Source organism: Paenibacillus sp. FSL R7-0216 (assembly GCF_037969915.1).
Lineage (GTDB): Bacteria > Bacillota > Bacilli > Paenibacillales > Paenibacillaceae > Fontibacillus > Fontibacillus rhizolycopersici.
In genome coordinates this window covers 3144565-3259907 of sequence record NZ_CP150222.1, presented here as the reverse complement: position 1 = coordinate 3259907, position 115343 = coordinate 3144565, and the positions used below count along the sequence as shown (strand labels likewise).

Annotated in this window: 110 protein-coding genes and 2 pseudogenes (2 of these 112 only partly in view); 103 read left to right on the top strand and 9 right to left on the bottom strand. The window is 53.3% G+C overall.

Features of this window, described 5'->3' with window-relative positions:
- The 16 genes from MKZ15_RS14870 to spoVM all read left to right on the top strand — a co-directional run.
- Positions 1-1335, top strand: partial view of a bifunctional homocysteine S-methyltransferase/methylenetetrahydrofolate reductase gene (locus MKZ15_RS14870; protein ID WP_339816696.1) — the 3' portion only. Its footprint begins 567 nt before the window's first position; 1335 of the gene's 1902 nt are visible here — the last part of the coding sequence; the start codon falls outside the window, past its left edge; it ends in the stop codon at positions 1333-1335.
- Between the two features lie 32 nt (positions 1336-1367).
- The gene (locus MKZ15_RS14865) at positions 1368-2255 is read left to right on the top strand and encodes a YicC/YloC family endoribonuclease (RefSeq protein ID WP_339816695.1); all 888 of its coding nucleotides are present in this window, start codon (positions 1368-1370) and stop codon (positions 2253-2255) included.
- 53 nt (positions 2256-2308) lie between these two features.
- Positions 2309-2569 carry a DUF370 domain-containing protein gene (locus MKZ15_RS14860; RefSeq protein WP_018751582.1) on the top strand — a complete coding sequence of 87 codons (261 nt, stop codon included), beginning with the start codon at positions 2309-2311 and terminating at the stop codon, positions 2567-2569.
- Between the two features lie 13 nt (positions 2570-2582).
- Positions 2583-3152, top strand: a complete 570-nt coding sequence (gene gmk, locus MKZ15_RS14855; RefSeq protein WP_339816693.1) for a guanylate kinase — start codon at positions 2583-2585, stop codon at positions 3150-3152.
- A gap of 60 nt (positions 3153-3212) precedes the next feature.
- Complete coding sequence (gene rpoZ, locus MKZ15_RS14850) at positions 3213-3437, top strand: DNA-directed RNA polymerase subunit omega (RefSeq protein WP_155605534.1); 225 nt, start codon at positions 3213-3215, stop codon at positions 3435-3437.
- Between the two features lie 95 nt (positions 3438-3532).
- Positions 3533-4753 (top strand): bifunctional phosphopantothenoylcysteine decarboxylase/phosphopantothenate--cysteine ligase CoaBC, encoded by a 1221-nt coding sequence (gene coaBC, locus MKZ15_RS14845; RefSeq protein ID WP_193418621.1) that lies wholly within the window; start codon positions 3533-3535, stop codon positions 4751-4753.
- The gene (gene priA, locus MKZ15_RS14840) at positions 4750-7299 is read left to right on the top strand and encodes a primosomal protein N' (protein WP_339816691.1); all 2550 of its coding nucleotides are present in this window, start codon (positions 4750-4752) and stop codon (positions 7297-7299) included. The genes coaBC and priA overlap by 4 nt, the downstream gene beginning before the upstream one ends.
- A gap of 110 nt (positions 7300-7409) precedes the next feature.
- A complete protein-coding gene (def, locus tag MKZ15_RS14835; RefSeq protein WP_155605531.1) occupies positions 7410-7892 on the top strand; it encodes a peptide deformylase in 483 nt (160 codons plus the stop codon).
- Between the two features lie 10 nt (positions 7893-7902).
- On the top strand, positions 7903-8862 hold the full coding sequence (gene fmt, locus MKZ15_RS14830; protein ID WP_193418617.1) for a methionyl-tRNA formyltransferase: 960 nt from the start codon (positions 7903-7905) through the stop codon (positions 8860-8862).
- 149 nt (positions 8863-9011) lie between these two features.
- On the top strand, positions 9012-10400 hold the full coding sequence (rsmB, locus tag MKZ15_RS14825; protein WP_339822435.1) for a 16S rRNA (cytosine(967)-C(5))-methyltransferase RsmB: 1389 nt from the start codon (positions 9012-9014) through the stop codon (positions 10398-10400).
- A gap of 150 nt (positions 10401-10550) precedes the next feature.
- Complete coding sequence (rlmN, locus tag MKZ15_RS14820; RefSeq protein ID WP_155605528.1) at positions 10551-11597, top strand: 23S rRNA (adenine(2503)-C(2))-methyltransferase RlmN; 1047 nt, start codon at positions 10551-10553, stop codon at positions 11595-11597.
- A 6-nt stretch (positions 11598-11603) separates the two neighbouring features.
- A complete protein-coding gene (locus MKZ15_RS14815) occupies positions 11604-12377 on the top strand; it encodes a Stp1/IreP family PP2C-type Ser/Thr phosphatase (RefSeq protein ID WP_193418610.1) in 774 nt (257 codons plus the stop codon).
- On the top strand, positions 12374-14524 hold the full coding sequence (pknB, locus tag MKZ15_RS14810; protein ID WP_213622552.1) for a Stk1 family PASTA domain-containing Ser/Thr kinase: 2151 nt from the start codon (positions 12374-12376) through the stop codon (positions 14522-14524). Before MKZ15_RS14815 ends, pknB begins: the two co-directional genes overlap by 4 nt.
- Positions 14525-14556: 32 nt before the next feature.
- Positions 14557-15471, top strand: coding sequence for a ribosome small subunit-dependent GTPase A (gene rsgA / locus MKZ15_RS14805; protein WP_155605525.1), 915 nt, complete (start codon positions 14557-14559; stop codon positions 15469-15471).
- Between the two features lie 4 nt (positions 15472-15475).
- Entirely contained in the window at positions 15476-16150 is a 675-nt protein-coding gene (gene rpe / locus MKZ15_RS14800) for a ribulose-phosphate 3-epimerase (protein WP_339816688.1), read from the top strand.
- 139 nt (positions 16151-16289) lie between these two features.
- The gene (spoVM, locus tag MKZ15_RS14795) at positions 16290-16370 is read left to right on the top strand and encodes a stage V sporulation protein SpoVM (protein ID WP_036621610.1); all 81 of its coding nucleotides are present in this window, start codon (positions 16290-16292) and stop codon (positions 16368-16370) included.
- 192 nt (positions 16371-16562) lie between these two features.
- Here spoVM and rpmB read toward each other — a convergent pair whose 3' ends face one another.
- Positions 16563-16751 (bottom strand): 50S ribosomal protein L28, encoded by a 189-nt coding sequence (gene rpmB / locus MKZ15_RS14790; protein WP_009225259.1) that lies wholly within the window; start codon positions 16749-16751, stop codon positions 16563-16565.
- A gap of 210 nt (positions 16752-16961) precedes the next feature.
- Here rpmB and MKZ15_RS14785 point away from each other — a divergent pair, with 210 nt between their 5' ends.
- From MKZ15_RS14785 to MKZ15_RS14690, 20 genes and pseudogenes are all read left to right on the top strand, one after another.
- Positions 16962-17321 carry an Asp23/Gls24 family envelope stress response protein gene (locus MKZ15_RS14785; RefSeq protein WP_193418606.1) on the top strand — a complete coding sequence of 120 codons (360 nt, stop codon included), beginning with the start codon at positions 16962-16964 and terminating at the stop codon, positions 17319-17321.
- 15 nt (positions 17322-17336) lie between these two features.
- Positions 17337-19109, top strand: coding sequence for a DAK2 domain-containing protein (locus MKZ15_RS14780; protein ID WP_193418603.1), 1773 nt, complete (start codon positions 17337-17339; stop codon positions 19107-19109).
- 25 nt (positions 19110-19134) lie between these two features.
- Positions 19135-20007 (top strand): DegV family protein, encoded by an 873-nt coding sequence (locus MKZ15_RS14775; protein WP_155605522.1) that lies wholly within the window; start codon positions 19135-19137, stop codon positions 20005-20007.
- Positions 20008-20828: 821 nt separating this feature from the next.
- Positions 20829-22874 carry an ATP-dependent DNA helicase RecG gene (gene recG / locus MKZ15_RS14770; RefSeq protein ID WP_339816685.1) on the top strand — a complete coding sequence of 682 codons (2046 nt, stop codon included), beginning with the start codon at positions 20829-20831 and terminating at the stop codon, positions 22872-22874.
- Positions 22875-23060: 186 nt separating this feature from the next.
- Positions 23061-23969 (top strand): annotated as a pseudogene (gene murQ / locus MKZ15_RS14765) (N-acetylmuramic acid 6-phosphate etherase); the annotation flags it as partial.
- Between the two features lie 42 nt (positions 23970-24011).
- Positions 24012-25463 carry a PTS transporter subunit EIIC gene (locus MKZ15_RS14760; RefSeq protein ID WP_193418599.1) on the top strand — a complete coding sequence of 484 codons (1452 nt, stop codon included), beginning with the start codon at positions 24012-24014 and terminating at the stop codon, positions 25461-25463.
- Positions 25464-25550: 87 nt separating this feature from the next.
- Positions 25551-26405, top strand: coding sequence for a MurR/RpiR family transcriptional regulator (locus MKZ15_RS14755; protein WP_193418597.1), 855 nt, complete (start codon positions 25551-25553; stop codon positions 26403-26405).
- 75 nt (positions 26406-26480) lie between these two features.
- Positions 26481-26798, top strand: a complete 318-nt coding sequence (locus MKZ15_RS14750) for a stage VI sporulation protein F (protein WP_155605517.1) — start codon at positions 26481-26483, stop codon at positions 26796-26798.
- Between the two features lie 240 nt (positions 26799-27038).
- The gene (locus tag MKZ15_RS14745; RefSeq protein WP_213622548.1) at positions 27039-27731 is read left to right on the top strand and encodes a TetR/AcrR family transcriptional regulator; all 693 of its coding nucleotides are present in this window, start codon (positions 27039-27041) and stop codon (positions 27729-27731) included.
- A 6-nt stretch (positions 27732-27737) separates the two neighbouring features.
- The gene (gene map / locus MKZ15_RS14740; protein ID WP_155605515.1) at positions 27738-28484 is read left to right on the top strand and encodes a type I methionyl aminopeptidase; all 747 of its coding nucleotides are present in this window, start codon (positions 27738-27740) and stop codon (positions 28482-28484) included.
- A gap of 200 nt (positions 28485-28684) precedes the next feature.
- Positions 28685-29071, top strand: coding sequence for a hypothetical protein (locus MKZ15_RS14735; RefSeq protein ID WP_155605514.1), 387 nt, complete (start codon positions 28685-28687; stop codon positions 29069-29071).
- Positions 29068-30303, top strand: a complete 1236-nt coding sequence (locus tag MKZ15_RS14730) for a DNA polymerase IV (RefSeq protein ID WP_155605513.1) — start codon at positions 29068-29070, stop codon at positions 30301-30303. Before MKZ15_RS14735 ends, MKZ15_RS14730 begins: the two co-directional genes overlap by 4 nt.
- Positions 30300-30635 carry a YolD-like family protein gene (locus tag MKZ15_RS14725; protein WP_193418593.1) on the top strand — a complete coding sequence of 112 codons (336 nt, stop codon included), beginning with the start codon at positions 30300-30302 and terminating at the stop codon, positions 30633-30635. The genes MKZ15_RS14730 and MKZ15_RS14725 overlap by 4 nt, the downstream gene beginning before the upstream one ends.
- 704 nt (positions 30636-31339) lie before the next feature.
- Entirely contained in the window at positions 31340-33586 is a 2247-nt protein-coding gene (locus tag MKZ15_RS14720) for a hypothetical protein (RefSeq protein WP_339816684.1), read from the top strand.
- A gap of 25 nt (positions 33587-33611) precedes the next feature.
- Positions 33612-34367 (top strand): hypothetical protein, encoded by a 756-nt coding sequence (locus MKZ15_RS14715; protein ID WP_193418589.1) that lies wholly within the window; start codon positions 33612-33614, stop codon positions 34365-34367.
- A gap of 43 nt (positions 34368-34410) precedes the next feature.
- Entirely contained in the window at positions 34411-35808 is a 1398-nt protein-coding gene (locus tag MKZ15_RS14710) for a glycosyltransferase (RefSeq protein WP_155605591.1), read from the top strand.
- A 134-nt stretch (positions 35809-35942) separates the two neighbouring features.
- Positions 35943-36755, top strand: a complete 813-nt coding sequence (locus MKZ15_RS14705; protein WP_155605510.1) for a response regulator transcription factor — start codon at positions 35943-35945, stop codon at positions 36753-36755.
- Positions 36756-36799: 44 nt separating this feature from the next.
- Positions 36800-38164, top strand: a complete 1365-nt coding sequence (locus MKZ15_RS14700) for a nucleotide sugar dehydrogenase (protein WP_336244923.1) — start codon at positions 36800-36802, stop codon at positions 38162-38164.
- 15 nt (positions 38165-38179) lie between these two features.
- Complete coding sequence (locus MKZ15_RS14695; RefSeq protein WP_339816680.1) at positions 38180-39106, top strand: hypothetical protein; 927 nt, start codon at positions 38180-38182, stop codon at positions 39104-39106.
- 147 nt (positions 39107-39253) lie between these two features.
- A complete protein-coding gene (locus MKZ15_RS14690) occupies positions 39254-39766 on the top strand; it encodes a Crp/Fnr family transcriptional regulator (RefSeq protein ID WP_155605508.1) in 513 nt (170 codons plus the stop codon).
- A 74-nt stretch (positions 39767-39840) separates the two neighbouring features.
- Here the strand turns inward: MKZ15_RS14690 and hmpA are convergent, their stop codons facing one another.
- Positions 39841-41055 (bottom strand): NO-inducible flavohemoprotein, encoded by a 1215-nt coding sequence (gene hmpA, locus MKZ15_RS14685; protein ID WP_339816679.1) that lies wholly within the window; start codon positions 41053-41055, stop codon positions 39841-39843.
- 445 nt (positions 41056-41500) lie between these two features.
- On the opposite strand from hmpA, the gene MKZ15_RS14680 reads away from it, so the two are divergent.
- Positions 41501-42163 carry a YitT family protein gene (locus tag MKZ15_RS14680; RefSeq protein ID WP_155605506.1) on the top strand — a complete coding sequence of 221 codons (663 nt, stop codon included), beginning with the start codon at positions 41501-41503 and terminating at the stop codon, positions 42161-42163.
- A 27-nt stretch (positions 42164-42190) separates the two neighbouring features.
- Here the strand turns inward: MKZ15_RS14680 and MKZ15_RS14675 are convergent, their stop codons facing one another.
- Positions 42191-42673 carry a DinB family protein gene (locus tag MKZ15_RS14675; protein WP_193415886.1) on the bottom strand — a complete coding sequence of 161 codons (483 nt, stop codon included), beginning with the start codon at positions 42671-42673 and terminating at the stop codon, positions 42191-42193.
- A 133-nt stretch (positions 42674-42806) separates the two neighbouring features.
- Between MKZ15_RS14675 and MKZ15_RS14670 the strand changes: the two genes are divergently transcribed.
- Complete coding sequence (locus tag MKZ15_RS14670; protein ID WP_193415887.1) at positions 42807-43376, top strand: CGNR zinc finger domain-containing protein; 570 nt, start codon at positions 42807-42809, stop codon at positions 43374-43376.
- A gap of 58 nt (positions 43377-43434) precedes the next feature.
- Here MKZ15_RS14670 and msrB read toward each other — a convergent pair whose 3' ends face one another.
- Positions 43435-44415 (bottom strand): peptide-methionine (R)-S-oxide reductase MsrB, encoded by a 981-nt coding sequence (gene msrB, locus MKZ15_RS14665; protein ID WP_155605503.1) that lies wholly within the window; start codon positions 44413-44415, stop codon positions 43435-43437.
- Between the two features lie 454 nt (positions 44416-44869).
- Between msrB and MKZ15_RS14660 the strand changes: the two genes are divergently transcribed.
- Positions 44870-45565, top strand: a complete 696-nt coding sequence (locus MKZ15_RS14660; RefSeq protein WP_213622541.1) for a TerC family protein — start codon at positions 44870-44872, stop codon at positions 45563-45565.
- 80 nt (positions 45566-45645) lie between these two features.
- On the opposite strand, the gene MKZ15_RS14655 is transcribed toward MKZ15_RS14660, so the two are convergent.
- Complete coding sequence (locus MKZ15_RS14655; protein ID WP_193415890.1) at positions 45646-46467, bottom strand: AraC family transcriptional regulator; 822 nt, start codon at positions 46465-46467, stop codon at positions 45646-45648.
- A 184-nt stretch (positions 46468-46651) separates the two neighbouring features.
- On the opposite strand from MKZ15_RS14655, the gene MKZ15_RS14650 reads away from it, so the two are divergent.
- From MKZ15_RS14650 to MKZ15_RS14610, 9 genes are all read left to right on the top strand, one after another.
- The gene (locus MKZ15_RS14650) at positions 46652-47422 is read left to right on the top strand and encodes a sugar phosphate isomerase/epimerase (RefSeq protein ID WP_155605589.1); all 771 of its coding nucleotides are present in this window, start codon (positions 46652-46654) and stop codon (positions 47420-47422) included.
- Positions 47415-48497: a Gfo/Idh/MocA family oxidoreductase gene (locus MKZ15_RS14645; protein WP_339816676.1), complete on the top strand. Its 1083-nt coding sequence runs from the start codon at positions 47415-47417 to the stop codon at positions 48495-48497. The genes MKZ15_RS14650 and MKZ15_RS14645 overlap by 8 nt, the downstream gene beginning before the upstream one ends.
- 233 nt (positions 48498-48730) lie before the next feature.
- Positions 48731-49048, top strand: coding sequence for a helix-turn-helix domain-containing protein (locus MKZ15_RS14640; RefSeq protein WP_068785129.1), 318 nt, complete (start codon positions 48731-48733; stop codon positions 49046-49048).
- 58 nt (positions 49049-49106) lie between these two features.
- The gene (locus tag MKZ15_RS14635; protein WP_193415892.1) at positions 49107-49673 is read left to right on the top strand and encodes an FAD-dependent oxidoreductase; all 567 of its coding nucleotides are present in this window, start codon (positions 49107-49109) and stop codon (positions 49671-49673) included.
- A gap of 159 nt (positions 49674-49832) precedes the next feature.
- Positions 49833-50540, top strand: a complete 708-nt coding sequence (gene ric, locus MKZ15_RS14630) for an iron-sulfur cluster repair di-iron protein (RefSeq protein ID WP_339816674.1) — start codon at positions 49833-49835, stop codon at positions 50538-50540.
- Positions 50541-50671: 131 nt separating this feature from the next.
- Entirely contained in the window at positions 50672-51388 is a 717-nt protein-coding gene (locus MKZ15_RS14625) for a hypothetical protein (RefSeq protein ID WP_339816672.1), read from the top strand.
- A 240-nt stretch (positions 51389-51628) separates the two neighbouring features.
- On the top strand, positions 51629-54064 hold the full coding sequence (nirB, locus tag MKZ15_RS14620; RefSeq protein ID WP_339816670.1) for a nitrite reductase large subunit NirB: 2436 nt from the start codon (positions 51629-51631) through the stop codon (positions 54062-54064).
- 32 nt (positions 54065-54096) lie between these two features.
- Positions 54097-54444: a nitrite reductase small subunit NirD gene (nirD, locus tag MKZ15_RS14615; RefSeq protein WP_193415896.1), complete on the top strand. Its 348-nt coding sequence runs from the start codon at positions 54097-54099 to the stop codon at positions 54442-54444.
- Positions 54445-54528: 84 nt separating this feature from the next.
- Positions 54529-55311 carry a formate/nitrite transporter family protein gene (locus MKZ15_RS14610; RefSeq protein WP_339816669.1) on the top strand — a complete coding sequence of 261 codons (783 nt, stop codon included), beginning with the start codon at positions 54529-54531 and terminating at the stop codon, positions 55309-55311.
- Positions 55312-55479: 168 nt separating this feature from the next.
- Here MKZ15_RS14610 and MKZ15_RS14605 read toward each other — a convergent pair whose 3' ends face one another.
- On the bottom strand, positions 55480-56196 hold the full coding sequence (locus MKZ15_RS14605) for a Crp/Fnr family transcriptional regulator (RefSeq protein WP_155605494.1): 717 nt from the start codon (positions 56194-56196) through the stop codon (positions 55480-55482).
- Positions 56197-56635: 439 nt separating this feature from the next.
- Between MKZ15_RS14605 and adhE the strand changes: the two genes are divergently transcribed.
- The 20 genes and pseudogenes from adhE (at position 56636) to MKZ15_RS14505 (ending at position 84095) form a co-directional block, all read left to right on the top strand.
- Positions 56636-59251, top strand: coding sequence for a bifunctional acetaldehyde-CoA/alcohol dehydrogenase (gene adhE, locus MKZ15_RS14600; protein WP_339816666.1), 2616 nt, complete (start codon positions 56636-56638; stop codon positions 59249-59251).
- Positions 59252-59502: 251 nt separating this feature from the next.
- Positions 59503-61764 carry a formate C-acetyltransferase gene (gene pflB / locus MKZ15_RS14595; protein WP_339816664.1) on the top strand — a complete coding sequence of 754 codons (2262 nt, stop codon included), beginning with the start codon at positions 59503-59505 and terminating at the stop codon, positions 61762-61764.
- A 118-nt stretch (positions 61765-61882) separates the two neighbouring features.
- Positions 61883-62623: a pyruvate formate-lyase-activating protein gene (pflA, locus tag MKZ15_RS14590; RefSeq protein WP_339816663.1), complete on the top strand. Its 741-nt coding sequence runs from the start codon at positions 61883-61885 to the stop codon at positions 62621-62623.
- Between the two features lie 208 nt (positions 62624-62831).
- Positions 62832-64223: an extracellular solute-binding protein gene (locus MKZ15_RS14585; RefSeq protein ID WP_339816662.1), complete on the top strand. Its 1392-nt coding sequence runs from the start codon at positions 62832-62834 to the stop codon at positions 64221-64223.
- 87 nt (positions 64224-64310) lie between these two features.
- Positions 64311-65195: a sugar ABC transporter permease gene (locus tag MKZ15_RS14580; protein ID WP_155605489.1), complete on the top strand. Its 885-nt coding sequence runs from the start codon at positions 64311-64313 to the stop codon at positions 65193-65195.
- Positions 65195-66022 (top strand): carbohydrate ABC transporter permease, encoded by an 828-nt coding sequence (locus MKZ15_RS14575; protein WP_155605488.1) that lies wholly within the window; start codon positions 65195-65197, stop codon positions 66020-66022. Before MKZ15_RS14580 ends, MKZ15_RS14575 begins: the two co-directional genes overlap by 1 nt.
- A gap of 51 nt (positions 66023-66073) precedes the next feature.
- Positions 66074-67918: a histidine kinase gene (locus MKZ15_RS14570; RefSeq protein WP_339816661.1), complete on the top strand. Its 1845-nt coding sequence runs from the start codon at positions 66074-66076 to the stop codon at positions 67916-67918.
- Positions 67893-69500 carry a response regulator gene (locus tag MKZ15_RS14565; protein WP_339816659.1) on the top strand — a complete coding sequence of 536 codons (1608 nt, stop codon included), beginning with the start codon at positions 67893-67895 and terminating at the stop codon, positions 69498-69500. The genes MKZ15_RS14570 and MKZ15_RS14565 overlap by 26 nt, the downstream gene beginning before the upstream one ends.
- 26 nt (positions 69501-69526) lie before the next feature.
- Positions 69527-71122, top strand: a pseudogene (gene nagZ / locus MKZ15_RS14560) (beta-N-acetylhexosaminidase); the annotation flags it as partial.
- A 217-nt stretch (positions 71123-71339) separates the two neighbouring features.
- Positions 71340-73541: a stalk domain-containing protein gene (locus MKZ15_RS14555; RefSeq protein ID WP_339816657.1), complete on the top strand. Its 2202-nt coding sequence runs from the start codon at positions 71340-71342 to the stop codon at positions 73539-73541.
- A 170-nt stretch (positions 73542-73711) separates the two neighbouring features.
- The gene (locus MKZ15_RS14550) at positions 73712-74173 is read left to right on the top strand and encodes a Fur family transcriptional regulator (RefSeq protein WP_339816656.1); all 462 of its coding nucleotides are present in this window, start codon (positions 73712-73714) and stop codon (positions 74171-74173) included.
- A gap of 1 nt (position 74174) precedes the next feature.
- Complete coding sequence (yidD, locus tag MKZ15_RS14545; protein WP_155605483.1) at positions 74175-74456, top strand: membrane protein insertion efficiency factor YidD; 282 nt, start codon at positions 74175-74177, stop codon at positions 74454-74456.
- A 670-nt stretch (positions 74457-75126) separates the two neighbouring features.
- A complete protein-coding gene (gene metG, locus MKZ15_RS14540) occupies positions 75127-77151 on the top strand; it encodes a methionine--tRNA ligase (protein WP_339816655.1) in 2025 nt (674 codons plus the stop codon).
- 185 nt (positions 77152-77336) lie between these two features.
- Positions 77337-78323, top strand: a complete 987-nt coding sequence (locus MKZ15_RS14535) for a metal ABC transporter substrate-binding protein (protein ID WP_339816653.1) — start codon at positions 77337-77339, stop codon at positions 78321-78323.
- 36 nt (positions 78324-78359) lie between these two features.
- On the top strand, positions 78360-79121 hold the full coding sequence (locus MKZ15_RS14530) for an ABC transporter ATP-binding protein (protein WP_339816652.1): 762 nt from the start codon (positions 78360-78362) through the stop codon (positions 79119-79121).
- Positions 79122-79173: 52 nt separating this feature from the next.
- Positions 79174-79977, top strand: a complete 804-nt coding sequence (locus tag MKZ15_RS14525) for a metal ABC transporter permease (RefSeq protein ID WP_193415908.1) — start codon at positions 79174-79176, stop codon at positions 79975-79977.
- Positions 79978-80003: 26 nt separating this feature from the next.
- Positions 80004-80717, top strand: a complete 714-nt coding sequence (locus MKZ15_RS14520) for a cytochrome c biogenesis protein CcdA (RefSeq protein ID WP_339816649.1) — start codon at positions 80004-80006, stop codon at positions 80715-80717.
- A gap of 132 nt (positions 80718-80849) precedes the next feature.
- Complete coding sequence (gene mntR / locus MKZ15_RS14515; protein WP_193415910.1) at positions 80850-81275, top strand: transcriptional regulator MntR; 426 nt, start codon at positions 80850-80852, stop codon at positions 81273-81275.
- A gap of 136 nt (positions 81276-81411) precedes the next feature.
- Entirely contained in the window at positions 81412-83043 is a 1632-nt protein-coding gene (locus tag MKZ15_RS14510; RefSeq protein WP_339816647.1) for a family 10 glycosylhydrolase, read from the top strand.
- 77 nt (positions 83044-83120) lie between these two features.
- Complete coding sequence (locus MKZ15_RS14505; protein ID WP_339816646.1) at positions 83121-84095, top strand: patatin-like phospholipase family protein; 975 nt, start codon at positions 83121-83123, stop codon at positions 84093-84095.
- A gap of 47 nt (positions 84096-84142) precedes the next feature.
- Here MKZ15_RS14505 and MKZ15_RS14500 read toward each other — a convergent pair whose 3' ends face one another.
- Complete coding sequence (locus tag MKZ15_RS14500) at positions 84143-84466, bottom strand: hypothetical protein (protein ID WP_155605473.1); 324 nt, start codon at positions 84464-84466, stop codon at positions 84143-84145.
- Between the two features lie 6 nt (positions 84467-84472).
- A complete protein-coding gene (locus MKZ15_RS14495; protein ID WP_339816645.1) occupies positions 84473-85471 on the bottom strand; it encodes a DUF1385 domain-containing protein in 999 nt (332 codons plus the stop codon).
- 184 nt (positions 85472-85655) lie between these two features.
- Here MKZ15_RS14495 and MKZ15_RS14490 point away from each other — a divergent pair, with 184 nt between their 5' ends.
- The 34 genes from MKZ15_RS14490 to MKZ15_RS14325 all read left to right on the top strand — a co-directional run bounded on the left by MKZ15_RS14490 (position 85656) and on the right by MKZ15_RS14325 (position 114599).
- The gene (locus tag MKZ15_RS14490) at positions 85656-86198 is read left to right on the top strand and encodes a YqhR family membrane protein (protein ID WP_339816644.1); all 543 of its coding nucleotides are present in this window, start codon (positions 85656-85658) and stop codon (positions 86196-86198) included.
- Between the two features lie 88 nt (positions 86199-86286).
- Positions 86287-86727: a type II 3-dehydroquinate dehydratase gene (gene aroQ, locus MKZ15_RS14485; protein WP_193415914.1), complete on the top strand. Its 441-nt coding sequence runs from the start codon at positions 86287-86289 to the stop codon at positions 86725-86727.
- A 579-nt stretch (positions 86728-87306) separates the two neighbouring features.
- The gene (locus MKZ15_RS14480; protein ID WP_213622786.1) at positions 87307-88380 is read left to right on the top strand and encodes a Xaa-Pro peptidase family protein; all 1074 of its coding nucleotides are present in this window, start codon (positions 87307-87309) and stop codon (positions 88378-88380) included.
- A 158-nt stretch (positions 88381-88538) separates the two neighbouring features.
- Positions 88539-89096, top strand: a complete 558-nt coding sequence (gene efp / locus MKZ15_RS14475; RefSeq protein WP_193415917.1) for an elongation factor P — start codon at positions 88539-88541, stop codon at positions 89094-89096.
- A gap of 213 nt (positions 89097-89309) precedes the next feature.
- Entirely contained in the window at positions 89310-90563 is a 1254-nt protein-coding gene (locus MKZ15_RS14470; RefSeq protein WP_339816641.1) for an aspartate kinase, read from the top strand.
- A 126-nt stretch (positions 90564-90689) separates the two neighbouring features.
- A complete protein-coding gene (locus tag MKZ15_RS14465; RefSeq protein ID WP_193415919.1) occupies positions 90690-90956 on the top strand; it encodes a YqhV family protein in 267 nt (88 codons plus the stop codon).
- Between the two features lie 105 nt (positions 90957-91061).
- Positions 91062-92060, top strand: a complete 999-nt coding sequence (gene spoIIIAA, locus MKZ15_RS14460; RefSeq protein WP_339816640.1) for a stage III sporulation protein AA — start codon at positions 91062-91064, stop codon at positions 92058-92060.
- A complete protein-coding gene (gene spoIIIAB / locus MKZ15_RS14455) occupies positions 92053-92571 on the top strand; it encodes a stage III sporulation protein SpoIIIAB (RefSeq protein WP_213622789.1) in 519 nt (172 codons plus the stop codon). Before spoIIIAA ends, spoIIIAB begins: the two co-directional genes overlap by 8 nt.
- Positions 92572-92631: 60 nt before the next feature.
- Positions 92632-92835, top strand: coding sequence for a stage III sporulation protein AC (gene spoIIIAC, locus MKZ15_RS14450; protein ID WP_009225775.1), 204 nt, complete (start codon positions 92632-92634; stop codon positions 92833-92835).
- 11 nt (positions 92836-92846) lie between these two features.
- The gene (spoIIIAD, locus tag MKZ15_RS14445; RefSeq protein WP_068785165.1) at positions 92847-93236 is read left to right on the top strand and encodes a stage III sporulation protein AD; all 390 of its coding nucleotides are present in this window, start codon (positions 92847-92849) and stop codon (positions 93234-93236) included.
- Between the two features lie 30 nt (positions 93237-93266).
- The gene (gene spoIIIAE / locus MKZ15_RS14440) at positions 93267-94463 is read left to right on the top strand and encodes a stage III sporulation protein AE (protein WP_339816639.1); all 1197 of its coding nucleotides are present in this window, start codon (positions 93267-93269) and stop codon (positions 94461-94463) included.
- Positions 94464-94509: 46 nt separating this feature from the next.
- Positions 94510-95361: a stage III sporulation protein AF gene (gene spoIIIAF, locus MKZ15_RS14435; RefSeq protein ID WP_339816637.1), complete on the top strand. Its 852-nt coding sequence runs from the start codon at positions 94510-94512 to the stop codon at positions 95359-95361.
- 5 nt (positions 95362-95366) lie between these two features.
- Entirely contained in the window at positions 95367-96014 is a 648-nt protein-coding gene (gene spoIIIAG / locus MKZ15_RS14430) for a stage III sporulation protein AG (protein ID WP_213622792.1), read from the top strand.
- A 55-nt stretch (positions 96015-96069) separates the two neighbouring features.
- Positions 96070-96867, top strand: coding sequence for a SpoIIIAH-like family protein (locus MKZ15_RS14425; protein ID WP_193415925.1), 798 nt, complete (start codon positions 96070-96072; stop codon positions 96865-96867).
- Positions 96868-97043: 176 nt separating this feature from the next.
- Positions 97044-97541, top strand: a complete 498-nt coding sequence (gene accB / locus MKZ15_RS14420; protein ID WP_339816635.1) for an acetyl-CoA carboxylase biotin carboxyl carrier protein — start codon at positions 97044-97046, stop codon at positions 97539-97541.
- A 36-nt stretch (positions 97542-97577) separates the two neighbouring features.
- Positions 97578-98921 carry an acetyl-CoA carboxylase biotin carboxylase subunit gene (accC, locus tag MKZ15_RS14415; protein WP_193415927.1) on the top strand — a complete coding sequence of 448 codons (1344 nt, stop codon included), beginning with the start codon at positions 97578-97580 and terminating at the stop codon, positions 98919-98921.
- A gap of 112 nt (positions 98922-99033) precedes the next feature.
- Complete coding sequence (locus MKZ15_RS14410; protein WP_193415928.1) at positions 99034-99441, top strand: Asp23/Gls24 family envelope stress response protein; 408 nt, start codon at positions 99034-99036, stop codon at positions 99439-99441.
- Positions 99442-99542: 101 nt separating this feature from the next.
- Positions 99543-100082: an alkaline shock response membrane anchor protein AmaP gene (gene amaP, locus MKZ15_RS14405; protein ID WP_193415929.1), complete on the top strand. Its 540-nt coding sequence runs from the start codon at positions 99543-99545 to the stop codon at positions 100080-100082.
- A gap of 14 nt (positions 100083-100096) precedes the next feature.
- Positions 100097-100330 carry a DUF2273 domain-containing protein gene (locus tag MKZ15_RS14400; RefSeq protein WP_193415930.1) on the top strand — a complete coding sequence of 78 codons (234 nt, stop codon included), beginning with the start codon at positions 100097-100099 and terminating at the stop codon, positions 100328-100330.
- 222 nt (positions 100331-100552) lie between these two features.
- The gene (gene nusB, locus MKZ15_RS14395; RefSeq protein ID WP_339816633.1) at positions 100553-101002 is read left to right on the top strand and encodes a transcription antitermination factor NusB; all 450 of its coding nucleotides are present in this window, start codon (positions 100553-100555) and stop codon (positions 101000-101002) included.
- Positions 101003-101031: 29 nt separating this feature from the next.
- Complete coding sequence (folD, locus tag MKZ15_RS14390) at positions 101032-101889, top strand: bifunctional methylenetetrahydrofolate dehydrogenase/methenyltetrahydrofolate cyclohydrolase FolD (RefSeq protein ID WP_339816632.1); 858 nt, start codon at positions 101032-101034, stop codon at positions 101887-101889.
- Positions 101890-101950: 61 nt separating this feature from the next.
- A complete protein-coding gene (xseA, locus tag MKZ15_RS14385; RefSeq protein ID WP_339816631.1) occupies positions 101951-103336 on the top strand; it encodes an exodeoxyribonuclease VII large subunit in 1386 nt (461 codons plus the stop codon).
- Positions 103311-103598 (top strand): exodeoxyribonuclease VII small subunit, encoded by a 288-nt coding sequence (xseB, locus tag MKZ15_RS14380; RefSeq protein WP_155605461.1) that lies wholly within the window; start codon positions 103311-103313, stop codon positions 103596-103598. Before xseA ends, xseB begins: the two co-directional genes overlap by 26 nt.
- A 47-nt stretch (positions 103599-103645) precedes the next feature.
- Positions 103646-104521: a polyprenyl synthetase family protein gene (locus MKZ15_RS14375; RefSeq protein WP_339822433.1), complete on the top strand. Its 876-nt coding sequence runs from the start codon at positions 103646-103648 to the stop codon at positions 104519-104521.
- A 174-nt stretch (positions 104522-104695) separates the two neighbouring features.
- Entirely contained in the window at positions 104696-106600 is a 1905-nt protein-coding gene (dxs, locus tag MKZ15_RS14370; RefSeq protein WP_339822430.1) for a 1-deoxy-D-xylulose-5-phosphate synthase, read from the top strand.
- 12 nt (positions 106601-106612) lie between these two features.
- The gene (locus MKZ15_RS14365; RefSeq protein WP_155605459.1) at positions 106613-107470 is read left to right on the top strand and encodes a TlyA family RNA methyltransferase; all 858 of its coding nucleotides are present in this window, start codon (positions 106613-106615) and stop codon (positions 107468-107470) included.
- 159 nt (positions 107471-107629) lie between these two features.
- Positions 107630-108109: a hypothetical protein gene (locus tag MKZ15_RS14360; RefSeq protein ID WP_339816630.1), complete on the top strand. Its 480-nt coding sequence runs from the start codon at positions 107630-107632 to the stop codon at positions 108107-108109.
- 37 nt (positions 108110-108146) lie between these two features.
- On the top strand, positions 108147-108596 hold the full coding sequence (gene argR, locus MKZ15_RS14355; protein ID WP_155605458.1) for a transcriptional regulator ArgR: 450 nt from the start codon (positions 108147-108149) through the stop codon (positions 108594-108596).
- Between the two features lie 32 nt (positions 108597-108628).
- On the top strand, positions 108629-110368 hold the full coding sequence (recN, locus tag MKZ15_RS14350; protein WP_339816628.1) for a DNA repair protein RecN: 1740 nt from the start codon (positions 108629-108631) through the stop codon (positions 110366-110368).
- Between the two features lie 99 nt (positions 110369-110467).
- Entirely contained in the window at positions 110468-111799 is a 1332-nt protein-coding gene (spoIVB, locus tag MKZ15_RS14345; protein ID WP_193415936.1) for a SpoIVB peptidase, read from the top strand.
- 257 nt (positions 111800-112056) lie between these two features.
- Complete coding sequence (spo0A, locus tag MKZ15_RS14340; protein ID WP_193415937.1) at positions 112057-112860, top strand: sporulation transcription factor Spo0A; 804 nt, start codon at positions 112057-112059, stop codon at positions 112858-112860.
- 236 nt (positions 112861-113096) lie between these two features.
- Positions 113097-113405, top strand: coding sequence for a metalloregulator ArsR/SmtB family transcription factor (locus tag MKZ15_RS14335; RefSeq protein WP_155605434.1), 309 nt, complete (start codon positions 113097-113099; stop codon positions 113403-113405).
- A 13-nt stretch (positions 113406-113418) separates the two neighbouring features.
- On the top strand, positions 113419-114363 hold the full coding sequence (locus MKZ15_RS14330; protein ID WP_193415938.1) for a cation diffusion facilitator family transporter: 945 nt from the start codon (positions 113419-113421) through the stop codon (positions 114361-114363).
- A gap of 26 nt (positions 114364-114389) precedes the next feature.
- On the top strand, positions 114390-114599 hold the full coding sequence (locus tag MKZ15_RS14325) for a hypothetical protein (protein WP_155605432.1): 210 nt from the start codon (positions 114390-114392) through the stop codon (positions 114597-114599).
- 62 nt (positions 114600-114661) lie between these two features.
- Here MKZ15_RS14325 and MKZ15_RS14320 read toward each other — a convergent pair whose 3' ends face one another.
- Positions 114662-114979, bottom strand: coding sequence for a DUF2627 domain-containing protein (locus MKZ15_RS14320; RefSeq protein ID WP_155605431.1), 318 nt, complete (start codon positions 114977-114979; stop codon positions 114662-114664).
- Positions 114980-115140: 161 nt separating this feature from the next.
- On the opposite strand from MKZ15_RS14320, the gene lpdA reads away from it, so the two are divergent.
- Positions 115141-115343 carry the beginning of a dihydrolipoyl dehydrogenase gene (gene lpdA / locus MKZ15_RS14315; protein ID WP_339816626.1) on the top strand. It continues 1219 nt past the right edge of the window, so only the first 203 of its 1422 coding nucleotides appear in the window; its start codon is at positions 115141-115143; the stop codon falls past the right edge of the window.

The following is a 115343-nucleotide window of genomic DNA, read 5'->3' as shown; positions in this document are numbered from 1 at the left end:
TTCGGGGCGCTGGTGCAGGAAGGGGCCGACGTGCTTGGCTTTAATTGCCACTCCGGGCCAAAAGGCATTATGGCTGTAATGGCCGGGGTGGGCGGTCCTCTCGAAGTACCGATGTCCGTCTTCCCGAATGCAGGTTTGGCAGACTACATCGATGGAGAGTATGTATATGGAGCGACGCCGGAATATTTCGGGGAATGTGCCCGCTCCTTCGCGGATTTGGGCGCGAGATTGATCGGCGGCTGCTGCGGGACGACGCCGGAGCATATTGCCGCCATGGCGACCGCGCTTGAGGGATATGCCGTTGCGCCGCTGGCGAACGAGACGAAGCTGCCCGAGCCGCGTTCGTCCGTTGCCGTAACGCTGAAAGAGCGGCCGACTACTGCAACTGCCGGCATCGATGGCGAGGATCGTGATCTTTCGAGCTTGACCGAGCTCGTGAAGCAGCGTCATACCGTCATTGTGGAGCTGGACCCTCCGCGTGACCTGGACATCGGCAAATTCATGGAAGGTGCAGCGGCTTTGAAAGAAGCAGGCGTCGACGCGCTCACGCTAGCGGATAACTCGCTTGCCGTAACGCGGATGAGCAACATGGCGCTGGGGCATCTGGTCCAGTCTCAGCTTGGCTTGAGACCGCTGGTGCATATCGCTTGCCGCGACCGCAATCTCATCGGTACGCAGTCGCACATGATGGGCTTCGATGCGCTTGGGATCGACCACGTCCTGGCCGTGACAGGCGATCCTGCCCGTTTCGGCGATTTGCCGGGAGCCAGCTCGGTGTATGACTTGACGTCGTTCGAGATCATTCGGATGATCAAGCAGTTGAACGACGGGATCTCCTTCTCAGGGAAACCTTTGAAGCAAAAAGCCAAATTCGTCGTTGGCGCAGCGTTTAACCCTAATGTGAAGCATCTGCACAAAGCGGTGGAACGGCTGGAGAAGAAAATCGCCTCCGGTGCCGATTACATCATGACCCAGCCGGTCTACGATCGCGAGCTGATCGTGGCGATCAAGCAGGCGACGGCGCACCTGGACGTGCCGATATTCATCGGCATTATGCCGCTGGCTAGCGGAAAGAACGCCGAATATCTGCACAACGAAGTCCCGGGAATCCAGCTGTCGGATGACGTCCGTAAACGGATGGAAGGACTTCAAGGCGAAGAGGGGCGGGCGATGGGGGTCGAAATCGCCAAAGAATTGCTCGATACGGCGATGGAGCATTTTAACGGAATTTATCTCATGACCCCGTTTATGTTCTACGAAATGAATGTCGCCTTGATGAATTATGTTCGCGAGAAGTCCAAACCGAGCTCGGCCCACTTGTCTCGGTTCACATAATCAATTACAATAGGGTAACGGATGTGATGCCTGTGTCGCACAGTATGACAGGGTACGGTGGGGCCGTCAGATCGTATGGCGGTTACGTCGTCCAATTTGAAATCAAGTCCGTCAACCACCGGTACGCCGAGGTCGTCCTGCGGATGCCGCGGGAATGGACGTGCTATGAAGACGGACTTAGGCGTCTGGTTCAGCGCCATATCAAACGGGGACGTATTGATGTGTACATCAGTAAAGAACGCGATGAATCCGGCACCCTTCCTTATGTGTTGAACCGGCCGGCCGTCGAAGCGTATCTAAAGGCTGCTGATGAGCTCGCCCGACACTATAGCGTTGATGCGAAGCTTAGCGCCAGGGATCTCTTGTCCCTGCCGGACGCTTTGACGGCACCTGCGGAAGTAACACCGGCCGGCAGTGCCGAGTCTGACTGGGAACAGATATTGACCGAAGGCTTGGAGGAAGCGCTGATTGGGCTTCTGGGCATGCGGGAGCGGGAAGGGAAGCATCTGGCCGCGGATTTGGGTCAACGCCTGCTGCGGTTGGAGGCGATTCACGGTGAGTTAGTCCGGTTGGCTCCGGAAGTCGTGAGTGAATACCGGAGCCGTCTGAAAGGGCGGCTTGCCGAATTGCTGGATGGGAATTATGATGAACAGCGATTTGCGATGGAAGTGGCCGTGTTTGCAGACCGGTCCAACATTGACGAAGAGCTGATTCGTCTGAAGAGCCACTTCGAGCAGTGCCGCAGCCTGCTTCAGGCATATGAACCGGTAGGCCGCAAGCTGGATTTTCTTATACAGGAAATGAACCGGGAAACCAATACGATCGGATCTAAAGCCAATCATTTGGCTCTAGTCAACCTGGTCGTCGAGATGAAGGCGGAATTGGAGAAGATCCGCGAACAGGCGGCGAATCTCGAATAAGCCATCCCATCGGCACCAGGTGAGTCAAGCAAATTAGGGGGAACTACCTGAACATGGCAATCAAACTTATTAACATCGGCTTCGGAAATATCGTATCGGCCAACCGGATTATTTCGATCGTCAGCCCTGAGTCCGCGCCGATCAAGCGGATCATTCAGGAGGCGAGGGATCGCCATATGTTGATCGACGCTACATACGGGCGACGGACGCGTGCCGTGATCATCACGGACAGCGATCATGTGATATTGTCGGCGGTGCAGCCGGAAACCGTCGCTCACCGTTTGTCCACCAAAGATGAAGACAACGACGAATAAAATGGAGAGAGATATGTCTAAAGGGTTACTTATCGTATTGTCCGGGCCGTCTGGCGTTGGCAAAGGCACGGTATGCACCGAGCTGCGCAAACGGATGCCGGAGCTGGTTTATTCCGTATCAGCCACCACACGGCAACCCCGGTTGGGGGAAGAAAACGGCATTAACTATTTTTTCAAAAGCCGGGAGCAGTTTTTGGGAATGATCGAAAATGACCAGCTCTTGGAGTATGCGGAATACGTCGGCAATTATTACGGAACTCCCCGCGATTTCGTGGAAGAGACGCTGGCTGGCGGGAAGGATATCATTTTGGAAATCGAGGTTCAAGGGGCGCTCAAGGTTAAGGAGAAATTCCCCGAAGGCGTGTTCGTGTTCCTGCTTCCTCCTTCACTTGATGAGCTGAAAGGCCGTATTCAAGGCCGGGGCACGGAGAATCAGGCCACGATCGATCACCGCATGAGTGTGGCGGCCCACGAGATCGGATTGATGGAGAATTATGATTACGCCGTCGTGAATGACGAGATCGATTTGGCCTGCCAAAGAATACAATCCATTATCATCGCCGAACATTGCAAAATTAGATAGTCGTGCTAAAGTCCAACGTTCATAGGGTGATGAGTCCAAATAAGAAGAGGTGTTTTGAACATGCTGTATCCATCGATTGACAAAATGCTCGGAATAGTCGGAAGCAAGTACTCTTTAGTTGTCGCCGCCTCCCGGCGTGCCAGACAGCTGCGCGAAGGGGAGAAAAGCGAATTGAAGCAGCCAAGATCGCATAAACAAGTGGGCATCGCCCTCGAAGAGATCTATGGCGACTACATCAAGCTGAAACCCCAAATCGGAGAGATCGTCGAGAATACCAAAGACTAGATAACTTATAGACATATACGAAAGGCCTCCGGGCTTCTTTTTACGACAACCGCGAGGTTGTTATTTTTTTCGTTTGGGGAAAGCGAGGGGTAGCGATGTTAACCGGCAAAAAGATTCTATTAGGCGTGACCGGCGGCATTGCCGCGTTCAAAGCGGCGTCCTTATGCAGCAAGCTGGTGAAGGAAGGCGCGGAGGTCCGCGTGATCATGACCGATTCTGCGACCCAATTCATCACAGAGCTGACGATGCAGGCGTTATCGAAAAATTTCGTATACACCGACACCTTTGACGAGAAGCATGCCGAATCGATCGCACACATTCATTTAGCCGATTGGGCGGATCTGGTATTGGTAGCGCCGGCAACGGCGAATATCATCGGAAAAATGGCGGCAGGGATCGCTGACGATATGCTGTCGACCACGCTGCTGGCGACCCAGGCTCCGATCATGCTTGCGCCGGCGATGAATGTGCACATGTATGAGCATCCGGCGGTCACCCGCAATTTAGCGGAGCTGGCGGCGCGAGGCGTCTTGATGATCGAACCCGGGGAAGGTCTGCTGGCGTGCGGATATACCGGGAAAGGGCGAATGGAGGAGCCGGAGTCGATCGTCCAGGTTGTTAACGACTATTATGCCCGGGAAGCCCGTATTTCGCAAAAGCCTTTGAGCGGCAAGAAGGTTGTTATCACCGCAGGCGGTACGGTGGAACGGATCGACCCGGTCCGCTATATCACCAACGATTCCTCGGGAAAAATGGGGTTCGCCATCGCCAAAGCGGCACAGCGCCTCGGTGCGGAGGTCGTGCTGATTGCGGGGCATACCCAGGTGGAGCCGCCGACCGGCATCCCGGTCACCCGTGTACTCTCGGCTCAAGACATGTACGAGGCGGTACGGGCGGAATGGGCGGATACGGATATTCTGGTCAAGGCGGCGGCCGTAGCGGATTATCGGCCGAAGGAAACCGCTGTCCAAAAAATCAAAAAAAGCGATGATTCTCTCGTGCTGGAGCTGGTGAAAAACATCGATATCCTAGAAACACTGGGTAAGCAGAAAACGACGCAGTTCCTGATCGGATTTGCAGCTGAAACGGAGAACGTGGAGCAGCACGCCATGGATAAGCTGAAACGCAAAAACTGCGATCTCCTGGTCGCGAACGACGTTACCGCGCAGGGAGCGGGGTTCGGTTCCGAAACCAACATCGTGAACATCTACGATTTGTCCGGCTTGGTTCTGTCCGTGCCGCAAATGGCCAAGGACGAAGTGGCGCTTCGAATTCTGGAGCTGGCCAGCGAGCGTTTGGCGGGAACGAACCGATGACCTACCGTATGGCCAAAGTAATTGTCGATGTGCCGAGCCGGGAAACCGACCGGCCTTTTGACTATTTAATCCCTGAATCGATGGCCGGCTGGATCGAGGTGGGCAGCCGGGTTGGCGTTCCGTTCGGGCGTCGTACGGTTCAGGGGTTTGTTGTTTCCCTGCACGAACAGCCGGAGATGGACCGGGCACGGATGAAACCGATTCAGGAATTGCTCGACATGACGCCGCCGATGCCGCCGGATCTCGTTGAATTGGCGGAGTGGATGAGCCGTAAGTACGCTTGCAGCCTGATTGCGGCGTTGCAGGCGATGATTCCGGCGGCTTTAAAGGGCAAGGCCGAGCGGTATATCCGCGTGGCGGGCGCCGATGTCACGGTCGAAGAGGGATCGTCGGATAGCATAGACCGCCTATTTGCGTTGCCGCGTCTCGTTACGCCGGAAGAAGAGGAGATTCTGGGCTTTGTCCGGGCCTCCGACTCGGTAACGATGACCCAGTTGGGCGCAAGATACCCGGACGCAGCCAGCTTGATCAAAGATATGCTGGCCCGGGGGGTGCTGACGGAAAGCCAAGCGATTAAGGACAAGGTGCGCAAGAAGACGGTCAAAACCGTGTCTGCCTCAGTTAGCGGCCAAGCAGCACAGGAAGCGTTAGCTTCGTTTGGTCCGCAGGCGCGCCGTCAAAAGGAAGTACTGGAGTTTCTGCTGGAGCTGGGTTTGCCGATGTCGCTGCAGGAAGTATTGTCGACGCTACAGGTAACGGCCGGAACGGTCAAAAAGCTGGCGGAAAAGGGCTTTGCTGTCATTGAGGACGTTGAGGTGTTTCGCGATCCGTACCAAGGTCGGCGCTTTCAACATAGCGAACCGCTGACGCGAACGCCGGAGCAAGAGCGGGTCTACCACCGTCTGGCGGAATCGCTGGACGCGGAGCGGCATGAAGTATTCCTGCTGCATGGCGTCACGGGCAGCGGTAAAACCGAGGTGTATTTGCAGACGATCGAACGCTGCATCGCGTCGGGCCGGCAGGCGATTGTGCTGGTGCCGGAAATTTCGCTAACCCCGCAGATGGTCGAACGGTTTAAGGGGCGTTTCGGCGCGAAGGTAGCGGTGATGCACAGCCGCTTGTCCACCGGCGAACGTTACGACGAATGGCGTAAAATTCGCGAGGGTCGCGTGGAGGTGGCCATCGGCGCACGCTCGGCGATCTTTGCTCCGTTTAACCATCTGGGGTTGATCGTGATGGACGAAGAGCATGAGACCTCCTATAAGCAAGAGGAGACGCCGAAATATCATGCCCGGGACGTGGCGGTGATGCGAGCTCGCCAGCATGGGGCAGCCGTGATTCTGGGTTCGGCCACGCCTTCGCTGGAAAGTTATCATGCGGCGCGTTCGGGAGGCGGCGATTACGGCGAGTTTGCGCCTGTATTGCTGGAAATGAAGCAGCGTCCTTCCGGCAGTCAGTTGCCGGGCGTTCAAATCGTCGACATGCGGGAGGAGCTGAAGGAAGGGAATCGCTCGATGTTTAGCCGCGCGCTACATCAGGGGATTGCAACCCGGCTGGAGCGCGGCGAACAAACCGTGCTGTTGCTTAACAGACGCGGATATTCGACGTTCGTGATGTGTCGGACCTGCGGTTATGTAGCCGGGTGCCCGGATTGCGACATTTCGCTGACTTATCATCAGAAGTCGAACAATCTGCGTTGCCATTACTGCGGTTACGCGGAAGTCGCGCCGTCCGTTTGCCCGGAATGCGGCAGCGAGCATATCCGGTACTTCGGAACCGGGACCCAGCGGGTCGAAGGGGAATTGGCCAAGCTGTTCCCCGGCATCCGCGTCATTCGCATGGACGTAGACACCACCAGCGAAAAAGGGGCTCACGAGAAGCTACTGCAAGCGTTCCGCGAAAAGAAAGGCGATGTGCTGTTAGGAACGCAGATGGTGGCGAAGGGGCTAGATTTCCCCGACGTAACCCTGGTTGGCGTCATCGCCGCGGATACGGCGCTGAACTTTCCGGATTTCCGTTCGGCGGAGAAAACGTTCCAGCTCCTGACGCAGGTCGCCGGCCGAGCAGGGCGGCATCAGCTCCCTGGGGAAGTATTCATTCAATCTTATATGCCGGAGCATTATTCCATCGTTCACGCCAGCGGTCATGACTATTTGTCGTTCGTCCGCGAAGAGTTAAAAACGCGCAAGACGCTCCATTATCCGCCTTACAGCCGGTTAATCCTGGTCACGTTGTCGCATGAGAAGCTGCCGCTGCTGCTGCGGATGGCGGAGAATTTTGCCGGTGACCTGCGAGCTAAAGCTCAGCGCCAAGGGTGGTTTGGTAGCCTGGATCGGTTTGCGCCAGCCGCACTGGACATTCTAGGCCCGGTGGCCTCGCCGATTCCGCGGATCAAGAACCGCTACCGGTTCCAATGCATGGTGAAATACCGCGGCGAGCTCGACGCGGTGGGCCTGGTCCGGGAGACAGCGGCGACGACGCTGGACCAATTGCGCGATGCGATCCTTCAGATCAGCATCGACGTTGATCCCCAAATGCTGATGTAATGGATTGCGCTTGAAATGATCCATTTTTTATCCGTTGACATATATTTGGGTTAGAATAAGGAAAGAGCCATAGAAACTAGCAAAGTGAAGACGGGAAAGGGAGTGTCACCATGGCGATTCGGATTATCGTGAAGGAACCGGACGAAGTGCTGCACGAAGTAGCCAAGGAAGTCAAGAAAATTACACCCAACATTCAGAAACTGTTAACCGATATGGCAGATACGATGTACGACGCAGAGGGCGTCGGTCTGGCTGCACCGCAAATCGGCATCCTCAAACGGTTGATCGTGGTGGATGTCGGGGATGAGCACGGACTGATCGAGCTGGTTAATCCAGAAATCGTGTCCACGGAAGGCGAGCAATTTGGGCCGGAGGGCTGCCTTAGTATTCCAGGTTATCGCGGGGATGTCCGCCGGGCGATGACCGTTACGGTCAAAGGGCTGGACCGCAACGGCAAGGAAGTGACGTATACAGGTTCGGAACTGCTGGCACGGGCTTTTCAACATGAGATTGACCATCTGAACGGTGTGCTGTATACGGATGTGGCGGAAAGAGTATATGAGATTACACCTGAAGGTGAAGAGAAGGAGTGAATACCGCCCGATGAATATCGTTTTTATGGGGACGCCGGCGTTTGCGGTGCCTTCACTCGAAGGGCTGCTGCGCGAAGGTTATAACGTTGTTGGCGTCGTCACGCAGCCGGATCGGCCGCAAGGCCGTAAGAAGGTGCTGACGCCGACGCCGGTGAAGGAAGCCGCTTTGCGCCGTGGGCTTCCCGTGCTGCAACCCACACGGATGCGCGCGCCGGAGGCTGTGGCGGAAATTGCTGCACTTCAGCCAGATTTGATCGTTACCGCGGCGTATGGCCAGATTTTGCCGAAAGGCGTGCTTGAGCTGCCGCAATACGGCTGCTTGAATGTGCACGGATCGCTGCTGCCGAAATACCGCGGCGGGGCGCCGATTCAGCGGGCGATCATTAACGGTGAGAAAGAAACGGGTATCACCTTGATGTACATGGCCGAGGGGCTCGATACCGGCGACATGATCGCTAAAGCCGTTGTGCCAATCGAGGATGAGGATACGTCGGGCACATTGTTCGAGAAGCTGAGCGAAGCCGGAGCGCGGTTACTGCTGGAGCAGCTGCCGCAGATCCTTGCCGGGACGGCGGCACGCATTCCTCAGAACGATGCGGAATCGACCTATGCGCCGAATCTGTCGCGTGAGGACGAGCGCATCGACTGGAGCGCAACCTCGCGGCAAATTTATGATCGCGTACGGGGACTTGTACCTTTCGCCGGCGGATTTACGACCTGGAACGGCGAGGTGTTCAAGGTCTGGGCGGTAGCCAAGCCAGCGGAAGGCGGTGCATCTGCAGGGGCGGAACCGTTGAGGGTTGGACAAGTGCCGGGGACAGTGCTGGCGCTCTCGCCGCAGGGGATTCAAGTTAGAACCGGTGATGGCTCCGTATGGCTGACCCGGGTTCAGCCTGCCGGCAAGAAAGCGATGGAGGCCGGCGAGTTCATACGCGGCGGTGTGATGAGCATCGGGACGGTCCTGTCATGAGCCGCGCCAATCATGGCTCGGGTTTGGGCACAGGCACGGGCACGGGCTCGAGCGGCAAAGGGCCGGGCCAAGGCCGAGGAGCAATGAGACCAGCCGGCGGGGACGGCCGAAAACCAGCGAAGCCAACCGGAACGTCATCCTCCCAGGGGATGGGCCGTGGTTTGATAGCTCCGTCGGCCCGCAGCGTGGCGCTGCAGGTATTGACGGCCGTCGAGCAGGAGGGCGCCTATAGCAATCTGCTGCTGAACGGGGCCCTGCAAAAATCCGGGTTGACCGGACCGGACGCTGGACTCGCAACCGAGATGGTCTACGGCACTATTCAGCGGTTGAATACCATCGATTATTTTCTGGAGCCGTTTGTAACGAAGGGACTGGCGAAACTGGCGCCCTGGGTCCGTAATTTGTTGCGGCTCAGCTTCTACCAGCTGCATTACCTTGACCGGATTCCCCCGCATGCTGCCGTGAACGAAGCGGTGAACCTGGCTAAAAAGAAGGGGCATCAAGGGATCTCTGGCATGGTAAACGGCGTCTTGCGCAGCGTCCTGCGCAGAAAGGAAGAACTGCGTTTCCCAGAGGGAATGGAGCCTGTGCAGCGCATCGCTCTTGAGCATTCCCATCCCGAGTGGATGGTCAATCTCTGGATTCGGCAATATGGCGAGGAGGCGGCCGAAGCGATTTGCCGAGCCAATAACGAGCCACCTTCGGTCAGCGTTCGGGTCAATCGGGCGAGAATAAGCAGGAACGAAATGATACGTCTGATGGAGGAGCAAGGTCTGCAGGCTGCGGCTTCGAAGATCTCGCCTGACGGTATCGTAGTACATAGCGGCGGCAATATGGCGCTGACCTCGTGGTACCGGGAGGGCTTGATTTCCGTACAGGATGAAAGCTCGATGCTGGTGGCCGAAGCGCTGGATCCGCGACCAGGCATGACCGTGCTGGATTGCTGCGCGGCGCCCGGAGGCAAGACATGCCATATCGCCGAGATCATGGAAGGCCGCGGCCGAGTGCTGGCGAACGACATTCATCCGCACAAAGCGAAACTGATTGAGGACCAGGCTAAGCGTTTAGACCTGGAAAATATCGATACGTTGTCGAGCGATGCGATGCAGTTGGCCGAGCGGCTGGATGCGTCTTCCTTTGACCGGATTTTGCTGGATGCTCCTTGCTCCGGGCTTGGCGTCATCCGCCGGAAACCGGATTTGAAGTGGGCAAAGACCCCGGGAGATGTGGCGGAGATCGCCGGCGTTCAGCGGGCGCTCCTAGACTCGGCGAGCGGGCTGTTGAAACCGGGCGGCTTGCTTGTCTATAGCACCTGTACGATCGAGCCGCGAGAAAATGCCGAGATGGTCGCCTCCTTCCTGAACCGCCATCCGGAATTCGAGCTAGCCGTGGATGAACCGGCTGGCTGGAGCGGGCGGCAGCCTTTGGAAGCCGCTGCAGGGCGGGTGGAAGCCGGCCTGCAGATTTTGCCGCAGGACGCCCATTCGGACGGATTTTATATCGCCAGGTTGCGCAAGAAGAGCGAAGGAAACGGATGACAAGATAGGTCAAGCGGCGCCGTAACTGGCGGGCTTGGCCTTTTTGCGTGGACATGTCACGGCTTGCGACTTTAGTCGAAAGGCGATTTATGATAAAATGGGAAGAATGAGTGGACAAATTTTGAAATTAACATGGACAGGTGTGTGAAAATGAAACCTTTTATATATGATTATACGTTGGAAGATTTACAGGAATGGGCCGTCTCGCAGGGAGAATCTGCGTTTCGCGGCGGCCAAATTTTCGATTGGCTGTATGTGAAGCGCGTCAGCTCTTTCGAAGAGATGACGAATCTGTCCAAGCCGCTACGGCAGAAGCTGCACGATGAATTCGCGTTCGTTACCCTGCGGGAAATTACCAAGCTCGAATCGAAGGATGGGACGGTGAAATTCCTGTTCGGGCTGCATGACGATCATGCGATTGAAACGGTTATCATGAAGCACAATTACGGCAACAGTATCTGCGTAACTACCCAGGTCGGTTGTAAAGTGGGCTGTACGTTTTGTGCCTCGACGTTGGGCGGCTTGAAGCGTAACCTGACGCCGGGAGAAATCGTCGCTCAGGTTGTGCAGGCGCAGAAAATCCTGGATACGAGAGGGGAGCGCGTTAGTAGTATCGTTATTATGGGAACGGGCGAACCGTTCGAAAACTATGACGCGACAATGAAATTTTTACGGATTATGATTCATGAAAAGGGCTTGAACATCGGACAACGGCATATTACTGTATCAACGAGCGGGATTGTCCCGAACATTTATCGGTTTGCGGACGAGGACACGCAAATCAATCTGGCGATATCGATTCATGCGCCAAACGATGCGCTCCGCTCCAAGCTGATGCCGGTCAACCGGCGCTTTCCGTTTGACGACGTGATGGAGTCGCTGCGTTATTATATCGCTAAAACCGGCCGCCGCATCACGTTCGAGTACGCGCTCATCGGCGGGGTTAATGACCAGCCGGAGCATGCGGAGGAACTGGCCGGCGTGCTGAAGGATATGTTATGTCACGTCAATTTGATTCCGGTCAACTATGTGCCGGAGCGCAAGTACGTGAGAACGTCGCGCAACGATATTTTTCAATTTCAGCGCATACTGGCGGATAAAGGCATCAATGTGACGATCCGCCGCGAGCAAGGCCATGATATTGCCGCGGCCTGCGGGCAACTGCGGGCGAAGCACATGGAGTCTGGTGCGAGGTGAGCGAATGTGATGAATTGTGTTTATGTGAGTGATGTGGGACGAGTTCGTTCCGTCAATGAGGACAGCACGTGGGTAGGCCGGCTGGAGTCGGGGTATACGCTAGCGATTGTCGCGGACGGGATGGGCGGCCATCAGGCGGGAGACATTGCCAGCCGCATGACGGTTGAGACCATTACCGGGGATCTGGGAGAGCTGCCGGCGGGGTTATCGGCGGAAGCCTGCGGGGAAGAATTAAGGAAAGCGATTCTTCACGCGAACGATGCCGTGTTCCGCAAAGCAACAGAACATGTGGAATACCACAGCATGGGCACCACGGTGGTTGCCGGAATATTTGAGGGCAGCGACGGGGTGATCGCCCATATCGGAGACAGTCGGGCTTACCATTTCCGGCAAGGTCAGTTGGTTCAACTGACCGATGATCACTCGCTCGTCAACGAGCTGTTGAAAAACAAACAGATCAGCGAAGAGGAAGCAACGGTTCATCCACACCGCAACGTGGTAACCCGCGCGCTGGGCACCGATGAGCACGTGGAGGTGGACATGAACCGGGTGTCGCTGGAGCCGGGGGATATTCTGCTGCTATGCAGCGACGGGCTCAGCAATTACGTGACGCCGGAACAAATGATCCTGACGCTCGGAAAGGGCGATCTTGGATTACACGATCGGGCCGATCGTTTGCTCCAGCTGGCGTTGAACGCGGGAGGCGACGACAACATCAGCGTCGCTCTGCTGGAACAACATGAAGATGCCGGGTCAGGCATAAAGGAGTGGAATTCATGATCGGACACGAATTGGGCGGTCGTTATCAAATTATCGAACGGATCGGCGGAGGGGGCATGGCGCTGGTATACAAGGCGCAGGACCTTTTGCTGAACCGCTACGTGGCCATCAAAGTGCTGCGTCAACAATTTGTGAACGACGAGGAATTTATCCGGCGTTTCCGCCGGGAGGCGCAATCTGCCGCTTCCTTGTCGCACCCGAATATCGTCAGCGTGTACGATGTCGGACAAGAAGACGAAGTCCATTACATCGTCATGGAATACGTTGAAGGTCAGAACCTGAACGAAATCATCAAAGAACGCGCCCCGCTGCAGGTCGATGAATCCGTACGGATCGCATCGCAGATCGCTGATGCATTGGATCACGCCCATCAAAACCAAATCATTCATCGCGATATTAAGCCTCATAACATCTTAATTGGGCGAAACGGACGAGTGAAGGTAACCGATTTCGGGATTGCGCGTGCGGTCACATCGGCGACGATTACGCAAACCGGCTCAGTAGTGGGCTCGGTGCATTATTTCTCGCCGGAGCATGCCAAAGGTGTCGCCACCGGAGAGAAGTCCGACCTGTACTCGCTCGGAATTGTGTTGTATCAAATGCTGACAGGCCGGTTGCCGTTCCTTGGCGAAAGCCCGATTAGCGTAGCGTTGAAACATCTGCAGGAGCAATTTGACGAGCCGCGGTTGGTTAACCCGATGATTCCGCAAAGCGTAGAGAACATTATTCTCAAGTCGATGCGTAAAAATCCGGCTGAACGGTATCAATCCGCCAAGGAGATGCTGCGGGATCTGGAAACCTGCCTGCTGCCGGAACGAAAAATGGAATCCAAACTGGCCTTTATTGAAGATCATGACGAAGACAGCACGCGAATCATTCCGGCGATCCGGCCGCAGAATCAAGGTTCTTCGGCAGGTCCTTCCAAGCTATCCCGTGATGGAGGGACGGCAGTAGAGGAGCGAGGCAGTTCCCAAAAGAAGAAGGTTTTGGGAAAGCCGGCGCTCTGGGTCAGCCTGACATTGGTCGTCTTGCTCGCTTTGGCCGGTGTCGCCTGGTATGTCACGAACCTGGTCACCGTCCCTGAAGTCGCGGTGCCAAACGTAATCAACCTGGAAGAGGAAAAGGCCATTCAGACGCTGACTGATAAAGGTATTGCCGTCGGGGACATCACCCGGGAATACAAAGAAGGCGTGAATGAGGGCATCGTCTATGAGCAGAGCAAGCCGGAGGGCACGATGGTGAAGGAAGGTTCGGCCGTCGACCTGAAGGTTAGCACGGAGAAACCGCTGGAGAAAATGCCGGCGTTAACCGGGACTTACGAAGAGGCGCTGAAGCAATTAAAGGATCTTGGTGTTGACGAAGCCCGTGTGACGAGAAAAGAGGAAAACAGCAACGAGATCGAACCGAACATGATCATCAGCCAATCGCCGGACGCCGGTGCGGAGTTTAATCCGGAGTCGGTAGACATCGTGCTGAAGGTCAGCAAAGGACCGGCTGAGGTGAAAATGCCGGATCTCGTGAACAAGACGCAAGCGGAAGCGGAAGCAGCGATTACCGAGCTTGGTTTAAAGCTGGCCGCGGATGGCATAAAGCAAGAGACGAGTTTTGAAGTTGAGGCGGGCAAAGTCACAAAACAGTGGCCGTACGCGCCAAACGATACCGTAGCTCCGGGTTCGGAGGTCACCTTGTTCGTTAGCACCGGGTATCCGCCGGAAGCGATCAACTATACGTTCCAGGTGCCGGCCGTACCAGCCCAAGAAGGTCAAATCAGCAAATACACGATCGTATACGGGGATGCTCGAGGCGAAGGCCGCGAATGGGGCACGCAGAAGGTAGGTAAAGCGCAATACTTGGCGGTAGATCTGGTTCTGGCGCCAAACAAGAACGGTTACGTGACCGTAACGCGTGACGGCGTCATGCTGGATACCTACCCGATCTCGTATATCGATGCCAAGCAAGGAACCGTCCCGGTGCCGCAATTCCCGGATACCGGCGGGACGGATCAGAATACGATGGATATGGATTCAGGTGATAACCCACCCGATACCGGCATGATTTTATCTGGCAAGCTGGCTTCACTCCAGAATGAGTTGGGCATAGTCAAAGGTAAAGGAAAGGCGGGTAAACGAGACAAACATGGCGATTAAGTCAGACCGATACGAAAGAGAGGCTGGCCGATATGCCTGAAGGCTTAATTGTGAAGGCATTAAGCGGTTATTACTACGTGAAGCCGACGACGGCGCAGGCCGGGGCACCGGACGGTTACGTCCAGTGCCGTGGCCGCGGCATTTTTAAGAAGAGAGGCGAGAGTCCACTGGTGGGCGATCGGGTCATCTATTCCCCAACGGAAAACGGGGAAGGGACCGTTGACGAGATTTTGCCGCGGGAAACGGAGCTCGTCCGCCCGCCGGTCGCCAACGCCAAGCTGGCTGTGCTGCTATTTTCTTTGCGGGAGCCGGATCTCAATCTGCAATTGCTGGACAAGTTTCTGGTGCATATCGAGCATGCGGGTCTTAAAACGCTGATCTGCCTCACCAAGGAGGATCTGGTGGAGGAAGACGGACCTGAGGAAACGCCTGAAATCATTAGCCAGGTTAAAGCGTTGTACGAATCGATCGGTTATGACGTCATCGTCACCAGCTCCGTGACCGGGATGGGAACCGAGGAAGTGAAATCGAGCCTGGCTGGGGAGATCAGCGTCTTCTCGGGACAGTCGGGCGTCGGGAAATCCTCGCTTCTTAACGCCATGCTCGGCTTATCGCTAGAGACGAGCGAAATCAGCCTCAGGCTGGGCCGCGGACGTCATACTACGCGTCATGTCGAGCTGATCGAGCTGGAAAACGGCGGTTACGTAGCCGATACACCGGGCTTCAGTCAGCTGGATTTTCTCGAGCTGGGCGTCGAGGAGTTATCCAGCTGCTTCCGGGAATTCACGGATTACGCGGAAGGTTGTAAATTCCGCGGCTGCAGCCATTTGCACGAACCGGGCTGTAAAGTAAGAGAAGCCGCGGACAAAGGCGAAATCGCCGCGACTCGCTATGAGCACTATGTACAGTTCCATGAAGAGATGAAGGAGAAGAAGCGGAGGTATTGACGTCATGAGCAACAACGTATATATAGCGCCATCTATTCTATCGGCCGATTTCGCCAAGCTGGGCGAGGAGGTCGCCGATGTAGAGCGGGGAGGCGCCGACTGGCTGCATGTGGACGTCATGGACGGACACTTCGTTCCGAACCTGACCTTCGGGGCACTGGTGCTGCAGGCCATCGCTCCGCATACCAAGCTGCCGCTGGACGTCCATCTGATGATTGAGAAGCCGGAGGAATACGTTCCGGCCTTCGCTAAAGCGGGCGCACAACTCATTACGGTGCACGCCGAAGCCTGCGTGCATCTGCACCGGGTGCTGCATCTGATCAAGGAGCAGGGGGTTAAAGCAGGGGTCGCGATCAACCCAGCCACGCCGGCTTCGGCTATTCGCGAGGTGCTGGAGGATGTGGACCTTGTCCTTGTCATGACGGTAAACCCCGGTTTCGGCGGGCAAGCGTTCATTCCGGCTACGTTGCGCAAGATTCGTCAGTTGAAGGCCTGGAAGGAAGAACTGGGCTTAAGCGATTTGCGGATCGAAGTGGATGGCGGAATTGCGGCTGCAACGGCGCCGCTGGTCGTGGAAGCGGGGGCGGATGTGTTAGTTGCCGGAAATGCGGTGTTCGGCCAAGCCGACCGACGTGCGGCGATGGCAGAAATCCGCGAGAGCCTGGCCGGATTGGCATAGGCGCTTCAAGATGTGCATACAATGGGTTACATGAGCGAAGGTTCTCATGTAGCCTTTTTTTTGTGGCGGGAATACACGGGTAAATGACATCGAACATAGAATATGGGTGAAGGCATGAGCACGATGGGGAGGGTGAACGATGAAATTTTACACATTCAAGCTGCCTAAGTTTTTGGGAGGTTTCGTTAAGGCGGTACTGAACACGTTTCACAAGAACTAGCGGGCGGGGCCTGAGAACCCGCCCCAAGCAGCGAAAGGGCGCGCCTGGCGGTTCCCGCCATGAAAGGAATGCATCGACCGCGGCTAGAAATGCAGCTGGCGTTAGCCTTTTTGGCGGCTTAAAGCAAAAAGCGTAGTAAAAAAGCACCTCCATAGGAAAAGGTGCTTTTTGTCTATAGTTCGTCCCGAGCCATTACACGCGGGTCACTTTACCGGATTTCAAAGCCCGAGTGCTGACGTATACGCGTTTCGGTTTGCCGTCTACCAAGATCCGGACCTTCTGCACGTTTACGCCCCAAGAGCGCCGATTGCGATTGTTTGCGTGAGATACATGGTTACCGCTGCCTGGCTTCTTGCCAGTCACATAACATTTGCGAGCCATTCATTACACCTCCTGTTCCAGTACACACTGTCTTGAAAATAACAGTTTCTCTTCAAATCACGGTTATTGACAATACTTAAATATAATATCACAGTAAAAAAAGCCCCGTCAACAGATATTGACGTTGGACTCTTTTATTTATTTCTCTCTGTTCTTATAGTACAATATAGTTTAGTCCATAATAATTTCTATGGAAGGAGTGAGGTTGGCGTGGCTGTGAATCTTACGACCGAATATGGACGAATCGATATTTCGGAGGAAGCCATCAAGGTTATCGCCGGATCGGCCGCCATGGAGTGTTATGGACTGGTAGGAATGGCAAGCCGAAAACAGTTGAAGGACGGTATTGCCGAATTGCTGGGGCGAGAGAACTTGGCCCGGGGTGTGGAAGTGAACCTGGATAATCATCGATTAGCTATTCATCTTTATATTATAGTCAGTTATGGCACGAAAATTTCCGAGGTCGCACACAACATACAGCTCAAAGTGAAATACGTATTGAATGAAATCGTTGGACTCGAAGTGGATCAGGTGAATATCGTAGTCCAAGACGTACGCGTATCAAGCTAGGAAGGGGAATTTTCATTGAGTAAGCGTTCTTTAACTGGAACAGATTTCACCGCTATGGTATTGGTCGGTGCGCAGCGGCTCACGGAGCATGCTGAACACGTCAATTCTCTAAACGTATTCCCGGTACCCGATGGGGACACCGGTACGAATATGAATTTGACGATGACCGCTGGCGTAACGGAATTGAAAAACCATGGAGCCGGAGGTTTAGGCAGCAGAGCAGCCACTTTATCCAAGGGCCTCTTGATGGGCGCACGCGGGAACTCTGGCGTCATCTTGTCCCAGCTGTTCCGCGGGTTTAGCCGTTATGCCGCTTCGTTAGAAGAAATGAATACCGTTCAATTTGCCGCTGCTTTGCAAAGCGGGGTGGATACCGCCTACAAAGCGGTCGTCAAACCGGTGGAAGGGACCATTCTGACGGTGGCCAAGGAAGCTGCCAAGCATGCCGTATATTATGCGCGCAGAACAACGGATATCACGGAATTGATGACCGAGGTGCTGGCCAAAGCGAAGGAAGCGCTCGCGGGTACGCCGGAGCTGTTGCCGGTATTGAAACAGGTTGGCGTCGTGGATTCGGGCGGTCAAGGACTTGTTTATATTTATGAAGGATTCTTGCAGTGGTTGACCGGAGGTGCCAGCAGCGAGGCTGCAGCGACTTTAGGACAAGCCCCCGCGGCCATCGCCAAACCGGAACTTCACACGCCAGTCGCTGCACCGATACATGTCCCGGCTTCGGCACAAGCAAAGCTGGAAACCGAGGATATTGAATTCTTGTATGACATGGAATTTTTCATTAATCGAACGATCGGCGAAATTAAGAATGCTGTTTTTGACGAGGATCAGTTCCGGAAAGCGCTTTCAGTCAATGGCGATTCGATTATCGTGATTGCGGACGACGAGATCATTAAGGTCCACGTCCATTCCAAAACACCGGGTGATGTGCTGAATTTGGCGCTTCGTTACGGTGAAATTACTCAAATTCATATTTTGAATATGCGCGAGCAGCACCGTGATCTGTTGATCGCGGGCATGGACGCAGCACCGATGCCGGAGCTGTTTGCCGAAGTCCCGGTAGAACCTTCACGCCTCGTCGATCCAGCGAGTTTGCCTGCCGATGAGCTGGCACCTTATGGATTTATCGCCGTTGCTTCGGGCCAAGGCATTTCGGAAATCTTCACCAGCCTGGGTGTCGATGTCGTTTTGTCCGGTGGGCAAACGATGAACCCGAGCACCGAGGATTTCGTTAAGGCGATCCAATCGATTTCGGCTCAGCACGTGTTTGTGTTGCCGAACAACTCCAATATTATCTTGGCCGCTCAGCAAGCGCGCGATTTGCTTGAAGGGGAACGCAGCGTTACCGTTATCCCTAGCAAGAGTATCCCGCAGGGGATTGCCGCAGCGTTTGCTTTCCAAGAGGAAGAAAGCGTGGAGTCCAATCAGGATAACATGCAGAACGCCGTACAACATGTGAAGACGGGCCAAGTCACGTATGCAGTTCGCGACACCATGTTCGACGATTTGGAAATTACGGCCGGCCACTATATCGGCATCGCCGATTCCAAGATCGTAGCAACCGAAGAAGGCCTGTTGGAAACAAGCCAGGGTTTGCTGGCTAAGATGTTGGCCGGGGGCGACGAAATTGTGACGGTTCTGGCCGGTGAGGAAGCCGATGGAGCAATGACAGACGCATTGGTGGGCTGGATTCATGAGGAGTATCCTGACGTCGAAGTCGAGGTCCATAACGGCGGACAACCGATTTATTATTATTTATTTTCGGTAGAATCCTGATCCCGAGGAGAGGATGAAGATACCTATGAATCAGGCTGTCATCATTGCCGACAGTACGTCGGATATCCCGCAGGAGACGGTGTCGGAATACGGTATTCATATTGTTCCGATGCGGCTCGCCTTCGGTGACCAATCTTATCTCGAAGGCATCGACATCACGGCGGAAGAGTTCTACGACAAGTTAACGAAGTCAAAGGACCTGCCAACGACGTCGCAAACCTCACCCTCCCAGTATGTGGAGGTTTACCGCAACCTACTTGCGGCCTATCCGGGTTCGCCAATCATTTCAATCCATATCTCCTCGGGGATGAGCGGGACCTATCAATCCGCCGTGCTTGCCAAGGAGATGCTGGAGGAGGAATTGGGGCACCCCGTAGACGTAACGGTAATTGACTCGCTGTGCGCGACATACGGCTTTGGCCTTCAGGTTGTGCATGCCGCACGGATGGCGAAGCAAGGGGCTTCGGTCGAAGAGATTCAGGCGGAGGTTGAACGGTTAGGAAAAGCTCGGCGACTGTATTTTCTCGTTGATTCGCTGGAGTATTTGCAAAAGGGCGGACGGATCGGCAAAGCTGCTGCGATTCTGGGCACGTTGCTGAACATCAAGCCGATTCTGTCGGTGGACCAGGAGGGCGTCATCTACGCTGTCGATAAGGTCCGAGGCCGTAAGAAGGCGGTGTCCCGCGTCATCGAATTGTTCGTGAACGATTTCGGTGGGGTGAAAGATATCAACGTCGCCGTTTGCGACTGCGTGAATCCGGAAGGGTCCGAGGAGATTCTGGAGATGTTACGCCAACACTTCACGTTGCACGAAATCGTCCGCACCAGTATCGGCGCGGTCGTTGGCACGCATGTCGGTCCGGGTACCGTGGCGACGTTTATTTGGCCGGCAAAGTGATTGGGGTTAGGTTGTGGACCTCAAACTCGTGAGGTTTGGAAGAAGCACGTGGTTTGTGCTTGGGCAGCAAACCTAACGGGACGGACCGTAACGTAACTTAACGGACCGTAGAGACCTTATTTGCTTATTTCCCGGGTATTTCCCAAGCTAACGGACTTCAGAGACCTTATTTGGCATATAGGACAGCCATCCTGTTGTTTTTGTCCGAAATAAGGGCCTCTCGGTCCGTTAGAAGCGGAAGCTGCCGAGAATCGGGCGAATAACGTCACTGGTGTCCGTTAGGTTGGATGAAGCTAGGGAGTGAGTAGCGGAGCGTAGCTGTAAGCTACGTGAGCAACGGAAGGCCCGGGTGAATTCAAGATTCGACGCCGAAATGGCTTCCTCGCTTGTGCTTCATGATCCAAGGATGACTTTTTGAACTACTGTTTCAATGGAGGTTCAAAAAGGCAGGATTGGAGCATCAAGAAGGTTGGATGAAGCTAGGGAGTGAGTAGCGGAGCGTAGCTGTAAGCTACGTGAGCAACGGAAGGCCCGGGTGAATTCAAGATTCGACGCCGAAATGGCTTCCTCGCTTGTGCTTCATGATCCAAGGATGACTTTTTGAACTACTGTTTCAATGGAGGTTCAAAAAGGCAGGATTGGAGCATCAAGAAGGTTGGATGAAGCTAGGGAGTGAGTAGCGGAGCGTAGCTGTAAGCTACGTGAGCAACGGAAGGCCCGGGTGAATTCAAGATTCGACGCCGAAATGGCTTCCTCGCTTGTGCTCCGTGATCCAAGGATGACTTTTTGAACTACCTCTATAAAGTGGGGGATTTGGTGTGATGGATTTGCATAACATCCCCGTAAAGCAAGTTAGCGGCGTGAGCGCTCTTAAGAAAGAAGAGCTTCACGCCTTTGGCATCTTTACGGTGAATGATTTGATCGAATATTATCCGTTCCGGTACGAGGACTACCGGCTGCGCTCCCTGACGGAAGTCAAAGATGGGGACAAGGTGACGGTACAGGCCAAAATCATGGGCTTGCCGGTACTCCAACGGTACGGTCGAAAATCGCGGCTCACGTGCAAAATGGTCGCGGAAGACTGGATGTTTACGGCGACGTGGTTTAACCGTCATTTCCTCAAGGACCAGTTGACGACGGGGCGAGAGATTGTTTTAACCGGAAAATGGGATATGCGCCGGAGCCAGCTCACCGTGACGGATTCGGAGTTTCCCGACCGGGGGACGCTGCGCAGCGGCAGCCTGCAGCCGGTCTATTCCGTTGGCGGCAAAATCACGCAGGCCTGGATGCGCAAAACGATCGGACAAGCGCTGCTGCAATATGGGGAGATGATTCCGGAGAATCTGCCGCCCGATCTGTTGCGCAAATACAGCCTGATGCCTCGCAAGGCGGCGATCCTGCGGCTGCATCAGCCGCAGGATAACGAGGAGGGGCAAATCGCCCGACGCCGTATGGTGTACGAGGAGCTGTTCCTGTTCCAGCTCAAGCTGCAGGCGTATCGGGCGATGAACCATGATCGCATGGACGGGGTGGCGCATGTCGTGGATAACGCCACGATTCGGGAATTTGTGCGCAGTCTTCCGTTTGAGCTCACCGATGCGCAGAAGAAGGTCGAGCTGGAAATTTTGCAGGACATGCGCTCGCCTTACTGTATGAACCGGCTGCTGCAGGGAGACGTTGGCTCCGGCAAGACGGTCATTGCTGCAATTGCCCTGTACGCGGCGGTGAAGTCCGGGCACCAGGGCGCTTTTATGGTGCCGACGGAAATTTTGGCCGAGCAGCATATGCGCTCCCTCACCCGGTTGTTCGAACCGTTTGGCATCACGGTTGGTTTGCTGACCGGCAGTATTACGGGACGCAAGCGTAAGGATTTGCTTGGCTCCCTGCAAATGGGGCTCACCGATATCATCGTTGGCACGCATGCGTTGATTCAGGAGGACGTATTTTTTCGTTCGCTCAGTATGGTGGTTACCGACGAGCAACATCGATTTGGCGTTAATCAGCGCAGTATTTTGCGGCGCAAAGGCTTTAACCCTGACGTGTTGACGATGACGGCCACGCCGATTCCGCGCACGCTCGCGATCACCGCCTTTGGCGACATGGACGTATCGACGATCTCGGAGCGGCCGAAGGGGCGCAAGCCGATCACGACCTATTGGGTGAAGCACAGCATGATGGACCGCGTGCTTGGCTTTATTGATCGCGAGGTGTCGCAAGGCCGTCAGGCCTACGTAATTTGCCCGCTCATCGAGGAGTCGGACAAGCTGGACGTGCAGAATGCCATCGACCTGTATGTGTCGATGCAGCAGGCGTTCCCGAACATGAAGGTCGGATTGCTGCACGGCCGGATGACGGCGGCCGAGAAGGACGAAGTGATGCGCGCGTTCTATGAGAACGAGGTGCAGCTGCTCGTCTCGACGACCGTCGTCGAGGTCGGCGTTGACGTGCCCAATGCCACGCTGATGATTGTGATGGATGCCGATCGGTTCGGCCTATCCCAGCTTCACCAGCTGCGCGGGCGCGTTGGCCGGGGAGAGCACGCGTCGTATTGCGTGCTCATCGCCGATCCGAAGTCGGAGGTCGGTCAGGAGCGGATGAAGGTCATGACCGACACGGACGACGGCTTCGAGGTGGCGCGGCGGGACCTGGAGCTCCGCGGTCCCGGGGATTTTTTCGGCACGAAGCAAAGCGGCGTGCCGGATTTTCGCGTCGCGGACATGGTCAGCGACTATGCGGTGCTGGAGGCGGCGCGGGACGACGCCGCCCGGCTGGTGGCGGGCGAGACCTTCTGGACGTCGCCCGAATACGGCCCGCTGCGGGATTATTTGCGGCGGGAGCAGATTTTTCAAGGTGAGCTGATCGACTAACGAAACATTTAGCAAGGATGGAACCGTTCGCGGGATATGCGGGCGGTTTTTTTGCGCCAAAATAATAATAAATAACATGCCTTGAAATATAATTTCATCCATAAAATAATATGTTGAAATAATATCTCAATTGCATTATAATCAAGTCGAAAACGATTACAACCATGTGGATCCACACAAAGGAGAGTAACCTATATGTTGGAAAATCTGACAACCGAGGCAAGAAACGAGCGGACCATGCGCTTGGACGAAATGGGTGTGACCGAGTTGCTTAAGGTGATGAATGAAGAAGATGCCAAGGTAGCCGGAGCGGTAAACCAAGAGATTCCGAAAATCGCCGAGGCCGTGGCAGCCATCACCGAGTCGCTCCGCAAAGGAGGCCGGCTGATTTATATGGGGGCCGGCACAAGCGGACGGATCGGGTTGCTGGATGCGGTGGAATGTCCGCCAACGTTCGGGACTTCCCCGGACCAGGTGGTTGGGCTGATCGCTGGCGGAAGCAACGCTTTTATCAAGGCTGTTGAGGGAGCGGAGGATCGGGCTGAGCTCGGGATGGTTGATCTGCAAAATCTCGGGCTTACCGGAAACGATGCAGTCGTCGGATTAGCTGCCAGCGGGCGTACGCCTTACGTGATCGGCGGATTGGAATACGCCAAGCGTATCGGTGCTAAGGCGATTAGCATCAGCTGCAACAAGAATGCAGCGATAAGCTCCATTTCCGACATTGCTATCGAGATTGAGAACGGTCCTGAAGTATTGACCGGGTCGACTCGGCTCAAGGCAGGAACCTCGCAGAAACTGGTCTGCAATATGCTGTCTACGGCCTCGATGATCGGCTTAGGTAAGGTATACGGCAATTTGATGGTTGATGTTCAGCCCACCAATGAGAAGCTGGCGGATCGGGCGAAGCGAATCGTCATGGAGGCGACCGGTTGCGATGTCTCTACCGCTGAAAACGCCTTGGACCTTGCCGAGGGGAAACCGAAACCGGCGATCCTGATGATCTTGACGGGATGCACGTATGCGGTGGCCTTGGAAAAATTGGAGCAGAGCCACGGGTTTATCGGTAAGGCTGTGAAGTCTACGATGCAGTGAAGAAACAAATAAGACCATCCCATAGGGGCAGGAGGCTTCCCAATGAGCAAATTTGAAAGCATGGCAAAACGGATTATGGAATCCATCGGCGGTTCCGGCAATGTGGAGCAATTTACGAACTGCATGACCCGGTTGCGCGTTTCGGTCCTGGATCGCAGCCGGATCGATGAGACTGGGCTCAAACAGATCGATGGGGTACTTGGTGTGGTTGATGACGAGACGTATCAAGTTATTCTCGGGCCGGGTGTTGTCAACAAGGTCGCAGAGGAGTTCGGTAAGCTTCTGCAAGCGGAGGGGAATGGCGGCGACGGGGCAGCAGCTGGCGGCAAAACGACGCCGTTCCGCGAAGGCTCCGACATCAAGGCGGAGCTCAAGCAGAAGAACAACACTCCTTTCAAAAATTTCTTGCGGAAAATCGGCAACATCTTTATTCCATTGATTCCTGCCTTGGTGGGAGCGGGGATTATCAACGGCATAGCCGGTTTGATCAACAACCTGGTTACCTCCGGGAACGCTGCAGACTGGCTGCTTACGCTCCAACCGATTATTAGCGTGATTGGCTCGGCGTTCTTCGGGTATTTGACGATCTTTGCCGGGGTGAACGCCGCGAAAGAGTTCGGAGGTACGCCAGCGCTCGGCGGAGCCGTGGCGGCGATCATCGTCGCACCGGCGGTGGCGAATATCTCCTACACCTACCCCTTGTTTGGTGAAATTAAGCTTAACGCGGGGCAGGGCGGAATCATCGGGGCGATTTTGGCCGCAGGATTCATTTCTTTGCTGGAAAAATGGATCCGTAAGCGGATGCCGGCTGCAATTGATATCATCGTCACTCCTACCATTTCGCTGTTGATCGCAGGCCTGGTTACCGTGTTCTTCCTGATGCCGGTCAGCGGGATTATCTCCCAGGGCATCGGACAGGTAACAACTTGGCTGTTGGCTCATGGCGGACCACTATCTGGATTCGCCCTAGCTTCGCTGTTCCTGCCGCTGGTCATGTTCGGCTTGCACCAGGCGCTGATTCCGATTCATGCCGAATTGATTTCTCAGGTCGGATACACCGCTCTGCTGCCGATTCTGGCCATGGCGGGTGCGGGACAGGTCGGCTCGGCGATCGCCATTTATGTCAAGCTGAAGCATAACACGCGATTGCGTAATATGATCAAAGGGGCCTTGCCCGTCGGGTTCCTTGGTATCGGCGAACCGCTTATTTACGGGGTCAGCTTGCCTCTGGGCCGGCCGTTTGTGACCGCTTGTCTCGGCGGTGGTTTTGGCGGCGCGGTGCTGGGCTTGTTCGCGATGACGGGGAATTTCGTCGGCTCGGTGGCGATCGGTCCTTCCGGACTCGTCCTGATCCCGCTGATTCAAGGTCCAATGGGGATTGGCATGACGATTCTCGGTTACTTATCCGGGTTGATTATCTCCTATGTGGCCGGCTTCTTGCTCACTTACTTCTTAGGTTTTACAAAGCAGATGCTTATAGAGCATAATAGATAATACAGCTAGCGGAGGAACGTTTGGCGGCCTTATATCAGGCCGCCGCGTTTCTTTTGTATTTGTATCGGAAATACGGAGGGGATGACCGTGACGACGGGAAGCATACTTACGCAAATGGAGGCGGTGCTGGAACAACTGCCCGAATCAGAAAGAAAAGCGGCTCAATATATTTTGACGGCTTCGGCGGAGGTTTCCGGTTTAAGTATTCATGCAGTCGCTGATAAAGCGGGGACCAGTGCGGCGGCGATTACCCGGCTATGCCGTTCGCTGGGGCTAAGCGGATTTCCTGATCTGAAAATGCGTTTGTCGGTTGATAATGCTAAACCGCAAAGGCCGGGTTATTACGATATCGAGCGCGGAGAGACGATTCAAACCGTCATTCAAAAGACGGTGTCCAACAGTGTCCAAGCCATTCAAGATACGATGCTTCACCTGCAGCCGGAATTAATCGAGCAGGTGGTGGACAGCTTCCGAAAGGCCTCCGTCATCCATATGTACGGGGTGGGGGCTTCGGCTATCGTAGCAGCGGATGCCGCACAGAAATGGCTGCGCCTGGGGAAGCAAGCGTTCGCGCTACAGGATGAGCATCTAATTGCAGCCGCGCTGGCAAGCGCTCCGCCAGGGGCCTTGTTTATGGGCGTCTCTTACAGCGGAAATACCAAGGAAGTACTGCAATTGTTCCGGGTCGCCCAAAAGTATGGTGTACGTACCATCGGCTTGTCCCGTTTCGGCAATCATAAAGTATCCGAGCTCGCCGATTTGATGCTGTACACGCCGCAGGCACCTGAAGCGACCCTGCGCAGCGGAGCGTCTGGCTCTCGCCTGGCTCAACTGGTTATGATCGATATTTTATTCTTCGCTTATGCCTCAACGCAATACGAGGAGACGATCGTCAGATTGGGACAAACCCATGAAGCGACGACGTTCCTTAGACAGAGCTAGCGACTTGCGAGTGCTTTCGGATTTAGAGGCACTATGGACAGCCTTCCCGTCATATAGTAGAGGTGAAGTCCGGAAATGACGGGACAGGAGGTGCTAGTCACAGTGCCCAGTTATCATCAATATGGAATCAGTCCGCAGCTGGTCGAACGGGTTAAACTCAAAATGAAAAATCCGGCGATCAAGGACCGGGTCAAGCAGGTCGTCGACGGCCTCACTCGCGCGGATTTGCAGGATCGCGTCAAGGTACGCAGGCTCGTTAGAACGGCCTCTTCTGTGCTTGGCGAAAGACTGAGCGGCGCTCAGGAAGAGCAAATCGTCCAATTTGTCATCGATCAGCGAATCGACCCGCGCAATACGCTTCACTTGCTGCGGTTATGGGGAATGTTCCGTTAAGCAGCGCGCGGCGATACGGCGGTAACGGGTGACAAGGCCCTGGGGAAATGGTGCCCCGGCGGCCTTTTGCTATTTCCGGAGGTTGTTTTTGGAAAGAGGATGCGCTAAGACGGGGCTGGTTAAGCTAAACGAGAAATCATCGGTTAGGCTTAAAAATTCGGGTCTTTCCCGCTTGCCAATTTCCTCAAATTGTTTTATATTGACATGAGAGTAGGTCAAAAATAAAAGGGGATGAGGCGGATGACACCGCGTACGAAGGAACAAAATGAAGAGATCCGATTGCGGCGGCTTGCTCAAATTCGTATGGCGGCCGCCGATGTATTTCTTGATAAAGGTCTGACGCTGGAAATTCGGGATGTAGCAGCCGAAGCCGGGCTCGGTTACGGAACGGTTTACCATTATTACAGTAATAAAGGGGATTTGCTGCACGACGTGCTTTGGACAGCGATGGATCGAGCCGGGGAATGGATGGGCAGGGGAGCCCCCGGGGACATTCACCCTAAGGAGGGCATTGACTCAAAGGCGGATCCCCTCGTGGCGGAAGGTGCCCGGCTGCTGAAATTGTGGGCCGAAGATCACGGCGTTTACTTGTTGTATAAATTTGCGGCGGAAGACTTCCGCTTGCTGCCGGAGGCGCGAGCGTTACCGCTGACGGATGCGTTCCGCCGCGAGGTGCTGCTGCCATTTGCAGCGGTGCTTAGGCGCGGCCAACCGCTTGATCCTGGCGAGATCGTCGCTTCCGGAACGGCTGACCGGGGGGCGAACGCGGCGGAGCAAGTCTCGCAGGCGGAAATGCTGCTGGCCGCCTTGGCCGGTTGCGCGAGCTTTCCGCTGCGCCGCGGGACGCTGGATCGTGAGGCAGAGGGCATCGCTCGCTTGTTATTGCATCGGCTATCGGAGCGCACCATACCCGATGGACCATTGAAGGAGTGAAGACAAATGATTATATTAAAATCTCCGCGGGAGATCGAAGAGATGAAGCGGGCGAACCAGATCGTTGCGGACTGCCATCGGGAGGTCGCCAAAATGATTGGGCCCGGGATCACGACGCAGGAGATCAATGATTTCGTGGCTCGGCATATTACGAAGCTGGGCGGCAAGCAGTTTACGAAAGGTTATAACGGATTCCCCGCCGAAACCTGCGCCTCGGTCAACGATGTGGTCGCCCACGGGTTCCCGTCGAACCGGCCGCTGCAGAACGGCGACCTGCTTAAACTGGACATTGTCGCGGAAGCGGACGGCTGGTTCGGAGATTCGTGCTGGTGTTACGCCGTGGGTCAGGTGAGTCCCGAAGCGGAAAGGCTGATGCGGGTGACGAAGGAATGCCTGGAGCTGGGGATTGCCCAAGCGCTCCCGGGCAACCGGTTAGGTGACGTGACTTCGGCCATTCAGAAACATGCGGAGGCAAACGGCTATGCCGTCGTACGCGATCTGCTGGGTCACGGGATCGGGCGTAGTCTGCATGAGGAGCCTAACTATGAGCATATCGGCGTGGCGGGCAAGGGAATTCGCCTTAAGGAAGGCATGGTGTTTACGATCGAGCCGATGATCAACGAAGGCACGTTCCGCATTGCGATTGACGACGACGGCTGGACGGCGCGCACGGCGGACGGCAAATGGTCGGCCCAGTATGAGCATACGATCGCGCTGATGGCGGACGGACCGCTGATTTTAACAGCTCAATAAGCGTCAACAGGAAAAGAGGCTGATTCCCAAAGTCCGACGGACAGGGGGAATCAGCCTTTTTCATGCGCATTCACCCTGCCAAATTATCCAACATAAACCTGTTGCCAGAGGGAATGTTTGTTCGTATTATGAATATAATAGGAACAAACGTTCTGATTAGAGGGTGAGTTTATGACAGACAGCATGAAGAAGGGAGCGGCATGAGCCCGGTTCCTTGGCAAACGCAGGAGGAGGCGGAGATAATCAAGCAATACGTGCTGCTTCCCCTATTGCTCGATGCGCTGGAACGGGACCGGCGCATTTTGGCGTCGGCTTCGCTGAAGCTGCCGCAGGTGTATAAGGGGCTGATCGGTTTGCTTCAGAACGCCGCAACCGCCGATCTGACCCAGGTGCGCCAAAGCATGCGCGAGCATGGATTGAAGGTGTTTGAGGAGCGGCGGACGAACCTGGGGATTGAAGCCCGCTATTTATGCCGGGGCTACACGTATGAGTTTTCCATGCTGTGGGGGCTGGTTAAAGCGGAGCTGATCAGCCGGCTTTACACCTATCTCGGGATGGATGTAACGAAAGAGGGGATGTTCTCATGAAATCGGAGCGCGTGATCATGATGGCGGATTGCCAATCCTTCTACGCCAGCGTGGAGAAGGCTGATCATCCGCAGCACCAGAACCGCCCGCTGATCGTGGCCGGGGATCCGGAACGGCGCTCGGGGATCGTGCTGGCCGCTTGTCCGCTGGCCAAACAGTATGGAGTGACAACGGCGGAGACGCTGGGCACGGCTTTGGCAAAATGTCCGGACCTGGTGGTGATGCGGCCGCGTATGGAGCGGTACATCGCCGTGTCGATGCAGATCACGAACATCATGAAGCAGTTTACCGATCTGGTGGAGCCGTACAGCATCGATGAGCAGCATCTCGACGTGACCGGCAGCCTGTCGCTGTTCGGCGAGCCGGAGACGCTGGCCCTGACCATTCAGCAGAAAATCCGCCGCGAGACCGGCATCTACAGCCGTTTCGGCATCAGCTACAACAAGGCAGTCAGCAAAATGGCCTGCGACAATTTCGCCAAGAAAAATGCAAACGGCCTGTACGTTCTGCCTCGTGAAGCCGTTCCGAAGGTGCTATGGCCGCTGCCGATCCGGCAAATGTTCATGGTCGGCTCCCGCATGGAGCGCCATCTGCTGCGAATGGGCATCCGCACGATCGGGGAGCTGGCGAACCTACCGCTGGCGCGGCTACGGCAGCGCTGGGGCGTCAACGGCGAAGTGCTGTGGCGACTGGCCAACGGCATGGACGACTCGCCGGTCGACCCGAACAGCCATCAGGGGGAGAAGTCGATCGGTCATGAAATGACGTTGCCCCGCGACTACTATTCGATGGAGGAGACGGCGGTACCGCTGCTGGAGCTGACCGAGCTTGTCTGCCGCCGGTGCCGGGAAAAGGGCTACATGGGCGGGGTTGTCAGCGTTGGCTGCCGGGGGGCGGATTTCGACCATCCGACCGGGTTTTACCGGCAGATGAAGCTGCCCGATCCGACCAACGTGACCATGCAGGTTTACGACGGGGTGATGCGGCTGTTCCGCCGTCATTGGGACGGCCAGCCGGTCCGTAAGGTGGGGGTCACGTTAACCGGGCTGGTGCGGGACGACGAATACCAACTGACCTTGTTCGATGAACGGCCGAGATACCAAGCGCTCGAACGGGCCACCGACGAGATCAAACGTCGTTATGGGGAATCGGCGATTTTTCGCGCGGTATCGCTGACGGGTGCCGGTCAGGCGCGGGATCGAGCCGGCAAGATTGGAGGGCATTACCGATGAAAGGAAAGCTGTATGGCAACGGATTATGGGAGTCGTCGCGGATGATGCTGCCGGAGCACAAGGAGGCGATTTTGCGGGGCAACCGCAGCCAGGAGCGCAAGGCGCGGTCCTTCCTCGACGAACAGGAACTTGAGCGGATTTCACGCCTTCTCACGACCTCGCTGCAGACCGGGAAGCCGGTGCGCCTGCATCTCTTCGGGGAATGGCAGGGGCGGGAGGTCCTAGGAACCGTGACGAGAGTCGACCCCGGAGGGCGACAGGCGCGCCTTCAGACCGAGGCCGGTCCCGAGTGGATCGCGTTCGCGGACATTGTTGGAGCCGAGACCGATTAGGCAAGTCAACGACGGGTAAAGCCCGCGTTAAACGAAGGTAAATCTATTAAGCTGCTGATCTGCCGCTGGCGGATGGGGAGCTTATTTTGTTAACGTCTGGTGAAATCTGTATTTCGAGCCCCAAGATGGAAAAGGGCGGGAAAACGTCATTTTTTAGGAAGGAAGTCGCCGATCAAGGCGGGATGGCCCGACGAAAATCCGTCATCGTAAACGACGGAAAAACGCTAGTCCCAGGCTGGGACCAGGGAAGCTTTTTTTGACAAGGGCTGTAACCTTAGAAAATCGTGGAAAACCGCAGAATGACGCGATTTTCAGACAAGACTTTGGTATCAATTTTGTAACCATTATGGAAAAGGGTGTAAAAATTGAGCGAAACCTAGATGAATTTTGTACGTCTAATATCACGAAATGACCAAGCGGGACAGAGATGCCGAAAATCCGTCTCCCCCGGAAAACAGCCCCAGCTGTAAAACACTCCCATTAGCCTAGTTACATGATAGGGGCGCTTGGTTCATGATAAATAGTGATTTTGAGAAGCGGAGGTGCGAATCGGCCATACTGAATCATCACCTGTATAGCTGCATAGAAAGCGGCCGTTCGATAGGACGCTGTGCTCCTCGGGAATGTCGGCGTGCGGCCGGGGGATTCGGTTGTTCAGAACGAGCACGAAAAGAAGAACAGCGAGGTGAAATAAGGGTAATCCGATGACGACATTAGCGAAAAAAAGGTTGGCGATGGGGCTTGTCCTGGCGGGCGTCTTCATCGCAGGCTGCGTGGTTCTGGCCGTTCTAAATTGGCCGCCGCCTCATTACAGCTATGCGGCAAAGGACGGAACGGAGCTGAAGTTCCGTACCGAAGGCGACAAACTTCTCGCCTATGACGGCGAAAGCAGTTGGGAGGAGTTGTTCGTCAAAGGCGTCAACCTGGGGGCGACGGTGCCGGGATATTTTCCCGGGGAATTTCCGATTACGGAAGACGATTACTTGCGCTGGTTCCAGCAGATTGATGACATGGGCGCAAATGTGATTCGAATTTATACGGTGCATAATCCGGTGTTCTACAAGTCTCTGGTTAAATACAACCGGGACAAGGGGAAGGACCCCCTCTATTTCATCCAAGGCATCTGGTCGCCGGAGGAGCAGTTAATCGAGCAGCAGGATGCTTACATTCCCGGAATTAAGGAGGCTTTTCACCGAGAGATCGAAAAGGCGGTTAAAGCCGTTTACGGCGATTTGAAGGTCCCGAAACAGCCGGGAACGTCGGGCGGCAAGTATACCGCAAATGCCGGTCCCTACCTGATGGCCTGGCATATCGGCACCGAATGGGACCCGGAGATGGTGGATAACACGAACCGCAAGCACGCTGAACTTCCGCCGTATCAAGGGCAGCATTTCACGGCGACAGACGAGGCGAGTCCATTCGAGAGCTGGCTGGCAGAGCTGGTAGACGACACCGCCCAGAAGGAACGCGCGTACGGGTGGGAGCATCCCATCACGTTTACGAACTGGGTGACGACGGATGTGTTGCAGCATCCCGGTGAACCGTTGTTCGAGGAGGACCTGGCCAGCGTCGACGCTACGCATATTCGGCCCGTGGAATGGGAAGCGGGTTATTTCGCCGCTTATCATGCGTACCCGTATTATCCGGACTTTTTCCATCTAGACAAAACGCTGGAGACGATCCCTGATGGGGATGGGGACTTCAACACCTACAAGGCTTATTTGCAGGAGCTAAAAAATTACTATAAGGACATCCCGGTGATGATTACCGAATATGGCGTTCCTTCCTCGCTGGGCGTCTCCCACCTCGGACGGGGCGGACGGAATCAGGGCGGCCACAACGAGCAAGAGCAGGGAGAGATCAACGTCTCTCTGACGAAGGATATTTACGATACGGGGTATGCCGGTGCCATCTTGTTCATGTGGCAGGATGAATGGTTCAAGAAAACGTGGAATACGATGCGGTTTGAGATCCCGGAGGATCGACGCGCTTTTTGGTTAAACGTGTTGACCAATGAAAAACAATTCGGTCTGTTGTCGATGGGCCCTGGTAAAGAGGACGACCTCATGATCGACGGCAAGCTGGAGGATTGGGAATCCCTGCCGGAAGGGGAGGTCCAAGCCTGGGATCGTCCGTCGGCAGGGATCGACCGATTGCAGGTCACGCACGACGAAGCTTATGTCTACGTGGGTCTTCAGCTAAGCGACCCGTTCGACCCGGCCAAGCGGTTGATCCGGCTTGGCGCAGATACGCAGCCCGGCGGGAATCAGCCGGTGGCGGAGCTGCCTGGGCGAACGCTGAGCGACGGCCTGGAGGCGATCGTGGAGATCGGAAATGACGAGGAGACCGAAGTGCTGACGGCGCCAAGTTACGATTTCCATCGCCGGCTTTACGGGCGATACGGATATTGGATGCTTGACGATCCTACGGAGGAGCAAACTGTAGCGTTTCAACCTTGGAAGCTGGCGGTAAGCTTGACGATGACGCCGCCCGACACCCGCTTCGCTCATCCGTTCCAGGACATGACCGTCGGCAAGCTGATTCGCGGCACCACCGATCCGGGAAACGCCGCGTTCAATTCGCTTGCTTCTTGGCAGTACAGCGGCAATGAGGTAGAACTACGCATTCCCTGGATGCTGCTGGGCTTTGCGGATCCTAGCTCGCGGCAAGTGATTGACTACCGGCCTTTGAAGGAGGACCGGGCCTTCTCGACGACCGAATCGGACGGCCTGACCCTAATTCCATGGATCATGGAGCGGGGCGAAGCGGGGGTTCTGGGTCCGGGAACGGAAAGCGGAGAAACCCGGGAAAACGTCTCATTGGACGCATTCCCGAAATACGTGTGGCAGCCATGGGAAACCGTGCAGTATACCGAACGGCTCAAGTCCGGTTATTACGCCCTGCAGGCGTTCTACCAAAGCTTGCCGGATCGGCGAACGACGGGAGAATAACTGGCGCCGAAAGGAGGAAAACAGGATGGCGGGTCAGCATCTTGGACTGGCAATTGCCTTTATTTATGTATGCCTGGGGCTGATCGGCATAGGCATGCTGCTCTTGTTTTATATGAAAATCCGGCATTTGCGCATTCAGCGCAAAACGAAGGAATATCAACGGAAGCATCAGGATTACTTCCTGTTCCTCCAAGCCCATCTGGGCGATGCCGAGGAGCTTCCGCTACCGCCCGGCAAGCTTGGGGATCTGGAGCGGCGGGTGATCCAGCAACGGGTAACCGAGTGGATCGAACAATTTAAGGGCGATTTGCAGCAGAAGCTGATCGCTTTATGTTACAACGCCGGTTTTGTCCGGGAAGACCTGAAGTTGCTCGACAGCTTGTTTTACGGGCGGCGGATCGCCGCTGCCTACCGCCTCGGCGGAATGCGGGCGGCCGAAGCGGTGCCGCGGCTGCTGGAGATGCTGAAGCATCAGAAATATAGTCCGCTGAGCATCGTGCTTGCCCGCTCGATCGCCAAAAGCGCGGAACAGGAGCAGCAGCTTAGGGATATGCTGGTCCATCTCCTGCGCCACGGCAAGCCGATTCACCACCTTGCCGCCGATATCCTGATGGAGACACGGCTGGATGCGAGCCGGCTTCTGCTCCAGTTGTTGAAGGAGGATAACGAGGATTTGGTCAAGGTGGCGCTGGCTGCGATGCGAGGACAAGAAGTGCCGGAGGAGGCACCGGCACTGGGACGATTTGCTTTTGCGCTTGAGAGGAGGGAGACCACTGCTTAGAGATATTTTGCTGATCTATGGCCTGTTTGCGACGTATTACGTCATGACGGTCAACTTGGTTTATTTTTCGATCATGACCTTTTCGTTCCGGCAAATTCTTACGATCTTCCGCCGGGCTGCCTATTCGAAATACAACACGTTGTCCGGTTCCGAACTGGTACCGCCGGTTTCGTTGCTGGTGCCGGCCTTTAACGAGGAGATCACGGTCATCGAAAACGTCAAATGCCTCCTAACCCTGAATTATCCGACTTACGAAGTGATCGTGATTAACGACGGGTCCAAGGACAACACGCTGGGGGTGCTACGGGACGAATTCGAGTTGATGCTGCTGCCGGATCCGGACATCCGTCACACGATCGACTGCCAACCGATTACGGCGGTGTACCATAACCCGAAGTATCCACATCTGTACGTCATCGACAAGCCCAACGGCGGCAAGGCCGATTCGCTGAATGCCGGCATCAACCTGTCGCATTATCCGCTCATCTCTTCGATCGATGCCGATTCGCTGCTGGAGAAGGATGCGTTGATCCGGATGGCCCGCATGTATATGGAGAACCCGGAGGAGACCGTCGCCATCGGCGGCGACGTGCGAATCGCCAACGGCTGCGTGATCGAGAACGGGGCGGTGAAGGAAGTTTCGCTGCCCCGTAAAATCTGGCCGATGTTCCAGGCTACTGAATATCTGAAGGCGTTCCTCGGAGGGCGGATCGGTTGGAGCTCGATCAATGGGCTAATCATTGTGTCGGGAGCGTTCGGCCTGTTCCGCAAGGATTATGTCATCGCCGTCGGCGGTTATCGCGGAGGGTATCCCGGCGAGGATATGAACATCATCATCAAGCTCCACCGTTATATGCTGGAGAATAAGTTGAAATACCGTATTTCGTTTTGTCCGGAAGCGGTGTGCTGGACGCAGGCGCCGGATACGTACCGGATTCTGTCCAACCAGCGCAAGCGATGGGGCCGTGGTAATCTGAAGAACATGATCGAGAACTACGACATGGCCTTCAATCCGAAATACAAGGTGATGGGGCTCCTGACGATGCCGTACAACATCATTTTTGAAGCATTAAACCCTTATTTCAAAGTTACCGGGCTGCTCGCCCTGATCGGGTACACGTTGCTCGATATGACGCATTGGCGGGTCCTTGCGGTGTTCTGGCTGATCAACTTCCTCAGCGGTTACGTGCTCAGCATCGGGGCGTTACTCCTTGAGGAACTCGCGTTCAAGCGGTTCAATAAGCTGTCGGACTTGTGCAAGCTGCTGTTGTTTTCGGCGTTCAAGTTTTTCGGTTACGCACAGCTCGGGGGATTGTGGCGGATTCAAGGGCATATCCAGTTTCTGCGCAACAACAATTCCTGGGGGACGATGACCCGCCAAAGCTGGCAGGACAAAGGGGAGGCGGCCGCCAAAACGGCGAAACCGGCCAAATCCGCATAGCCTTCGGGCATCTCTCCTCCTCCCCCCGCTTCGCGGCCGGTGGCCGGAAAGGGGATGATAGGGTAAAGGGAAGGCTTGGATCCACGAAATAACCAAACAAGGATAAACTTACGGAAGAAGAAAGGCGGGAATGAATGATGTCAAACCTGATGGCACTGCAAAACCAAACGGAACGATCCGGCTTATATGCCGACATGGAACAACGCGTGAGGGAAACGGCCAACGAGGTGAACGGGGTGCTGTTCATTTATTCCGCAGGCGGCCCCTCTTACGTGGCTTCCCAAGTGCGGGGAATTCTGGAATCCGAACCGGGACTTCAGTTTGATGTATGGGGCGGAGACGAGCCGGGGAGCGTGGCGGTACTACTGCCGGGCCTGGCGCTGGATGCCGTCCATTATCAAGGCTTGCGGCTGAAGCAGCAGCTACAGGAGCGCATTGCCGATTATCGTCCGCGGATGGCGCTGTCCAGCTTCTCTACACGGGAGGAAATCACGCCGCAGCTGCTGAGTCAAATGGAGGAGAAAGCCAAGCAGAATTACTCCGATGATATCCATATTTTTACGAAAGCGGACTTGCTGCTCGTAAAAAGCCGGATCCTGATCGTAGAGGGAGACCCGGCGGTACGCGAATTCCTACAAATCCGGCTGAATATGCAGGGCTATGAGACGATGATAGCCGATAACGGCATCACCGCGTTGGATTTGATCACCGATTGGAAGCCCGATCTGGTACTGACGGAGCTGAACCTGTACGGCATCGACGGTCTGCCTTATATACATCAAATCCAGCAGGCGAGCGGCGAGGAGATGCCGAGTATCGTCGTCCTGACGGAACAACGCGTAGAGAAGACAATCAGCTTGTGCTTCCAAAACGGGGTGGACGATTACATCACTAAGCCGTTTTCCCCGGTGGAGCTGGATGCCCGAATTCGGCGTTGCATCCAATAATTTGACCCGAATCAATTACAGACAAAAAATGGAGGTAGAAACCTGTGAATAATCATTACCAGAAGCTGATGAATGCGATTGAATCGAAAACCGCCGTATTAGGCGTTGTGGGTCTAGGCTATGTCGGACTGCCGCTAGCGGTCGAAATGGTAAAGCAGGGTTTCCGGGTGGTTGGCATCGATCTTGATGTCGCGAAAATCGATAAAATCCAACGTGGAGATTCGTATATCCACGATATCTCTTCCCAAACATTGGCGGAAGCGATGGGGACGGGACGGTTTCTTCCAACCACGGATTATGCGAATTTGTCCGAAATTGACGCGGTCAGTATCTGCGTGCCGACGCCGCTGAGCGAAAACCAGGACCCCGATACCTCCTACATCGTCACCGTGGTGGATCAGTTGAAACGATACATGAAGAAGGGCATGCTAATCACGCTGGAAAGCACAACCTATCCGGGGACGACCGAAGAGCTGATCCAACAAGAACTGGAGAAGCTGGGGTATACGGCTGGCGAAGATTTCTTCCTCTGCTTTTCACCGGAGCGGGTGGATCCATCGAATTCGAAATTCAACACCTTCAATACCCCGAAGGTCATCGGAGGAACGACGAAGGCCTGCCTGGATTTGGGGACGGCACTGTATTCCCGGTATGTCCAAACGGTCGTGCCGGTTTCTTCGCCTAAAGTAGCGGAAATGTCCAAACTGCTGGAGAATACGTTCCGCAGCGTCAACATTGCCTTTGTCAACGAAATGGCCATGATGTGCGACCGCATGGGCATCGACATTTGGGAAGTGATCGATGCGGCGAAGACCAAGCCGTTTGGGTTTATGCCGTTTTATCCGGGACCTGGCATCGGGGGTCACTGCATTCCGCTGGACCCAATGTACCTGAGCTGGAAAGCGAAGGGTTTCCGTTTCTATAGCCAGTTCATCGAGCTGGCGCAGTCAACCAACGATAACATGCCATATTACGTCGTCAACAAGACGTCCAAAATCATGAACGAATACGCTAAATCGATCAAGAAATCCCGGATTCTCATACTCGGCATGGCTTACAAGCCCGATATCGCCGACCTGCGCGAATCCCCAGGTTTGTCGGTGTACGAGCTGTTTAAGGATAGCGGAGCCAAAGTGGATTATTATGACCCGTATGCGGCAAGCTTCCGTGAAAAATCGGGCGGCGTCGTGCACAGCGTTGCTTACGAGCTCGACAAATTCAAGGCCTACGACTGCATCGTGTTGGTGACCAATCACAGCAATTTCGATTATGAGGGGATCGCCCGCCTCGGCGTGCCGATCGTCGATACGCGTAATGCGTTCCGTGAGTATCCGCTGCCGCATGTCTACAAGATTGGACACTCCGTTGCGCAGGTCAACGAAGAGTCTCCTGCGCTGATCGTAGGATAAAAGGACAGGAGCTTGATGTTCAGAAAGCCGATATTCGTTCGCCTTCGGGCCTTTCCGGGAAGCAAGCGGCCAGCCCTGCTTGCGCTCGGCGGGATGCTAATGATGGTTTTGCTTGTTTTATTGGCTTTTATCCGGCCATCGGGTTCACAAGCGAAAGCCACCTGGATCTGGGAGACCACGGTCATCGAACAGCATCCCGGCGAGGTGCTGGCCTTTGCACGCAAGCAGGGCGTGGACACCCTCTTTCTGCAAATCGGCGGCGGGGTGGGGAAGGAGAACTATCGCAGCTTCATCCGAGCCGCTGCTAAAGCCGGCATTCAGGTGCATGCCTTAAGCGGCCACCCGGATTGGGCGCTGCGGGAGCACAGGAACGAGGCCGAGGAGTTTTTGAAGTGGGTGGTCGATTACAACCGGGAAGCGAGGGCCGAAGAGCGGTTTACCGGTGTACAGCTGGACGTCGAGCCCTATTTGCTGGACCGCTGGCAGACGGATCAGGAAGCCGTGGTGGAACAGTGGATGGAAGGCGTCCGCGCCTGGACGGAAGAAGCGAGGTATAATGAGCTCGCGATTGGTGCGGCCGTTCCGTTCTGGCTGGACCAGATCGACCACCCGAGCGGGACCCTGAAGTTGCCGCTTGGCAATTGGATGGTGGACCAGTTCGATTATTTGGCGATCATGGCGTATCGGGATGTCGCAGGCCGCATCTATGAAATCTCGAAGCGCACGCTGAATGAAGCGGATCGGCAAAATAAGCGGGTATGGGTTGGCGTCGAGGTGGGCGAAAGCCAGGAAGGGCCTGGCATTTCCTTCCATAAACAGCCGCTTGCCTCGCTGAACCGGGAGATGAAAGGGTTGGAGGAACTGGGAAGAAAGCACAACTCGTTTGCCGGTATTGCCGTTCATAGTTATGAGGCTTGGCACAGTAAACTTAGTGGGCCTTAAACCGAAGGCTGTCCCCTAGATATAGACGGGACAGCCTTTTGCTCGCCCCCCTGAAAGACCGGATCTTCGCATTAGGAGTTCGGGACAGCCTTCCCCATTTTTGCTATAATAAAAATAATTGCGTTTTGAAGAAATGGAGAGATTGTCATGATATTACATAAAGGCGAAATCTTGTTCCGGCAAGGGGACGACGGTTCTTTTCTGTACCATATCAAAAGCGGACTGTTCAAAGTGACACGACTGCATGAGAACGGGAACATGGTCTTGTTTAATATCTTGTACCCGGGGGAAACCGTGCCCCATCACTCCCTGATCACCCCGAAAGAGGTGCACGGGACGGCGATTGCTTTGATGCGCAGTGAGGTAGAGGCGATTCCTTCTCAGGTGTGGTATCGCGAGCTTCAGGAGGATCCGCAGAAACCGCTTGAGGTTGCTCAGCTCCTGCAGGAGAAGGTACGTTTCATGCAAGAGCGGCTTGACCATTTAACGGTCGGCACGCCGGCCGAACGGCTGGAGCTGCTGACGAAATGGCTGGGTCAGCACGCCCATGGCGTACCCTTGACCGATTACTTAACCCAGGAGGAAATCGGCCAACTGATCGGCGTGCGTCGCGAAACGGTCAACCGGCTGTTGCGCGGCCATGGACACGAACGGGCCTAAACCTGAATAGATGACAACAGCGCGGACGAGGGGAGATTTCCCGTGTCCGCGCTTTTTGTTGGTCTTCAAGGGAACTAGTTGATCGTATCTTCCAGGCTGTCCGCCGGGCCGAAAAATTCAAAGTGAATCCGTTCGTCCGGAATGCCCCATTCCTTCAAGGCGCGTCGAACCGCCTTCATGAACGGTACCGGTCCGCAGAAATAAAAGTCGCTATCGGCCGTTGTGACCGTCTTGAGCCAAGGAAGATCGATGTAACCGGCTTTGTCGCTGCTATCGCCGGTTTCCGGCGTTTCGTATACGGTGTAAGAGCGCAGGTTATCGTGGGTCTGTGCGAGTTCGTCGATGTGCTCCTTCATGGCATGATGTTTGCCGCTGCGGGCGGCGTGGATATAGACGACATCTCGCTTGGCTCCGCTTTGCAGCACTGTTTCCAGCATGCTGACCATCGGGGTGAGGCCAACGCCGCCGCTCAACAGCACAAGCGGCAGGTTCTGCGTTTGATCCAATGTGAAGTCACCGGCTGGAGCACTGAGTTCAAGCACGTCGCCTTCCCCAATATGGGAGTGCAAGTAGGTGGAAACGACACCCGCCGGGCGATCTTCGGCGGCCTCCTCACGCTTCACCGAAATTCGGTAATAGGGCTGCCCGGGTGCCGCAGACAAGCTGTAATGGCGCAGATGGGTATATTCCTGGCCTTTCGGCTTTACGCGGACGGTAATATATTGTCCCGGCAAGTAGGAGGCGATCTCATTGCCGTCCTCCGGCTTCAGGTAGAACGAGGTGATCACATCGCTCTCGGGGACTTTACGTTCAACGACAAAGCGGCGAAATCCGCGCCAACCGCCCTTTTTCTCCGCTGTCTCACGATACATCTCGGCCTCTACACTGATAAACACGTCAGCAATCACGCCATAGGCTTTGCCCCAGGCATCGAGAATTTCATCGGTTGCTGCGTCACCAAGCACCGTTTTGATTGCCGCAAGCAGATTCTCACCGACGATCGGGTAATGCTCCGGTTGGATCCCCAGCGCCCGGTGTTTTTGGGCAATCCCGCGAACGACCGGGAGAATCTCTTCCAGACGATCGATGTGGGCGGCGGCGGCATAAACCGCATTGGCCAGCGCCGTAGGTTGTTTACCTTGACGTTGATTGGCATGGTTAAATACGTTCAGCAGCTCGGGGTGATTTTTAAACATCGTCTGATAGAAGTTTTTCGTAATGGTTTGTCCATGGATCTCAAGAACTGGTACCGTAGATTTGATAATCTCAATTGTTTTGGCGTCAAGCATGGGTGAACCCTCTTTCTAGAAAATTTCGTTCCACCTCAGTATAGGAAGCGTCAGCACGTAAAAAGGTGACTTCTGTCACATTGAAAGTTGCCAAAATGTGAACTGTTACTAAAATGCAATGACAAGTATCACATTATTCGCTAATAAATAAAAAAGCTTGTAGACTGTCCCGTGCAGTCATGATCAGATATGTGGTATAATATAAATAGAAGAAATTCTAACAGAAAGGATCAGGATACCATGTGTCCCCGAAGGACGAAATCCCAAAGGACGATTTGGAAACGTTGTGATCTCTCTTATACTTAGCTCCTTTCGTGGCTAGTCGGTAATTTGGCGACAAACCTACGAAAGAAGCGTGAAATCATGCGAAGGATGAACTCCTCATGGATCTGCTCCGTAGGGTGTTGCCGGATGGTCAACCAAACTACGATAAGAGGGATTCCAAATGAGGACAAAAGCAAGATGGCAAACGTACGGTACTCGATTATTTACGATGTTGCTAGGATCTAGTTTATTGGCTTTTACGTATTACCACATCAATTTTCAGAACGGATTGTCGGAAGGCGGATTTGTCGGCCTAGCGTTGCTTGGCAAATACCTGTTTAACCTGCCTCCGGCATTGACGATGATCGCGCTGGATTTGCCGATCGTGGTACTCGCCTGGTGGCTGAAAGGCCATAAGTTCGTGATCAATACGGTGGCGGCTTCGCTGACGTTCTCGCTGGTTTACGAGCTGTGCGAGAAATACTCGCCATTGACGATGAACCTGCAGAACAACTTGCCGTTGGCTGCGTTATTGTCGGGGCTCTTGACCGGTTTCGGGGCAGGACTCGTGTTGCGGGCAGGTGGAGCGAGCGGCGGGGATGATATTCTGTCCATGCTGCTAAGCCAGTGGTCCGGCATCAAAATCGGTACGATGTTTATCATCATGGATGCGGTCGTGCTGACGGTCTCCTTGTTATATTTACCATTCAAAGAAACCATGTTTACGATACTGGCGGTGCTGATCGCTGGGAAAATGATTACTTGGACCGTCCATTACGGACAGGGACAACTGGCGCCGATGCGTCTGCCTTACCCAATGAAAGAGAAAACGGCTCGAGCTTAAGGCTCGGGCCGTTTCTTTTTTGATTTCTCAGGATCTCCAAGAACCCTGCTGCCTGCGAATCAACACGATTTGTCCCGCATGGTAGGCGTCATGCAGCATCCAGCGGGAGAACTCGCGTCCCACGGATTCGTTCGTATTCGCGTAAGGCGCTTCCAATTCCTCATTGGATAAGGAAGCGATCGCCTCGCGCAGTTCCAGCTGAATCCGTTTCGTTTCCGCCAGCACCTCTGCCCACACGGCTTCATCCGGCGTTCCGCCAGCGAAGGTCTCCTCGTTGGTTTCCACGCGAGCGTCCGGCTCCACCCCTTTTAGGCGGCTAAGCATCCGCTCGTTGTAATAATTAATATGACTGACCGTTTGCCATATCGTGTTGCCGCCGCCCGGCGGAGCCCAAATGGCTTGCTCGGCGGTCGTGCCTGCCAAAGCCGTTGACAACGGTACGATCCACTCCTCTAATTCCCAAGTGTTGTCTTTTTGCAGTACGAGTAAATCCACGGCACTTACGCTCATCTGATCTCCTCCTCGTCATTGTAACTGGCTAATCCATATTTAAAGGGTTACAATGGTATTGTAGCAGAAGATGGTAAGAATGTAACTATTCATTTATAGATTTGGTCGTTACATCTTGGGGAGGCCTTCGGAGTTGGAGACATTATGGAGTGATTTTCTAAATAGCCAATGGCATGACTGGCGGGGAAGCGGACGCAGCGAAGATCGGCTGGAACTACGGGCTTGGCAAGAGCGATTCCTTAGCGACTGGCATCTCGCCGCACCCGTACCGATGCCTGCGGAAGCAGCTTCGGCAATGCGTCATTTTCGGGAGCGTTTGCATCTGCTAGCCGTCAAATTGGCGGACGGCGGCGGCATGGAAGATGGGGATTGGCAGCTGCTCAACGAGCATTTAGCGCTTGATGTAGTGAGTCGCCGTCTGATTGGCCGGCCGGGAGCGGTTCGGCTGGTATATGTTCCGGTAACGGAGGATTGGCGCCATGTGCGGGCGGAAATCGCCGCGAGCTTCGGCGAAACCTTACTTGGGGGAGAGACGGGAAGGATTCGCGTGTGCGATAACCCTGATTGCCGCTGGATTTTTTATGATGATACGCGAAATCGAACGAAAAAATACTGCGATGATAAAATGTGCGGCAACCTCATGAAGGTGCGGCGGTTTCGTGCCCGTAAAAAGGCCGGAGAGGAGCGGGGCGAAGAATCATGATCCTCTCCCAGAAGAACAAGGCTGCCGGGATCGGCAGCCTTGTTCTGTACTAGCTTCTTTATTCTTGCGTATCTTGGAACAGGTAAAGATATTCTCCGTACCCTTCCTTCTCTAGATCCGCTAACGGTACAAAGCGGAGCGCCGCGGAATTAATGCAATATCTGAGGCCCGTTGGTTCCGGGCCATCCTCGAAGACATGGCCCAGGTGGGAGTCGCCCAGCCGGCTGCGCACTTCGGTGCGGATCATGAAGTGACTCGTGTCGGTTTTTTCCTTGACGTGGTAGCTGCGGAGCGGGCGCGTAAAGCTGGGCCAGCCGCAGCCTGCGTCGTATTTGTCGCGGGAGCTGAACAGCGGCTCGCCGGAGACGATATCGACATAAATCCCTTCTTCTTCGTGGTCCCAGTACTCGCCTGTAAACGGCCGCTCGGTCGCGTTGTTTTGCGTCACCTCGTATTGCATCGGGGTCAGCCGGCGCTTCAGTTCCTCTGGATCCTCCGGGCCGGACCAGTGGCGTTCCAGAAAGTCCTCGCGTCCGGAGCCTTTGCGGTACAGCTTATAATGGCCCGGGTTTTTCTTGTGATATTGCTGATGATATTCCTCGGCAGGATAAAAAGGCGCCGCCGGCAAAATCGGTGTGACGATCGGCTTGTTAAAGCGACCGCTTTGCGCAAGCTCTTGCTTAGAAGCCTCTGCCTCCAGACGCTGCTCCTCATCATGGTAAAAAATCGCGGTGCGATACGATTCGCCGCGATCATGAAATTGGCCGCCTTCGTCCGTCGGGTCGATTTGCTGCCAATATAACTCCAGCAGCTTGCGGTAAGGAAACACGGCCGGGTCGTACGTGATCTGCACGGCTTCGTAGTGGCCGGTGTGTCCGGCGCAAACCTGCTCGTAAGTTGGATTAACCGTATGACCGCCGGTATATCCGGAAATAATCCCGTGAATGCCGGGCAGCTCTTCGAATGGCGAAACCATGCACCAGAAGCAACCTCCGGCAAAAGTGGCCAGTTTGACATTGGAATTTGACGCTGGACTCATTGTGATCCCTCCGTTTCGCTCCTTATTATAACTTGTTTTTGCACCAAACCCAAAACGCTTTGCATAAAAGGCTGGTGCTCTCCTGGAGTACGTGCTATAATAACTCCATTAAACATGCATGGTTCCCAAAGGGGAGTAGCTGCTACAATAAAGTCGTCATTACGGGAGTATACATACCCCCGGCTTTATTGGCAACGAAATGTTGTTAGCGAGACCTTTGCCCGTAGCGAGTATTGGGTGAAGGTCTCTTTTGATGCATAAATTGCGTCGTGCCCAATACGGACACGGCGTATTTTTTTTGGATCACTGATGGGGATTGTTCCCGTAATCCCTACCGCATCAATTGTCCGTAGGCCTGACACACTACCTTTACAACAAAGTCAGCGGTCGGTCGTGAGGCGGTTTTTCCGGAAAAAGTGGGATCGCTGCATGGAAATTAGAAAGGGGAGAGAATATGGATTTATTTTCGCCGGAATTTTGGATGGCTTTATTATCCATCGTCCTGATTGACCTCGTCCTAGCCGGAGACAACGCGATCGTTATTGGCCTTGCCGCCCGTAACGTGCCTCACCAGGATCAGAGAAAAGTCATTATTTGGGGGACCATTGGCGCGATTGTGATCCGGGTAATCATGACCTTGCTTGTCGTGCAGCTGCTAAACATCCCGGGATTACGACTCGCCGGCGGCCTTGCTCTTGTCTGGATCGCCTATAAGTTGCTGGTCGAGGAGAAGAACCACGAAATAAAAGCAGGCAACCAAATGTGGGCAGCCATCCGTACGATCATTATCGCTGATGCGATGATGGGCCTCGATAACGTGCTAGCCGTAGCGGGTGCAGCGCATGGGGACACCCTGCTGGTCATTATCGGTCTCGCCGTTTCTGTACCGATTATGGTATGGGGCAGCACGATGATTCTGAAGTTGACCGAACGTTATCCGATCGTGATCACGATCGGTGCAGCCGTACTGGCTTGGACCTCAGCCAAGATGATCGTCGAAGAGCCGCTGATCCACGATTGGTTCGCCAGCCCTTGGATCAAATACGGATTCGAGATTCTCGTCATCGCTGCGGTGGTGCTGCTTGGCACCCAAATGAAGAAGCGTAAAGCGCGCCTTCGCCAAGCGATACCGCAAACCAACGGAGGTTAAGGGTAAAAAAGAACAACGCCGCGGGCGGCCGTTACAATGGCCACCCCACGGCGTTGTTTGCATTTCAGGCAGACCCAACACTATGCGCCATTGTCACGGGAGGTTTGGCGGAATTGTTTGGGAGACATCCCAAAACGTTTGCGGAAAACTTTGTGGAAATAATTGTAGCTCGGGAAACCGGAGCTCTCCGCAACGTGCTCAAGCGATAAGGGGCTGAAGATGATCCGCTCGCGCGCCATGTTTAGTCGCACGTCCAGGGTGTATTGAATCATGCTGGTGCCAAACGCCTGCTTGAAGAGATGCACCGCCCGCGACACGCTGATGCCGACGTGGACTGCGGCGTCCTCCAGCTTAAAGGGAGTGGAAGCGTTTTCTTCAATATAATTTTTCAGGCGGTGGGCAAGATAGGTTGGATAGGTAGGTTGCGGCTGCTCCAGTAAATTTCGTTCGATCTCCATGCACAGGATCTTTAAATAGTATTCGGATATTTCCGGTGTCGGGTTGGAGATGCGGCGCTGCTCCAGCATGATCTGACGGAAGGTTCCAACGATGCCCTCGGACAAGGGAACCTTCAGTCGATGAGGAAGCGGCCGGCGGTTCCACCAGGCTTTGATCCATTCCCCAGATAAAAAAATATGGTAATCGCCGCTGGAAACCGCCGGTTCCCCTGTACTGTTCGGTTCCGCTTCAATTTTCAGCTCGTAGGGATCCCCCGGGGCGAACAGCAGCAAATCGCCGGGTTCCAAAAGTTCTAGCCGCCCGTTTAATCGCGAACGGCATTTGCCTAATGTTTGCAGGCGAATGAGATAATTCTCGTGTCCGTCTATTTGCGTCGTGTGGAATGGCTTGCGGTGCAGCGAATAGCCGGCATGCAAAATTTGCAGGTTTGCTTCTTCCTTCATTGGTGTCCTCCACAGGGTCTTCGAAAAAAATGACCAGATTGTTCATGTTTCAATCATATTATTCATTTTACAACGGAGCGTTTTGAAATACCATGGTACATGGAAAGCGCTTTATATGGATCCATCTGATGGCATGAATGGAGTTCTAGGTTATACCACAACTATGGATGAGGTGAACGAGAAGATGACGCAGATTGGTTTGCAGTTGTATACGGTAAGAGATCATTTGGAGCAGGATTTTGAGGGAACGCTGCGCAAGGTGGCGAAACTTGGTTATAAAGGTGTGGAGTTTGCCGGATTTTACGGTCGCTCGGTAGAGCAGGTGCAGGAAATATTGCGGGAAACGGGCTTGACCGCGATCGGTGCGCATACTCCATATAACCGGTTGAAGGAAGCCTTGGATGAGGAATTGGCGTTTAATAAAGCGATTGGCAGCCGTTATATCATCGTTCCTTATTTGGCGGAGGAGGATCGCAACCGCTGGTCGGAAATCATCGAGGATCTGAAAATATTCGGAGAGCGCTGCAAAGAAGAGGGTTTGGTCCTTTGCTATCATAACCATGATTTTGAACTGACGTTGCAGCACGAGGGCAAACCGGCGCTAGATGCGATATACGAGCAAGTTCCCGAATCCTTGCTGCAGGTTGAACTCGACTCTTGCTGGGTTGCGTTTGCCGGGTCGGATCCGCTGGAATATATCGCGACATACCAAGGGCGGCTTCCGCTGGTGCACTGGAAAGACTTGGTTAAGAAAGCGGACGGTTCTCCGGAAACGGTTGAGTTGGGCCGCGGAGAAATCGCCATTACGGACATCGGCGATGCGTCGATCGCAGCAGGCGTAAAATGGTTGATCGTGGAGCAGGATTATTGCGCCGCAGATCCGCTGGACAGCATCCAAACAAGCATGGAGTGGGTGCGTGCCTACGCGGAAAAGGGAGGTAAGCTTCATGTCTAAAACGTTGAAAGTCGCGATCATCGGTTGTGGCGGGATTGCGAACGGTAAGCATTTGCCAAGCCTAGCTCAGCAGCCTGAGGTGGAAATGATCGCATTCTGCGACATCGTCCAGGAGCGCGCAGCCAAAGCTGCGGAACAATATGGCGCGGAAGGCGCCAAGGTTTATACGGATTTCCGCCAATTGTTAGCGGAATGCGATGCCGAAGTCGTGCATGTCTGCACGCCGAATGACTCCCACGCGGAAATCACCGTCGCTTCGCTGGAATCCGGCCGCCATGTGATGTGCGAGAAGCCGATGGCCAAAACGGCTGAGCAGGCTCGTCAAATGCTCGATGCGGCCAAACGCACGGGCAAAAAGCTGACGATCGCTTACCAGAACCGCTTCCGCAACGATAGCTTGTACTTGAAAGAGCTGTGCGAAAATGGCGAACTCGGGGACATTTATCTCGGCAAGGCGCTGGCGCTTCGCCGCCGGGCGGTGCCTACTTGGGGCGTATTTCTGGACGAGGAGAAGCAGGGCGGCGGTCCACTGATCGACATCGGTACCCATGCGCTTGATCTTACCTTATGGCTGATGAACAACTACGAGCCGAAGAGCGTCACCGGCTCCGTCTTCCATAAGCTCGGGAACCGCGAAAATGCGGCGAACGCGTTCGGTCCATGGAATCCTGAAGAATTTAAAGTGGAGGACTCCGCGTTTGGTTTCATCACGATGAAGAATGGCGCTACGATCATCCTTGAATCAAGCTGGGCGCTGAATGTGGTTGAAATCGGCGAAGCCAAAACGTTGCTGTGCGGCACGGAAGGCGGAGCGGATATGACCAACGGACTTCGCCTCAATGGCGAGAAATTGAGCCGTTTGTACGAGACGAAGGTCGATTTGGGCTCGGGCGGCGTCGCTTTTTTCGAAGGCAAGCAGGAAACCGATGCCACTCGCGAAGCGAGAGCTTGGGTGCAGGCCATTCTTGAGGATAAGGAGCCGCTCGTTAAGCCGGAGCAAGCGCTCGTCGTAACGGAAATTTTGGAAGCCATTTATGAGTCGGCGAGAACGGGAAAAACGGTTTATTTTGATTAACACTACCCATCGATTTGGTGAACGTAAATGGTAACGGATTCAGCCGCCGAGATGCGGGGGTATAAGTTACAACCAGCGTAATATACTATATTAGCGGCCGCCGCCAAGGCGGCCGTTTTTCAAATGACAAGGGTACCCCCTTACTTTCCAAGGACAAATGTGCTAATATGAAATATACTAACAAAATGTAAGTCTTAAGCCTTTAGGCGGGCAATGATAACGAGGTGAATTTTATGGATGAGCATTCTCATGCGATGTGTCCGCGTTTTGAATCGGCTTTTTCGTTTCTCGGCAAACGTTGGAACGGTTTGATCATCAATACGCTGATGAGCGGGCCGAAACGATTCAAGGATATTTCCAATCAGATTCCTTCCATGAGCGATAAAATGTTGTCGGAGCGGATGAAGGATTTGGAATGTGAAGGGATCCTGATCCGTCACGTTTATCCTGAGACACCGGTTCGTATTGAATATGAATTGACCGAAAAGGGGCGTGCGCTTCGTCCGGTGATGGATGAAGTTCAAGCTTGGGCAACGGAGTGGATCAAGTGATCGGCATGCCGTTACCGGCGAGCGGGCGGCATGAAAACAATAGAAAGTGGGTGTACTTGTGGCTGAGGTAATTGTTATCGGAGCAGGACCGGCGGGAGCCAGCGCAGCGCTTTTCTTAGCCAAAGCGGGTAAAGAAACGCTCGTTCTGGACAGCAACGCTAGCATGACCAAACGGGCATGGATCGAGAATCATTACGGCGCGAAGGATATTTCCGGACCGGATCTTCTAAAGATCGGGCGGGAGCAAGCGGAGAAATTCGGCGCGAAATTCATTGAAGAAAAAGTGACGGGCGTAGATACCAACGGCGGATCGAAAGTGACTGTCAAGACCGAATCCGGCCGCAGTTATGAAGCGTCCCATATCGTATTAGCCACTGGTGCCTTAACCGATCTTGCAAGCGCTATCGGCTTGGAGCTGAAGGATGGCCGGGAACCTAGAATCAAAACCGTGATTGCTACCGATGGCGAGGGCCGTACGAGCATTCCGCGCGTTTGGGCAGCAGGAACGGTTGCTGGGGTTAGCGTGCATACGATCATCACCGCCGGTGACGGTGCGAAGGTTGCAATCGAGCTGATCAGTGAGCTGAATGGCGAGCGTTACGTTGATCACGACGTACTTAAGTAATAAATAAGAACATACGACAGGCCTCCTGAGACAGGGGGCCTTTTTATTTTATAAGGCAATCAGGTTTATGGCGAAGTGAGCGCAATCACCAAGCAGGTGTACCTCGTGAAGTATGGTGAAGAGGTAAGCTTGACTTCATTATTTCAGGAGGTTTTAGAAATGAATATCAATCCAATAGAATTTCAAATGACCGATAAAGTTCGAGATATCGTGCTGCGGTTTCCCAAAGCTGCGGATTATTTCCGGCAACGGAAAATCGACTTTTGCTGCGGGGGAAACCGTCCAATTACCGAGTCAGCGGAAGAAAGCGGCGTTCCGGTAGAGCTGTTGCTGGAGGACTTGAACCGTATGTTAGCTGAGCATCCGCATACAGGAGGAGAAGAAGGCTGGCTTCAAGCGTCATCTGCGGACCTGGTTGAACATATCGTAGGCAAACATCACCGTTATTTACGGGAGGAGCTCCCGGAAATTCAAAAATACGTGACGAAGGTCTCGCGCGTTCACGGTGAAATAGATCCTCACCTGCTGGAGGTGGCCCGATTGTTCGGCGAGTTGCGGCGTGAGCTGTTGGCGCACAGTGACAAAGAGGAGGCCGAGGTATTTCCGAAGATGCTCAACTGGGATGCAGGCCGCGAACCGGAAGTGCTCGAAAAACTGCAGGGCGCGATTGCCGATTTGGAATCGGAGCATGACGGTGCAGGGAATATCTTGAAACAGCTGCGCGAGCTCACCGGGGATTTTCAACCGCCGGCTCATGCCTGCACGACGTACCGTCTGACTTACGCGCGCCTGGAGGAGTTGGAGGGAATGACCTTTACGCATGTACATCTTGAAAATAACGTGTTATTCCCGCGATACACAGAATAAGTGGCCTTTCGCTTCCGCGAGCCGCCGTTTGTATAAAATTTGAGAACCTGCGCCTTGTCCGGTATCCTTAAGATAAGGAATATTCTATTGCCCGGGTTGGGACAATGATACGAGAAGGGCAGGGGGCGGCAATGCACAAGAGATGGCGATGGCTTGTTGGATGGATGGCAGGAATAGCAATAATCGTGACGGCTTGCGCCCAAGGCCAAATTACGGATCAACCGGCACCGGCGGAAGCACAGAGAGCCGACAAAGAACAACCCCACGACATCACGTTGACGATCGACGGGGGTACCTTTATCCCCGATGTGACGCGCAGCCTGCATTACGATTATATGGCTGGGCTAACGGCACGTCATGCGCTGGAGAGCAGTGGGATCGTGAGGTTCACGGAGGATCAATCGGCAATCCAATCGGTTGGGGAAGTGTCGCTGGATTCTACCCTGGAGTGGGGAACGCAGTTGAATGACAAAGAGCTGGATCCCAGCGACTGGGATCATGAGTTGAAGATTGGCGACAAGCTGCTCGTCTATGTCAAGACGGTCGATAGCTTTGAAGCGATCCCGCAGCAGGCGTCCTTGCTATTGATTATCGATGGGGGCAGTCCGAAGAAGAAGTATTACGTCAATAAATACGACGATAACACGACGGTCAGGGATCTTCTGAAACGCAGCGGCATCGTTCAGTTTAGTCCCACCAACAAATCCATCGTATCGGTCGGCGGGTATACTCCCCAAGAGAACGAACATTGGATCCTGAAGGTGAACGGAAAGAAGCTGCTGGATACGGGGCTGGATATGAGATTAAAGCCACAGGACAATGTGGAAATTGTCTTAAAGCAGAAATAGATGTAGGTACTCGACAAAACTTATGGAATCCGCAGTCCTGGTCATAACCGGGGTTGCGGATTTTTTCAATAGGTTCATGAAAATAGTTATGACAAAAGTTTGTGTATTCTTTCACAATTAATGTGAATGCAATCACAAGGTATCTGCAATTTTAAATTTATACTAAGAGCATCACTTAAAAATTGAACTATCGTAAAGACACTAGAGATCTAGGTATTTATAGGAGGAGGCATTACGAATATGGGAACGGACAGAGAGAAACTGGTCGTGATCGGGAACGGAATGGCCGGCATCAGCGCCGTGGAACAAATCCTGAAGTTGACTACGAAATTTGACATTACGGTCTTCGGAAGCGAGCCGCATCCGAACTATAACCGGATCATGCTGTCGTATGTGCTGGAAGGCAGCAAAACGATGGATGACATCGTATTGAATGATTTGAATTGGTATAAAGAACATGGGATTACGCTGCATATGGGGACCACGGTCGAGCGGATCGATGCGGAGGCCAAAGAGGTTGTGGCCGATAACGGGCAACGCGTTCCGTACGATAAAGTGTTGATTGCTACCGGCTCGACTTCGTTTATTCTGCCAATTCCGGGCAGTGATAAGGAGGGAGTCGTTGGATTCCGCGATATCGCAGACTGTGAGCAAATGCTGCAAGCGGTCAACACCTATAAGACGGCGGCCGTGATCGGCGGCGGCTTGCTCGGTTTGGAAGCGGCCAAGGGGCTAGTGCAGCTTGGCATGGACGTGACGGTCGTGCATTTGATGGAAGATTTGATGGAACGCCAGTTGGACCATCAAGCGGCAGGCATGCTGCAAGCGGAATTGGAACGTCAGGGCATCAAGTTCAAGATGGGCGCACAAACGACGGAGTTGCTAGGGGATAACCGGGTACGCGGGCTGCGGTTCGCGGACGGCACGGAGCTTCCGGCGGAATTCGTTGTTATGGCGGTAGGGATCAAACCAAATGTCGCCGTTGCCAAGGCCAGCGGAATGGAAGTGAATCGCGGGATCGTGGTCAACGACTACATGCAAACCTCGCTGGAGGGAGTCTATTCGGTTGGTGAGTGCACCGAGCACCGCGGAATCTGTTACGGTCTGGTCGCACCGCTGTTCGAGCAGGGGAACGTGATGGCCAAGCATATCAGCGGCGTAGACACTCCACCTTATGAAGGTTCGGTCGTATCGACCAAGCTGAAAATTTCCGGCGTAGATGTCTTCTCGACCGGCGAATTCATCGACGGGCCGGAACATACGGTCATCGCGAACAAGGACGATTGGAAACGTACGTATAAGAAAATCTTGCTGAAGGATGGCAAGCTGGTAGGTGCGGTGCTGTTCGGCGATATCACGGATTCGGCCGAACTGCAGAAGCTGATCAAGCAAGGCGCAGAAATGACCGACGAATTGTACGAGTCGCTGATGGGCGGAGGCTGCTGCGGCGGCGGAGCCAAGAAGAAGGCCTCGGTCGAAACGATGAGCGACGAGGAAATCGTCTGCGGCTGCAACGGGGTTACCAAGGGTACGATCGTGGATTGTGTTGTTAATCAAGGTATGACGACGGTGGACGAGATTAAGGCATGCACCGGGGCGACCCGTTCTTGCGGCGGGTGTAAACCGGTCGTGGAGCAAATCTTGCAATATGTACTTGGAGACGGCTTCACGCAAACGGCGAAGCAGGGGATTTGCGGCTGTACGACGCTGAGCCGCGATGAGATCGTTGCGGAAATTAAGGAGAAAGGGCTGCAGACCACCAAAGAGGTTATGAACGTACTCGGATGGTCGCAACCGGAAGGCTGCTCGAAATGCCGGCCCGCCATCAACTACTACCTGGGCATGATTTACCCGGATACGCACGAGGATGAGAAGGCTTCGCGTTTCGTCAACGAACGGATGAACGCCAACATCCAGAAGGACGGCACTTACACAGTGGTACCACGGATGTACGGCGGCGTAACAACCCCGGAAGACCTGAAGAAAATCGCCGACGTGTCCTTGAAATACGATGTCAAAGTGGTGAAGGTCACGGGCGGACAACGGCTCGACTTGATCGGGGTGAAGAAAGAAGATCTGCCGAAAGTTTGGGAAGAGCTGGATATGCCGTCGGGGTATGCTTATGCCAAATCGCTGCGTACGGTCAAAACATGCGTTGGTTCGCAATTCTGCCGCTTCGGGACTCAGGACTCGATGGGTATGGGCGCGCTGCTGGAGCGTAAATTCGAACGGCTTGATTTCCCGGCCAAATTCAAAATGGCGGTTAACGGCTGCCCGCGGAACTGCGCCGAATCGTGCACGAAGGACATCGGTATCGTCGGTAATGATGGCGGTTGGGAAATCTTTATCGGCGGCAATGGCGGGATCAAGGCGCGCTTGGCGGATTCGCTATGCAAGGTAAAAACCGATGAGGAACTGATCGAGCTGTGCGGTGCAATCATGCAATATTACCGTGAAACCGGCAACTACTTGGAGAGAACGTCGGAGTGGGTGGAACGGATGGGGCTCGAGCACATTCGCTCGGTTGTCGTCGACGACACCGAGAACCGCAAGGCGTTGATGGAACGGATTGAATTTGCCTTGACTCAAGTGACGGATCCATGGCAAAAAGTGCTGAACGACGATGATCAACGCGGTAAATTGTATCATTCGTTGGAAATGAGCAACCAGCTGTAATGTAGCGTCTAAAGCGAAAGGGGTTATCAAGCATGAAGATGGAGTTGAGTGGGGATACGTTTTACCCTGTGGGCGCCTTGGAGGAGTTCCTGCCACAGATCGGTCGGGTGGTGGAATTGGCCGGTCAGTCGATCGCGGTGTTTCGTACGTCGGATGGTCGCATTTTTGCGGCATTAAACCAGAATCCCCATCCGAAGGGCGGACCGCTGGCCGAGGGCATCGTTTCGGGTCATTATCTGTATGATCCATTGTACGATTGGAAAATCGACCTGACCACCGGACAGGTTCAAGCGCCGGATACCGGCCAGGTGACGATGTTTCCGGTCAAGGTGGAAGAGGGACAGGTTTTCGTTGCCGCAGCGGTGCTGCAGCAAGCGTAGCGGGATGAACTGAAGCGCGGTGATCGAGAGGTCGCCGCGCTTTTTTTGAAAGCAAGGCAGGCTTCATATGGGGGAGGAACACAAATGTTTACGCAAAACGTGGAAGCGATCGTGGAAGCGGCCGTCAAGAAAAAAGAAAAGATGAACGAAAGTCTGCCACGGTATCTCGTGTCGGCCATGCTGGCAGGGGCGTATGTCGGGTTGGGGATCATTCTGATCTTCAGCATCGGTGGGCCGTTGGCTGCGGTCAAATCGCCATATCAGACGATGCTGATGGGGATGTCCTTTGGGCTGGCGCTGACGTTGGTTGTGTTTGCTGGCTCCGAACTGTTCACCGGCAATAATATGTTCTTTACGGCTAGTACGCTCGCGAAGCGGACAACGGTTGGCGATACGGCGAAGAACTGGACTCTTGTTTTTCTAGGCAACCTGGCAGGTGCGTTGGTGCTTTGTCTGTTAATCGTCGGCAGCGGTTTGTTTAAGACGGCCGCGCCGGAGCATTTGATCTTTGCCGCTTCCGCCAAGAAGATGGGGGCTCCGGTGACAGAGCTGTTCTTTCGCGGGATTCTGTGCAACTGGCTTGTTTGCTTGGCACTTTGGATGGCGAACCGGGCCAAGGAGGATATCGCCAAGCTCGTCTTGATCTGGTGGTGCCTCTATGCGTTTATCGCGAGCGGGTACGAGCATAGCGTGGCCAATATGACTTTGCTCAGCTTGTCGCTGCTGCTACCGAATCATCCGGATACGATTACGGTCGCTGGATGGTTGCACAACATGGTGCCGGTTACACTAGGCAATATGGTTGGCGGCGCCGTGTTTGTCGGTATGGCATATTGGTTCATTTCGCCTGTGCGCAAGAAGGCGTAGGACATAACAGGAGCTGAGAATGGTCCCCCAAGTTCGTCTATCATAGACAAGGCTTGGGGGATTTGCTTTGTTTATATGAAGAAGAGCAAAGCAAAAAACCGTCCAACCAAAGAAGGGACGGTTCGATACGCTAGCACTAGCGTCTATTGGTGATGAAGCTGCGGGCAATTAGATACGGCAAATTTCGTTCGGGCATAGCTCGCAGTGACAAATATCCTGCAGCATCACGAGGTCTTTGATCACGATCATGCCGTTCTCGTACTCCAGCGCGTCTTTCTTGCGCAGATCGCTCAGCATGCGGTTGACGCTCTCGCGCGTTGCTCCGATCATGTTGGACAAGTCGGTGTGAGTGATCTTCTTGTTGATCAGAATCGTGTCTCCATGTTGTTCGCCATACGTATTGCTAAGGCGAATCAGTGTCGAGCACAATGCGCCTGGTTTGCCGTACATCATCAAATCACGGAATTTCGTCTGGGTCAAACGGTGATGGATTCCCATCCATTTCATGAAATCGATGGCGAAATCGCAATGCTGGCAGATCATGATTTCCAGATCCTTTTGCTCGATGACGCCTATTTCGCAGTCTTCGATGACTTCGGCGGTGAAGCTGTGCTTCGTGCTGAAGAACGGATCGGCCTGACCGACCATGTCGCCACGACCATACATGTAAAGGATCAATTCCTTGCCTTCATCTGTCGATTTGGTCAACTTCACGCGGCCGCGCTTGATGTAGAACAGTTTATCGGAAAAGTCACCTTCCCAGAACAAATGCGTCCCCTCGGGATATGCTTTGTCTTTCATCGTAACGAGAAGGCGATTGAAGTTTTGCTCTGTAAAACAGCTCGTATTACCGCGGGGCAGGGTGGCATTTAAAATTTCACTCATCATCGATTTCCCCTTTGTACTCCAAATTTTTCTGAAAATTTTAAATTAATTATATAACGTTTTTTCGGTTTTTTGGGGGCCGTAAAGCCTGAAAAAGTGTCGAAATTTCAACATTGTGAGAAAATTCACTTTGTCAGATGATAGAAATGCGCTATGTAATGCGCACAATAACAGGCTTGGGCTTACAAAAATCAATTCAAAATTTTCACACAATGTAAAGTATATATGAAAATAAAATCATGGCAAGTGAAAACTTTCAACTTTTTTAAAGTATGTGAAATAATTCACTATACAAAGACCATCCCCTGTGCTATGATCAAGACATAAAGAGAAGCACACAAGCTTCATAAGGGTTAGCTTGCAAGTGAAAATTTTCACTAGACATTGATCACCCGTACCTGCAGGCAAAATCCTTAAACCACTTAGGAGGATGAGAGAGATGGCCGTTAAAAACGAAGTGGCTCCAAAAGCACAGGCAACCGCGCAAGATTACATTCAAACTTTGATCGACAAGGCGAAGAAAGCATCCGAAGCCTTCATGAGCATGGATCAAGAGCAAATCGACAACATCGTGCAAGCCATGGCTTTGGCGGGGCTCGACAAACACATGCATCTCGCGAAACTGGCGATTGAAGAAACGGGCCGTGGGGTGTACGAGGACAAAATCATCAAAAACATGTTTGCGACGGAGTACATCTGGCATAGCATCAAGTACGATAAAACGGTAGGCGTAATCGAAGATAGTCCTTACGACAACTTCCAAAAAATCGCCGAACCCGTGGGAATCATCATGGGGATTACCCCGGTGACAAACCCAACGTCAACCACCATCTTTAAATCTCTGATCGCCATCAAAACACGTAACCCGATCATTTTCGGTTTCCATCCATCCGCTCAAGCCTGCAGTACGGAAGCCGCTAAAATATTGCTCGAAGCTGCCGTTAAACACGGCGCACCGGCCGATTGCATCCAGTGGATCGAAAATCCTTCCATGGATCGCACGAACGCTCTGATGAATCACCATGACATCGCCTGCATCTTGGCTACCGGCGGATCCGCAATGGTTAAAGCCGCTTACAGCTGCGGCAAACCGGCACTGGGTGTTGGCCCTGGTAACGTTCCTTGCTTCATTGAAAAGAGCGCAGACCTGGATCAAGCGGTCAACGACCTGATCCTTTCCAAAACGTTCGACAACGGCATGATTTGTGCATCCGAGCAAGCGGTCATTATTGAAGAACCGATTTTCGACCAAGTGAAGAAGAAAATGATCGCCAACGGTTGTTATTTCGTTAATAAAGATGAAGCTGCGAAGCTGACTGCAGGCGCGATCATCGCCGACAAATGTGCAGTGAATCCTTCGATCGTCGGCCAACCTGCGGTAAAAATCGCGGAAATGTGCGGTATCGACGTGCCGGCTGGAACGAAAATTCTCGTTGCTGAAATCGAAGGCGTGGGTCCGAAATTCCCGTTGTCTGCTGAGAAATTGAGCCCTGTACTCGCTTGCTACAAAGTGAAAAACGCGGAACAAGGCATCGAACGTGCTCTGGAAGTCGTTCAATTCGGCGGCATGGGTCACTCCTCGGTCATCCACTCGGATAATGAAGAAGTGATTCAAAAATTCTCGGAACGGATGCCGACTTGCCGGATCCTGGTAAATCAGCCTTCCTCGCAAGGCGGTATCGGCGACATCTACAACACGAACCTGCCGTCGCTGACGCTGGGCTGCGGATCGTATGGACGCAACTCGACTTCGTCGAACGTCACGGCTGTCAATCTGATCAACGTGAAAAGGGTGAATCGTCGTACCGTGAATATGCAATGGTTTAAAGTGCCTAACAAAATCTACTTCGAGAAGAATTCGACGCAATACCTGGCCAAAATGCCGGACATCTCCCGCGTGCTGATCGTCACTGACCCGATGATGGTGAAGCTGGGCTATGTGGAAAGAGTGGAACACTATCTGCGTCAACGCCAAACGCCGGTTGCTATCGAAGTGTTCTCGGATGTCGAACCGGATCCATCGACGACGACCGTGGAACGCGGGACCGAGTTGATGGCCAAATTCCAACCGGACTGCATTATCGCCTTGGGTGGCGGTTCGCCAATGGATGCGGCGAAAGGCATGTGGCTGTTCTACGAATATCCGGATACCGACTTCCATAACCTGAAGCAAAAATTCATGGATATTCGCAAACGGATCTACAAATACCCACGTTTGGGACAAAAAGCGAAATTTGTTGCGATTCCAACAACGTCGGGTACGGGTTCCGAAGTCACCTCGTTTGCGGTTATTACGGACAAAGTCAACGGCAACACGAAATATCCTTTGGCGGATTACGAGTTGACGCCGGACGTGGCGATCATTGACCCTGAATTTGTATACAGCTTGCCGAAGGTTGCGGTAGCCGATACCGGTATGGACGTACTGACACATGCGATCGAAGCTTACGTGTCGGTGATGGCCAACGACTTTACGGACGGCCTCGCGATCAAAGCGATCCAACTGGTGTTCGAGTGGTTGGAGAAATCCGCGCTGACCGGCGACAAACTGGCCCGCGAGAAAATGCACAACGCTTCGACCCTGGCGGGTATGGCGTTCGCGAACGCATTCCTCGGCATCAACCACAGCTTGGCGCATAAATGGGGCGGCCAATACCATACGGCGCATGGACGCACGAATGCGATCCTGATGCCGCACGTGATCCGGTACAATGCGAAGAAACCTACGAAATTCGCCGCTTGGCCGAAATACACGAACTTCGTGGCCGACGAGCGTTACGCGGAAATCGCCCGTATCCTGGGACTTCCGGCTCGCACGACGGAAGAAGGCGTAAAGAGCTTGATCAAAGCCATCCGCGACCTGAACAAAAAACTGGGCATTCCGGAAACGTTCCAAGAGCTTGGCTTCGATGCGAAGGATTTTGAATCGCGCGTCGATTACTTGGCAGATCGTGCCTTTGAAGACCAATGTACGACGGCGAATCCGAAGCTGCCGCTCGTAACTGAACTGGCTGATGTATATCGCGACGCCTTCTACGGAAGATTTGAAGAATAAGTGAACATCGCTTCGTGAAAACGTGACAAATATCACTTAATGTGATATTTGTCACAATCTTTTTATAGGACATAAGCTATGATTACATTATAAATGATCCCTCATAGAGTGATGATGGAGTGGAACCCCGGTCCGGATGGCCGGGCACAATTATTGTCTAAGTTGTGAAAAGTATCACAAATTTTAGGGATCATGAGGCGCGGGATATATCCTTCAAACCGCGACCACTATATAAAATGGAGGGAATAAAGATGTCGGTGATCGAAAAAGAAGTGCAAGAAGTGCAAAACGCATGGAGAGGCTTCAAACCGGGCAAATGGATGAATGAGGTGAATACCAAGGATTTCATCGATACGAACATCACGCCTTATGTAGGTAACGAATCTTTCTTGAAAGGCGCTACGGCTAACACGAAGGCCTTGTGGGAAATCGTATCGGGCTTGTCCAAGAAAGAAAGAGAAGCTGGCGGCGTATTGGATGTTGACGTAAACACGCCTTCGACCATTACTTCCCATGCTCCTGGATACCTTGACAAAGACAAAGAACAAATCGTTGGTGTGCAAGGCTCCGCGCCTTTCCGACGCACGATCCGTCCTAACGGCGGCATCCGGATGGTTATTACCGCTTGTAAAGCTTACGGCTTTGAGCTTCCGGAAGATATCGTGGATCTGTACACGAACGTTCGTAAAACACATAACCAAGGCGTATTTGATGCCTATACTGCAGATATGAGAAACGCTCGTCATACCGGGATTATCACCGGCTTGCCAGATGCTTACGGCCGCGGCCGCATCATTGGCGACTATCGCCGCGTAGCCCTGTACGGCGTGGACTTCCTGATCAATCAAAAGAAACAAGAGCATGCCGAACTTGATGTTGACGTGATGAGCGAAGAAGTCATTCGCCAACGCGAAGAGTTGTCCGAGCAAATCCGCGCTTTGGGCGAGTTGAAACAACTGGGTCAAATGTACGGGTTCGACATCGCTAGACCAGCAAACAATGCGAAAGAAGCTTTCCAATGGCTGTATTTCGGATACCTTGCAGCCGTTAAAGAACAAGACGGCGCTGCAATGTCCCTTGGCCGCGTATCTTCGTTCCTCGACGCTTATATCGAACGCGACCTGGCTGAAGGCGTGTTGACGGAAGAAACGGCTCAAGAGCTGGTTGACCACTTCGTCATGAAACTGCGGATCGTAAAATTCCTGAGAACTCCGGAATATAACGAATTGTACAGCGGCGACCCAACTTGGGTAACCGAATCGATCGGCGGGATGTCCGTACAAGGCGTAACCCGCGTAACAAAGAACAGCTTCCGCTTCCTGCACACGCTCTACAACCTGGGGGCTGCTCCAGAACCAAACCTGACCGTGCTCTGGTCGGATAAACTGCCGGACGCGTTCAAGAAATTCTGTGCCAAAGTATCGATCGAAACCAGTTCGATTCAATACGAAAACGACGATTTGATGCGTCCGATCTACGGCGACGACTACGGTATCGCTTGCTGCGTATCTGCAATGAGAATTGGTAAACAAATGCAATTCTTCGGCGCTCGCGCGAACTTGGCAAAATGCTTACTGTACGCGATCAACGGCGGTAAAGACGAAAGATACGGATCGCAAGTAGGTCCGGAATATCCAGCGATCACTTCCGAATATCTCGAATATGACGAAGTCATGAAACGTTTCGTTCCAATGATGGAATGGTTGGCTAAATTGTATGTAAATACGCTGAACGTCATTCACTTCATGCATGACAAATACGCTTACGAACGGATCGAAATGGCGCTTCATGATCGTGATATCCTGCGTACGATGGCTTGCGGTATCGCTGGTCTGTCGGTTGTGGCCGACTCGCTTAGCGCGATCAAATACGCGAAGGTTAAACCTGTTCGCAATGAGAATGGCATCGCCGTTGACTTCGTTACCGAAGGCGAATACCCTTGCTACGGCAACAACGACGACCGTGTTGACCAAATCGCGGTGAACTTGGTAGAAACATTCATGGGCATGATTCGCAAACACCAAACTTACCGGAACGCTTTGCCAACACAATCGATCTTGACAATTACCTCGAACGTTGTATATGGTAAGAAAACAGGTACAACGCCTGACGGACGTAAAGCCGGCGAACCGTTCGCACCAGGTGCGAACCCAATGCACGGCCGCGATAAGAAAGGTGCCTTGGCTTCCCTGAGCTCGGTAGCGAAACTGCCTTACGAGCACAGCTTGGACGGCATCTCGAACACCTTCTCGATCGTACCTAAGGCGCTGGGCAAAGACGAAGATACCCGCATCTCGAACCTCGCTTCGATGATGGGCGGATACTTCGGCAGCAACGCACATCACCTGAACGTTAACGTATTCGACCGTGAGACTTTGCTAGACGCAATGGATCATCCAGAGCAATATCCACAGCTGACGATCCGCGTATCGGGTTATGCGGTGAACTTCATCAAGTTGACTCGCGAGCAACAGCTTGATGTCATCAACCGGACGTTCCACGGCAAAATGTAAGAACCTTCTGCTGACAGGCAGCAATAATACAAGCTGAACGATAGAATGGGGAGTTAGGCCAATCGCCTTTCTCCTCATTCTTTTATCGGCCGGCTTATCATGGAAAGGGTGACGGAAGATGCTTAAAGGTCGCATACATTCATTGGAAACTTTCGGAACGGTAGATGGGCCGGGGATTCGCTTCGTCCTCTTTATGCAGGGCTGCTTGCTGCAGTGCGAGTATTGCCATAACCCGGACACCTGGAGCCTGACCGAAGGCAAGGAAATGACCGTAGAAGAAGTGCTTGCCGAAATCGAGCCGTACTTGAGTTATTACCGTTCTTCGGGCGGCGGACTGACGGTATCCGGCGGCGAAGCCACGCTGCAGGCGCCGTTCGTCACCGAATTGTTCCGGGAAGCGAAGAAACGCTGGAACCTTCATACGACGCTGGATACGAACGGATACAATGAAGGGGACAAGATTCGCGATCTGCTGGACGTGACCGATTTGGTGCTGCTGGATTTGAAGCATATCGACAACGAGAAACATATCAAGTTGACCGGCAAGCCGAATGATCGGATGTTGAAGATGGCGCACTGGTTGTCTGACCACGACCGGAAAATGTGGATCCGTCATGTTTATGTTCCCGGCATCCACGAAGATGAGCAGGATTTACTGGAGCTTGGGCGGTTTATCGGCAGTCTCCGAGGCGTAGAAAAATTCGAAATTCTCCCTTACCACCAAATGGGGATTTACAAATGGCAGGAACTCGGTTGGGCTTATCCACTCGAAGGCGTGCCTTCCCCGACGGATGAGGAGATCGAAAGAGCTTATCGGTTGATTCATGAAGGCGAGCAGCAAACCGCAGCTAAATCCTAAATATGTGTAAGTAAATCTAACATCAAAACTTAATATCCCAACCTCAAACGGTTAAACCTTTCGATAGATGTTAGGTTTAACCGTTTTCATTTTGCGATTTAGATGATATTATCCCCTTAATAGAAAAATGTCCTCCTTATCAAAGCTGATGGCGCTTTCTATAATGAGGGTGTATCACATAAACGAGTTTGAGGAGGGTCTATAGAACATGAGGAAGAGTTTAACGCTGTTGCTATCTCTTGTGTTTATCGCATCCGCGCTGCTGGCGGGCTGCGGCAATTCCAATTCCGGGAATAACGGAAAGAATGCTGCCCCGGCGAACGAAGGTCAGAGCACGTCGAATGCGGGGACGGAAACGGAAACGAATAACGATCCGTTTGAAATCACGATCCGTCACACGCAGGTTGGGGATTCCAAGAAATTCCGCCTGGCGATGCTGGAGGACGTAGTCAAACAAACGGAAGCCGCCGTGCCAGGCTTAACCATCAAGCTGGATGCGGTCGATTCTGAAGTAAACCGCAAAGAAAAACTGCGGGGTGAGATGGCCGCAGGCAAACCGCCGGAAGTCTTCGACGTATTCGGCAGCCCGGATGCCCAGCTGTATGCCAAAGAAGGCTTGATGCTGGACTTGACGCCGATTATCGAGGAGTTGGGCATTAAAGATAAATTTACGACACTGGATCCGTTTACCCTGGACGGTAAAGTGTACGGCCTGCCGATCGGCGGTTCGATCGAAGGCTACTTCTACAATAAAGAATATTTCGAGGCCAAAGGCCTGCCGGTGCCTAAGACGCTTGGAGAACTGGAGCAACTCGCCGAGAAAATCAAGGCGGACGGTAAAATTCCGTTTGCTCAGTCCTCCAAGGATGCTTGGATTCCGCTGATGACAACCAACAATCTGTGGTCGTACTATGCTGGACCGGAGATCACGTATGGCTTCAAAACAGGTACAACAAAATGGACCGATGAGAAGATGGTTACGGCCATCGCGAAACATCAGGAATGGGTACAAAAGGGTTACTACAAAAAAGGCGAGCTGGGTTTCGAATACGCAGATATGAGAAACCAAGTCATTACGGGCGAAGCGATCATGATGATGGACGGCTCCTGGGCCAACTCCGTGTTCCGTGATCCGGCTCAAGCCGGCGATATGGTCGGAAAAATCGGGTTCTTCAATATGCCGCCGGTGAACGCAGGCGATCCGGTAGTTGTCATGCAGGACGCCAATAACGGTTATGGCTTCTCCAGCGCCGTTGCAGAGGATCCGCGGAAGCTTGAGGCTGTTAAGGAATTCATCAAGAACATGTGGACGGACGAAATGCAACTGCGCGGCTTGAAAGAAGACGGTGTACTGCCGGCGATGAAAATGGATCTGGAACAAATGAAAACGGCGTCCGACGACCCGTTGATGCAGGATATATTCAAAGCGGTCAGCGAAATCGGCACCTCGTTCCCGGCATTTGACGCCCTCGTGCAAGCGGAAGTCAACACGGCGCTTAGCATGGGCATCCAACAAATCATCGGCGGTGAAATCGAACCGGCGAAGATGCTGGAAAATGTACAGGCGGCGCAAGAAGCGGCCAATGCCGCAGCAGAGTAATCATCTAATATGATCATCGAGCAAGGGCGTCAACCGCCGGCAGCGGTCCGGGGGGACGCCCTTGCTTCCAACTACGGAGGGATTGGCATGAACAAAGCGCTCAGAAGTCCTCTGATCTATGGTTTGTTTGTTCTCCCGGCATTGATCTTGTTCTTTGCCTTTTTCATTTATCCGATCTTCACGGCCATCAACAACAGCTTTACCAGTTGGAACGGCATTTCCAAACACATGACTTACATTGGATTGGATAATTACACGATGGCGTTCGAGGATCAAGCGTTCTGGAAATCGGTGCGGAACAATGTGTACTTTATTTTGTTCTCCTGCTTGGTCCAGGTGCCGCTGATCGTGTTCTTCTCCTTGTTGATTGCAAATGTAAAGAAGCTGAAGGGATTGTACAAGACGGCTGTTTTTATGCCATCGATCATGTCGACGGCCGTCATCGGGATTTTGTGGGGGTTCATTTATAATCCCGATTTTGGATTAATGAATCAATTGCTAGGCGTGTTCGGGATTTCCCCGGTGTATTGGCTATCCGACAAGAATTGGGCGATGATTTCTATCCTCATTACGAATGCCTGGCAGTGGACGGGGTTCTATATCGTCATGGTGCTGGCGGCGATCCTGGCGATTCCTCGCGAGCTAGACGAAGCGGCGGCGATCGACGGGGCGAACGGCATTCAACGAGCCGTCAAAATTACGATTCCGTTAATTATGCCGATTATTAGCGTCGTCATCATGCTGTCGGTAGCCGGAGCCATGAAAGCGGCCGATATCGTCTTGGTCATGACCAAAGGCGGCCCGGCCGGTTCGACGGACGTCATGGCAACCTATATGATCCGCTACGCGATCACCAGCTTCCGCCATGGATTTGGCAATGCCATCGCGGTGCTCATTTTTGCGTTTACGATCATCATTACCGCCGTGTACCAAATCCTCGTGGTCAGACGCACAGAAAGGATTGAATACTGATGAGAATGCTAAAAAAGTCGATCCCGCATCTGTTTCTCATGGCGTATCTACTCATCATTTTGTATCCGTTTCTGTTCGTGTTGTTCTCCTCGGTCAAAACCGATAACCAGGCGATTGCGTCGAATCCGTTTGGTTTGCCGTCGTCGATCATATTCGATAATTACGTGAATGCATGGGTTAACGCCAAGATCAGCACGTTTTTCTTTAACAGCTTATACATCGGCGTATTGTCGGCTTGCTTGTCCATCTTCTTTGCCGCGATGCTGGCGTTTGCGGTGACGCGCATGCGGTACAACCGAATCAGCGCGATCGTGTTCCAGCTCATCCTGCTGGGGATGCTGATCCCGAACAATTCGCTGCTGCTGCCGATCTATGGCATGATGCGGAACTTGAATGTGCTCGACACGCATATGGCGTTGATATTGCCTTATGTGGCCAACGCGATTCCTTTTTCGGTCATCATTTTGGCAGCATTCATGCGCTCCATCCCCGGAGAAATTGAAGAGGCTGCCGTCATGGACGGCCTATCCTCGTTAGGGATGTTCTTCAAAGTCATGCTCCCTCTGACGGTGCCGGCGATCGTGACCGTGTTCATCATCAATTTTCTCGGCAATTGGAACGAGTTTTTGCTGGCCAATTATTTTCTGTCCAGTGAAGAACTGCGTACGCTCCCGGTTGGTATGGTGGGTTTCCGAGACGCATACAACACGAATTATGCACAAATGTCGGCAGGGATCGTGTTCAGCGTGCTGCCGGTCATGATCATCTATGCGGTGCTCCAGGAAAAAATAATTGAAGGCGTTACGGCCGGCAGCGTTAAAGGATAGACGGAGGCATGTTAAAATAAGGGGAGTCTTACCAATTGGGAGCTGCCGCCGATGAATTTACGGATCAAACTATTTACCGCCTTTTTAGGATTAGTGATCATTCCCTTATTTGTGCTTGGCATTATCACGTTCTTCGTCACGTTCAACTCGATCGAGAAGAAATACAGCCAGCAGGCGGAATATTCGCTGAAGGCAATCGGCTACAGCATCAAGAACGTCTTCCAGGAGATGGACAATGTCACCGATAACGGCATTGCCAAAGGGGTGTTTCAGGCGGCATTGTCAGCCAAAGACCCGGATACCCAGGATTTGACGGCCACGACGCAGCTGGAGCTGAACGCCAATCAGCGAAATTTCCGATCCTTGCTGTATAGCCATCCGGCCATCGATTACGCGTTTCTGTATAACATTCACGGGGGCCGGGAATCCAATGTTATCGCTATTTTCAATAAGGAAAATTTTGAGACGCTGCCCTACGAGAAATTCAAGGAGCATCCTTTATATACGGAAGTGATGGCTCTAAACGGCCAACCCAAATGGATCGCTCCGCACGAATATCCGGAACTCACCGGGTCGGACAACGTGTTTACGCAAATTCGCCTGATTAAGGAGCTTAGCAATCTGGAGCGGGTTGGCGTGTTGGTGGTGCAGATCAAGAACTGGGAGTTCGAGAAGATTTTTCAGAACCTGAAGCTCGGCAGCCAGATGCGGGATACCCGGTTTATGTTGGTCAATGATAAGGGCCTGATTCTGTACGATTATCAATCGGAGCTGGACGGTCAGCAAATCGGAGCTTATCTGCTGAAGGACTGGGAGTTGGGCGAGGGGTATCGGAGTTTTAAAGGGAAATTTAACGGGAAAGAGAGCGTCGTCTCGATTTACAAATTGCAGGATTACCCGTGGAGCCTCGTCTCGGTGACTTCATGGAGTTATTTGTCGCAGGAGGTGACGACCTTTGCAAAATGGTTTGTCGCCATTATCTGTGTATGCGTATTGACGGCGATGTTGTTTAACTTCATCTTTATCAATCGGATTACCGGAACGATCGGCGTGATCGTACGGTTCATGCGCAAGGTCGAGAGCGGCGATCTGAACGCCCGCGTGGATGAGAAAGGCGATGACGAGCTGCTTCTGCTGCAAAAAGGCTTTAACAATCAAATGGATAAAATCAATGAGCTGTTTGATCAGGTCAAACGGGAGCAACTGCAGAAGGCGAACGCCGAGCTGCGCGTCCTCCAGGCCCAGATTAAGCCGCATTTCCTCTTTAATACGCTGGAATCGATCAACGTGCTCGCGGTTCAGAATGAAGGGCGTAAGGTAAGCGAGATGGTGCTCCGTCTTGCCAGCATTTTGCGAATCAGCATTCAGGATAAGGAAGAGATCAAGCTGAGCTTGGAAGTCGAGCATTTACGCAGCTATCTAGAAATACAAAAATTCCGGTTTGATGAACTGTTTGAGTATGTTATCGATATTCCGGACGAGATGAAGAACTGCCTGCTGTTAAAATTGACCCTGCAGCCCCTCGTGGAGAACAGCATTCAGCACGGGTTTGAGGGGATCGACTATAAAGGCAGGATCACGGTCACGGGGAGAATGGAACAGGACCGCATCCTGCTGAGAATCGAAGACAACGGAATTGGGATGACGAACGAGCAGCTGGCGAACATTCAATACGCGGATATGGACGATCCGGCATACCGTTCCTTGGCGCCTTATCCAAGTCATGAACGCCGGGGGCTGGGACTCCGCAGCGTGTATGACCGGCTGAGGTATCAGTATGGGAGCAGGTATGGATTATTTATTTGTTCGCAGCCCGGATATGGAACAACGATTCAATGTGTGATACCAAGATATGGGGCGGGTGATTTCGATGAGATTAAAAGCGTTGCTGGTTGACGATGAAATTCATATTCTCACGAACTTGTCGAAGGTATTGCCTTGGGAAGATATGGGGTTCGATAGCGTCTTACTGGCCAAGAACGGAAAGGAAGCGTTGGAGCTGGCCTCCATTCATCGTCCCGACTTGATCTTAAGTGATATCCGCATGCCGGTCATGGATGGGATTCAATTGCTGCAAGAGCTCCGGGAGCGCGAAATTCCTAGCGAAATCTTGCTGTTGACCGGGTATCAGGAATTTGAGTATGCTCGAACTGCGATCCGTTATGGCGTCAAGGATTACATTTGCAAGCCGATCAATTACTTTGAGCTGGAGGAAACGGTTCGGGGAGTTGCCAAGCAGATTCGTGAGAAACGCAAAACCCAAAATAAGGAACAGCGGCTGAATCAGGTGGTTGATCTGGCCAACGAGAACTTCCTGCTGCATTCCCTGCTTGGGCAGGAGACGGATGGGGAGGGGCTGCTGTGGGACGACGAAGACGTTGGAGTAGAACAACGCCGTTACGCCATGCTTCTCTTGGATCTGGAGGGATATTCGCATCGTTCGATCGTTTGGACACTCCATGAGCGCAAAGCTTGGAATTTGCATATCAAGCATGCGCTAAAGGACATCTTTGGCGTGGTGCTATCCGACTTGGTCGTGCTCCAGATCCGTGAAGGAGAATGGTGTCTGGTATTCCCGGCCACCGAATCGGATCGGTCGTATGGGGAGGACACGCTGATGCCAGGATTTGAACGTATACGGCAGCTGATCCATAGCAAGGAGGAACTGCCGGTTCGAATCTGTATGACCGCACAGCCGCATCGGTTGCAGGAACTATCGGTGTTGTACCATCAATTGCAGCATCGGTTGATTTTGGGATCGGCGCAGGAAGGGTTCGTGAGAGCCGACACAGCGCCTGCGGACGAGGACCGTTCAAGGAAAGACGCGATGGAATTGCAATGGGGCTGGATCGAACAGCTGGGGACCGGATTGCGTAATGGAAGCCAAGAGGTCTTGGACCGCATCGCCGGAGAACTAAAATCGTATTTCGGCCGTTTGGATGAACAGCGGGCGGGTGCGGCCGAGAAGTTGATGCACTACCTGCTTATCCATTTGCTGCGCGAAATGCGTGAGCTGCAGATGCTGCCGCGAGAACAGGAAGAAGCGTTATGGCAGCGGCTACGGGAACCGATGAGCTTGAAGGAGCTGCTATCGCTGATTGTCTCGCTCATTGAGCAGTCGCGCAGCTGTTTGTCAGCGAAGAAGTCCACGGAGCTGCTGATGATGACCGCGCAGAATTATATTCAGAATCATCTTGGCCGCGACTTCGGGATCGAGGATATCGCCGATTATCTCGGCATCAGCAGCAGTTATTTCTGCTTGCTCTTCAAGAACCATTTTGGCGAAACATTTGTGGAGTACCTCACGAAACAGCGGATGGAGATGGCGAAATGCCTGCTGCGCAGCAGCGAGCGTTCGATCGCGCAGATCGGGACCTCCATCGGTTACCAGGAACGGCGTTATTTCACCAAGGTTTTTCAGAAGTATACCGGCATGACGCCGTCGGACTTTCGGCAGAAGGAATCGAACGTATCTTAACGTTTTTACGATGAGGGGGACGGCTCGTGGATGGGAAGGCATGGACGTTAGAGGAGAAGATCGGGCAGCTGTTTATTTGCGGATTTCATAGCCTGGTGCCGGACGAACAGATCAAGATGCTGGTACAGCGTTACTATGTAGGCGGCGTGGTTTATTTCCGGCGGAATATCGCCTCGGTGGAGCAGCTCGCCGAGCTTTCGCGGAGCTTACAAGCGCTGCCCCGCAGCAGGCCTGAGCTTCCGCTGTTCGTTTCGATTGATCAGGAGGGCGGCATGGTGGCTCGGTTGGATCATGAGGGGATGAGCCGCATTCCCGGTAATATGGCGCTAGGGGCAGCCGATGATCCGTCGTTGACGGAGGAAGTGGCGCGGCTGGCGGCGAAGGAGATGTTGCAGCTCGGCATTAATTTTAACTTTGCGCCGTGTGTCGACGTCAACAACAATCCGGCGAACCCGGTGATCGGCGTACGTTCGTTCGGAGAACGTCCGGATCGAGTGGCCGTGCAGGGATCCGCGGCGGTACGCGGCTATCAGACCCAAGGCGTGATCGCGACGGCCAAGCATTTTCCGGGCCACGGGGATACGGCAGTGGACTCCCACCGCGGCTTGGCCAGCGTCCCGCACGGGAAGGAGCGGCTGCACCAAGTCGAGCTGACACCGTTCCGCGAAGCGATTGCGGCGGGCGTCGATGCGATTATGACGGCGCATGTGATCTTCCCGGCATTTGAGCCGGAAGGGATCCCAGCGACGTTATCACGCCGCGTGCTGACCGGCTTGCTTCGCGAAGAGTTGGGCTTCGGCGGGCTGATCGTCACCGATTGCCTGGAGATGAAGGCCATTGCGGAGCATTACGGCATCGCCGAAGGGGCGGTGCAGGCGATCGAAGCCGGCGCGGACCTCGTGCTCGTGAGCCATACGCTGGCGGACCAGCGCGCGGCGATTGAACGGGTGGCCGAAGCGGTGCGGAGCGGCCGGATCAGCGAAGCGCGGATCGACCGCTCGTTAGAGCGCATTCTGGCGCTCAAGGCGAAGCGGATCGGCAGCGCGGAACAGGCGTTAACTGCCGCGACCGCGGGGGAAGGGCCGCTGACGCCGGAGGCGGAGAGCGGTGCGCTATTGCGGAGAGCGGCAGAGCGCAGCGTGACGCTTGTGAAGGGTGCGGGCAGCCTGCCGCTTGAGAGCGATCGGCCGGTGCTGGTCGTCTGGCCGGAGCTGCGGCACCGCACCGAAGTCGATGAGCCGGCGGTGCATCCCTATACGCTAGCGGATGCTCTACGGCCGCTTCATGGCCAGGTATCTGCGACGGTGATCGGCACACAGCCCTGCGACGAGGAGATAACCACGGTGATGGAACGAAGCAAAGAGTTCGACCAGATCGTTGTGGCAACCTATACGGCGGAAGGGGGGATCCCCGAAGGCCAGCAATCCTTGGTGCGGCGGCTTCAGCAGCTTCCAGATAAACGCCTGATCATCGTGTCTACGCGGAATCCTTACGATTTGCTCGCGTTTCCGGAGATCGAGACGTATCTCTGTTTATACGAGAACCGCCCTTATTCACTGGATGCAGCCGCCAAGGTCTTAGTTGGCAAAGCGCAGCCACAAGGAGTATTACCGGTCAGCTTGATCCAAGGTTAATGAAAGGTTTTGCGGCAACGCCCGGGAGAGTTTTCCGGGCGTTTTTTGTGGTGATTTGTCAAAAAATAAAGGAAAATGCGGCAACGAACGACTTCTTTTGCCAATTTATTGTCGTACGTGTCAGCAACTTTTCGTTTTTACTTGCGTTTAATACATTGTGAGATAAAGGGTGCTTTATAAAATGGGAGAGTAAGGGAGTTTAGGCATGAATTTAAAGAGATTGTTGATCACCACGATGTTGGTAGCATCGCAAATTTCCATGGTGCTTCCGGCTAGCGCGGAGGAAATGGGGCAAGGGAACGGCGTGGATCCGTCGACTGTGACGCAGCAGCCTGCGAATAACGGGACATCGACCCAACCAACCGATGTTGTCCAACCCGGCGATACGCCTTTGGATCAAGGAACGAATGATGGAACGACGGGGGAAACGATTCCCGGAGATAGCCAGGACGGGACGGAGAACGGTGACGAATCTTTGCCTCCAACCAGCCCGGTAACCCCGCCAGCAGATCAAGGCACGCAAAACCAGAGTAACTCGGGCCAATTGATTTTGATGGTGAACAGCAACAAGATGTACCAGAACGGGAAGGAGTACCTTGCCGGCTATCCAATGGAAGTAAAGGACGGCGTATCCTACATTTCGATCCGGGCGATCGTGGAACGGGCGGGATTCCAGCTGTCTTTTGACAATAAAACCAAGGAAACGATCATCAAGCGAGGCAGCGACGAGCTTCGGTTCAAATTGAATACGACCTCTTACAAGGTCAATGGCGTAACGCAGACGATGCGTGGGAAATCTTATTCAGCCAAGAATAACTTCATGGTGCCGTTGACGGCGATTACGAAGGCCTTAAATATCACGTATTCTTACGATTCGGTAGGCAAACGAGTGATCGTTAATTTGAATACTCTGCCGTATGCATCGTTTACGATTGGCAACAATGAAGTGGTCGCCGGTGAAACGCAGGTTCAGTATGTAACGAATGCTTCCTCGCCGATTGGACTTCCGATCGTGAACGAGGAATGGATCGGGCGTCAGGATATGTTCATGACGCCGGGGGATTATACCGTTACCTACCGGGTACAGGATTCCAGCGGTCAATGGAGTAATCCGTTTACGCTAATGATTCATGTTAGCAAACCGCATACGCCGCCGGTAGCGAATTTTACGACGGACAAAGACACCTATAAAATGGGTGAAATGATCACTTACACTGACCTCAGTACGGATGAAGTGGCCATCACCGAACGCGTGTGGGAAAATAAACAACTGGCGTTCTTTACGCCAGGGCAAATGACGATCCGCCTGAAGGTCGTCAACAAATTTGGTTTGTATTCGACCGTAGAGAAGACGATTACGATTACGAACGAAACACTCTATACGCGGGACGAATTCAATAAACTGTTCATGCCTGTAGGGGAAAAATATACGTTTGACGGTACACAGGTGCCAAGCTGGGAACGGCTCAAATACGCGTTCACTTCCGAAGCGGTAACGTTGATCCGCAGCAATAGCCCGGAAACGGTCTATTCCAAAGGGATCCTGTATAAGGAAGCCGCCATCGGAAATACGCGCTTCATGATCCACCACGCCAATGCGACCGGGAAGTCGGTCAAAATGTACGTCATCGCGACGAACAACAATGGTGAAACGACGAGACTAACGCAGAGCAATCTGGGCTTTGGCGGTCCGAGCAATTACGCTACAGCGGCGGGGAAAGCTTCGGTACAGCGTTATTATGAGTCGATGCAAACCGGCAACAAATACAAGGATACCTGGTTTGCTCCAGGGGAAAGCAAGATCATCCTGAACGAGCTGAGCGCTACCTCAATGAAGCAGGGAGATGTCATCTCGCTGTTTGCGGACTTGTACAGCGATCACACCTTGAATTACACGGTCATTATGGTGGATCAGGATCAAGACCCGTTCAAGACTTTGCCTTATCTGAGTGCATTAGCACCTGATATTCATAATCGCGGTACCTATATGGAGGCCAACCGCAATATTGAAGTGACCGATCTGATCGGCAATACGCCATCCCGGTTGTTGATTGGCGATAACTCCAGTGACCCCTTCCTGATCGGATACGACGGTCCAACCGGGGAATATCGCATGAACGCCGGTAACTTCGGCGTCTTGTACCGGATCAAGCTGTACCGCGTCGCCCCAAACACACTGATCTCGTTTAATCCACGTGGGGGTGCTTATATGGGAGCGGTTATGGTCAACGGGGATATCGTGGGATTGGCGAACGTTGGTGGACTCAGCGCCCCTAACGATAACGGCGTGCTGTTCCGCACCGGGGAACGCGAGCAAACCGTGGATCTGATTTTCACGGCGGCTCCGGGCAGCAATTTGTCCGTCAACCTGCTGTTCCAGCAGATGCCGGAGAAGAAGAGCGAGTAAGAACGAATGAGCCTAAAGGCACGGCGCCCCAGCGTCGTGCCTTTTTTTGGTTAAGGCTAGAAGCGGATAAGCTGCACGCAATGCATATCCGATCTCATTGACGGAGCATTTGATTTGGGGCATTATTAGAGAAGACGCATGGATTAAGGGGTAGATTGGAGGAATGTCACATGCTGTCGACCGAAGAAATTATTAAAGTGATGTCCAGCCGGGGGCTGCGGATTACCGACCAACGCAAAAGCTTGGCCAAGCTGTTCGCCGAGCGGGACGGTTATTTGACCCCAAAGGATGTCTATGAATATATGGGCAAGGAGTACAGCGGTCTCAGCTTCGATACCGTATACCGCAATCTCCGGGTCATGGAGGAGCTAGGCGTGCTGGAACAGGTCGTATTTGAAGACGGCCTCAAGTTCAGAGCCAGCTGCAGCAGCGAGGGGCATCATCACCATCATATGATCTGCCTCCAGTGCGAGAAGACGTATCCGATCCATTTCTGCCCGATGCCGCTGACGGACGCGCCGGAGCAGTTCCAGGTCGTGAAGCATAAATTCGAGGTTTTCGGGTATTGCAAAAACTGTCGGCCGGACGGCAATTCTCAGGATGCCGCGCCGGAGCCCCACGAGGTGTCCTGAGATGGGCGTGGTCCGCAAAACGTTTCAGGCCCCGATCCATGTCTACCGCAAGTTTATTTCGCCGCTGAAACCGCCAACCTGTCGTTTTTATCCGACCTGCTCGGCGTATGCTTTGGAGGCGATCGAGGTGCATGGCCCGCTGAAAGGCTCTTGGCTGGCGGCGAAACGGATCGTCAAATGTCAGCCGTTCCATCCGGGCGGATATGACCCGGTTCCCCCTAAGGCGGAGAAGAAGCCCGGGGGCGAGCAAGGCACGCCGCCGCTGAATGGCGGACAAGCCTGATCGCTTCGGGGAAGAGGCCGGCTCCGAGGCGGCTTGACACGGTTTGGAAATTTTTTTAATATAAAACGTAAGTTCAAATTAAAATGTAAGTTCAAAAAAATCAAGATTCGACGCCGAGTTTTCTTCTTGAACTGCTTCGTGATCGAAAGCTGACTTTTTGAACAACTTCTATTGTGTCCAGTGAACGGATGAGTACAGGGATAAGATCCAGCTACAGAGAGCCGGGGAAGCTGCAAACCGGTCTGGAACATCTTTGGAATATGGTCCGGGAGGAACCGTTTTCGAGCCAAGTGGGATGCGTTCTGCGCAGCGCACGGGTAAGGGAATGGCGTACGGTCCGGCGTTAACGGACGGTCGGTTTCGACCAATGGAGCCCGTTGCCTGCGAAGGTACGGGGAATTTGGGTGGTAACGCGTGAGAACTCTCTCGCCCCATGATGGGGCGGGAGTTTTTTGTTTTAATTGGAATGAAATGAAAGTTCAAAAAGTCAGGTTTCCAGCACCGAGAAGGTTGGATGAAGCTAGGGACTGAGTAGCGGAGCGTAGCTGGAAGCTACGAGAGCAACGGAAGGCCCGGTTGAATTCAAGATTCGACGTCGATTTCGCTTCATGAATGGCTTCGTGATGGAAAGATGACTTTTAGAACAACCTCTAAAGGAGATGACGGTACAATGTCCACCAACAAACCAACATTCTACATTACGACGCCAATCTATTATCCCAGCGATAAGTTGCACATCGGCCATGCCTACACGACGGTAGCCGGAGACGCCATGGCGCGGTATAAACGGTTGCGCGGCTTTGATGTCCGCTATTTGACGGGGACGGATGAGCACGGGCAGAAGATTGAGCAGAAAGCGAAGGAAAAAGGCCAAACCCCGCAGCAGTTTGTGGATGGGATCGTGGCGGGGATTAAACAGCTTTGGGATAAACTGGACATTTCTTATGACGACTTTATCCGCACGACGGAACCACGGCATAAGGTGGTCGTGGAGGAGATTTTTGACCGACTGCTGAAGCAGGGGGATATTTACAAAGGGGAATACGAGGGCTGGTACAGCATTCCTGATGAGACCTATTATACGGAATCCCAGCTGGTTGACGTCGTTCGTAACGACCAAGGCAAAGTGATCGGCGGGAAAAGCCCGGAAAGCGGCCACGCCGTGGAGTTGTTGAAGGAAGAGTGTTACTTCTTACGGATGAGCAATTATGTCGACCGATTGCTGAAGTATTATGAGGAAAATCCGGATTTCATTCAGCCGGAGTCACGAAAGAACGAGATGATCAACAACTTCATCAAGCCGGGATTGGAAGATTTGGCCGTGTCGCGGACAACATTCGACTGGGGCGTGAAGGTCAAAGGCGATCCGAAACATGTTGTGTACGTGTGGATCGATGCTTTGTCCAACTACATCACAGCACTGGGTTACGGCTCGGACCATCCGGAGCTGTATGAGCGATTTTGGCCGGCAGATGTACACCTCGTTGGCAAGGAAATCGTCCGATTCCATACGATTTATTGGCCGATCATGCTGATGGCGTTGGGACTGCCATTGCCGAAGAAGGTGTTTGGTCATGGCTGGCTGCTGATGAAGGGCGGTAAAATGTCCAAATCGAAGGGCAACGTCATGGACCCGAATGTACTGATCGACCGCTATGGGCTTGACGCGACCCGTTACTATTTGCTGCGTGAGGTGCCATTCGGCTCGGACGGTTCGTTTACGCCAGAAAGCTTTGTGCAGCGGGTCAATTCCGATCTCGCCAATGACCTTGGTAACCTGTTGAACCGGACGGTGGCGATGGTTGAGAAGTATTTTGGCGGTGAAGTACCGGCTTATCAGCCTAATGCGACGGCTTTTGACGCCGAGTTGGAACAAGTGGCGGTGGATACGGTTCTCAAGGTGGAAGAGGTGATGGAGAAAATGGAATTCTCCGTGGCGCTGACCTATATCGGGGCGTTTATCAGCCGCACGAACAAATACATCGACGAGACGCAGCCATGGGTGCTGGCTAAAGACGAAGCGAAGCAAGGCGAACTTGCTTCGGTGATGGCGCATCTGGCCGAGTCGCTGCGGATAGCTTCGATTCTGCTGCAGCCGTTCCTGACGCAAGCGCCGAAGAAGATCTGGGCGCAGCTCGGGATCGCTCCCGGGGAGCTCACGACCTGGGAGAGCGCCAAGACGTTTGGCCGACTCCCGGCTGGAACGAAGCTTGTCAAAGGTGAGCCTATCTTCCCGCGGCTTGACGCGGAGCAGGAAATCGAGTTCATTTCGAGCTCGATGAGCGGAGGAACGCCAGCGGCAGAGGCCGCAGCTCCGGCAGACGCTGCGGCGTCGACTCCAGCTCCGGCGGTGGAACAGCCAGAGCCGAAGGAGGAAATCGGCATCGACGATTTCGCCAAGGTGGAGCTGCGCGTAGCGCAGGTACTGGCTTGCGAGCCGGTACCGAAGGCCGACAAGCTGCTGAAGCTGCAGTTGGACTTGGGCTACGAACAACGTCAGGTCGTGTCCGGCATTGCTAAGTTTTACAAGCCGGAAGAACTCGTTGGACGCAAAGTGATTTGCGTGACCAACCTGAAGCCGGTGAAGCTTCGCGGCGAGTTGTCGCAGGGGATGATTCTGGCCGCTTCGCAAGGCGACCAACTGACGTTGGCGACGGTGCCGGATTCGATGCCGAACGGCGCTATTGTCAAGTAAGCAAGGTTTGCAGACGTGATCAACGCGTCAAAATATCGGTGTCATGCGACCGCCAGGGGAACTCCCTCTGGCGGTTTTGTTTGTGGCGTCTTCATTAAAGGAAGAATAATTGAGGTTGACAATCGTAGGAGAATGGCCCTATAATCCTTGTTGGTAATCATTACGATTAAGAGAGGGAGTTATTTATGCTTATACATAGATCCAAGCGGGCGCTGATCCTCGCGGTGGCGCTGCTTACCATCACACTGACTTTGTCGGGCTGCGGAAAGAGTTCGGACAGCGGAACCATCGTGGAGGGGAAGGTTAACGTCATCACTAGCTTTTATCCCATTTACGAATTTGCCAAAGCGATCGGGGGAGAGGAAGCCAACGTTATCAACCTGCTGCCCACGGGGGTCGAGCCGCATGATTGGACGCCGCGCAGCCAGGATATTTTGAATGCGTCCAAAGCGCAATTGTTCTTGTATAACGGAGCAGGGCTGGAGGGCTGGGTCCCGAACTTCCTGAAAGGCTTGGGCGGTGACAACGAGGTGCAAACCGTGGAGGTCAGCCAAGGCATTGATTTGATCGAAGCGAATGGGGACGATGGTCATGGACATGGCGAGGAATCGGAGTCGAACTCGGGGCATGAGGGAGAGGAAGCCGACCATCACGTCGATCCGCATACTTGGGTTAGCCCCAAATCCGCAATCGTGATGGCGGAGAATATCAAGAACAGCTACATTGAGGTAGATCCGGCTCATGAGGCAACCTATGAAGCCCGCTATCAGGAGCTGATTGGACAATTGCAGGCGCTGGATGCCAAGTTTACCGAGCAATTATCCGCGCTGCCAAACAAGGAGATTGTCGTTTCCCACCAGGCCTTCGGCTATTTGTGCAGGGATTACGGCTTAACCCAACATGCGATCATGGGGCTCTCGCCCGAAGCCGAGCCGCGGGCTCAGGACCTGGTAGCCCTGTCGAAGATGGTGAAGGAAGAGGGCATCCGCTATATTTTCTTCGAGGAGCTTGTATCGGATAAGTTAGCCAAAACGCTGGCTTCCGAAGCCGGCGTGGAGACCTTGGTCTTGAATCCGGTGGAAGGGTTGACGAAAAACCAAGCACAAGCGGGGGACAATTATTTTACATTGATGGAGAAAAATTTGCAAAATCTGATCCAAGCTCTACAATAAGAAGAAAACTACATGTACCGGAAGGACGCAAAGTGAATGAATACCGACGCAAAACCGGCACTGGATGCCGTTTGTCATGATAGTGTAATCGAGCTCGACCACGTCTCCTTTGCTTACCAAGAGCAAAAGGTCATCAACGATTTCAGCTTTCGAGTTCGTGAGCGGGATTTTGTTGGCGTGATCGGTTCCAACGGCGCGGGGAAAACGACGCTGCTGCGAATGATGGTAGGCTTGCTGCAGCCGACGGAAGGGCAAATCCGCTTGTTTGGCGAACCGATTCGGCGCTTCCGCGATTGGGAGCGAATCGGTTATGTGCCGCAGAAGAACGCCTTTAACCCGCTATTTCCGGCGACGGTCCGCGAAGTCGTGATGTCCGGCCTATACAACAATAAGAAGCTGTTTCACCGAATCGGCCGCGAGGAGCAACGTAAATGCGATGATGCGCTGGAAGTAATGCGAATCGGCGAGATCCAGGATAAACGGATCGGTCAGCTTTCGGGCGGCCAACAGCAACGTGTATTTTTGGCGCGGGCGCTCGTCAACAAACCGGATCTGCTCGTTTTAGACGAACCTACAGTCGGTATCGACGCACAGACGCAAGCCGACTTTTTTGAATTAATCTTTCATATGCACGCCCATCATCATATGACGTTTCTGATGGTCTCCCATGATATCAGCATGATCGAAGGTCAGCTGGGCCATGAACCCCGTGAGCATTGCGGGGCGATTAAATTTTACGTGCGTCATTCGCACGAGCAGGACTGCGCGATCCCGGACCTACAGCATTCGTTGGTTTAGCCTACGCTTTCGAGGCCGTTTTGCTTCGAAAAACTTTTAGGAGTTGTTGATTTTGGAAATATTATCCGCTGATTTTTTTCAAAGAGCGCTGGCTGGAGGTCTGCTTATTGGGCTGACGGCACCGCTGATCGGGATCTTTCTGGTATTGCGCCGCCTATCGATGATCGGGGATACATTGGCCCATGTGACGATTGCCGGGGTGGCCTTAGGTTTCTTAGTTGGTGTATACCCCGTAGGGGTTGGTTTAGCTTTTGCGGTGATCGCCTCGTTTGCGATCGAGAAGCTGCGCAAAGCTTATAAAGGCTACGCCGAGCTGTCGATAGCCATCATCATGTCTGGGGGCGTTGCGCTAGCTTCCCTGTTCTTCACACTAGGGATGGGTTACAATACAGATGTGGTCAGTTATCTGTTCGGCAGTATCTATACGCTGGATACGACGGACTTGTACGTGGCATTTGGCGTCACCTTGGTAGTGGTCATCGTCGTCGCGGCGTTTTTTAAGGAGTTCTTCTTGCTCACCTTTGAGGAGGATGCCGCTTCGGTGAGCGGCCTTCCGGTAAAGCTGCTGAATTTGCTGCTGACGGTCATGACGGCGTTGGTAATCAGCACCGCGATTAAGATCGTTGGCGCTTTATTAGTCTCGGCCTTGTTGACGATTCCAGCCGCTTGCAGTCTGTTGATCGCCCGAAGCTTTAAGACGTCCGTTCTATTCTCCGTCATCATAGCCGAAATTGCGGTCGTGGCGGGATTGATTGTGGCGGGCATCTGGAATCTGGCACCGGGTGCCACGATCGTGCTGCTGCTGATCTGTATGTTGATACTTACTTTGCTGGGCAAACGGGGATTTTCCGCCTAGCCCGCAAGGGTACATAGGGGGTTCATATGGCCGACATCCATCTCGGGCTTGCTTTTGGCGCGGGAGTAGCTTCCTTTATTTCGCCTTGCTGCTTGCCCTTATATCCGTCTTATTTGTCCTATATCACCGGGATGTCCGTGCAGCAGTTGAAGACGGAGCAAAGCAAACGAGACGTCCGGTTCCGGACGATGACGCATACGCTGGCGTTTATCCTCGGTTTCTCCGTCGTCTTTTACACATTAGGGTTCGGCGCCGGTTTGTTTGGAGAATTCTTTAATCAATACCGCGGGTTGATCCGGCAATTATCCGCTATTCTGATCATTTGCATGGGTTTGTTTCTTATGGGGATCTTCCAACCGCGGTTTTTGCTGAAGGAACGAAAAATGGACCTGAAGTTCAAACCTGCCGGTTATGTTGGATCATTTATTTTCGGGATCGGTTTTTCGGCGGGTTGGTCGCCTTGCGTTGGACCGATCCTGGCGGCGATTATCGCGCTGGCTGTGACGGAGCCGGGAACCTGGATAGGACTCATTACCGCGTATACGCTAGGATTTGCCTTACCATTTTTTGCGCTGGCCTTCTTTATCGGTTCGACGAAATGGATCCTCCGTTATTCCGCGATCATGATGAAAATCGGGGGCGCTTTGATGCTCCTGATGGGGGTGCTGCTCTTTACGAACCGCATGGCCCAAATCACCATTTGGCTGCAGCAAATCACGCCCGAATGGTTGAAGTTCTAGGGTTGGATATAGGAAAGTGTGCCGATGCGCACTTGCCAACGGACAATCAGAACATGTATCATTAACAGAGTAATGTTAACCTGCGTGTACATGTTTGTCCGCGTCAACTCATGGAAAAGAGGGAATCGATAGATGCCAACGCCCAGTATGGAGGACTATTTGGAGCGTATTTACAAACTGATCGACGAGAAGGGATACGCGCGCGTGTCCGATATCGCGGAAGGTTTGGAGGTTCATCCTTCCTCCGTCACGAAGATGATTCAAAAATTGGACAAGGATGAATATTTGATTTACGAGAAGTACCGGGGCCTTGTCTTGACCAACAAAGGAAAAAAAATCGGCAAACGGCTCGTGGACCGACATCAACTGCTCGAAGAGTTCCTTGGCATGATTGGCGTTGAACACGAGAACATTTATAAAGACGTCGAGGGCATTGAGCATCATTTAAGCTGGGATTCCATCACACGTATTGCAACGCTAGTGGAGTATTTCAAGCGTGACACCTCTCGCATCCGCGACCTGGAGACGGTCCATCAGGAACTGATTAGCGAATCATAGAAGAAGCATCTGTCTTTGAAGATAAGGCAGATGCTTTTTTCTTTTTTGCCCCCAGGAGCGCAACTCTTGACCTCTGCCAGACGTTAAAGAGAGTAACGCGGTTTGTCCGTACATAAAGATGATGTGGAGGATTCTGATGAAATTTCGTAAATGGTTTATTCCTTTTCTTGTGTTGCTCTTCTTATGGCCTTATTCCGGAAATACGCCGGCAGCTGCCTCATCCGACATTCGGATTATTCTCGATGGTGTCGAGTTGTCCTCCGATACTTCGCCATACATTAAGCCCGGAGCGAACGTCACCATGGTCCCCCTTCGGGTGATTAGCGAAAACCTGGGAGCCCAGGTGGCCTGGTCCCAAACCGATAAAAAAGCGACGATTCAAAAAGACGGCAGCACGATTGTGCTTACAGTGGGGGATTCCACGGTTCAAGTGGACAGTAGCGCTATTCGCCTTGAAGCGTCCGTAGAGATCAGTTCGGGACGAACGATGGTCCCGCTTCGCTTTGTCAGTGAGCAGCTTGGAATTGCCGTTGATTGGAATGGACAAACTCGCACGATTTCGCTGACGAGTGGATCTGCGGAAGAGCCATCGGTTCCCGGCACAGGCGGGGGAGTTCCGCAAGGCGAGGTTCCTCAGCCTCCGGCTTCGGGCGATACCGCTAATGGGCTGCGAGGCGTTTGGGTATCCACCGTTTCAAACCTGGACTGGCCAAGCAAAAGCTCATACGGTAAGGTGGAAGCTCAGAAAGCCGAATACGTTCAACTGCTGGACGAAGTGCAGGCGATGGGCATGAACGCGGTATTCGTTCAAGTGCGCCCGTCGGCGGACGCGATCTACCCGTCCTCGTTGGTGCCATGGACCTCCTATTTGACAGGAACAGCTGGAAAGGATCCGGGATATGATCCGTTGCAGTTCCTGATTGAGGAGACGCACCGTCGCGGCATGGAATTCCATGCTTGGTTTAATCCGTTCCGTGCCAGCACGGGCGGCGACGCCAGCAAGCTTCCGGCCAATCATGTGGCGAACCTGCATCCGGAATGGATCGTAAAGTTCGACGGCAAGCTTTACATCAATCCGGGGATTCCGGAAGCCCGGGATCATGTCATTCGCGCGATCATGGAAGTTGTGAACGGATACGATATCGACGGTGTTCATTTGGACGATTATTTCTATCCAACCGGGGAAACGACCTCAAAGATATTTGCGGATGATGCGGCGTTTAAAGCCTATAACGTCAAGAAAATCGCAAATAAGGGCGACTGGCGCCGGGACAACATCAATCAGTTCGTACAGAAGCTGGGACAAAGCGTTGCCCAAGCCAAACCAAGCGTGTCTTACGGTATCAGTCCGTACGGGGTTTGGCGAAACAAGTCGAACGATTTAACGGGTTCTGATACGAAAGCCAGCGTTACGGCCTACGACAGCACATATGCCGATGTTCGTACCTGGATCAAACACGAGTGGATCGATTATGTGGCTCCGCAGATCTATTGGAGTATGACGCGCAAAGAGGTTCGGTATGACCTGCTGGCGGACTGGTGGGCCAGCGAGGTTAGAGGTACAAACGTGAAGCTCTATATCGGCCACGCGCCATATAAGCTGGGGACACCGGAGATTGGATGGTCCAGCGCGCAGGAAATCATCGACCAATTGAATTACAACCGCCAAGTTCCCGAAATCAGCGGCAGCATCTTCTTTAGCGCCAAGGATCTGCGGAAGAACCCGCTGGGCTTGATCCCGCTGCTGCAGTCTTATTATGGGATGTAGGCAGCTATAGGCATACGTACAGCCCCTCCCAACATACATAAGCAATAGACTGATGTAGGTTGGGGGGAAGGCACCTGATGCTAATGAACGGAGTGTTTGAAGGCGGCGGGGTCAAAGGGATTTCGTTGGCCGGTGCGGTCAGGGCGGCGGAGAAATACGGCGCGCGGTTTCATCGTGTGGCCGGAACTTCGTCCGGCTCGATTATCGCTTCCATGATTGCTGCAGGCTATACGGCTGATGAAATGAAAGAACTTATCTTGACCACGTCGTTTTCAAAATTTCTGAAGCGTGCGCCGATCTTTAATCTGGCGTTGATCGGTCCGGCCCTCCGTGTGCTCCTCAAGAAAGGATTATATGCCGGAGAGGCGCTGGAGGAGTGGGTGCGCCAGATCCTGCTGGCCAAAGGCATTCGCACATTTGGTGATCTCCCCCCGGGGAAGCTGACGATTATCGCCTCGGATATCACAAGCGGGAAAATCATGGTACTGCCGGACGACCTGCATAACATCGGTCTCAATCCGGCGACATTCGAAGTGGCCCGAGCGGTTCGCATGAGCTGCAGCATTCCCTATTTCTTTGATCCGGTGCTGTTGCGGCTGCCGCCGAAGCTTGCGAAAGGCAAACCGTTCGCCGAGCAGTTTCTACACATCGTTGACGGCGGACTGCTCAGCAATTTTCCATTATGGTTGTTTGATCGCGAAGAGCCACGGCACGGGGAGAGGCGTATTCCGACCGTCGGCTTTCAAATGGTCGGCAAAAATACGAATAAGCCGCATGGCATTACCGGTCCGTTTTCGATGCTGCAGGCGATCGTAGAGACGATGCTGTCCGCTCATGACGAGCGGTACATCGAGCAACCCAATCGTTATCGGACGATTAAGATTCCAACGCTTGGCATAGGCACGACACAATTCGATATCAGCGACGAGGAAAGCTTGCTGTTATTCGAATCGGGATTTCTGGCCGGAGACCGATTCTTCGGCAGTTGGAACATGCAGTTGTACGAGGATCAGTTCAAGAAGTATCAGCAAGCGTTCGCCGCGCTAAAATAAACCAAAAGGACGGTACCGCAATTTTAGCGGCACCGTCCTTTTACATTTTAATGATATTTAGGCAAATCGTCATCGCTTTTGCCTTTTTGCCCTTCAATAACTTGAAACGGATACGCTTTGCGTTTATCGCTTCGGGCAGGCTTGCGTTCCGCGGCTACTTTGGCCATTGTACGTGCCGAAGGTTTGATTTTCGGCTGTGCTTTCCGGTATTTCCGCGGCGGGAATTTGTACAGTAGAAAGACGATGCCGATGACGGCGACCGGAACGATAATGCTACTCCAAGGGATCCGATGGCTCACAAAGAGACTGTCGATAATGCCGACGCCGACCAAGAGGACGATGATCCAAAACATGATGCCTTGTTTTTTCATGTTACCTCATCCTTTCAAGGGATCCAAAGCCGAACCAACTGGCGTCTCGAGGACGCCGACTTGTTCCAATTGAGCATCTAACTCACGCATCCGATTAAACGAAGCGATGGATACTTCGACTTGATCATCGGACGGTTCCTTTGTCGTTAAGAGCTGCAACCATAGACCCGGATAGCCGAGGAAACGCAGCACCGGAATGTCCCGAACCGCATTGGTGAATCGCAGCATTTCGAACGAAAGACCAATGACGAGCGGGAGCAACAGCACGCGGATATATACGCGTTCCCAAAGCGAGTCCCAACTGAATATAGGCAAGGAATAAATGATAACTCCGACAATGACTGTCAAAATAATAAAGCTGCTGCCGCAGCGGTAATGCAGACGGCTGTATTTTTGCACATTGGCCGGGGTTAAATCTTCCCCTGCTTCATACGCGGAGATGACTTTATGTTCTGCCCCGTGGTATTGGAATAACCGTTTAATGACGGGCGTCTGCGACATCAGCCACAGATAACCAAGCAACAGGACGATTTTGATCGCGCCTTCGATGAGGGAGTGCAGTGTTTGACTCGCAAAAGCGTGCTGGAACAAGTATTGTTCCAAGAGTGCCGGTACCAAAGTGAAAATCAGCTTGCCCACGATAAAGGACAAGACGCCGACCACGGCAACCCCAAGCAGCATCGTGAGGGAGAAGCCGGACTCCTCTTTTTCCTTCTGTTTGGCGCGTTCTTCCGGGTCCATTTCGTCATCGGCCATCGCCTCTGCCGAATAGTTGAGGTGCTTAGAACCTTTGGCACTGGAGTCGACAATGCTGACGATTCCGCGAATCAGCGGGATTTTGCGCAGCCGTTTGACCCAATCCTTGTCTTCTTTAGGGACCTCCAAAAAGCTGATTTCCCCGGTCTTCCGGCGAACGGCGGTTACGTTGACATATTTTCCACCGAACATGACGCCTTCTATAACGGCTTGGCCGCCGTAAATCGTCGGTGCAGATTGTTCAGGCAAAACTTTCACCTTCCTACAATATATGAGTTTTGTGTGGCGTAAGCGGCGTGACATCAAGATTTGTAATGATTCCATTGTAACGGACTTTGCGGGCAAATTCTAGTTTGTTTAGTCTTTTTGGAAATGTACATACTAACCTTCAAAAAAACGAATGTAAATATTTCTATGGAAGGGAAGGATGCGAATGAAAGCGAACAAGGAAAAATCACATGCGAGGGTTCAGCCATGGCGGCAGCAGCGGCGTAAAAACACCAACATTTGGATGTTTGCGTTGGAGATCGGATTGTTTGCCGGATTGATCTGGGGGGGTGTCAAAGGCTTATTTTTCTATATGAGCTTTACCTCGGTATTGCCCGGCTATCTGGTGGAGCCATTCTTCAAAAATTCGTTCCTGAACAGTCAGGCTGGATATTACATTGGATGGCTGTCGTTTATCGTGTTGTCCATTCTGGCGACGATCCTCTATGTGGTAGCGTTCCGTAAACTGAAAGGCCCGGGCCCGGGGATCTTATACGGCATCGCCTGGTGGGGAATTTTGTTCGGTTTGCTCGGCCCGTTGCTGGATCTGATTCCTCCGCTGCGCGATCTGTCACGGACCACAATCATCAGCGAGTTTTGCCTGTATTTACTGTGGGGGTTGTTTATCGGATATACCACGGCGGAGGAATATACGGACGAACGGTCGCGTGAACCGAACAAAGCCCGCGAGCAGCATGCGCTTCAATAAGAGAGCGTCCGAAAAGTTATAGCTTCTCAAGCGACTCCCTCCTATGTTAAAATTATTTTTGGTTATTTTTCGGAAAGGGGGAGCCGCCTTGTATCGCATCTTCGTCATGAACGGACCGAACTTAAACATGCTTGGCGTACGCGAGCCCGGCGTTTACGGATCAGAGACACTCGGTGATATCGAAGATAAGCTGAAGGAACTGGCTGTGCCAAACGGGCTGGAGCTTTCCTTCTTTCAGTCCAACCATGAGGGCGAGCTGATTGATCGAATTCACGCCGCCTACGGAAACTCGGACGGAATTCTGCTGAATCCAGGTGCGTTGACGCATTACAGCTATGCGCTTCGGGACGCCCTGACTTCGGTGAAAATTCCTGTGGTCGAAGTTCATTTGTCTAATATCCATGCCCGCGAGGCGTTCCGTCATACCTCGGTCATTGCGCCGATCGCTGTCGGTCAAATCTCCGGATTTGGATCCTATGGCTATGAAATGGGACTGCTGGCGTTGAAACGGCATTTGGAACGGGGATAGCCGGAGGTTTCTAAACCAAGTGACCTTGAATTGACCTTGGATTCGACCGGTTGGCTTGAGACGAATAACTGCAAAAGTGCAGGAATTTCGGGCGATATTGGAGCTTAAGTCGAAAAAAGATGCAAAAATGCAGGGATTTTGGGTTGAATGAGCGTTATAGTCACTTTTTGCGAAATAAAACTGTATTTTTGCAGGTATTCACGTGATGTTGCCCTTTTTCAAGAGAATAACTGTATTTTTGCAGGAATTCCTTGGATTCATGTGGCAGATTCGATGCCGACCTCGCAACGCAGCCAATGCTTCGTGATCCAAAGATGGCATTTTGAACTACCGATTCAAATGAAGGTTCAAAAGGGCAGGTTTGGAGCACCGAGAAGGTTGGATGAAGTTAGGAAGTGAGTAGCGGAGCGTAGCTGCAAGCTACGTGAGCAACTGAAATGTTTCCGAAGGAAACATGCTTCGGAAGCATCGGCTTGGACCGGCTGAATTCAAGATTCGACGCCGACCTCGCATCCCAGCCAATGCTTCGTGATCCAAAGATGGCATTTTGAACTACCTTATAATAAGGGAGAGTTAGTTATGGCGAGTACACGTGTAACCCGGCTCCGCGAAGCGATGACATCGCAGCAGATCGAAGCCGTACTGATTACCGGAGAAGTGAACCGCCGCTATTTGACGGGATTTACGGGAAGTTCCGGCTATGTGCTGATTACGCATCAACAAGCCTGGCTGTTAACGGACTTCCGTTATTTGACACAGGCGGCCGAACAAGCGCCCGGGTTTGAAATTGTGGACCATGGTGCATCGGTCACTGGAACCATCCAAAGCCTGCTGCAACAAGAGAACATCGATCGGCTTGGATTTGAAGAAGAGCAAATGGTGTTTGCCACCTTCCGTTCTTACGAGCGCGAACTGCAGCCGGTGACGCTTGTTCCGCTGAGCGGTATGGTAGAAGAGTTGCGCATCTTCAAGGACGCTGAGGAATTGGCGATCATGAAAGAAGCAGCCGAACTGGCTGACCGGACTTTCCTGCATATGTTGGACGTCCTGAAGCCGGGAATGAGCGAATGGGATGCCGCGCTGGAGCTGGAAACGTTCATGAAGAAGAACGGGGCGACGGGTCCTTCCTTCGATACGATTATGGCCTCCGGGGAACGTTCCGCTCTGCCCCATGGCAGAGCAAGCGAACGCATCATGCAAGCGAACGAGCTGGTAACCATGGATTTCGGCGCCTTGTATAAGGGGTATTGCTCTGATATTACACGGACGGTTGCTTTGGGAACACCAACCGCCAAGCTGCGTGAAATATACGATATCGTCTTGGAAGCCCAACTGCATACGTTGGAATTCCTGCGTCCGGGGATGACCGGGCGGGAAGCCGATGCCTTAGCGCGTGACGTCATTACCCGTTACGGCTACGGCGATCAGTTCGGCCACAGCACCGGGCATGGCCTCGGGATGGAAGTGCATGAGGCCCCTCGCGTATCCAAAGCGAGCGACACGGTCTTGAAGCCGGGGATGGTCGTCACCGTGGAACCGGGGATCTACTTGCCGGGGATCGGCGGCGTTCGCATCGAGGACGATGTCGTGATCACGGAGACCGGAATCCGCCGGTTGACAGAGTCGACGAAGGATTTCATCGCGCTCGGCTAAAATAAGGGTGACGACGGTTTGATGTAGCCGGCACCCGGCTGTACGTGGTTTCGCAGGGACTCCAAGGTTGGGGGAAACAGCAGCTTACGTTGGCCGCTTGAATTTTGGGTATTTTTCAATTTTAATAGAGATGTTAACCCACTTGAGGAGGTACTTTTGTGATTTCAGTAAACGATTTTAAAACAGGCTTGACCGTCGAGGTGGACGGCGACATTTATACGGTGTTGGAGTTCCAACACGTAAAACCGGGGAAAGGCGCGGCGTTCGTCCGCTCCAAGCTGAAAAACCTGCGTAACGGGAACACGGTGGAAAAAACATTCCGCGCCGGTGAAACGATTGGCCGGGCGATGATTGAAAACCGCGACGTGCAATACTTGTATGCCAGCGGCCAAGAGCATACGTTCATGGATAACGAAACTTATGATCAGTTCTCGTTGACTTCGGATCAACTGGAGTGGGAGCTGAACTTCCTGAGAGAAAACATGAACGTCAAGATCGTCAGCTACCAAGGCGAAATTCTCGGGATCAACCTGCCGAACAGCGTCGAGCTGAAGGTAATTGAAACCGAACCGGGGATCAAAGGGAACACGGCTACCGGCGCAACCAAAAACGCGAAAGTCGAAACCGGCTTGAACGTTCAAGTTCCGCTCTTCATTAACGAAGATGATGTGCTCCTCATCGATACACGCGAAGGCAAATACATCTCGCGGGCATAGAATTCCCTGCGGTTGTTTGGTACAAGGCTCTGCTTCAGGCGGGGTCTTGTCCATCAAGCGGTATCCTCCACCTGACCTGGGTGGGGGAATTTTTGTTAATATCCGCAAAACCATTGACGAACTTCGGGGCTTTCGTATTATACTGGTTTAAAGCGTTACTGGATTTAATGGGCTGAACGCTCCAATTCGGAGCACCATTAGGGAGGGTCTGACTTGGCTTTATACGTGATGAAATTTGGAGGTAGCTCTGTAGGCGATACGGAGCGTATGCAGCGCGTCGCCCGGCGCGTTGTGGAAAAACAGCAAGAAGGGCATCAGGTCATGGTAGTGGTCTCTGCGATGGGCGATACAACGGACGATTTGATTGATCAGGCGAAGCTGTTGAATCCGAATCCGCCTCTGCGGGAAATGGATATGCTGATGACAACCGGCGAACAAATCTCCATCGCGCTGCTGGCGATGGCCATCGACGCGCTTGGTGCTAAAGCCGTTTCTTATACGGGCTGGCAGGCCGGTTTCCGCACGGAAGCAGAGCATGGTAGAGCCCGAATCACCGATATTAAGCCGGATCGAGTGCAGAAATCGCTGGAAGAAGGGAATATCGTCATCGTCGCCGGCTTCCAAGGGATGACCGAGGGCGGGGAGATCACCACGTTTGGGCGCGGCGGTTCCGATACGACGGCGGTAGCTTTGGCGGCAGCGACAGGCGCAGATTATTGCGAGATCTATACGGACGTGGACGGCATTTATTCCACCGACCCGCGGATCGTGAAGAATGCCCGTAAACTGAATGAAATTTCTTACGACGAAATGCTTGAGCTCGCGAACTTAGGCGCTGCGGTCCTGCACCCCCGTGCGGTGGAATATGCGAAGCACAACAAGGTCCGGCTCGTGGTCCGCTCCAGCTTTAACTATCATGAAGGTACGGTTGTGAAGGAGGAAGTCAATATGGAACAAGGTGTGGTAGTCAGCGGAATCGCTTATGATAAGAATGTGGCCCGCATCAGCATTCTGGGCGTGTCGCATGTCCCTGGCGTGCTGGCGAAGGTGTTCGGCTCGCTGGCCAATGCGAAAATCGATGTGGACATCATCGTTCAAAGCGGTGTAACGGACGGTAAAGCAGACTTCTCCTTTACGGTGGCCTTGTCCGATTGCGATAAAGCGGTGAAAGTGCTGGAAAGCATCCGTGGCGACCTGCCGTATGAGAATGTCACGTCTGAAGAAGGACTCGTGAAGGTGTCGATCGTTGGCGCCGGCATGGTTAGCCATCCGGGCGTCGCAGCGCAAATGTTCGACGTGATCTCGAAGCAAGGCGTAAATATCGTCATGGTCAGTACCTCGGAGATCAAGGTGTCCTGCGTCATCGACGGAAGCAAGCTGAACGAAGTCGTGACCGCGCTGCATACGGCCTACGGTTTAGATGCGGAGAGCACCGCTTTCGTTGGCGGGCCGCAAGATCGCCGGTAACCTACGGAACCCTGGAAAATATCAAAACGAAATCCCCTGGAGCTATGGCTTCGGGGGATTTTTTTAATAAATAGAAATTGTCGGGCATATCGTTAAGAGAACGGATGGGACAAGAAGGAGGTACATATGCTTGATAAATTCGTGACAAGTATGGCGGCCTTACGCATCTTCTCGGGAACGGTCGAGATCCTGGCAGCGCTGCTTATGCTTAAGTTGGGAAGGGTAGACAAAGCGCTCGCCGTCAATTCGGCGCTAGCATTCGTTGGACCAACCATTCTGCTCATCACTACGTCCATCGGCCTTGCCGGCATCGCCGACAAACTTTCCTGGGGGAAGATGGTATGGATTGGCTGCGGCGTGGCGTGTCTCTTAATCGGTATTTTAAAGAAATGATAGAGTTCCCTAGCATAATGGCAAAGTACAAGCATACACATGTCATATAGCAAAAAACAAACCAATTAAGAGATGCATGAAAGTAAGAGTTTTGGGGGTACGTCTATGAACCCAAGTTGGTTAACCGTATTTCCCGACAATCTCCGGGCTTTGCTGCTTAAGCTTCCGCCTTCTATCTTTCCGGGTTTGGAAGAGATCCGCATTCGCGAGGGACGACCGCTAGAGATTAACGCAGGCGGCCGCTACTACTTTCTAACGCCCGACGGAGAGATGACGAGGAATCCGGACGCTGCGTACAAGCCGGGCAAGCAAGACGGCAATCGTCTGCTCGATCTGATCACTAACCATTCGCTCTACACGATGGAAGAAGAGCTTCGCAAAGGGTTTATTACGATCGCCGGCGGACATCGGATTGGACTGGCTGGCAGAACCCTGCTGAGCGGAGGAAGAGTCGAGCATCTGCGCGACATCAGTGGGTTTAACGTGCGGATTGCCCGAGAGATTCGAGGCATCGCCGATCCCATCCTGCCGAAGCTGCTGGATTTCAGGCACAAAACGGTGAATCACACTTTGATCCTGTCGCCGCCGCAGCAAGGGAAAACGACGCTGATCCGAGATTTGGCCCGTCAGATCAGCAACGGAACCTGGGGACATCCTGAGGCGTCCTGGCCTGGATTGAAGGTCGGGGTGATCGACGAACGCTCGGAGATCGCCGGCAGCAAGCGGGGGGTACCCGGCTTTGACGTCGGTCCGCGCACCGATGTGATGGACGGTTGCCCGAAGGCCGAGGGGATTATGATGATGATCCGCTCCATGTCGCCAGACGTCCTTATCGTTGATGAGATCGGCCGACCGGAGGATGCCGAGGCTTTAGCCGAGGCGCTGCACGCCGGTGTGCGGGTGATCGCCACGGCGCATGGATCGAGTGTAGACGATTTGGCGGCCCGCCCTGCGTTGTCCAAGCTCACGGAGAGCTCCTTCTTCCAGATGTACGCGGTACTGGCGCGGACGGACAAGGGTCTGGCATTCAAGCTGTGGGACGGCAAACGCCGCGGTATTCCGGCGGCCGCACCCAGTTGGAAAGGCAGGGAAGAGAATGTTTAAAATGTTTGGCGCCGTACTTGTTCTGCTGACCGCCACCTTGGCTGGTTTCATGCAGGCCAGACAATTTGCCGCCCGGCCCAGCCAAATCCGGCGGCTCATCCTTGCTTTAAAACGGCTTGAAACGGAAATCATGTACGGCTTCACCCCGCTGCCGGACGCCCTTCGGAGAATCGGGGAGCAAAGCGGGGAGCCGATCCGTGCGATCTTCGTAAACGCGGCGGACAACATGAGTTCGGCCCACCCGTGGACCGCCCAAGAAAGTCTGGAGCAAGCCGTTACGAAGCTGTGGAAATATACCGCCATGAAGGCGCCTGAGCAAGAGGTCATCCGGCAGCTCAGCTTGACTCTCGGGACAAGCGACCGGAAAGACCAGTTGGGCCACCTGGCCACGGCGGTGCGGCAGCTGGAAAGCGAGGAATCGACGGCACGGGAAGAACAAGCCCGCTATGAGAAAATGTATCGAAGCTTGGGCCTTTTGTGCGGAGCGTTCATCGTCATTTTGTTCTACTGAATACCATTTCCCTCCACGGCTGATTGTCGCCTGTGAAATCGTTAGTGAGGTGCCAAATCAATGAACATAGAAGTGAACGCCATTTTTCAGATTGCGGGCATCGGCATCATTATCGCCATGATCCATACGGTGCTGAAGCAGATGGGAAAAGAGGACATGGCGCATTGGGTGACGCTGATCGGGTTCGTTGTCGTCCTGTTTATGGTCATCCGGCTGCTTGACAGTCTGTTTCAGGAAATCAAATCGATCTTCTTATTCCAGTAGGTGAGCGCACCGTGGAAATCATCCAAATAGTAGGGCTTGGGCTCATCGCAACCGTGCTGGTCCTGGTCGTCAAGGAACAAAAGCCGATGTTCGCATTCCTGATCGCCGCAAGCACGGGCGTTCTGATCTTTCTGTATCTGATCGGCAAAATCGGCGGGATCATTGAGGTATTGGAGGATCTGGCCGATAAGTCCGGAGTCCAGATGATCTATCTGAAGACGATTCTAAAAATTATCGGAATCGCTTATATCGCCGAATTCGGTGCGCAAATCGTACGAGATGCCGGACAAGAGAGCATCGCCAGCAAAATCGAGATGGCGGGAAAAGTGCTCATCATGGTGCTCGCCATTCCGATCATCAGCATTATTATCGAGACGGTCATCAAGCTGCTGCCGGCATAGAAGGTTGCATCAGATTGGGGAGAAGGACTTATGCTCGCTACGAATGAACGATGGCACGGCACTACGCTGCTCTTGATTTTGCTAGGAGTGCTGCTGTTTTGGTACATGCCCGTCATCGCCTCTGCCGAAGGGGAAGGAGATAACTGGATCCAGCGCCAGGCCGAGGAGCTTCCAACCGATCAGGTCGAAAGGTATTGGCAGCAACTGATGGAAGATTACGGGGGATTTTTCCCAGATCAGAAGGTCCCGTCTTTTATGGATATGCTCCTGCAACAGGATCAAAGCTTCAGTCTAAAATCGGGACTAGGCGGTCTGATGCGATATATGTGGCATGAAGTCCTTTACAACGGGCACATTTTGGTCACTATCGTGCTACTTTCCATCTTCAGCATGATCCTTGAAACTTTGCAAACCGCGTTCGAACGCAAGCAGGTGAGCAAAGTGGCCTACTCCATCTGCTACATGGTGATTCTAGTTATGGCGATCAACAGCTTTCATGTGGCGATTACGTATGCCACGAATGCGATTAGCGGGATGATCGACTTCATGATGGCGATGGTACCGCTGCTATTCACGCTTCTGGCCTCCCTGGGAAATGCGGTGACAGTGACGGTGACCCATCCATTGGTCGTGTTTATGGTCCACGCGGTAGGAACGACCGTGCATACGATCGTCTTCCCGCTGTTGTTCTTCTCGGCGGTGCTGCACATCGTCAGCTCGTTGTCCGACAAATATAAGCTCACCCAGCTCGCCAATTTACTGCGAACGGTCAGCATGGCTTTATTAGGAGTACTGCTCACCATTTTTCTCGGCGTGATTTCCGTCAAAGGTATCGCCGGGTCAGTGGCGGACGGGGTCACGCTGCGGACGGCCAAATACTTAACGGGCAATTTCGTACCGGTCGTCGGCAAGGTGTTTGCCGATGCTACGGACACGGTCATCTCGGCTTCCCTGCTTGTCAAAAACTCGATCGGCTTGGTCGGGGTCATCATCCTGCTGTTCCTCTGCGCTTTTCCGGCGATCAAAATTATCACGCTGGCGTTGATCTTCAACCTGGCTGCGGCGGTCATGCAGCCGCTGGGAGATTCGCCGGTCATCACTTGCCTGGAAACGATCGGAAAGAGCATGCTGTACGTTTTTGCGGCACTGGCCGCGGTGGGCATGATGTTCTTTCTGGCGATCACGATCATGCTGACCGCCGGGAACATCACCGTCATGATGAGGTGAGACGCCTTTCGGACAAGAACGACTTTACAAGGGGTGGTGATCATGCATGGATTGGCTGGCGGAGTGGCTGAGAGAAATTATCTTCATCGTACTGATTGCGGTTTTTATCGATTTGCTGCTACCCAACCGCGCGATGGAGCGCTACGTCAAATTCGTGGTCAGCCTGCTGATCCTGCTGACGCTGCTATCCCCGGTGATGCGCTTCTTCTCGGCGGATGCCAAAGACCAACTGGAGGCCGCGTTTGCGACCAGTTGGGACGGACTGGGGGGCGATTTCCCGGGTCAAAGCACGGAGGTGATCCTGCAGCAGGGGGAGAAGTTAAGGCAAAAGCAGGAATCCGAAGCGCTCGCATGGGCAGGTGAGGAGGCGGCGAGACAAATGAAGCAACAAATTGAACGATCGACCGGGCAGCAAGTCGACCGGGTCACTGTGAAGCTAAGAACAGAGCCCGCAAAAGCTCAAGCCGGAGCTGGCAAAACAACTCCACCTGCTGCGGAGCCGGTGATCTCTGAGGTCGAGGTCGTCATGGCGCAGGTCAAGCCGGAAGAGGAGGGCGCTGATCCCGGGGCAGCCGGACGGGGGCCGGAGGTATCGATCGCACCGGTAGATAAGATCCAGATCAGCGTGAATACGAAAGAGAATTCCGGTGAACCCAGGGGCGCGCAAGACCAGACCGAATCACAGACGAGTACGGCGATGGCCGGATCCGATGAAGACGAAATCGCAGCAGGGGAACTTGCCGAATCCAGAGACAACTCCAAGGGTGATGGCGGATCGGCGGCAACCCCGTTGGTCTCGCAAATCGAAGAACTGCTCCAGCAGAACTGGGGCGTAGCTAAAGAGGCAGTCACGGTCCTTGGGGCCGCAAATCTAACCGAAGATAACGCCGGGAGGTGATGAAAGTGCCGGGATGGCTGAAGAAACTGGAGCAATGGCTTGGCCGGGGAGCGGAAGGCAAAAAAACCGCAAGTACGTTTCGTTGGCTGCTGATCCTCGGGCTGGTCGGGATCGCCATTATGCTGTTCAATTCCTTCGTAAACGTCAAACAGCTGGAACCCAACGGCGAAGGGAGCCGTGAACCGCCTATGATGCAGGAAATCGCCGGTTCGTCAGGAACCGCGGGCGGAACGGGGGAGGATGATTTCAGCAGCATCGAAATGACGCTCGAAGGCAAGACCAAGGAAATCCTGGAAAAAATCGTGGGAGTCGGTGCGGTGGATGTGCTTGTCACCATTGATTCGACAGAGGAGATCGTAGTTCAGCGAAACATCAAGGACTCGCAGGAGTTAACGGAAGAAAGCGATGCGGATGGAGGCAAACGGCACATCACCCAATATACCCGGGACGGTCAGATCGTCACCTATGAGGCTTCAGGCAGCGAGCAGCCGATCGTGACCAAGAAGATCAAACCCAAGGTTCGCGGTGTCCTGATTGTAGCACGGGGAGCGGAGAACAAAACGGTGAAAAGCCTGATCGTCGATGCCGTCGAAAAGGGGCTGAACGTGCCGGCTTATCGGATCTCCGTCGTACCGCGCAAGCAATCTCAATAATTAATAATCAGGAAGCAAACGTTTATTTTTAATAATTTTGAGGAGGAATTCCATTATGAAATCCAAAAGACAAACGATTTGGCTGGTATCCATGCTGAGCTTGATGGTCATTTTATCTGCCTACTACCTGTTTACGGAAGATAGTCCGAAGACTTCGACGCCAACCGATGGACAGCAAGTGAGTACGACAAATAACGGGATGAACGGAAATGCGGCGGGGGATGACGTGATCTTGTCGGAAGTGACGACGGACGGAAGTGAGAACGGCAGCATCGTTACGGACGACACCGCGGCTGCAGATCAAACCGAAGCAACTGCCGGCAACGATGGAACGGAACAGGCGGACGTAGCGAAAACCGATGACGTTGCGACTTCCGATAATACGCAAACGACGGATGCCGGTAAAGCGGCGGAAGGCACCCCGGCTACTACGAATGACGAGCAGAAGCCAGCGGCAACGGATGAAGATGTGCTGAGTCAGTTGGAAGCCCAAGGCGTATCCTCCACGGACACGCTGAACGCGTACCAATTCGCCCGGACCCAAGACAACATGAAGAAGCAGGAAGAGCTGATGCAAGCGATTGGCGACGAGAACAAAACGTTGGACGAAGCCGCAATGGCTCAACAAGAATTAAGCGCTTTGGAAGAGAAGGAAGCAAAAATCTATGATATCGAGGAAAGACTCAAACAGCAGTACGCCAATGCCGTCGTAACGGAAGCGGACGACAAGTACAAAGTGGTCGTTGTCAGCGAGAAGATGGAAGCGAAGGAAGCCGTAAGCATCATGGACCTGGTGATCAAGGAACTAGGCGTATCCCAGGATAAAGTCAGCGTACAATACGTGACGCAATAAGGAAAACAGCTCTTAAAACTAGGGACCGATAGGTTCCGATCTCTGGAAGGGTCCGAGGTAACTTGGACTCTTTCCATTTTGATCGATTATGATATAATACATAAAGTTATGAGCCGAGAAGGCTTATGGTTTAAGGCCAAGGCTTTTCCTACAAAGCTGAAGGAGAGAGTGAGAATATGTTTAAGCTGAGTGAAATCAAAGAATTGATCGAACTGCTGGACCAGACGTCCGTGAATGAATTAGAAATTGAAAATGAAGGCGCTCGCTTGTGCATTCGCAAGAACGCTGTGAGCGAAGTCGTTCACGTGCAGCCACAGATGGTTACCGCAGTTCCGCAAAATATTCAGGCTGCCGTATCGGTACCGGCCCCACAAGAGAACGTATTGGCACCCCAAGCGACGGAAGCAGCCCATTCCGCTGCACATGCAGCTAACTTACATACCATAGCTTCTCCGATGGTCGGAACATTTTATCGTTCCTCGTCGCCGGAAGCCCAGCCTTACGTGAACATCGGCGACAAGGTCGGCGAGAAGACGACGGTCTGCATTATCGAAGCGATGAAGCTGATGAATGAACTGGAGGCGGAAGTCAAAGGTGAGATCATCGACATCCTTGTGGAGAATGGACAGATGGTCGAATACGGGCAGCCTCTCTTTTTGGTGAAGCCGGAGTAAAAGAAGGAGCTTTCCAAAGGAGGATACGAGAATCACATGAAATTCCATAAAATATTGATTGCTAACCGCGGCGAGATCGCCGTGCGGATCATTCGGGCTTGCCGCGAGCTGGGGATTTCCACCGTGGCGGTTTATTCCGAAGCGGACAAGGATTCGCTGCATGTGCGCTTGGCCGACGAGGCTTATTGCATTGGACCCACGCTGTCCAAGGACAGTTATTTGAACCTGACGAACCTGATGAGCGTAGCGACTTTGACCGAGTGTGATGCGATTCATCCCGGCTATGGGTTCCTGGCTGAAAATGCCGACTTCGCAGAAATCTGCGGTTCCTGCAACATTACATTCATTGGGCCTTCTCCGGAAGCGATCACCCGCATGGGGGATAAAGCGATGGCGAAGCAAACGATGAAAGAAGCGAACGTGCCCGTCATTCCCGGCTCGGACGGTTTGATTGAGGATCTGGATGAAGCCGTCATGGTGGCGCGCGACATCGGATATCCGGTTATCATCAAAGCGACGGCCGGCGGCGGGGGCAAAGGGATCCGTATCGCCGAAGACGAGGAATCGTTGATCAAGCAAATTACGACGGCCCAACAGGAAGCGCAGAAAGCTTTCGGTAACGCCGGCGTGTATCTTGAGAAGTATTTGACCGGCATGAAACACGTGGAAATTCAGATCATTGGCGACAAGCATGGCAACGCCGTATACTTAGGCGAACGCGACTGTTCCGTACAGCGCCGTCGGCAGAAGCTGGTCGAAGAGGCACCTTGCCCGGTGCTTTCGCCGGAGAAACGGCGGGAAATGGGCGAGGCTGCGGTTCGAGCCGCGCAAGCCGTCAACTATTCCGGTGCGGGAACGCTGGAATTCTTGCTTGGGCTGGACGGACAATTTTATTTCATGGAAATGAATACGCGGATTCAGGTGGAGCATCCGGTCACCGAAATGGTTACCGGCGTCGATTTGATCCAAGAGATGATTTCCGTGGCCGAGGGGAATCCGCTTTCCTTCACTCAGGAGGACATTCAGCTGAATGGTTGGTCGATCGAGTGCCGGATCAACGCCGAGGATCCTACCCGCAACTTTATGCCATCTCCGGGCAAAATCGGCTTTTACTTGCCGCCGGGTGGTCCGGGCGTTCGCGTCGATAGCGGGGCTTATCCAGGGTATACGATTTCGCCGCATTACGATTCGATGATCGCCAAACTGATCGTTTGGGGACCTACGCGGGAGGTAGCGATCGCCAAAATGAAGCGGGCGCTGTCCGAATTCGCCATCGAAGGCATTCATACGACGATCCCCTTTCACCAGAAGCTGTTGGAGCATCCGACATTTATTAAGGGTGACTTCGATATCAAATTTCTGGAAGAAAACGAGATATAGAAAGCCGCTGCGAGTTTGTCATAATGAACCCAAAATGATATAGTATGTATAATAAGTGCGCGGTATCTATCGTTAGAGCAGCGTCATACTTATTGAGAGGTGGATGAATAGAATGAGCACTTTGCCAACGGAATTCGAACGTACGGATATTGGTGAAATTCAGATTGCTCCGGAAGTGATTGAAGTGATCGCCGGACTGGCTACCGTCGAAGTGAAGGGCGTTGCCGGAATGAGCGGCGGATTCGCCGGCGGCATTGCCGAATTGCTGGGAAGAAAGAATCTATCCAAAGGCGTCAAAGTGGAAGTTGGCCAACGTGAAGCTGCGGTGGACGTATCCGTGATCGTTGAATACGGCAATCGTCTCCCGGAAGTCGCCTCGGAAATTCAGCGCAACGTCAAGCGTTCCATTGAAACCATGACGGGGCTGAACGTCGTCGAAGTGAATGTACATATTCACGACGTGATTTTCAAGGCTGCTGAACGTGTGGAAGAAATCGAAGCGACCCATCGCGTAAAATAACGATTGTAACGAACCCCCGACTGCTTCTCAGGTCAGGGGTTTACTGTAATTTTCAGCTGGACAAGCTGAAGCAAACCTCTATTAAGGAGGCAATACCTGTCGTGGCCAAAATTTTAGACCGAATTCTGATGTTTATTTACAGCTTGTGCATCGCGATCCTATCTGTTTTCACCATTCTATTACTTACGGGCACTGTTCCCCTGAATCTGGAGATTCTGGAGCGGCAACCGTTCTATGTCGGTACCTGGGTAGTAGCCATCGTATTGCTGCTCATCAGCATCCGTGTTTTTTACATATCGGTCAGCAGGGACCGCAGCTCGGCGACCTCGATTGACCAGCGTAACGAATACGGGGATATCCAGATCTCGGTGGACACGATCGAGAACCTGTCCTACAAAGCCGCTTCTCGTGTGCGTGGCATCAAGGAAGTCAAGACGCGGATTCGAATCACGGAATCCGGACTTGAAATCGTGGTTCGCGCACTCGTTGATGGAGAAACATCGATCCCGGTGCTGACGGAAGAAGTGCAGAAACAAGTTCATGACCATGTCGAGGAAATTACGGGAATTCCCGTATCCTACGTGTCGGTTTATATTGCGAATCTGGTCCATTCCCCGGTCCTCAAAAGCCGGGTTGAATAGGGGTGAGCAGCGGGGTGTTCTGGAAACAATTATGGGAGAGTCACAAAGGACGCCTGCTTGGGATAGCGGCGGCCGTGTTTTTATGCCCGATCTATCTGTTTTTCGGATTCTGGAATATGTTGTTCTGCGCCTTGCTGCTGTTTATCGGGTATACGATCGGCAAGCAGAAGGACTTGGAGGGAGGCCCGCTGTTCCCTTGGGGCATGATTTGGGAATGGCTGTCTACGCGTTGGCGTCCCTTTAAATGAGATTTCAAATTCCTCATTACCGTTTCCTGTGATATGCTTACTCCGGAAAAGAGCTAGGAACGTTCTCTTGCCCCTTTTGTGGAGTAAGCCAATTACGGGTCTTTTTTTGTGCAAAGAGAAGTGCAAGTTGGCGAAGCCGGTGATGATTGAGTCGGTTTTGGTCCATGCTGAAGGATATGTAAGGTTAATGCATGAAGCGTAGAAACTATTAGGAGGAAGCAGATGAAACGGCGTTTGGCGAGAGAAATTGCAGTGCAAAGTATGTACCAGATGGAAATGAACGAAGTTGATGCGAATGAAGCAGTGACGATGCTGCTTACGGAAGCCATGGAAGAGAACGAAAGCGAGGTGGAGTTGTCCGATATAGACGCAACCCGGGCCTTCGTGTTGGAGCTGATCAACGGCACATGGAGCCGTAAGAATGCGATCGACGCCTTGTTGGAGGATTACTTGAAAGGCTGGCAAATCAGCCGCTTGTCCAAGGTGGACCGTCAGGTCCTGCGACTGGCGACGTACGAAATGATCTTTCGAGACGACGTACCGGGCAAAGTTGCGGTCAATGAAGCGATCGAGTTAGCCAAACATTTCGGAACCGCGGAATCCGGGAAGTTCGTGAACGGGGTCCTTGGGAAGATGATTCAAGATGTTGACCAGTTGAAAAGCAATCGATAATTCAATTTAGGGTAGAGGAGAGGACGAGCATGACGGCACCAATCATTAACGGAAAACAAATTTCGGAAGAGATCCGCAAGGATTTGCGCGAAGAGGTAGAACAGCTGGCGAAGCAGGGTTTTAAGCCGGGACTGGCGGTCGTGCTCGTCGGGGAGGACCCGGCTTCGCAAGTGTATGTGCGGAACAAGGAGAAAGCATGTCATGAACTAGGCTACTATTCGGAGGTTCACCGCCTGTCGGCGGAGACGTCTCAGGAGGAACTGCTAGCCTTGGTGGACAAGCTGAATCGTCAGAGCAATATTCATGGGATATTGGTACAGCTGCCGCTGCCGAAGCATATTGACGAGAAAGCGGTTATCGATGCCATCTCCGCGGAGAAGGACGTTGACGGATTCCATCCGGTCAATGTCGGAAATCTGATGATCGGCGACGATAGCTTGCTGCCCTGTACGCCGGCGGGAGTCATCGAACTCATCAAACGCGCGGGCGTGGAAATCGCCGGCAAGCACGCGGTCGTTATCGGGCGGAGCAATATCGTTGGCAAACCGGTCTCCTTGCTTCTGCAGCGGGAGAACGCAACCGTAACGATGTGTCATTCGCGGACGGCCAACATGAAGGAATTAACCCAGCTTGCAGACATTCTGGTCGTAGCGATCGGGCGTGCCAACTTCGTTGACGCGTCTTACGTGAAGCCCGGTGCGGTGGTCATTGACGTCGGCATGAACCGACTTGAGAACGGCAAGCTGGCCGGGGATGTCGATTTTGAGAGCGTGAAGGAGGTTTCCGGCCCCATCACACCGGTACCCGGCGGCGTAGGACCGATGACGATCACGATGTTGATGCAGAATACGTTGATCGCGGCCAAGCGGTTGCAAGGGCTGTCGTAATCCGAGCATTCGAACAATAGCTGCAAGTTCAGTGAGATTTGAATAAAAGGAGGCGGCCCCCTTGGATCAGCAGCGGATTTTGACGGTCAAGGATTTGAACCGCTACATCCGGATGAAGCTGGAATCAGATCAGGTGCTCACCGATGTCTGGATTCGCGGCGAAATTTCGAATTTCACTCATCATTCCAGCGGACATATGTATTTTACGCTAAAGGACGCGGACAGCCGAATTAAATGTATTATGTTCGCCTCCCATAACCAGCGGCTGCCGTTCCGTCCCAAAGAAGGAATGCGCGTCATTGCTCGTGGCAACGTCTCCGTTTACGAACGGGATGGCCAATATCAATTCTACGCGACGCATATGCAGCCTGACGGCGTGGGTAGCCTGTATCTGGCATTCGAGCAGTTGAAGCAGAAGCTCGATGCGGAAGGCTTGTTCGCGCCGGGACGGAAGCGGCCATTGCCGCAGTTCCCCAAGACGATTGGCGTTGTAACATCGCCGACCGGAGCGGCAGTTCGCGATATTTTGACGACGCTCGGGCGGAGGTATCCGCAAGCGAAAGTAATCCTGTACCCCGTGCTCGTCCAGGGCAAAGGGGCGGCGCCGTCGATCGTGAAGGCGATCCAGACGCTAAGCGCCATGGGCGAGGCCGACGTGCTCATCGTCGGCCGCGGCGGCGGCTCGCTCGAGGAGCTGTGGGCGTTCAACGAGGAGCAGGTCGCGCGTGCGATCTACGAATCGGCGATCCCCGTCATCTCGGCCGTTGGCCACGAGACGGATTTCACCATCGCCGATTTCGTCGCCGACCTGCGTGCCGCCACGCCCACTGCGGCCGCCGAGCTGGCCGTGCCGCACATGGCCGAGCTGCGCGCGCTTCTGCGCCAGCGAGAACAGGTGCTGCAGCAGGGCTTGCAGCATCGCCTGCAGCAGGCGCGCGAACGGCTGCGCCGGCTGACGCGCTCGCCGGCGTTAACGCAGCCGCGGCGCAGCCTGCTCCAGCACGCGGAGCGGCTGGACCGGCTGTCTTCGCGGCTGACCGGCCGCATGGAGACGCGCCTGCAGCTCGCCGGCGCGGCGCAGGACCGCCTGCACCAGCGGCTGCTGCGCTTCCATCCGAAGGAAGCGCTGGTGTTCGCGGGACGTCGGCGGCGGGAAGCGGATCGCTTGCTGCGGCAGGCCATGCAAGGCATCCTGCGAGAGAAATCCGGACAGCTGGCTTCAGGCATCCGCCATTTGGATGCTTTGAGCCCGCTTAAGGTTATGGCGCGGGGGTACAGTCTTGTATACGATGAACGAGGGGAACGGCTCATTAAGTCGTTGTCGGAGGTTGACCCCGGCGACCGAATCACCGTGAAAGTTACGGATGGAGAACTGGATTGTCAAGTTTGGGGCATGAGACCGGAAGGAGCTGGAGAAGAAGATGAAGGAAAAGGAAGCCAAGCTTAACGCGGAAGCGCAGCAACCGGAACTGAATTTGAATTTCGAAGAAGCGATGAACCAGCTGGAAGACATCGTGTCTCAACTGGAGCACGGGGATGTACCTCTGGAGAAAGCGATCGACCTGTTTCAGCAGGGCATGAGGCTCTCGCAAATATGCGGCCAGAAGCTAGCCCAAGTGGAACAGAAGATCGAAATGATCGTTGAAGAAGACGGGGCGGTAGCGAAGCAGCCGTTTCAGCCGCCACTGAGCGATAATGCGGATTTCTGAGGAGAGCGGTGATCTTGTTGCGGCAGCATCTAACGATTGAGGAGTACATGAAGGAAATTGGCGAAGCCGTTTCCGCCCGATTGTCTGCAAGCCTTCCGGCCTCATGGGATGTGCCGGATACGCTGCGCCAGGCGATGGATTACTCGCTGATGGCGGGAGGGAAACGGCTGCGGCCATTGCTCGTCGTGGCTGCGGCGGAGGCGCTCGGCGGTAACCGAGAAGCGGCATTGTCCGTCGCCTGCGCCGTGGAAATGATACATACCTATTCGCTGATCCATGACGATCTGCCCGCCCTGGATAACGATGACTTTCGGCGCGGCAAACCCACGAATCATAAAGTATTTGGGGAAGCGATGGCCATATTGGCGGGAGACGGTTTGTTGACGCATGCCTTTTATCGCGTAGTTCAAGCGAGCCGTGAGCATGGAATACCAGCGGCGGCGGCCCTCTCGATCGTGGAAGAGCTGTCGCGGTATGCCGGACCCGGCGGTATGGTTGGCGGCCAAGTGGCCGACATGCAAGGCGAGCAGGGAGTGACCGACCTGAAGCAGCTGCGCTATATCCATGAGCACAAAACCGGTGATCTGATCGTTTTCTCGGCAAAAGCAGGTGGACATATCGCTGCCGGTTCGACAGAGCAACTCGAAGCTTTGGAGCGTTACGGACGCGCGTTGGGCCATGCTTTTCAAATCCAAGACGATATCCTGGATCTAATCGGGGACGAAAGCAAACTAGGCAAAAAAACGCAAAGCGACGTGAAGCAGCAGAAGGTGACCTACCCTTACTTTATCGGCATTGACGCTTCCCGCTCCGAAGTCGACCGGCTGACGCGCGAAGCGAAGGAAGCCGTGCAGGACGGGAAGGTTCCGCACCCGCAGCGGTTGTTGGAAATCGCCGATATGCTGCTTCGCCGCGATCATTAAATACAGAATCAAATCATCGAAATCAGGGAAAAGTGACTCATTCATCCCTTGCAAGTGATTTCGACATCATCGTGACATATGGTATAATGAAGGCTATTATCATCTAGTGCAAAAGAAGCCGGTATTTGAAGGCCGACTTTTTGAACTATACATTAAGGAAAGCGGGGAATGGCTGTGCTGCTTTCGCAAATACATGAGCCTGCCGATCTGAAAAACTTGTCCCTGGAGCAATTGACGCCGCTCGCCGAGGAAATTCGCCAGTTCTTGATCGAGAAGCTGTCGGTTACCGGCGGGCATTTGGCATCCAATTTGGGCGTGGTGGAATTGACGATCGCCCTGCACTATTGCTATAACAGTCCGCAGGATAAATTCATCTTCGACGTAGGCCACCAGGCGTATGTACATAAAATTTTAACCGGGCGGATGGACCAGTTCGACACGCTTCGTAAACATCAAGGGTTATGCGGGTTTGTCAAACGAAGCGAGAGCGAGCATGACGTGTGGGAGGCAGGGCACAGCAGTACCTCGCTTTCGGCGGCCATGGGGATGGCGCTGGCCCGGGATTTGAAAGGCGAATCGAACCGGGTGATCGCGATCATCGGGGACGGCGCGTTAACCGGGGGAATGGCGTTTGAAGCGTTGAATCATATCGGACATGAGAAGAAGGACCTCATGGTTATCCTGAACGACAATGAAATGTCGATCGCGCCAAACGTCGGAGCCATGCACAACTACTTGACCAAAATCCGTTCCGACCGCAATTACCTGCGGGCCAAGGATGAAGTCGAGCAGCTGCTTAAAAAAATCCCGGCTATTGGCGGGAAAGTAGCTAAAACCGTAGAACGGGTCAAGGACAGCCTCAAGTATTTGATGGTCTCCGGCGTCCTATTCGAGGAGCTCGGTTTCAAATACCTGGGACCGGTTGATGGCCATGATTTACCGGGGTTGATCGATTCCTTCAAACAGGCGAATAACGTGAGCGGCCCTGTGTTGGTGCATGTTCTAACCACCAAAGGCAAGGGATATACGCCGGCGGAGCAGGATTCGCATAAATGGCACGGCATCACGCCGTACAAAATCGAATCCGGCCAACTGCTGAAGGCGGTAGGCAATCCGATGTATACGGAGGTGTTCGGACAGACGCTGATCGAGCTGGCCGAACAGGACGAACGTATCGTGGCCGTAACTCCGGCGATGCCGGGAGGCTCCGGCTTGGTCAAATTTGGGGAACGTTTCCCCGGCCGAATGATTGACGTGGGCATCGCTGAACAGCATGCCGCCACGATGTGCGCCGCGATGGCGATGGAAGGCTTGAAGCCGGTTTACGCCGTGTATTCCACGTTCATGCAGCGGGCTTATGACCAGATCGTGCATGATATTTGCCGCCATAATGCCAACGTGATGTTCGCCATCGACCGGGCTGGATTTGTTGGCGCCGACGGGGAGACTCACCAAGGGGTATACGATATCGCCTTTATGCGGCATATTCCGAATATCGTATTAATGATGCCGAAGGATGAGAACGAATTGCGCCACATGATGAAGACGGCGCTTGAATATAATGACGGGCCGATCGCTTATCGCTATCCGCGGATCAACGTGCCCGGGGTCCCGCTGGACAATGAGCTGGTACCGATCCCGATCGGTACGTGGGAACAACTGCGCGAAGGCGACAGCCTAACGCTTGTCGCGGTTGGACCGATGGTGCAGGTTGCGGAGGAAGCCGCGGAGCAACTGAAGCGTGAGGGGGTTTCGGCTGCCGTGGTGAATGCGAGATTTTTGAAGCCTCTTGATGGGGAGATGTTGGGTCGCCTTGCGCAGGGCAGCGGAAAGATTGTCGTGCTCGAAGAGGCATCGCAGGCCGGAAGCCTGGGCAGCGCTATCCTGGAGTTCTACGCGGAGCTGGGGATTATTGGTTTGGACATTCATCTGATGGGCGTCCCGGATCGATTTATCGAGCATGGCAGCATTAAGGAGCAGTTGGAAGAAGTGGGCTTGACGGCCGATCATGTTGTACGCGAGGTGCAGAAATTGCGAGGCGGTCAGCATTTAACATTAGGCAAAAAAGTAAATTATTGACGGGAGATTGGCATGTCGGTTTCCAAGGAACGCATAGACGTCCTGCTCGTGGAGCAGGGATATTTCGATAGCAGGGAAAAGGCGAAAGCCGCGATCATGGCCGGGCTGGTGTTCGGCGGACAGGAACGGATCGAGAAGGCCGGAATGAAGATACCGCGCGATACCGCGTTGTCTGTCAAGGGGGCGATCCATCCCTATGTCAGCCGGGGCGGGCTGAAGCTGGAGAAAGCGATCAAGCGGTTCAACCTTGATCTGACGGGACGAACGATGCTGGATATCGGCTCTTCCACAGGAGGATTTACCGACTGCGCCCTGCAGCATGGCGCCGATTATGTCTATGCCATTGACGTCGGTTATAATCAACTGGATTGGTCGCTGCGCAATGATCCGCGCGTGAACGTCAAGGAGCGCACCAACTTTAGATATATGACACCGGAGGATTTGGAGGGGCCCAAGCCCGACTTTGCCAGTATCGACGTTTCATTTATATCGCTCAAAATCATTTTGCCGCCGCTTCTTGCGCTGTTGGAACGGCCGGCGGATGTTGCCGCATTAATTAAGCCGCAGTTCGAGGCTGGCCGTGAGAAGGTTGGCAAATCAGGGGTCGTTCGGGATCCTAAGGTGCATCAGGAAGTGCTGGAGACTGTGCTGAGCTTTGCATTGGACCAGGGCTACATGGTAGCCGGATTGACCTTTTCCCCGATTACCGGCGGAGAGGGAAATATCGAATTCCTAGCTCATTTAAGGCTGGAGGAAACCGCAAGCCAGGCTGGGGAACTAGGGGACGATCGTTTCGCTCCGATCCGCGAATTGGCGACGAGCGTTGTCCAAGAAGCATCAAACACTTTTTCGGGTGGCCCATCCAAGTGATGGGTCTTTTTTTTGCGTGTTTACGCTTGCAAATCGAACGCCTGTTCCCTATAATGAAATCAAAACTGTGCTTTTGTCCTCATTCCTCTCAACTTTTTGTTATGTACCTGACAGGAGCTGATCGCGGTTGCGTCGAAATAAGGGTTGAGGTGATAATCGGTGGGAGCTTACTCGGACGGTATTCTGATGGTCGTGATCGCGGGAATCGGCGCTTATTTGCTTTACCGAGGTTTTCATTCCTGGGTCCGCAAACCGTTTTCATTAAGATCGGGAATCGGATTTGAAATGAATGAGGAGATTCTAGAGCATCCTGCCGTGGACATGCTGGAGCAAGCGGGTTACGAGGTCATCAGTGATAAATTGAAGGTGCCGCTCACCTTTCGCGTAGACGGCGAAATCCTGCACAGCCGTCTGTTTATCGACTATATTGCGGTCAAGAACGGGGAATTCTATCTGGTAAGAACCGCGCGGGAACGTCTCCCGATGGAATGGACGGGCAGCGGCTTACGCAGAGATCTGCTCCCGTTCCTGCTGCTTTATCCGGAATGCGCCGGCGTGGTGTACGTGGATCCAGATCAAGGGGAGCTCAAGGAAATCTCCTTAACGACGGAAGAAGACGAAGAAGATGAATCCGCCTGAATCGAATTTTTCGATCATCAGGCGAATGGAGGGCAGAATGAAAGGGCATAGACATATCAAAATTCGGGAAATCATTACGGCAAGAGAAATCGAAACCCAAGATGAGTTGGTGGAAGCGCTGCGTGAGGCAGGTTACCAGGTCACCCAAGCCACGGTCTCCCGTGATATCAAGGAACTGATGTTGATTAAAGTACCGACCGACGATGGCAAGTATAAGTACTCCATGCCGACTGCTCAGCGTTATAACCCGGTGCAGAAGCTGCAGCGGGCGCTGGTCGACAGTTTCGTTCATATTGATCACACCGGCAATCTAGTCGTCATGAAATGCCTTCCGGGTACGGCAAATTCGGTAGCCGTACTGCTGGATAATATGGAATGGCCGGATTTGCTTGGCACGATCTGCGGAGATGACACGATTTTGCTGATCTGCCGGAATGAGGACTACAGCCGGTTTCTGATCGAACAGATCATGGGATACATATCTTAATTGAGCTTGGAGTAGGGGGAGGAGGGCCTCGCATGTTGGTTCATTTATCCATACGTAATTTGGCGGTTGTTGAAGCGGTGGATGTATCGTTTGGTTCCGGCTTTCATGTCCTGACGGGGGAGACCGGTGCAGGTAAATCGATTATTATCGATGCGCTGGGCTTGATTGCCGGCGGCCGGGGTTCGGCGGACTTGATTCGTTATGGCTGTGACAAGGCTGAAATGGAGGCCTCCTTCGATCTGCCGACGGAACATCCGGTTTGGACCACCTTGGACGGACTTGGGATTGCCGGGGATCCCGGCGAGCTTCTAATTATACGTCGGGAAATCAGCGTCCAAGGCAAGAGCTCGGCCCGCATCAACGGTCAACTGGTCAATTTGTCGATGCTGCGCGAGGTTGGGGACGAGTTGATCAACCTGCATGGACAACATGAGCACCAAACCCTGCTTCGGCCGGAACGCCATTTGGAGCTGCTGGACGCTTACGGGGCCGAATCGATTGATCCGGTGAAGGCGGCTTACCAGGCGACTTACGCCGAATTCGTTCGCATTGATAAAGAATATAACGAGCTGCGCAATACGAGCCAACAGGCCTTGCAAATGCTTGATTTATACCGTTTTCAGCTTGGCGAAATTTCGGCAGCCGAGTTAAAACCGGGTGAAGATGAATTACTCGCGGAGGAAAAGGTCAAGCTATCCCATAGCGAGAAAATGATGGAGTCCATCTCGAAAGCGTATGACTCGTTGTATGGTCCCCAAGGACTCGATGCGATCGCCAAAGCGGTATCCAAACTAAGTGAAGTGGCCGCTTATGACAGCAAAGGGATTTCTCCTCTCCTGGAGCAACTGCAGTCGGCTTATTATCAACTGGAGGATGCGTCTTTCAGTTTGCGGGATTACCGTGAACGGATTGAGTTTAATCCGGAGCGGCTGGAGGAGGTAGAGGAACGCCTAGACCTGATCTCTTCCCTGCGTCGTAAATACGGGGACGACATCCAAGGGATCCTCACTTATTATGAGAAGATCCGTTTGGAAGCCGACGCTTTGGAGAACAAGGACGAGCGATTGGAGCAGCTTCAGGCACAGCGGGAGAAACTAACCACAAGCTTGATGACTCAAGCCTTAGAGCTGAGTGCTGTGCGGCATCGGATGGCTGAAGAACTCGCGGGTCAGATCGAGATCGAGCTTAAAGACCTGCAGATGGGGAGAACCTCCCTGCAAGTGAAATTGTCCGTGATGGAGGACGCCCATGGGTTGGAATGGGAAGGCAAGAAAATCCGTCCCGGTAAGCAGGGCATCGATAATGCCGAGTTCCTGATCTCGCCGAACCCGGGGGAGCCGCTCCGGCCGCTGAGCAAAATTGCATCCGGTGGCGAGCTGTCGCGGATGATGCTGGCGCTCAAGAGTATTTTTGCCCGGCATGAGCAAGTTCCGGTATTGATCTTCGACGAAGTCGATACCGGCGTCAGCGGACGGGCAGCCCAGTCGATCGCTGATAAATTATCACGTTTGTCCGCGATGTGCCAAGTATTCGCCATTACCCATCTTCCGCAGGTGGCTTGCATGGCCGATCGTCAGTATCTTATTGAGAAGGTTGTAGAGGACGGCCGCACGATGACCCGCGTTGAATCTTTAGATGAAGCGGGACGGGTCAATGAATTAGCTCGCATGCTCGGCGGGGTGGAAATCACGGAGAAGACGCAGCATCATGCCCAGGAAATGTTGAAGCTGGCACAGGCACAAAAGGATGGTTTATTAAGTGCGGCACAATGATTGACAGTAATAAAACACCTGACCCGGGGTATCTTATAGGTACGCAATTGGCGACCACCTTTTCGTCAAGCGAAAGAAGCTAAGGGAGCGTGACAGCCATTGAACCCGAACCTCAGGAATAGAATGCTCGGTCTTTTTCTTGCCTTCTTCTTTTGTTTTCTCGGCACGTCCGCCGCTGAAGGGCGGCTTCCTGTTTTGCCGGACGAGTTACGCCTGTTTCAAGGTCAGGGAACGCAAATTTCATTAGCTTTGCCCGTACAGGCCGAAGTCAGTGTAGATCGGCCCGATGTTGTGATGTTGAACGGGCAGGCGAATCCATCCATGAAAGTATCATTGGGAAATCCGCTCAAGCTCTCGTCGCTTCGCAGTGGAGAAGCAACCCTCCGCATGAAATTATTCGGTCAAATTCCTCTGAAGACCGTCAAGGTCAATGTGATTCCGGACCTCAAAGTCATTCCCGGCGGACAAACCATCGGAGTAAAGGTCAAATCCGCCGGGATCTTAGTGGTCGGCCATCACCAGGTCGTCACTGATACCGGCAAGGTATCTCCCGGCGAAGCTGCGGGAATTCAAGCCGGGGATCTGATCACTCACATTAACGGTACGAAACTGCAGGATGTCCGCGAGGTGGCCGATATAGCGGCTGATGCTGGCAAACACCAAAGACCGCTCAAGATTACCTATCAGCGGAACGACAAGGAATTTAACACCTCTCTGAGCCCGGCTTACGATCAACAGGATCGAGCCTGGAGATTGGGACTATATATCCGGGATTCCGCCGCAGGGGTGGGTACGTTAACCTTCTATTCCCCGAATCATGGAGTATATGGGGCGTTAGGTCACATTATCACTGACATGAATACGCAGACACCGATCGTGGTGGGTAGCGGACAGATCCTGCAGTCCAGCGTAACGTCCATCTCTAAGAGTGAAAGCGGAGAACCGGGGGAGAAGCGGGCACATTTTCTGAAGGAAGGTAAAACTCTGGGCAATATCGAACGGAATACGCACTTCGGGATCTTCGGGAAAATGTCACAAAACCCGGAACATAGCGTATATGAGAAACCGATTCCTGTTGCATTTGCGGAGGAAGTTAAGGAAGGACCCGCGGAAATTTTGACCGTGGTGGAAGGTCAACACGTGGAGCGATTTAAGGTTGAAATCGTCCATGTTTCCAAGCAGAGCGCTCCGGAAACCAAAGGTCTGGTGATTCGAATTACGGATCCTCGCCTTGTGGAGAAAACGGGTGGCATCGTACAAGGCATGAGCGGCAGCCCGATTATTCAGAACGGGAAGCTGATTGGAGCAGTCACCCATGTTTTCGTTAACGACCCGAAATCGGGATACGGTTGCTTTATCGAATGGATGCTTCAGGACGCCGGTATTCTTCAAAGAGGCAAAGAAACACAGCAAAATCTTAAGGCGAGCTAACGCTGCCTTAAGATTTTTTTATCCTGAGGGTTACGCCGCTCGACAAACCCTCTACTGATTCCTGTATGCATTTGTCGAATGAATCCGAACGAAATCGCTTTGTGTAAATAAATATTTTATTATATCTCAAGCCTGCAAAAAAATAAATAAAAATAATTTTCGACAGAAGGAATTTACTTTTGCGTGTCGAATCCTTATTCTGGGAAGAGGAGAAAAATATTAGAACCCATCCATTTACCTGAAGGAGGACGTAGGCAGTGCAGAAAATCGAAGTGTTGTTGGCGGATGATAATCGAGAATTTACGAATTTGCTCGCGGAATACATTTCGGAGCAAGACGATATGGTCGTCTCGGGAATCGCCTATAATGGGGAAGAAGTGCTGGAGATGATCGATAATGCAGCAAGAGTTCCGGACGTGTTGATCCTGGACATCATTATGCCTCATCTAGACGGACTCGGCGTACTTGAGCGCATTCGCGATCTCAACTTGACACCGCAACCTAAAATCATCATGCTGACCGCTTTTGGTCAAGAGAACATCACGCAACGTGCTGTTCAGCTTGGCGCTTCTTACTACATCTTGAAACCTTTTGACATGGAAGTCCTAGCGAATCGTATCCGTCAGCTTGTCGGCGTTCAAACCTTAACGACGAATACACCATCGACTTCTTACACCAAATCGAATGTGGTACCTTTAGGCAAGGGCAAAAACCTCGATGCGAACATCACTTCGATCATACATGAAATCGGAGTTCCTGCGCATATTAAAGGGTACCAATATCTACGTGAAGCCATTACGATGGTATACAATAACATCGAGATCTTAGGCGCAATCACAAAGACGCTGTATCCGGCAATCGCAGAAAAATTCAAAACGACGCCTTCTCGCGTGGAGCGCGCAATTCGCCATGCGATCGAGGTCGCCTGGACGCGCGGCAACATCGATTCGATCAGCCATCTATTTGGATATACGATCAATATCTCCAAATCCAAGCCGACTAACAGCGAATTTATTGCCATGGTGGCGGATAAGCTTCGGATCGAGCATAAAGTTTCGTGAAAGTCTAAGGAAACGAATGAACGTGATAACGACTGGTGAATTTATAACGTTGGTCGTTCACTTGCGTAGTTATACAGATACGAATGAAAGGCGGTCCCTCTCGGTGTATACCGGGATGCGGCCGTTTTTTATTTTGGGAGGATAATTTTTTATTAGCCAATTGACAAAACCTACCTTGAGGATTATTCTGTATATGAACATATGCTCATGTACTTGATTTTGAGGAGGAACTACCGATGGAGAGAGATGTCCACACCTATCTGAACCCGGATACGCTGGAGAAGGTGTCTACAATTTTCAAGGCATTATCCGACCCCACTCGCATCAAAATTCTTTATTTGCTGTCGGAAGAAGAATGTTCCGTGACCCATATCTCGGACGTGCTGAATTTGTCACAATCGGCGGTATCCCATCAGCTGAGTTTACTGCGTAATTTGCGGCTCGTGAAGTTCCGGCGGGAGGCGAATACGATGTATTACAGCTGCGACGACGACCATGTTATCTCGCTCTTGACCCAGGCAATCCAACATGCGAAATGCGATTAGGGAGGGAGTTTCAATGGAACATCATCATGATTCTCACGCGCATCACCATCACGACCATGCCGGCCACCATCACGATCACCATGCCGTGCGGTCAGGGAATAAAAAAGGACTGCTCATCGCTTTGTTGATTACGGCTTCGATTGCTGTTCTCGAATTTTGCGGCGGGTTGTTTACGGGAAGCTTAGCTTTGTTATCCGACTCGGGACATATGCTTAGCGACGCTAGTTCGTTGGTGCTCAGCTTATTCGCGATTTGGTTTGCCGCCCGCCCCGCTTCGAAGCGGAACACGTACGGGTTCCACCGGCTGGAGATATTGGCGGCGCTGCTTAACGGGGTTACCCTGTTCGTGATTGCCGGAATTATCATATGGGAGGCCTACGGGCGCCTGCTTGATCCGCCGACCGTTTCCAGCAATACCATGATCGTCATCGCGGTCATCGGCTTGCTTGCCAACTTAGCCAGCGCTGCCGCCTTGCTCAAGAAAGGCGATGTGAAGGGGAATGTGAATCTGAAAAGTGCCTACCTACACGTCTTGGGAGACGCTTTGGGTTCTGTCGGAGCGATCTTGGCAGGAATCGTGATGTCGTTATTTGGTTGGTACATTTTTGACCCCATCATCAGTGTTGTCGTAGCGTTGTTAATTCTTCGCGGTGCTTGGGGCGTGTTAGTCCAATCGGTGCATATTCTCATGGAAGGTTCGCCCGCATCGATCGATCAAAGCGAGGTTAAACAGTGTCTGGAAGGCATACCTGGCGTTGTTGAGGTACATGATTTGCATATTTGGACGATCACATCGGGTATGGATGCGCTAAGCTGCCATCTGACGATTGAGGACGAAAGCCAGAGTCAAACCGTGCTTCAAGAAGCTATTTCCGTGTTAGAGACAACGTTCCAGATCGGTCATTCCACCATTCAGGTCGAAACGACGCACATCCGACATCGGGAGCTTATGGTATAATGCGATCTGAGAAAGGATGAGCAAACATGTCCCAGAAATTTGATTCGGCGGCTTATCGGAGTTTGCTGGAGGAGGTCCATCTGGAGGAGGAGAAGCGGCAGGTTTTGTTGGAGCTTATCGATCAAATCGAACAAGTAACCGCTGAAAATGCCAGATTACGCAAAGCATTGCTTCGGGCTTCTTCCCACAACGCTTCGCGGATGTCGACCAAGCTGAAAGAAGCCTTATACGAATAAGTTGAAAACCTCTCCCGCCCATCTGTTAAGGCGAAAGAGGTTTATTTTTTTGCCATCTAAGGTTAATCGTGCGGGATCCCGGCCGGCTCCGGTTCTTTGACGGCAGAGGCTTCTTTTTTGCGAAATCTAGGTCCGACGTAGTTCCGTTTGCGGTCCCTGAAGAAGATCCAGCCACCCAGAAATCCGGCGCCGGCTGCGAATAGAACAACACCCAGCCCAAAGTTTAGCCAGTCGAATGTTATGCGGGATAACGCATCGTCACCGTGAGCGGACATATAATCAAATAGGGAGTCTTTGATTTTCAGGAAGCCGATCATCGCCGTAATGCCGGGAATAACCAGCAATATAATGGCGACAAACCGGGATAACATCAACTTCATGAGGGAGATCGTCCTTTCATCTCATAATGGCTATGTATTGTTAAAAATATCATACCTTTTTCCTGATGTGATGTCTATTTGCAGCTCTGGTTTGTATTCACGGAAAAACAAGGTAAAATAGGGGAAAGCGACTGAATTGATAGAATGGGTGGAGATCTGATATGGCAATAACTTGTGATGTAGCGGTACTGGGCGGAGGTACGGGAGGATATATCGCGGCCATTCGCGCGGCCCAATTGGGGAAAGATGTCGTCATCATCGAGCGGGACAAGCTAGGTGGAACTTGTCTGCATCGGGGCTGTATCCCAAGCAAAGCGCTGCTTCGAAGCGCCGAGCTCTTCGCGCAAATGAAGGATAGCACAAG

Excerpts from the sequence above, each read along its gene's own strand:
- MKZ15_RS14330 (WP_193415938.1), top strand. The coding sequence starts at position 113,419 with ATGGAACATCATCATGATTCTCACGCGCATCACCATCACGACCATGCC.
- MKZ15_RS14640 (WP_068785129.1), top strand. The coding sequence starts at position 48,731 with ATGGATGAGCATTCTCATGCGATGTGTCCGCGTTTTGAATCGGCTTTT.
- MKZ15_RS14510 (WP_339816647.1), top strand. The coding sequence starts at position 81,412 with ATGAAATTTCGTAAATGGTTTATTCCTTTTCTTGTGTTGCTCTTCTTA.
- MKZ15_RS14730 (WP_155605513.1), top strand. The coding sequence starts at position 29,068 with ATGAAATCGGAGCGCGTGATCATGATGGCGGATTGCCAATCCTTCTAC.
- hmpA (WP_339816679.1), bottom strand. The coding sequence starts at position 41,055 with ATGCTTGACGCCAAAACAATTGAGATTATCAAATCTACGGTACCAGTT.
- folD (WP_339816632.1), top strand. The coding sequence starts at position 101,032 with ATGACGGCACCAATCATTAACGGAAAACAAATTTCGGAAGAGATCCGC.
- MKZ15_RS14705 (WP_155605510.1), top strand. The coding sequence starts at position 35,943 with ATGATGTCAAACCTGATGGCACTGCAAAACCAAACGGAACGATCCGGC.
- MKZ15_RS14520 (WP_339816649.1), top strand. The coding sequence starts at position 80,004 with ATGGCCGACATCCATCTCGGGCTTGCTTTTGGCGCGGGAGTAGCTTCC.
- MKZ15_RS14605 (WP_155605494.1), bottom strand. The coding sequence starts at position 56,196 with ATGAGTGAAATTTTAAATGCCACCCTGCCCCGCGGTAATACGAGCTGT.
- MKZ15_RS14535 (WP_339816653.1), top strand. The coding sequence starts at position 77,337 with ATGCTTATACATAGATCCAAGCGGGCGCTGATCCTCGCGGTGGCGCTG.
- spoIIIAB (WP_213622789.1), top strand. The coding sequence starts at position 92,053 with ATGTTTAAAATGTTTGGCGCCGTACTTGTTCTGCTGACCGCCACCTTG.
- MKZ15_RS14570 (WP_339816661.1), top strand. The coding sequence starts at position 66,074 with ATGAATTTACGGATCAAACTATTTACCGCCTTTTTAGGATTAGTGATC.
- MKZ15_RS14775 (WP_155605522.1), top strand. The coding sequence starts at position 19,135 with ATGAATCAGGCTGTCATCATTGCCGACAGTACGTCGGATATCCCGCAG.
- coaBC (WP_193418621.1), top strand. The coding sequence starts at position 3,533 with ATGTTAACCGGCAAAAAGATTCTATTAGGCGTGACCGGCGGCATTGCC.
- MKZ15_RS14505 (WP_339816646.1), top strand. The coding sequence starts at position 83,121 with ATGCTAATGAACGGAGTGTTTGAAGGCGGCGGGGTCAAAGGGATTTCG.
- rlmN (WP_155605528.1), top strand. The coding sequence starts at position 10,551 with ATGAAACCTTTTATATATGATTATACGTTGGAAGATTTACAGGAATGG.
- MKZ15_RS14325 (WP_155605432.1), top strand. The coding sequence starts at position 114,390 with ATGTCCCAGAAATTTGATTCGGCGGCTTATCGGAGTTTGCTGGAGGAG.
- yidD (WP_155605483.1), top strand. The coding sequence starts at position 74,175 with ATGGGCGTGGTCCGCAAAACGTTTCAGGCCCCGATCCATGTCTACCGC.
- MKZ15_RS14680 (WP_155605506.1), top strand. The coding sequence starts at position 41,501 with ATGAGGACAAAAGCAAGATGGCAAACGTACGGTACTCGATTATTTACG.
- MKZ15_RS14720 (WP_339816684.1), top strand. The coding sequence starts at position 31,340 with ATGACGACATTAGCGAAAAAAAGGTTGGCGATGGGGCTTGTCCTGGCG.
- MKZ15_RS14675 (WP_193415886.1), bottom strand. The coding sequence starts at position 42,673 with ATGAGCGTAAGTGCCGTGGATTTACTCGTACTGCAAAAAGACAACACT.
- pflA (WP_339816663.1), top strand. The coding sequence starts at position 61,883 with ATGCTTAAAGGTCGCATACATTCATTGGAAACTTTCGGAACGGTAGAT.
- MKZ15_RS14610 (WP_339816669.1), top strand. The coding sequence starts at position 54,529 with ATGTTTACGCAAAACGTGGAAGCGATCGTGGAAGCGGCCGTCAAGAAA.
- accB (WP_339816635.1), top strand. The coding sequence starts at position 97,044 with ATGTTTAAGCTGAGTGAAATCAAAGAATTGATCGAACTGCTGGACCAG.
- MKZ15_RS14375 (WP_339822433.1), top strand. The coding sequence starts at position 103,646 with ATGAAGGAAATTGGCGAAGCCGTTTCCGCCCGATTGTCTGCAAGCCTT.
- MKZ15_RS14425 (WP_193415925.1), top strand. The coding sequence starts at position 96,070 with ATGAAATCCAAAAGACAAACGATTTGGCTGGTATCCATGCTGAGCTTG.
- pflB (WP_339816664.1), top strand. The coding sequence starts at position 59,503 with ATGTCGGTGATCGAAAAAGAAGTGCAAGAAGTGCAAAACGCATGGAGA.
- rpmB (WP_009225259.1), bottom strand. The coding sequence starts at position 16,751 with ATGGCTCGCAAATGTTATGTGACTGGCAAGAAGCCAGGCAGCGGTAAC.
- rpe (WP_339816688.1), top strand. The coding sequence starts at position 15,476 with ATGAGCAACAACGTATATATAGCGCCATCTATTCTATCGGCCGATTTC.
- mntR (WP_193415910.1), top strand. The coding sequence starts at position 80,850 with ATGCCAACGCCCAGTATGGAGGACTATTTGGAGCGTATTTACAAACTG.
- nirD (WP_193415896.1), top strand. The coding sequence starts at position 54,097 with ATGAAGATGGAGTTGAGTGGGGATACGTTTTACCCTGTGGGCGCCTTG.
- MKZ15_RS14550 (WP_339816656.1), top strand. The coding sequence starts at position 73,712 with ATGCTGTCGACCGAAGAAATTATTAAAGTGATGTCCAGCCGGGGGCTG.
- rsgA (WP_155605525.1), top strand. The coding sequence starts at position 14,557 with ATGCCTGAAGGCTTAATTGTGAAGGCATTAAGCGGTTATTACTACGTG.
- MKZ15_RS14555 (WP_339816657.1), top strand. The coding sequence starts at position 71,340 with ATGAATTTAAAGAGATTGTTGATCACCACGATGTTGGTAGCATCGCAA.
- msrB (WP_155605503.1), bottom strand. The coding sequence starts at position 44,415 with ATGAGTCCAGCGTCAAATTCCAATGTCAAACTGGCCACTTTTGCCGGA.
- metG (WP_339816655.1), top strand. The coding sequence starts at position 75,127 with ATGTCCACCAACAAACCAACATTCTACATTACGACGCCAATCTATTAT.
- MKZ15_RS14650 (WP_155605589.1), top strand. The coding sequence starts at position 46,652 with ATGACGCAGATTGGTTTGCAGTTGTATACGGTAAGAGATCATTTGGAG.
- MKZ15_RS14585 (WP_339816662.1), top strand. The coding sequence starts at position 62,832 with ATGAGGAAGAGTTTAACGCTGTTGCTATCTCTTGTGTTTATCGCATCC.
- MKZ15_RS14565 (WP_339816659.1), top strand. The coding sequence starts at position 67,893 with ATGAGATTAAAAGCGTTGCTGGTTGACGATGAAATTCATATTCTCACG.
- spoIIIAE (WP_339816639.1), top strand. The coding sequence starts at position 93,267 with ATGCTCGCTACGAATGAACGATGGCACGGCACTACGCTGCTCTTGATT.
- MKZ15_RS14490 (WP_339816644.1), top strand. The coding sequence starts at position 85,656 with ATGAAAGCGAACAAGGAAAAATCACATGCGAGGGTTCAGCCATGGCGG.
- MKZ15_RS14750 (WP_155605517.1), top strand. The coding sequence starts at position 26,481 with ATGACGGGACAGGAGGTGCTAGTCACAGTGCCCAGTTATCATCAATAT.
- MKZ15_RS14530 (WP_339816652.1), top strand. The coding sequence starts at position 78,360 with ATGAATACCGACGCAAAACCGGCACTGGATGCCGTTTGTCATGATAGT.
- MKZ15_RS14655 (WP_193415890.1), bottom strand. The coding sequence starts at position 46,467 with ATGAAGGAAGAAGCAAACCTGCAAATTTTGCATGCCGGCTATTCGCTG.
- MKZ15_RS14335 (WP_155605434.1), top strand. The coding sequence starts at position 113,097 with ATGGAGAGAGATGTCCACACCTATCTGAACCCGGATACGCTGGAGAAG.
- rsmB (WP_339822435.1), top strand. The coding sequence starts at position 9,012 with ATGGGCCGTGGTTTGATAGCTCCGTCGGCCCGCAGCGTGGCGCTGCAG.
- MKZ15_RS14580 (WP_155605489.1), top strand. The coding sequence starts at position 64,311 with ATGAACAAAGCGCTCAGAAGTCCTCTGATCTATGGTTTGTTTGTTCTC.
- priA (WP_339816691.1), top strand. The coding sequence starts at position 4,750 with ATGACCTACCGTATGGCCAAAGTAATTGTCGATGTGCCGAGCCGGGAA.
- MKZ15_RS14690 (WP_155605508.1), top strand. The coding sequence starts at position 39,254 with ATGATATTACATAAAGGCGAAATCTTGTTCCGGCAAGGGGACGACGGT.
- ric (WP_339816674.1), top strand. The coding sequence starts at position 49,833 with ATGAATATCAATCCAATAGAATTTCAAATGACCGATAAAGTTCGAGAT.
- MKZ15_RS14760 (WP_193418599.1), top strand. The coding sequence starts at position 24,012 with ATGAGCAAATTTGAAAGCATGGCAAAACGGATTATGGAATCCATCGGC.
- MKZ15_RS14660 (WP_213622541.1), top strand. The coding sequence starts at position 44,870 with ATGGATTTATTTTCGCCGGAATTTTGGATGGCTTTATTATCCATCGTC.
- MKZ15_RS14320 (WP_155605431.1), bottom strand. The coding sequence starts at position 114,979 with ATGAAGTTGATGTTATCCCGGTTTGTCGCCATTATATTGCTGGTTATT.
- spoIIIAF (WP_339816637.1), top strand. The coding sequence starts at position 94,510 with ATGGATTGGCTGGCGGAGTGGCTGAGAGAAATTATCTTCATCGTACTG.
- nusB (WP_339816633.1), top strand. The coding sequence starts at position 100,553 with ATGAAACGGCGTTTGGCGAGAGAAATTGCAGTGCAAAGTATGTACCAG.
- xseB (WP_155605461.1), top strand. The coding sequence starts at position 103,311 with ATGAAGGAAAAGGAAGCCAAGCTTAACGCGGAAGCGCAGCAACCGGAA.
- argR (WP_155605458.1), top strand. The coding sequence starts at position 108,147 with ATGAAAGGGCATAGACATATCAAAATTCGGGAAATCATTACGGCAAGA.
- MKZ15_RS14365 (WP_155605459.1), top strand. The coding sequence starts at position 106,613 with ATGTCGGTTTCCAAGGAACGCATAGACGTCCTGCTCGTGGAGCAGGGA.
- MKZ15_RS14480 (WP_213622786.1), top strand. The coding sequence starts at position 87,307 with ATGGCGAGTACACGTGTAACCCGGCTCCGCGAAGCGATGACATCGCAG.
- MKZ15_RS14735 (WP_155605514.1), top strand. The coding sequence starts at position 28,685 with ATGAGCCCGGTTCCTTGGCAAACGCAGGAGGAGGCGGAGATAATCAAG.
- recN (WP_339816628.1), top strand. The coding sequence starts at position 108,629 with ATGTTGGTTCATTTATCCATACGTAATTTGGCGGTTGTTGAAGCGGTG.
- MKZ15_RS14725 (WP_193418593.1), top strand. The coding sequence starts at position 30,300 with ATGAAAGGAAAGCTGTATGGCAACGGATTATGGGAGTCGTCGCGGATG.
- MKZ15_RS14500 (WP_155605473.1), bottom strand. The coding sequence starts at position 84,466 with ATGAAAAAACAAGGCATCATGTTTTGGATCATCGTCCTCTTGGTCGGC.
- MKZ15_RS14625 (WP_339816672.1), top strand. The coding sequence starts at position 50,672 with ATGCACAAGAGATGGCGATGGCTTGTTGGATGGATGGCAGGAATAGCA.
- spoIIIAC (WP_009225775.1), top strand. The coding sequence starts at position 92,632 with ATGAACATAGAAGTGAACGCCATTTTTCAGATTGCGGGCATCGGCATC.
- rpoZ (WP_155605534.1), top strand. The coding sequence starts at position 3,213 with ATGCTGTATCCATCGATTGACAAAATGCTCGGAATAGTCGGAAGCAAG.
- accC (WP_193415927.1), top strand. The coding sequence starts at position 97,578 with ATGAAATTCCATAAAATATTGATTGCTAACCGCGGCGAGATCGCCGTG.
- MKZ15_RS14860 (WP_018751582.1), top strand. The coding sequence starts at position 2,309 with ATGGCAATCAAACTTATTAACATCGGCTTCGGAAATATCGTATCGGCC.
- MKZ15_RS14645 (WP_339816676.1), top strand. The coding sequence starts at position 47,415 with ATGTCTAAAACGTTGAAAGTCGCGATCATCGGTTGTGGCGGGATTGCG.
- MKZ15_RS14410 (WP_193415928.1), top strand. The coding sequence starts at position 99,034 with ATGAGCACTTTGCCAACGGAATTCGAACGTACGGATATTGGTGAAATT.
- MKZ15_RS14465 (WP_193415919.1), top strand. The coding sequence starts at position 90,690 with ATGCTTGATAAATTCGTGACAAGTATGGCGGCCTTACGCATCTTCTCG.
- def (WP_155605531.1), top strand. The coding sequence starts at position 7,410 with ATGGCGATTCGGATTATCGTGAAGGAACCGGACGAAGTGCTGCACGAA.
- pknB (WP_213622552.1), top strand. The coding sequence starts at position 12,374 with ATGATCGGACACGAATTGGGCGGTCGTTATCAAATTATCGAACGGATC.
- MKZ15_RS14745 (WP_213622548.1), top strand. The coding sequence starts at position 27,039 with ATGACACCGCGTACGAAGGAACAAAATGAAGAGATCCGATTGCGGCGG.
- spoVM (WP_036621610.1), top strand. The coding sequence starts at position 16,290 with ATGAAATTTTACACATTCAAGCTGCCTAAGTTTTTGGGAGGTTTCGTT.
- fmt (WP_193418617.1), top strand. The coding sequence starts at position 7,903 with ATGAATATCGTTTTTATGGGGACGCCGGCGTTTGCGGTGCCTTCACTC.
- map (WP_155605515.1), top strand. The coding sequence starts at position 27,738 with ATGATTATATTAAAATCTCCGCGGGAGATCGAAGAGATGAAGCGGGCG.
- nirB (WP_339816670.1), top strand. The coding sequence starts at position 51,629 with ATGGGAACGGACAGAGAGAAACTGGTCGTGATCGGGAACGGAATGGCC.
- MKZ15_RS14710 (WP_155605591.1), top strand. The coding sequence starts at position 34,411 with ATGACGGTCAACTTGGTTTATTTTTCGATCATGACCTTTTCGTTCCGG.
- gmk (WP_339816693.1), top strand. The coding sequence starts at position 2,583 with ATGTCTAAAGGGTTACTTATCGTATTGTCCGGGCCGTCTGGCGTTGGC.
- spoIIIAA (WP_339816640.1), top strand. The coding sequence starts at position 91,062 with ATGAACCCAAGTTGGTTAACCGTATTTCCCGACAATCTCCGGGCTTTG.
- MKZ15_RS14695 (WP_339816680.1), top strand. The coding sequence starts at position 38,180 with ATGTTCAGAAAGCCGATATTCGTTCGCCTTCGGGCCTTTCCGGGAAGC.
- MKZ15_RS14575 (WP_155605488.1), top strand. The coding sequence starts at position 65,195 with ATGAGAATGCTAAAAAAGTCGATCCCGCATCTGTTTCTCATGGCGTAT.
- adhE (WP_339816666.1), top strand. The coding sequence starts at position 56,636 with ATGGCCGTTAAAAACGAAGTGGCTCCAAAAGCACAGGCAACCGCGCAA.
- recG (WP_339816685.1), top strand. The coding sequence starts at position 20,829 with ATGGATTTGCATAACATCCCCGTAAAGCAAGTTAGCGGCGTGAGCGCT.
- MKZ15_RS14715 (WP_193418589.1), top strand. The coding sequence starts at position 33,612 with ATGGCGGGTCAGCATCTTGGACTGGCAATTGCCTTTATTTATGTATGC.